The sequence below is a fragment of the Neobacillus drentensis genome (assembly GCF_021560175.1).
GTDB classification, from domain to species: Bacteria; Bacillota; Bacilli; order Bacillales; family Cytobacillaceae; genus Neobacillus; species Neobacillus drentensis_A.
On record NZ_CP091110.1, the window covers coordinates 5,935,001 to 6,050,343 of the forward strand.

The following is a 115,343-nucleotide window of genomic DNA, read 5'->3' on the forward strand; positions in this document are numbered from 1 at the left end:
TACGCATTTCACCGCTACACGTGGAATTCCGCTTTCCTCTTCTGCACTCAAGTCCCCCAGTTTCCAATGACCCTCCACGGTTGAGCCGTGGGCTTTCACATCAGACTTAAAGGACCGCCTGCGCGCGCTTTACGCCCAATAATTCCGGACAACGCTTGCCACCTACGTATTACCGCGGCTGCTGGCACGTAGTTAGCCGTGGCTTTCTGGTTAGGTACCGTCAAGGTACCGGCAGTTACTCCGGTACTTGTTCTTCCCTAACAACAGAGCTTTACGACCCGAAGGCCTTCATCGCTCACGCGGCGTTGCTCCATCAGACTTTCGTCCATTGTGGAAGATTCCCTACTGCTGCCTCCCGTAGGAGTCTGGGCCGTGTCTCAGTCCCAGTGTGGCCGATCACCCTCTCAGGTCGGCTACGCATCGTCGCCTTGGTGAGCCGTTACCTCACCAACTAGCTAATGCGCCGCGGGCCCATCTGTAAGTGTCAGCCGAAACCGACTTTCAGCTTTTCCTCATGAGAGGAAAAGGATTATCCGGTATTAGCACCGGTTTCCCGGTGTTATCCCAGTCTTACAGGCAGGTTGCCCACGTGTTACTCACCCGTCCGCCGCTAACCAACAGGAGCAAGCTCCTATTGATTCGCTCGACTTGCATGTATTAGGCACGCCGCCAGCGTTCGTCCTGAGCCAGGATCAAACTCTCCATGAAAGTTGATTTAGCTCATAATTTAAAACGTTGGCTTCATTTCATAAGAAATGAATATTATTGTTTGTTGACGTTTTTGTTTGTTTAGTTTTCAAAGAACAATCCATCGCTTTAATTAACGACAACGAAATCTATTATATAATTTCGTTTTGTAAAAGTCAACTACTTTTTTAAGTTAACCTTGCCGCCTTAGCGACGCATATTAATATAACAAATAACCAACCTATAAGTCAACACTCTTTTACAAAAAAAATCACTCTATTATTAGCATTTAATTTATATGGCCGGTATCTGACTACTACTACCTAATTAATTGTCATATCTAGCAGACAATTAAAAACAGATGCTTAGCACCTGTTTTTATGTTTTGCTAATCTTGATTTTAATCTATAAACTTAGGTCTTCTCCGTTCGTTGCAATCACTTTCTTGAACCAATCAAATGATTTTTTCTTTGTTCTTTTTAATGTTCCATTTCCCTCGTCGTCCAGATCAACATAAATAAAGCCATATCGTTTTTTCATCTCTCCAGTTCCTGCTGAAACTAAATCAATGCATCCCCATGGTGTATAGCCCATTAAGTCAACACCATCTAAGGTAACTGCCTTTTTCATTTCTGCAATATGATCTCGGAAATATTGGATTCGATAATCATCCTCTACATATCCATTTTTATCCTGTTTATCAATCGTTCCCATTCCGTTTTCAACAATAAAAAGAGGTTTTTGATACCGGTCATAAAGTTCGGATAAGGTGTATCTTAGCCCAATAGGGTCAATCGCCCAGCCCCACTCCGTTTTTTCAACAAAAGGATTTGCGTCCCCCATTTGGCCGCCGGTATCGGTATTCTGAACAATTTCAGTATGGTACACACTGCTGCGGTAATAACTAAATGATAAGAAATCTGAAGGATTCGCCTTGATTATTTCATCGTCCCCTGGCTGCTTTTTTATGGTTGCCCCCATCTCTTCAAAAAGGCGGTCAGCATAAGATGGATAATATCCCCTCATCATGACATCAGAATAAATCAAAGCTCCTCTTCGATAATCCAAAGCTCCAAATACATTTTCAGGCTTACAATCTTTCGGATATATGCAGCTTAATGCAACCATACAGCCAATCTTTGCATCAGGATTGATCTCGTGACAAAGCTTATTGGCGAGGGCACTCGCAACAAACATATGATGCTTTGCTTGATAACGCACCTCTGAATCAGCCTCTCTTGTTCCCATAAAAGCATAACCATTTAATACATTAATTTCGTTAATAGTAATCCAATACTTCACTAAATCTTTATATCGTGTAAAGACCTCTTTGCACATTCTTAAAAAACAATCAATCGTCTCACGTCCGCCCCAGCCATTAAAATGTTCAGCCAAATAAGCAGGAGTTTCAAAATGATAAAGAGTGACTAATGGTTCGATATTATATTTTTTGCACTCTTTAAAAACATCTTCGTAAAATTTCAGCCCTTCCTCATTTGGTTCTTCCCCATCGATTCCACCTTTTGGGAAAATACGGGACCAACTAAGAGACAGCCGAAAACACTTAAAACCCATTTCTCCAAACAGGGCAATATCTTCTTCGTAATGGTGGTAAAAATCAACCGCATTATGGCTTGGATAATAAATATTTTCATCAATATAGCCTGATGCGCCTTCTGGGATCGTGTCCACTTTCGGATTCCCAGTAGGTCGTCGGTTTACCATTTTTTTGGTACCATCTTTTAACTGGATTGTAATTTTTCTCGGACGCTCTGCGGAACCATTTGTAATGAAGTCACTTGTCGCGAGCCCTCTTCCACCTTCTTTATATCCACCCTCATATTGGTTAGCAGCTGTAGCTCCACCCCATAAAAAATTTTCCGGGAATGTTTTTTTCATAAAAGTTCATATCCTTTCAAAATGGTAAACGGAAGTCAACCTTAATATGATTGCATATAGTACGCTAAATCATTTTTAATAAAGGTTATTTTCGCATAACTTTTTGTTTTTCGTAAAAGTTAATCGACCCGTTGCATCGTGGTATCTTTTCATAAAAACATTTGTGAAAATTGCCCTTAAACGTAAGTTTTTGTTCCTTAATCAGGTACAAAAGCAACAAAGTTTACGAAAAGAGCCTTTAAAAAAAAAACCCAAAATAAATTGGGCTATTTAAAGAATGGACAGACATTTTTCAGTTATCGATTCAAATCTGCCAAACCCACTGAACTATTCTGATTTTCCATAATGTTTATCTCTTCTTATCCTAATAGAAAAGGACTTGTTTTAGGCTTTTTTGAGAAGTTTATGCAAATCGATAATTTCTCTGGCCAAATCTTTAAGGGTCATTGAGGTCATCAAATGGTCTTGTGCATGGATCATAATAAGAGGAAGTTCGAATTTCGATCCACCAGCTTCCTTTTGGATTAAATCTGTTTGAACATGATGGGCTTCATTGAAGGCAGTATCTGCCTCTGTTAGTTTTGCTTCTGCTTCATCAAAATTACCTTTTTTAGCTTCCTGCATGGCTTCCATCGCCAAGCTTCTTGCATTCCCTGCATGAAGGATTAATTGAAATGCAAGATTGTAAAGTTCTTCTTTATTCATAATTAATTCATTCATAATTAACAGCCTTTCATATGATTACTAGGAAAAGGACATTCCTCTCTCCTGCCCATTTGGGTCATTATTAAAATCTAGTTGTATTTACGATTAAAAACTGTGGTAGTTAGTTTTGTATGTTTCTAACATTTCATTCAAGATGATTTTTCACACTGTCAAAAGGCGAATGACCTTCCTATTAAATGTAAAAAGAAGGGCACTAGCCAAACTAATGCCCAGTCAGTCTTATGCGATTTTCTTACCATTTCCGTTCATCGCATCTTCTTCTCTCTTCTTCGCTTTATCATATATTTTGAAGAATGGAAGATAGATGACGAATGAAATAACAATGTTAACTAAATTCATGATGGCTCCTGAAATATGTCCGCCAGAAGCAAGATATCCTGAGATAATTGGCGGCATTGTCCATGGTACTGCAACACCGGAAGGCTTTGCGACCAATCCCATATCCATCCCAAGGAATGTTACAATAACGGTAACGATTGAGGTAAGAACGAATGGAATGATCATGATTGGGTTTAACACGATTGGCATACCAAAGATTAATGGTTCGTTAATGTTAAAGATACTAGGAGCAAATGCCAAACGACCAAGACTTTTCATTTGTTGGGATTTAGCAAACATTACCATTGATAGAACCAAACCAATTGTTACACCTGTTCCACCGATATGGACGAAGTTATCCCAGAATTGTTGTGTAACAATGTGTGGCAGCGGTTGATGTGCTTGATATGCTGTCATATTGTCACCCATCGCACCGAACCAAATTGGTTCCATTACACTTTTAACGATGTTTGTACCGTGTAATCCAGTAGCCCATAATATCGTTACGAATAATTCAGCAACAATGGATCCTCCTAGAGTTAGACCTACCATTTTTAGTGGGTCACCTAAAAGGGTTGTAACCAAGCCGTTGATACTTTCGTAAGGAGTCAATTCAACAAGTAAACGGATTACCCAAACCACAAGAAGAACAATAAATCCTGGAATTAAAGCTGCAAATGATTTACCAACACTTGGCGGTACACCCGCTGGCATTTTAATAACAAAATCCTTTTTGACGACCCAACGATAAATTTCTGTTGATATAATTGCAAAGAGTAACGCAACAAACAACCCTTTACTGCTCAAGAACGCTTTTGAAATCGCACCAGTAACCAAAACTCCGTCTTCAGCTCCAGTTGGAGTAAACATGAAACTGAATGGTGTTGTTAATAGGAAAGCAGCAACTGAAATCGCACCCGCACTCATCGCATCGAGCTTATAGCCTTCTGCTAGTCGGTAAGCAACCGCGAACGCTGCAATAATTGACATGATATTGAAAGTTGCATCTACTGGATAACTTAATTTAGCTGCCCAGGTTGGACCGAATATAGAAGTCATCCAATCAGCATAACCTGGAATAGGCAAGTTAGCCAGGATCAAGAAAAATGAACCAATAACAATGAATGGCATAGTCGCAATTAGACCATCTCGAAGAGCTAATAAGTGTCTTTGCGCACCAATCTTCCCTGCAACAGGCATAACTTTCTCTTCTAATATGGTGTTGAATTTACTCATTTTCTTTTTCCCCTTTGATTATCTTTATTTATTATTCACTAGATTTATAGCTGTATTTAATACTTCTGGACCATTACACGTACCGTAGTGGATTGGATTGATTGCATCCACCGGAATACCCTTTTCTTCACCCAGCTTTTTCATATTTGAAAGTAGATATCTAACCTGTGGTCCTAAAAGAAGAACATCAGCGTTGTCAATGTGTTGATTGACTGCATTAGCTGGGACCGCCCAGATTTTCCCTTCTAGCCCTTGTTCTTGGGCTGCCTTTTCCATCTTGGTCACCAATAAACTAGTACTCATTCCTGCAGCACAGCATAATAAAATATTCATCGATTTATTCCTCCCATTATTCATAAAAGTTATTTTGAAAAACAATTGGCCAATTCATCCAAACTGGAACATTTTGCAGTTGTTTTAAGAGTGAGGTAATCACCTGTTTATAGTTTATGTTGAAAACGGTTTATTTTACAGAAAGGATTTTTCCGTTACCAACGGAAAAGTAGATAGACACATAAAATGAAGTCATTGTTATGCAAAATCATTATCCTTTGATAATATGCCCATAACCCAAAAGGGGTACCCTTTGGTACCCCTCATTCTTTTCCCTATTAAACTTTTTCAGCATTAGCAGCATACTTGTCTATCTCAATCCACTGACTTCTCAGGTGAATTCTCGTTAAACAGACGATTGCCTCGGGTTTTGAATCATTTAAGACTCATTTAAAATCTTTATAATTTCATCAGCTGAATCACTTTTTAAAATTTTTTGGACCTTTGTACTGTTCTCAAGTAGAGCGAGGAGCCTTTGATACATCCTTTCCAGGTCATCCCCATTCGGTACTTTTCTTATATTTAACAAACAGATAAATTGAACCATATGTCTGTCGGCCCATTCGATAGGCTTCTTTAATGTGCATACAGTCCAAATTGTTTCCTCCGTTTCCGGTGTAAGTGGATGTGGGATGGCCACAAGATTTCCAAAGCTGGTTGGGGCGAGCGCCTCTCTTTCCAACACTGAATCTACATAATCTTTGGAGACGAGTTTTTGTTTGTATAATTCCTGACACATAAACCGGATGACACTTTCTTTATCCTCAAATTCTTTATGAATAAAAACTCTGGATTCATCTAAATAATTCTCTTCTTCATACTCTAGTACAGGCGATAACCCCTTCCGGATATTTGCAATATCACTTTCTCCTAAAAAGGTATTGACGACTTGTACCGGAACGCCGATATCTTCTTTTACTGGAATCGTACTAATAATAAAATCAATCGAGGATAGGTCGTACTCCTTTAATTGATAATAATTGGTGGTAGCCACAATATCCAATTCATCTTTAAATTCATTCTGCAAACGATAAAACAGAAGCTTTGCGCTTCCAACACCAGAAGCACACACTACCATGACCCGTTTCGTCTGTTTATTCCTTGTCTTCATTCTTTCTAGTGCCACACCGATATGTAAGGCAATATAAGCTATTTCGTGTTCTCCTACCTCAATCTCCAAATATTTGTCGATGCATCTGCTTGCAATGGCAGCACCCTCAAAGGCGCTGGGATATTTCCGTTTAATTTCGTCTAATAACGGATTCCGAATGTTCATGTTGTAGCGCAGACGGTTCATCGCCGGCCGAATGTGTAAACTCAACGCTTGAATGAATTCCGAGTCGTCATAAAAATCCCAATTTAATTCGGTTTTTAATCTATCCAGCATGCAATGTATAATGGTGCCTAATTCATCAAATTTACTAAATTCATTCAGCGTATTCTTATGAATTAATTTTGTCCCCAACAAATGGACAATAATATAATCAATCTCAGCTTTTGGAAATTTTAAGCCGGTAAACTCCTCTACTTCTTTGACGATATCATTGGCCACTATTTTTTCAAAGGGGTATTTTCCTGTTAAATCGTGCTCCAGGTTTTCGATGACAAATCCCTCTTCAATTCTTTTGCATCCAATGGTAATATGGGTTGCCAAATTTTCAAGTGCTATGTCAGATATCTCAATTTTGTATTCATTCACTTTTTTTATGATCGTTCCCTTTATCTTTTCAAACAGTTGTTGATCCAAAAGCTGAAAAGACAGACTGTCAATGTTTAGGCTGCTATTCCGACTTAAAATATAATTTGAAAAACATAGCCGCTTCATATATTCATCGCCTTCAACCTGCGTACCATAATGGGGTCTTGAAACTAGCTTCAAATCATAGCTTTCCAATATTTCACGGACAATTTTTAAATCATTTTGAAGCTTAGGCTTGGAAACAAATAGCTCTTCCTCGAGACTATCTAATTTTATTGGTTCCTTTTCTAAAAAAAATCGTTTTAATATATACAGAACCCGATTTGTCTGTTCGGAAAAATCGGATTGATGATGATCGATCGCATCATTCGGATGCGGATTAAACTCCTTTTCAAACAAGTCATATTCCTTTATATCTAATATATATCCTTTGCCACGAACCGATTCAATATTGATTCCTAATGATGAACTTTGTGATTGAAGTTCTTTGATCTCGGTTCGAATCGTTCTGTCACTCACTGCAAGATCCTTTGCCATCCATTCTGCCGTAACAGGTTCTCTCTCCTTCATTAAAAACAACACGATGTCTCTTTGTCGTTTTGAAACCATTTATCTACTCACCTTTCTTAATGAGTTGATCGACTAAAATTATTGTTTAGTTTGTTCACTTTCTTTGCCATTGACTCCATAGTCAATAACTAGCTTTGCCTGAAATCGTTCTATTACATTAATCAATGATTGTCAAATGCAGAAACTATTTGACTCTTCCTTTTAAATTACTTTTTCTCTATCAAAAGTTCTAGAATAATCCCTTAATAGGACCTTTTTTGTAGAAAAATAGCATTAAATAAGCTTTTTTGCCATTACTATAGTGCTATTTGGATTATAATTTAGCAGTACGTCCTACATATAAACCAATCAACAGGGGGAAAAGGAAAGAAAATTGGAAAAACGCTTATTAAGATTGCAGCGGTTTATTTTTCATTTGGGGTTTTAGTTGGAATGTCCATGGGTATTGTCCATGACTTTAGGTTAACTTCCACTCACCCTCATATTAACTTATTAGGCTGGGTGTCAACTGCTTTATTTGGAATCATTTATTCGATTTTTCCCTTTTGCTGCTAGTACAAAATTAGCAAAAACACATTTTTGGTTACATAACATCGGTCTGCCCGTGATGGTGATTGGATTGGTTCTCGAAACCTTCGGTGTTTCAGCCGCTTTGCCAATTATGATTATCGGTTCTCTAGCCGTTGTGATTGGCACCCTGCTATTCACTGCCAATATCGTTAAAACACTAAAAAACCGTTCTGCCCAAAAGGCGGATCACGGTGTTAGAGCCTAAAAATCAAGGACTTCCTAAGCAGAAGTCCTTTTTTAATTTTTCTTTCCTAATGATTTCAAAATTGGGGCTGAACATTTATCCCCTTCTTCGCCAGGAAATCAAAATGAAAAATAAACACTTCATGCTCCTGACTCCTCTAACTACAAATTTTTGGGTATAATATAGGAATATGGATTTTTACAGATGAACTTTTTACTACTATTTTTTGATTGTCCACGCATGATGCATGGATATTTTCATATAACCAAGGGTTCCAAGTTAAAGGGGTACATTATCTATGCTTAAAACTAGGTTTATCAAATTACTGACAACTAAATTAGAGGATGGCCGCTTTCTGTTGACGGCCCAGAACGAACAAGGTTCTTATATGAATCCGTTCAGGTGGAAAAACCTCGTTTTTAGCAGCCATGAAGAAAGCTTCTTCGGCACCCTTCTCGAAACAGAAACGGTGAACGATGTGGAAGGAATCGTTGTGAGCGGCTGGCAGCTGGTCTCGTTGTTTGCCAAAGAGTCCTTCAATCGTTTTATTGACTGGGACTGGAATGAGCAATCTGAGATTTGTCTTGCTTCCGCATTGACCCTTTATGAAGGGATTGTCGAAAAGGATTGGCTTCCGGATTTCTCCGTGTGGGAGCATGGTGACTTCCGCTGGAAGCTGCCGGAACGGGTCAAGGAAGAATTTGACTCTTCCTTTTGGGAACAATCCATCGAGGAAGAGTCCGAACCATTGGTCAGCGTCGAGAGAGAGCTCGGTACAACCAAAGACTACATTTCTGATTTATACAATGGGGCACTTGATGCTTATTTAACCAGAAACGCTGCGATGAAAGAGCTTTTCGGTCCAAAGCTGGATCTGTTAAGAAAACAAAATATTTCAGGGGTCGAGCTCGCCCGCTATTTTGATGAAGAAAGCTGGCTCGAATGGGTTGGCATTAAGGACAGCGACACACCGTTTACAATTGGGCTCCGGCTTGATGAACCCCTAGATGGCGAGGGCGCTTGGATCCTGGATGTATTTTTGCGCAGCAAGAAGAATACCGATGAAATTTATGATGTCGAGGGAGTTAGAAAGATTCCTGCGAGGTGGCAGCCATTTTTAGATAAGGTTGATCAAGAACGGATCCGCTGGGCCCGGTTAATTCCATGGCTGGAGGAGGATGGCTTTTTTAAGACCCACCTTACCGAGGAAGAGGCCTGGATGTTTTTAACCGACGCAAGTGAAACCTTGGTTGCGCTCGATGTTGAAATCCTTCTTCCGTCCTGGTGGCAGGCGATGAAGAATGCCAACTTGAAGGTGAAAGCATCACTAAAGGGATCTTCCAGCCATCGGCCGTCCTTTGTAGGACTGCAGGCAATGCTTGATTTCAACTGGCGCTTTTCGATGAACGGTGTGGATTTGTCGGAAGATGAGTTTGGGAAGCTTGTCGAGGAGAAGCGACGATTGGTGTTTATCCGCGGCCGCTGGGTGAAACTTGACCCGCAGTTTATTCGGCAGATTCAGGATTTGATGAAACGGGCGGAAAAAGAGGGCTTGCATGTCCGTGATTTGCTCGAGCAGGAACTGGTTGAGTCGACAGATACGGAAGAAGAGTTAGAAAATCCAAAGGCATTTGCGAAGATTCAGATTGAGTTGAACCGCCAATGGAAACAGATGGTCAAAATGCTGTCGGAGGTCCATGAAATACCGCTCGAGACTGTACCTGAAGGGCTGCAGGGTGAGCTTCGTCCCTACCAGCAGCTCGGCATGAGCTGGCTTTGGTTCCTGCGCCAGTTCGGCTTCGGCGCCGTTCTCGCCGACGACATGGGCCTCGGTAAAACTGTCCAGCTCATCTCCTACCTATTGAAGGTAAAAAACGAGGATACATTAGAAATGGTGCCTGACACCGTTAGTACTACAAAGAAAAGGAAAACGGCTGTTGATGCAGACTCTGCCCCTAAAGCGAAGGTTCCTACGAAAGCGGCGCTGATTATTTGTCCAACGTCTGTGTTGGGGAACTGGCAGAAAGAATTAGAGCGGTTTGCTCCGGAGATGAACGTGTATCTTCATTATGGGTCGAACCGTCTGAAAGAAGAAGGCTTTTCGGAACGGGTCCAAGATGCTGATGTCGTGTTGACTTCCTATGGATTGAGTCATCTTGATTCGGAGGAGTTTGAATCGATGGTGTGGAGTTCCATTGCGATTGATGAAGCGCAAAACATTAAGAATGCTCAAACAAAACAATCGAAGGCCGTACGGCGACTGCGCGGCCATCACCATATTGCCTTGACCGGAACTCCGATGGAAAACCGGCTTTCCGAGTTATGGTCCATCTTTGATTTCACTAACCATGGCTATCTTGGCAGCTTGGGGCAGTTCCAGAAGAAGTTTGTCATCCCGATTGAAAAGGATGAAAAGAAAGAAAAAGTCCAACAGCTTCAATCATTGATTCGTCCATTCCTGTTGCGCCGGACGAAAAAAGATGAAGAAGTTGCCCTTAATCTGCCTGATAAGTTGGAACAGAAGGAGTACTGCCCGCTTACCGCAGAGCAGGCATCACTGTACGAGCAGCTAATCCACGATACGTTTGCGGAAATAGAGAAGTTATCCGGCTTTGAACGGAAAGGGTTAATCTTACAGATGCTGACTCGTTTGAAGCAGCTATGTAATCACCCTGCTCTCTATTTAAAGGAACAGGCAGTTGGCCGCGAGCTGCTCGACCGCTCGAATAAGATGGAGAAACTAGTTGAACTGGTTGATGCGGTCTTGGATCAAGGCGAGAGCTGCTTGATTTTTACCCAATATATTGAAATGGGCGAAATGATTCGCAGTACCTTGAAGAAAAAGTTTGGTATCGAGGTGCCGTTCCTGAACGGAAGTGTCCCGAAAACGCAGCGTGATACCATGATTGAACGGTTCCAAAATCACGAGTTTCCTGTCTTCCTATTGTCGTTGAAAGCGGGCGGAACCGGATTAAACCTAACGGCCGCCAATCATGTCATCCACTACGACCGCTGGTGGAATCCGGCTGTTGAAAACCAGGCAACCGACCGTGCTTACCGGATTGGCCAATCGAGGTTTGTCCATGTCCATAAGTTAATCTGTACCGGAACACTCGAAGAGAAGATTGACGCCATGCTCGAGAAGAAGCAATTCCTGAATGACCAAATCATCACAAGTGAAAACTGGCTCACCGAGCTGTCAACGGATGAACTGAAGGACCTTGTCTACTTGGGATAAGGCCGCAGGGCGCCGGCGAGGGCAAGATTCGTACTGTGATAAGATGAGGAACGGTGACAGGCACCATTTGTAACACCAAAGAAGTAGAAAAGGGAAGATTCCATTGTTTAGAATCTTCCCTTTTCCTTTTATCGCTCACAGGCGATTAAATCTTTATCTCTGTCGCTCTTTTTATTTGCATCATAAAGAGCTTGTGAAACAAAGGGTTTGAAGTACGTCTTACCACCTTTGTTTTTTACGGAGGCTGAACGAGCTACTCCGCCTTTGTAAACCTTATTCAACTCTGTACAATTTTTGAAAACCACAATCTTTGTTGCAGCCTCTGACTCCCCTGCCGAACCTAACGTAAATCCTAGTAAAAGAGCAAACGGAATGCCAACCTTAAAAAACTTTTTCAACATAAATACCTCATTTACATTTTTTTCTATTTCTTTTAATTATCTTAAGTGAGGTATTCTAATTATTCAATTAAAATTTCTATTTAATAGATATTTATTTTGTTTGACGCTGGGCTTTTATGATCTCTAAGTATTGTGTATCACCTAAACCATAATCTCCGGTAAATTGGTCGATTAGCGCTAAAACAAGTTCATTTTCTGACATATCTTGATGCGCTTGTATATAAACCATCAAGTCACTGTCATGATTAAGATAGTTTAAATATAGCTCAATCCCCTTTTTTAAAGGGCTTAGCTCGATCTGGTCAGGTAAGCGTTTATGAATCAAAACTTGGTCGTACATAGCCTGATACCCCTTGGCCGCTACTCTAAAGTGGCTAACAGGTTCAAACTGATCCCCGACTATATGGATATCAATATCCTCTTTATAATCGGCCATGTCTAACCAAGCGAGAATGGTCAGAAGATTGATTTGACAGAACATATCCGCATCAAACCATAAAACGATGTTCGTAAACTCTTTATTTATAAGAGGAAGCAATGGCTTAATCGCATGCTCCGTGTATTGTTGCCGCCTTACATGATGAACCTTTGCACGTATATCAATGAATTCTGGTGAGAATAAATCGTTACACGTACTTCCATAACACATCGCTTCGTTAAACGGGACCATTAATTCCCCTTTAAGAAAATCTGTCTCTATGTAAAAATTGTACATAGCTTGCCCATTGAGAATATGTAATGTTTTTTCTTGGATCATGATTCCAGCCCCTTCTCTATAAGTAACTCTATTTATTTATTTCTATCTTAAGCTTTTCGAGCAAGACAGCAGGGATTCAGAACACTGGTGTCTGAATCCCTACCCCATTCGGGCAGATTCAGGAGTATATTCTATAATACTATTCTATTTCCTTAACCTCTTCCAACCGAATCCTTCTCCTTGCCGTATTTTTAACAGAACAAAGAAAGAACAGCCCCCCGCCTAATATAGGAACAAGATAACTTGGCATATGACTCAAAAGAAATCCTGAAGATACCATAGCTACAGGCAGGAGCACCTTCCCAATACTAATGCCGATACTAAGTACCCTGCCCCTGTATTCATCAGGAATCTCTTTTTGCATAATATAGGAAAATGGAATATCTATCAGTGCCACGACGGTCCCAAAGAGAAACATAACCAGACTATAAAAGTTAACAATCCAAAAATCATTGAATCCTTCCATCATAAGCGGAATCCCTGAAATGACCATGAGTAGAGACAAAGCTACACTTAAATATCGAAGCAAACTGGAATAAAGAACCCTTTTAATGATTTTTTTAACCAGCAACGCTCCTAAAATCATCCCGACAGGAAATGCACCTTCGATGATTCCAATCTCCTTGGCCCCAATATGGAAAATCGTATTCATTATATAGGGGATGGGAACCATTACAGCAAAACCGAGAAAAAAATTCAAAGAAATTAGCAGAATAAATAAATTCAGGATTTTCCTCCTCCCCATTAAATAATAAAATCCATCCTTGATTTCCTTCATAAAAACGATCTTCCCTTTTAACTGGCCATCTCTTTCCGAATCTTGGCAGGACGTAAACTTAATCAACAGGATTGAAACGCCGGAAAGGAGAAAGGAAATCCCATTAATGAGAATAAACGCTCGTATATCAACAAATGCAAATACCATTCCCCCTAACATCGGTCCCATGATCGAAGATACCGAATCAATCACCTTACCGACCGAGTTTATGCTCATCAACCTTTTTTCCGCTACGATGTTCGGTTTGGCCGACTCCATCCCCACCCCAAAGAAGGTACTAAACACTGTCATCAGGAGGGTAGCTGCATAAATAAGCAACAGCGTTAATCCAAAAATACGGCTGAACACATAAACGAAAACTAACAGCATCCCGTTTAACAGATCCGTGGATACCATTAATCTCTTTTTATTGAACTTATCGGCGATGACACCAGCAAACGGATTGATGATCACCATTGGGATAATTCCCAAAATAAGAGTGGCCGCGAAGCTTAACGCTGAGCCCGTCAACTTTAATACATATAGGCCCATCGCAAATTGGTAAATGGCCGTGCCAAATACGGATATGGTCTTCCCCGCCGCATAAAGAAGAAGATTTTTTCTTTCAACCTCATTATTTTCCTCGCTTGCCTTTATAGCTGCTATACTCATGAACGTCCACCCCTCTGAAATTCTTACATCAAGTGTAAAGGGTCGGGTGAACGCTACATCAAGAACCCATTTTCATCATTTTTTATATAGAAACTTATAAAAGATAGGGTTCACCCTACCTTTTCCCCAAAAATGAATAGGAGTAAATCTCTTCTCCCGGGACAAAAAAATCCTCGAACCTTCCGCCTTTATCAACCGGTTCAGAAATCCTTTCATCCACCGCTTTATACATTAACTGGCCGATGTTCTTCCGAATCGTATCGAGTGTAAAGTTATCTCGATATTTTGCTTCAATTTTACTGTTAGGACTGAAATTTTTAAATACTAAGTAGGACCCTAATAAATAACCGTCCGGTTTACTAAGAGAATCAACTTCATGGAGCAGAAACGTTTCATGCTCAAAGCTATAATTACTTGTACCGGTATGGTCTACAACGACATCAATGGAATGACTTGACAGCGGCAGTTCTAGAAAGTCAGCACAAATAAACAGAATGTTTCGTTTCGAACCAGTCTTCTCCAGAAACCTTTTTAAAAATAAATGCCGCTCGAGGTTGTGATCAACCGCGATATAAAGACCATCCTCCGGTAAATCTTGATAAATATTTCGAAGAAAAAAACCTGACCCAGACCCTAATTCAAGAATTACCTTTTTAGACAAATTCACTTGATCCAGCTTCCTTTTTGACCAATGCAATCCTCTGGTGAAATTTTCTAGATAAACAGAATCCGTCTCCTGAATATATTTCGGAATATTATTTATCGGCGTAGGAATGGGCTTCATTCGTTTTCCAACGTTTAAAACGCCTGACTCAATCGGATAATCCTCCCCACACTCACAGGAAAGTTTCCCCTCGATGATCTGATTTTTCGTGATTATTCCATCTTGAAGAGTCAGCTGTCCACGGCATTTTACACACCTCAGCAGATCTAGTACGGTTAAATCGACCCCAAGCACACCACCTTGCCCTTGACGATACGCAGCTAATTGATCCAATTTCCCTTTCAGGCTGTCTCTAGCTTCCTCCAGCGTTTTTATTTCTTGGTCCAACTCCTGAACCTTTTTAAAAAAAATAGATTGATAAAACGAATCCACTTCATAATCGGTCAGTTTAGCAAAGTTTTTATAATGAAAAATCTTCTTCATTTCATTTAAACGAAAGCCCATCTTTTTCAACTCTAAAATAAGGTCTAGATCACTCTGGCAACGGTCATCAAAGTCATATTGCCCGCCTCGTTTTTCCGGGACAATTAAACCTAATTCCATATAGTGCCTAATTGTATCAATACTCAAGCCATTTACTTTTCCGAACTTGCCAATTTTCATCGATTCATCCCCCTTCCTAACTATTCTTTATTCACAAGAAGAAATCCTATGTTTAATAGACAACGAGATCGTCAAAAGGGCACCTTTTGTCAAAAATGGTTTGAGAATCAGGACAACGGGTACATAAAGGACGTAAGTCAAATAGCAATTCCAAATATTAGCAAATATTATTAGGAGGGATTTTATTATGGCAAACAAAGATAATGAAAAAAGAGGAAATATGACACTGGAAGAAGCAGGCCGCAAAGGCGGAGAAGCGACTGCTCGTAACCATGACAAGGAATTCTATCAAGAAATCGGACGGAAAGGCGGAGAAGCCACCTCCGAGAATCATGACAAGGAATTCTATCAAGAAATTGGACGGAAAGGCGGAGAAACTACCGCCGAGAACCATGACAAAGATTTCTATCAAGAAATCGGACGGAAGGGCGGAGAAGCCACCTCCGAGAATCATGACAAAGAATTCTACCAAGAAATCGGACGAAAAGGCGGAGAAGCTACTTCCGAGAACCATGATAAAGAATTTTATCAGGAAATCGGCGAAAAAGGCGGAAACGCCCGTGCGGAACAACGAAATGATGATTAAGACTGATCCATAAGGGGGAGCTTAGCTTCCCCTTTTTTCAATTAGCTGCTCCCACCCCTCTCCTCTCTTCCCGGTAAAAAATCATTTTCCGAATCTTTGAGAAATAATCAGTTGTTTCCCCTTAAAAATGTTAAAATAATCTAGTAATCTGATTTTGATAGATAGAAATGCAGGAGTTGGACGATAAAAATGAATCCTACATTTATTGATTTCCATAAAAAACGATATGAATGGGTGTTGAAGGCGCTAAAGGATTTCTCCGTTCGGTTTAATGAATGGAAAAATGAAGCCCCTTATACAACGGGAATGACCAAATCAGTGGAAGGTCTCGTGAGGATGTTGCAACTACACTTGGAACCTTCCCATGAAACGTCCTTCAACGGTCTTAAGAATTTTTTCCAAGAAGCAGAAAAAGTACGGCAATCTGAGCTAGAAAACGTTGAAAAGCAATTGGAACCCTATCAGTTGTTAATTACCAAACAAACATCGATCCTTGAACATGAAAAAGAGAACGCCCACTTACTAGAGGAACGCTTATTAAACGATATTAATCGCTTTGATCAATTCCAACAGCAGATTGAGCTTAAAAATATGGATTCTGACCACATCTGGGAATTAGTGGATGATATTATTGAGTATACTCCCTATAATAAAAAAGCTAGTGTCATCAATTATGATGTGTCTAGATTACAGAATTGGGCTGAACGAGAGTTAGGAAACTCGCTTTTAACGATCAAACAGAAAGCTAGTGATGCAAACATTGAGCTAGGACAACCCTTAGAGCTTCCGTTCCTGCCTCCTTTACCTGAAATTGAGCAGAAAATTGATGCCTTCTGGTTTAAGACAACCTATGAAAAGGCCTTGTCCACTATGCGTGAACAAGCACATGAATGGCTGACTGAGATGTATCAAAACTATAATCATTTACTAAAGTTAGTCTTAACGGAATTAACTAGGCAAAAAGAACAAGCCATAAAAGAGGTTGAAGCCGGAAAGCTTGAATACCGGACCAAGATTAACTCCCTTGAGAATCAATTAGTCACGTATCAAAAGGAAGAAGCGGAGCTGAAAGCCCGTTATCTGAAGGCCTGCCAATTGTGGGAACAGTTCAGTGACCATGCCTCTCAATTACAAGGCTATTTGATTAAGTACTGGCTGGATTATAAGGAAGAGCTGCAGCAGCATCTCCTGTATGGTCAGACGGAAGACCGCTGGCTTTCCGCCCACTATTTGCAGCTTTTGCGGCAAGACGGTGAAAACATGATCGAATCATTAACCAAAGGAGGCCATGAAGATGGTTACCACAAAACTCCCGACCAATAGTGAATATGAAAAAGCTGTTGAAGAATTAAAGAAGCTGAACGAAGACATTTTTTACGGTGATTTTAAAGAAAAAATGAACTTATTAGAGAGCAGTAACAAGGAGCTCTTGGAAAACGCTGTAACGGTGATTGACACGGCTTCGAACGAAATAGCCGCCTTTACCCGAGATCTCACCGTTTCCGCCGAGAACAACCGGAATTTTTTGAAGCAAAATGAAGCGTATGTTGCCCTTACAAAAGGAGAGTTAGCGAAAGCAGAGGAAAAGCTAGCTGCCCACGTAACAGCTATACAGCAAATGGAAGACCGTCTGGAGCGGCTACAGCAATCGTACAAAGAAATGTTCCATAAACATTCCGAGTCGATTAATACCATTCTGGTCGTTCGCGAAGAAGCACTCATCAACAAAGTCATCTATCAGCTAGAGACCTTAACCCATCAACACCTTGAGCAGCTCGAAGCTTACAAGTCGGAAATCGAATTACTGCGGGAAAAGATGGAATCCATGAGTAAACATCATACGGAGATCCTCCACATCCTCTCCAACCGGATGGCCGGCAAAGATGACTTAAAAAAAATGGAAAAGAAGAGCGCGCAAAAGATGAACATTTTGTTAGCCGTAGTTGTAGTAGAAGCGATCTTGATTGGCATTAAATTTTTCATCTAAACCAAGGCCTTACTTCAAACAGAAGTAAGGCCTTACGTTTCAATCACTGTGATAAAGGGTACTTTAGTATGGAGTCTTAGAAGAGGAGTTGATTGCTATGAGCAAAAAAATTGCTGTGTTAGTAACAGATCATTTCGAGGATTCCGAGTATAGTGAACCGGTACAGGCCTTTAAGGAAAAAGGGCATGAGGTTACCGCCATCGAAATGGAAAAGGGCAAAACGGTAAAAGGAAAACAGGGTGAGAGTGAAGTGGTCATCGACCAAAGTATCGATGAGGTCTCTCCTGAGGACTTCGATGCCCTGTTCATCCCAGGCGGATTTTCTCCGGATATTCTTCGGGCCGACGAGCGGTTTGTCCAATTTGCGAAAGCCTTTATGGATGCTAAAAAGCCGGTTTTCGCCATTTGCCACGGACCTCAGCTGCTGATTACAGCGGAAACGCTTGAGGGGCGCGATGTCACGGGGTACAAGTCGATTCATGTGGATTTAAAGAATGCCGGCGGAAATTTGCATGACAAAGAGGTGGTCGTGTGCCAGAATCAGCTGGTCACGAGCAGGCAGCCGGATGATATCCCGGCCTTTGTCCAAGAATCTTTACGAATATTAGGGTAGAATCATGAAGGTGTCCGATTTTTTGGGCACCTTTTTTTGAGCATATAAGATAATCTCCCCACCTGTTATTTTCGGCGTAGAAATGGTCAAACTGCCCATTTTTCCCTCCCCTTAAGTACAGAAATCATTTTACAAATCTTAGTTACTTTCCATACAATAGACAAGAAAGAATTATACGTACAGGAGATCTCCATGGCTAACCATTTTGACATACTTTCTGCTCATGGGAATGATGGCTATCAGCAATTGATTGAGTTTTTCCCAGAAGCCATCATCATTCACATTGAAGGAATCATCGTTTATACCAATATTGCTGCTCAAAAAATTTTAGGAGCCACTTCAAGCGGGGAATTAATTGGGAAGCCTATCCTGGATATGGTTCATCCAGAGGACCGGGAAAAGGTGCTGTCTGCCATTATAAGGGCATTGCAAAATCCATATGATGCAGGAATCGGAAAAATCTCCCCTGAGATCCGCTATATCGAAGAACGGTTATTAAGAGTCGATGGAGGAATTGTAAAAGTAGAAGCCACGGGGATAGCTATTATCTATGAAGGTAAGCCTGCTATCCTAACGATTGGAAAGGAATTAACACATCCTAACCGCTATGAAAATTTACTTAATGACCTTGCTTATATTGATTCTTTAACAGGATTATATAACCGCCGTTGGTATATGGATGTTTTCCGGAACAGGTTAAGCTCCCATGACTATCAGGAACTTGCTATCTTGTTTATGGACCTAGATGGTTTTAAGAATGTCAATGATACCTATGGACATTTAGCTGGTGATCGCTTCTTGAAAGAAGTGGCTGAAAAAATTAAATTCACGGTTGGGTCAAAGGGTGAGGTGGCTAGATTTGCGGGAGATGAATTCATTATTATTCTCCACTCCCCTGAACACCTTGCCGATCTTATTAATGAAGTGATTAACCAGGTTGTAAATCAGGGCGTGAACCAGCAGCTTCATACGTCTGTCACTGCCAGTATTGGTGTGTCCCTGTATCCGAAAGATAGCGAGAATGCGGAGACTTTATTAATGCAGGCGGATAAAGCTATGTATGTGGCAAAATGTAATGGGAAGAATCAATATTGTTTTTTTCATGAGGAAAGGTAGGGAATATTATAATGGGAATGCTGGGGGATTCGGACATGGCCCCTGCATTTCTTTTTGGGGTCTGAATGCGGCTGGCATTCGGACACCAATCTAAAAGCTCCCACTTAGTCAGTCCGAATTCCTTCATTTTTTCAAAAACCGCAAATGAACAAACTTGAGCATCTTAATCAAATCGACAAGCCGCACCATGAGCCGGGTTCCACTCTCCCACTCCCGGCTAACCGGAATCCCTTTAAAATACGATTCGCACGAAACAACCTTAAGGTTTGGCGACCAGCCTTCTAATACTTTCGGATTGTTAACATAGAAATACATTTTGGCGCCTTTGTTTCCTGTTTTTTCAACAGTCCGGTTAGAAATCTTTACGGCAAACTTCGATTCTGCATCGAAATACATTTCGCCGCCAGGAAACCGTGCTGCCATTTTTCGAAACATTCCTTTAAGCTGATGTTCCTCAAAATAGTAGAAAACCCCGGCCGAGATAAATAGGATGCCATCTTCCTTATTAAAAATAATATCCTCAAACCACGATTCATCAAAAAAGGATTTAGCAATGCTGCTATTCCTTGGGGTATCGGCAATCAGCGTTCGGCGGAAAGCAATCGCATCAGGCAAATCAAGGTTGTACCAGTTAAGCGTGCCATTATCCACTCTGGAAAACGTCGTATCAAGCCCTGCCCCAATGTTCACAATGGTGGCCCGAGGATGTTTCTTAATAAACGCCGTGATCGTATCGTCTATTTTACGAGCCCGAACAATATAGCTGATGCCGCCGTATTCCCCAAATGTCTTTGCAATTTCAGTAAAATCGGCCTCACAGTCGGCAATAATATTAATTGCTTCTTTGTCATACAAGATCTCGGGATTCTTTTCACTAGCTGTTGCCCGGCCCCAAAGAGGGATGAGCATGGTGGCTTGGACGGATTGTAAGTTGATCGTCATTTATCGTTCCTCCATTTTTTTCAGCAGAAAGTTCACTTTATGGAGGGCGTATTGGAGATCGAGCTGCTCTTCGCCAGTTAATTTGGACAGGTCATTGACAAAGTTCTGATAGACCTTTGACCATTTTTCTTGCTGTGTGGTTTTACCCTCTTCTGTTAACTCGATGACAAATGATCTTTTATCGTTCTGATTTTGTTTTCTCGTAATCAGTCCCTGGTCAAATAGTCGTTTAAGCACGTCTGTCATTTGCTGTTTCGGGACATTCAGGCCTTCACTTATTTGTTTTATCGCCAAGGGGTGTTGATACATAAATAAGTACTCGAGGATTTGATTCTGTAAATGCGTTAAGCTGCTAGCTTTTTGATTCAAGCGCTGAAAGCTTTTAAACAAATTCGGGATTAACTCAAGATATTCTTTACTTACCTGCTGCATGGTCGCGGCCTCCTATATAGTAAATGATTATATACTATTTCCAGTTATAATCCACCTTATTTTTATACTTGGTAATAATTTATTTACTATATTGAGATTTCCAGCCCACTCATCCTTACCTCCGTTTAAAATTTTTATACAACCTTAATGATTTGTTCATAGTTTGTTCATCTATCGAGAGTAAGATAAACCTATGAAATTGATTTTACCTCTTTTTCATAAATGACCCCCTTTTAAACATAAATTTTTAGTCCAGCTGACCGTCAGCTGGACCTTTTTTTTGCCCATTTGTCTAAAGCTTCTCGGTGTGGACGCAAAATAGTCATGCACCGCCCACCCAAAATTGCATAGTGTAACATATGTTGATCGAAGGAGTGGAAAACGAATGGCATTTGAGATTCTCACGGCTGACCAGGTAATTCAAAGGCTAAAAGGCCGGAAATACAAATATACGCAAGTGCACCATACCTGGGAACCTAGTCATAATGATTTTAACGGCAAGAACCATCTCCAACTACAACAGGCAATGCGGAATTACCATGTGAACACGCGTGGTTGGGATGACATCGGACAACATGTCACCCTTATGCCAGATGGTTTATTTGTCACTGGAAGGCCTTTTAATGAAACACCTGCAGGAATCGTCGGCTACAACGAAGGCGCCTTTATGACCGAGATGTTAGGGAACTTTGACATCGGTCATGATGTGTTAGAAGGCGCACAGTTGAATTCGATGTTAAGGCTGCAGCATTATCTTGTAACAGCCTGTGGGGCGCAAATCATGTTCCACCGCGAACATGCAAGTAAAACTTGCCCTGGAACATCCATCAATCGAGATGAATTTGTTCGTCAAGCCATCAATTATGATTCCCTTCACCCTACCCTGGTTGCCGCCGCACATACGAACCAACCATCCTCCTCCACATCAAGTCCCCATTTGTTACAATTAGGCGATAATGGGCCAGATGTCAAAAAACTGCAACAGTATCTCATGAAAGCTGGGGAAAGGCTCCCGAAATATGGAGCAGATGGTAATTTTGGCAAAGAAACCGAAGCGGCTGTCCGGTCCTTTCAGACAAAGCATGGGCTTGCTGTCGATGGAATCGTTGGACCGAAGACAAAGGCAAAACTGGAAGCTGTGGCCAGCACATCAAATCGTCCTTACCCTGGTCACATGATCAAAAGGGGCTCCACGGATACCAATAATATAAAACTGATCCAAGCAAGAGTTGGCGTTGCAGCCGATGGTATTTTTGGTCCCAAAACCGAAGCGGCTGTGAAAGCATTCCAAAGAAGCCATGGTTTAGGCGCAGATGGAATTGTCGGCCCGAAAACCTGGGCAGCCATGTTCTAATCAGGGATGAACCGAGATAAGACCTGCTGTGGACAGCTGGTCTTATCTCGGTTCACACAAAAGGTAAATATTAGTAAGCTTCCTTTGCTTAAGTCCAAACCAATCCAGCGGTGTGAGAAATGGTGCCTGTCACCATTTCTCACACCGCTGGATTATTTATGTGTTTGGTCCTCTATCCTAGTCCAATTTGTGTTATAATATCCCTCGGCATAAGTTATATAACTAAATGAACTTTATGCGGGTGGGAGAGGGAAATCGCGAAAGTGTGATTAATATTATGAAGGGAGTATTTAAGCTTAAGCAGCATGAAACAACTATTCGAAAGGAGGTTATTGCAGGGTTAACGTCGTTTTTTTCCATTGTCTATATCCTGGCCGTTAACGCAAAGATTTTGGAAGATGCCGGAATCCCTTTGGAGGCTGGTATCATTGCCACCGTACTTTCTTCGTTTATCGGCTGTTTATTGGTTGCCTTTATCGCCAATGTACCGTTGATTATCGTTCCGGGAATGGGGATTAATGCCTTATTTACGTTCACGATTGTCGGTTCGTTAGGGCTGGATTATCGGGAGGCATTAGGGGCTGTGGTTCTTTCTGGAATTCTGTTTGTGATTGTTGCCTTTACCAACTTACGCAACATCATAACAAGCGCTATTCCCGATTCCTTAAAAGAATCGATTTCAGTTGGAATCGGCCTGTTTATTGCCTTTATTGGTCTGCAAAAAAGTGGAATTGTGGCTGGGAGCCCGACCAATTTTGTGTCCCTTGGTGAGTTATCTTCGCCTGTGGTGCTGGCTTCGATCATTAATCTGATCATTGCTCTATTTCTGTTCTTGAAGAAAGTTCCAGGTAATTTTTTAATCACCATTATCCTTGGCACGATCGTTTCCTATTTCTTTGGACTTGTTCCAATGAATGGGATGGACACTAGCTTTATTTCCTTTGACAGCTATAAGGATGTTTTCCTAAGCAGTCATTTCGGCAAGTGGTCTTTCCTTCCTTTTTGGTCGGCTGTCTTCTCATTGGTGTTAGTGCTCGTCTTTGAAAATATTGGGCTGGTCCATTCTCAAGTGAATGGGATGCTTCAGGCACCTGAAAAGAACGAAAAGTCATTAAAGGCAATCTCTATTTCAACCATTGTCTGCGGGTTATTAGGCACAAGTCCTGCTGTTTCAACGGTTGAAACAGCGGCGGGTATTACGACGGGTGGCAGAACCGGTTTAACCTCTGTTGTAACAGGTTCACTCCTTTTGGTATCGCTATTTTTCATGCCGTTTATTAAATTAGTTCCAGATGCCGCCATCACTCCGATTCTGATCATTATCGGGGGATTGATGATGAAAAATGTGGTAAATATCGATTTCACTGATTTTACTGAAGCATTTCCGGCATTTCTGGTGATCATTATGATTCCATTAACCTATAGTATCGTCGATGGAATTGCTTTCGGATTTATCGCTTATCCGCTTGTAAAAGTTTTTTCTAATAAATCAAAACAGATTACGGTTTCAAGCGTGATTATTTCACTGTTGTTCTTTACTAATTTTCTGCTACATGCGATTAGTTAATAAAAAGAAGACCTCTTCCATACTATGCGTATGTTAGAGGTCTTCTTTTTCTATATCAAAAAATCGATAATTTCAATGCATCCAGATTTTTTTTCATCACACCAATAAAGTCTAATCCTTGTTGTTGCTCCTCTTTCGTTAATCCCTCTAGTGGATTTAATACTTCCGTTTTAGCCCCTATTTCTTTCGCTAACGTTTCCGCCACTTTTGAAGAGGCCATTTCCTCAAAATAAACAACCTTTGTATTTTTCTTTTTTGTTAGTTCGGTTAATTCCGTTAATTTCCCTAATGTTGGTTCAACATCGGGTGATAATCCTGCGATCGGAATTTGGGTTAGTCCATATTGTTTTGCCAAGTATCCAAAGGCGGCATGTTGTGTAACAAATTCTTTTTTCGTGGCTTTATCAATCGTCTGTTTATATAAACTGTCCAAATCAGCCAGCTCTGAATTTAAAGCCGTTGCATTTCTTTGATATTGATCTTTATGACGAGAATCTGCCTGTTCTATAGCCTTGGCAATCGTGTTCACTTCCTGCTGAGCTAAAACGGGAGAAAGCCAGACGTGTGGGTCTTTACCAGTGGTATGCTCGTTCCCTTCCTCTGATTCTAGTGCATTCATCAATTTAATCCCATTGGAAGCTTCGACAACCTGTAAGTTGGAATCATTAATACTTTTTAATACTTTTTCAGTCCAAAGTTCAAAGTATCGGCTATTGTAAATAAAAACATCAGCGTCTTGAATTTTTGCCATATCCTTTGCTGTCGGTTCCCAATCATGTGGTTCTACACCATTTGGTATTAATAATTCTACGTTTGCTGCGTCGCCTGCCACCTTTTTAGAAAAATAGTACATTGGATAAAAAGTCGTGACAATTTGCAGTTTTTTAGATCCATCACTTGCTTTGTCACTTTTCGTTGAAGCTGTGTTTGAGCAGCCACTTACGATTAATAGAAAAATAACTAGTGGGACTAATAGTCTTTTCATGTTCATTTACCTCCAAGGTATTTTATATTCAGGAATTATTACGATTTAAAGTGAATAATTATTTTATATAATGGATGATTAATAGCAATCTACAAATCGTAATTGTTACGAATTACATCTTATAACGTTTATTTATTTATGTCAATCATCAAATTTTAATGAGAGGAATGAACTAGAAGTGCATCTCCATCCTCTCACTCCACCAAATAAATAAACACGATTAAACGAAAAAAAGACCTGTTCACGAAAAAACAGGTCTTTTTGGTTTCATTATTTTTTACGGAAAGCACCGACAAGTGCCACTAGTGAAAGGATAACAGACAAAATCGATAAGATAAGAGGAAGGGAATTAGATTTCGTAGTATCAGCTGTTTTCGCTACTTCTTTTTTACTAGTCTCTTTTGTTGCAGCTTGATCATCATGATGATCATCTGTTGCAGTTCCTGCGATAATTTGTGTGATTGCATGGGGTGTTTTGGCTGATTCGTCACCTGTCCATTCAACAATACTGCCGTCCTTATAATACTGATAAGCATCCCAGGCAATCGCGGTCGCTTGATCAGGGTTTTTAGCGACAAAGGTAAACTGTTGGAATTGACCAGGCAAAATCCCTGCTCCTGTTGCTTCAAATGTAATCGATTTTACCTTTCCACTTGCATCCTTATCAGCCGTATAGTTCCAGCCAGGGACGGGTTGATACGACATAATTTCTACCCCGGCAGGTGCTTTTAACGTAACTTTCGTGGTTGCTATTTCTTTTTCGACAGGAACTTTTACCGTATAGGTTTCCCACGCTCCCGTTGTCGATGTGTTCGGTACGACAGTTACATGTGCGCTTGCAACGCTTGAGAATAAAAATAATCCTAACACGGTTGGTAAAATTACTTTGGAAATTTTTTTCAATGTTTTCTTCATTTCCTTATCTCCTCTATCTTGTATTCTTATTGACTACCAACTAAGACCTTAAAGTCGGTATCAACTGTTTCTAGATCTTTGGTTAGGGCATGAGCATGAACGTTCCAACGTCCTGCCATATTGAAATTCATTCCCTGTGCTTTGTATTTGCCAGCCTGGACTTTTATTAATGTTTTGATATCCTCACCCATATCCATATCTAACGATGTAAATGTAAGCGTGACTTGTTCAATATTCTTCATAGGTCTTCCTTGTTGATCTTTCAAAAATAAGACGAACGTATTTTTCCCAATAATATTAGGGGTTACTTCCAAAGTGATGTAACTTCCATGATTTCCTGTCTTTGCTTCCTTATACGGACCAGGCGAGAGCATGGCAGAAGGCAGATTGGTTAATAAAACCGAAAGTACCAACACAATCAACCCTGTTATCAGCTCTCCCCATAAAGTGGATGGCAATCCTTTTTCCCTGCTTTGTTTTCCTTTTACAAAGTTAACAGCTGCAAATAGTATCATGATTACAAGGAGTAACACCTTACCCGACAGTACTCGACCATAATTAGTAGTTAGGAGCGTTTTCACGTTAGGAATGTACGAAAGACTGCTGATTATCCCTGTTATCGTTAATACAATAACTAATACGATGCCCCATTTTGAAAATCTACGAATGGAATCTACATATTGTTTCTTTGTATCCACATTCCTGCTGAGAGGAATCAACGCGATTAAAGTCATTAAACTCCCAATCCAAATCGAAGCGGATAGTAAATGGAGAAAATCCAACGAAATCGTTAAATACACGTTTGTGGTTGAAGCCGCATGACTAGTAAACGACTTTGACAATAACAATCCTATTCCAAGAATAAAACAAATCCAAATTAAGAAGGGTTTAAACTTTTTCTTTAGTAAGAAATAAGTAAAGATTAAAAGGAAAAACAAACAACCGATTTGGATCATCCACGTTTTCCCAAATTGTGTGTATGATAACATTTCACTTAACACTGGGATACTTAGGGCCTTGTTCCAAGATAAACCAGATTCAATGGTTGCCTGCAGCGGCAAACTCAAACTAATACTCAGGACTAACGTAATAAACGAAAGTTTTATTATTTTACTAAAAGTATGATTAACTTTTCGATCTTGTACCAATTCCTTATTCAGAACAAAAAGGTAAAAGAAGAGTATTCCAACAAAACATGCATTACTTACATATTGAAACCACCGTATCATAATAAGGTCCCATTTAGGCAGATATCCTTTTGATTCATTACGATTGTCAGAATGGTCTTGAGAAGTGTCGCCATTTCCGATTTGAAAGGGAATGACTCCTTCAACTGGATGCCCATCACTGGATACGACCCTCCATTGGACGCTGTATGTACCATCAGGAAGATTTTCATCCAGACTGCTTTCAATAATGGAAGGGTTTTTGGGATCAATTCCCCCATTCTTCTGGTCCATCCGCTTCCCTTCTGAATCAAAGACCTCAATGGAATGGAAAGACGGCTGGATCGTCTCATCAAACTGAATCATTACCTTCTGTGGTGCTTGATTGACTATTTCGTTCTCATAAGGGGTTGATTTAATGATGTAAGCATGAGCAGAGGCAAATGAAGGATATATAAATAAAAAGAGATATAGGACAGCAATAACTAGACTGCCATTTCTAATCCATTTCAATCAAGCACTTCCTCTCTATTTAGAGCACCCACAGTCTGTCTCCCCATTCATTCTTCTTGCAATCTCTTGCACTGCTTCATCAAAGCGAAGAATGGTTCCGCCAAAGCCTTTTTGAAATTGCTCTGCGGTTTTTAATAAATCAAATGTTAATACCTGAGGCTGGCAGCAGTTTACGTTAAAATCAGTGTTAAATAAAAAGTACGCTAATTTTGCACTGATGGTTGTATTCTGAAGGAAGTCACGGCAAATGATTTGGGAAACATTTTTTTCAATATCTTTATATCTTAATAATCCACAATGAGGGCAGCATAATTGCTCCACTGTTTGTTGAGTGGTGATGATTTGGACGGGTTGCCGATTATTCAATTCCTTTAAACAATATGTACAAGCATTGGGCGAAATAGTTGAAACTAAAGAAACTCCACCTGATGTTTTATTAATCTTATTTTCCTCTAATAGCGGCTTTATATCCCGATATACCGTCATTTCAGAAACATTTAAACGCCTGCTGATTTCAGCTATCGAAAGTGTTCCTTCCTCTTTCAACCAGGTTACTAATTGTTTTTGCCTTTCAATTGGTAACATGACTACACCTCCGTATCCTCTAGCAAATGACTCCTCACCATTACAATATGATAGTTTTTTACTATAAACAAGTTAGAAACGTGAACTTTTTGTGAAAATTTAACTTTAAAATCACACATTTCCACAAAAAAACTTCCCTTCCCTCATAAAAAGAAGACCTCTTAAATACAATGCGTATTATAGAGGTCTTCTTTTTCTATAAAACGATACTTACAATCACTGCTGATAAAACACTCACTAATGTAGCGCCATACAATAACTTTAACCCAAAACGAGCGACTGTATTTCCCTGCTTTTCATGTAAGCTTTTGACGGCCCCGGCAACAATTCCAATGGAAGAGAAGTTTGCAAACGAGACAAGGAATACGGAAATAATCCCCAATGTCCGTGAACTAAAGCTAGCTTGTATTTTTGTTAAATCCATCATCGCTACAAACTCATTCGTGACCAGCTTGGTTGCCATAATTCCGCCCGCCCGAACTGATTCTGAAAATGGGACACCCATGATAAAGGCAAGCGGCGAAAAAACATATCCTAAAATTTCTTGGAATGAAATCCCGAAGATCAGATCAAATACGTCATTAATTCCAGCCATTAACGCCACAAAACCAATTAACATCGCCCCAACAATGATGGCTACCTTAAAGCCATCGATAATATATTCCCCTAGCATTTCAAAGAAGCTTTGTTTTTCCACCTCTTGAATCACCAGTATATCCTCACTAGGATCCACTAAATAGGGGTTAATGATCGAGGTGATGATAAACCCACCAAATAAATTAATGACTAGTGCGGTGACCACATATTTCGGTTCAATCATGGTCATATAGGCTCCGACAATGGACATGGAGACGGTCGACATGGCCGAGGCACACAGCGTATATAAACGGTTCGCAGGCAGCAGGCCCAGCTGTTTCTTCACCGTGATAAACACTTCCGATTGACCAACGATAGCCGAAGCTACGGCGTTATATGATTCCAGTTTTCCCATCCCGTTCACCTTGCTTAAAGCGAGACCAATCGCTTTCATAATGAAAGGAAGAATTTTTAAATACTGAAAAATACCAATTAAGACGGAAATGAACACAATCGGAAGCAATACCGTTAGAAAGAACGGCGCTTCTCCTTTATTGGCAAGCCCGCCAAATACAAACGAGATGCCGCTGGCCGCGTACTCTAATAATTTAGTAAACACTTCAGCAAACCCTCTGATTAAAACCAAACCAAAGGTTGTATTTAATAATAACGCAGCCAAAATCACTTGAATCACAATCATAAGGAAGATTTGCTTCCATTTAATCTGTTTCCGATTATTGCTGGCCAGATACGCTAGTCCAAAAACGACTGCCAATCCAATAATGGCAATGATGTACTTCATAGTCGAGTTCCTCCATACTGTCTTTCTTTTCTGAATTCGCTTACAATTATAAGGGATAATTTTTTAACAACGGTTTATTACTATACCAGTAGTAACTATTCTTGTAAAGACGGATCAGTCATAAGAAATATTTTACAACCGTTGTTTTATCCCCTATGATTACTTTAGTGTTTCCAATTTTTTAAAAAGAGGTCAGAATAATGCTTAGAAAGTTTGGATTTTCTCAATATGAAAGCCAGGTATATGAAGTTCTGGCGTCTTCGAGTGAGCCGTTGGATGCCACACTCATTGTTAAATATTCCGGCGTTCCCAAGGCAAAGATTTATGAAGTGCTGACGCGGATGGTTGAAAAAGGTCTCGTGTTAGACTCTGTTTCCGAAAAGAAAAAACTCTATACCGCTCTGCCTTTAAATCTTGTGATTGAAAAATTAACCAAGGAATTTGAAGAAAATATAAGTCAATTGAAAAACAATACCTATCAAAACAACCGTTCGGATGATCGCGTCTGGAGTCTAAAGATGGATTCTTCGATTCAACTCCAATGCAAACAGCTTCTTCAAGAAGCGAAGCATTCGATTCAAATTTCCGTTTGGAAAGAAGATTTCCAAGCATTTTTGCCTATTTTAATCGAAAAAGAACAATCTGGCGTAAAAGTTGAGGCGCTTGTTGTCGGGGATGTCCAAGCATCAACTTTATCCTCCCTGCATATCCTGTCGCCTAATGAAGAACACCGCAGATTAGAGAAAAACCGCCTCATCATCATTGATGAAGAGACGATTTTGTTTGCTGGTGTTGAAAACGATGCTTGGCAGGCGATGCTGACAAAATCAAAGCCATTTGTGAAGTTTTTTGTTGAGTTTTTCTACCATGATGTCGTCTTAACAAAAGTGACAAAAAAATATGAAGATCAGTTAATGAAGGATGAAGAATTTAAACATCTTTTGTTACGGTTGCGGTATTAAGAAAGGCAGAGGGGGCATTTCCCCTGCCTTTTATTTTGTGAGCGTTTCTAGCGCAATAACCACCATATCATTAAAGGTTGTCTGCCTTTCCTCCGCTGTGGTATCTTCCCCGGTAAAAATATGATCGCTGACAGTGAGAATAGAAAGTGCAGAAACGCCATACTTGGCAGCCAAGGTATACAATGCTGTTGTTTCCATCTCCACTGCCAATACCCCGTAATCTCCCAACTTCTTGACGATCTCCATGCTGTCACGATAAAACAGGTCAGCCGATAACACGTTGCCCGCCTTAATGTCCATGCCCCTTTGAGTACCATTTTCAAAAGCTTTGGTTAACATTTTAAAATCTGCACATGGTGCATAATCAATCCCAGGGAAATTTTGACGGTTGATACTTGAATCCGTAGATGAAGTCATGGCAAGAATGACATCACGGACATGAATATCCTTTTGAATGGCACCACAGGAGCCGACCCGAATTAAGTTTTTCACCCCATAATCGCGGATTAATTCATTTACATAAATCGAAATGGAAGGGATCCCCATCCCTGTTCCTTGAACGGAAACTCGTTTCCCTTTATACATTCCTGTAAATCCAAGCATACCGCGAACCTCATTGTAGCAATGGACCTCTTCTAAAAAGGTCTCAGCGATATACTTCGCCCTTAATGGATCTCCAGGTAATAGAATATTTTCGGCAATTTCACCTTGTTTTGCATTAATATGAACACTCATTTGATCATGATTACAAAGTCTGTAATCATGTTCACCTCCTTTATATTTGCTCTGCCTCTCTATTTCTCACATTTCCTCGTGTAATCGAAAAAATGGCGCATAGTAAAGCGATGAAGACAAAAATCCCGCCAATAGAGGCGTTATATAAAACGGAATAATGATTGATCACCATCCCGCCAATCACGGATCCTAAAGCAATTCCAACATGCAGTGCTGAATTATTTAAACTTTGTTGAATATCAGATGTCTCCGGTGAGGTCTCAATTAAATAGTTTTGCTGCGCAGGTGTAATCGCCCAGCTTAACATACTCCACACCATCATCACGATGACAAACAGGATGATAGAAAAAGTAACTTTTGGCAGGACAAACATCACCAGGCAAAAGGTCACCACAATCGTCAAAATACTTTTCTTGGAGCCCCACTTATCCGCCATAAAGCCGCCTAGTCCCCCGCCAAAGACAGCAGAAATACCAAAGATAAAATAAAAGAAACTCACCCATGTTGAATCTAGATGTAAGGTTGTTTTTAGAAATGGCGTCAGATAAGCATACAATGTTAAATGACCTGTTAAAAACAAGACTGACGTTAGTTGAGCAAACAATATTTTTGAATTTTTTAAGGTTTTTAATTGCTTGCCAAGCGAGATTACCGGTTTGGGTTCGATTTTTCCCAGAAAAAAATAAACTCCAATCATCGAAATAAGTGTAAGGATCGCAATGAACAGAAATGGCGAACGCCAGCCGAAGTGATTCCCTACAATAAGTCCCGCCGGTACGCCTAATACTAAGGAACCGCTGATTCCCATAAAAATAACCCCAATCGCTCGGGCACGAAATTCTTCTTTTACCATACTAGAACCAATCGTTACACAAAGTACTACTAATAATGATCCACTCGCAGCCGAGATCATTCTTGATAGGAAAAGGACAAGAAAGTTGGGACTTAAAAAGGCCACAAGATTTCCCACTAAAAACAGGCTTAGTGTGATAAGCGCTAATCGTTTCCTCTCAACCTTTGCGGTTAACGTTAACAGGACAGGTGATGAAATCGCAAAAACAAGTGAATAGATGGTGATTAGTTCACCGGCTTTACTTACGGAAACGCCTAATCCGCTTGAAACAATATCTAAGATACCGCCGACAATTAATTCCGCCATCCCTACTACAAAAGACACAATAGCTAATATATATACTCTAAAATTCAACAGTCTAACCTGCCTTTCAGTGAAGTGCTCATTTGGTTACTACCACAATAGTAACCTCATACGCAGGTCTAATGCAAGGATTTTTTTTATGGAAAGTAGAATGCCTTTGTTATTATTGTAGGTTTGAGAATTCTGCGGCGGAGAATTTCCGGCTAATGTATAAGGAGGAAGCTTAGGAAGCCGGTATAAGCGGAGATATTCCGGTTAACTGCTCTAAATAAGGCAAAATTCAATCATTTGGATAAAATAAACGGAATAACTCCCTTTATTTTTAAGGAAATGTTGGTATTTTCTAATTTAAACGGAATTTTGCCGTTTATTTTTCAAAACACAATGATATCTATATTCCGTGAGCAAAAACGATCCATATTAATGGAAAAAAAAACGAAAAAACCCTAACGGAAAGTTAAGGTTTAAATTCTAAGCTATATAAGAACATCTTTAAACTATTCAAAAATATGGTTTAGAAAAGAGCCTTCTTCTACATAGTTCAGCCTCTTTCGAAAATTAGTAGGTCTTTGGACAATCATTCTTGATCGTACATAATAGGATGAAATTAGGACGGTGATGATCAAATGAGCTTCTTCATCAATATCACAAATTTTATTGTGGACAGCCTTTCGAATAATGCCAACATTAATTATGGACCGACTTATCAAAATAGTCATACCGCTAATTCAACCATTATTGGCAGTGCCATTAATATTGGAGATAACGGCACGATCATTTCTAAAAGTATCAATAAAGGGAATCAAACCACGATTCCTAAGGAAAGTAACAGCGAGGAAAACTAAATCACTGTTATTATGGTGTTAGTACCACAAATGGTGACAGGCACCAAAAAGGGCGCCAAAAAAAAAGAGACCTAACCGTTTTATTGGTTAGGTCTCTTTTAAAGTTAATAAATTGTAATCTAATTCTAGTAGTCTCGCTTAAATGGCGTTTAATTTAAGATGACAAGTTTTACAGTTTTTCTTCCAAAAGCAAGGGCTGCTGCTTTATTTGGCATTAATACATCGATTCTGTGGCCCTTAATGGCGCCGCCTGTGTCACCAGCAATCGCTACACCATAGCCCTCAACCCAAACTCTGCTTCCAAGCGGAATAACCGATGGATCTACCGCAATGATTTTCATATTTGGATTTGCCCGAACATTTTGCCCCGTAGTTGTAATTCCGGAACAGCCAGCGCAATCGGCCGTATACGCTGTTGCCGTTACATACATTTCTTTACCTTCTGCAGCGACTTGTGAAGTTCCGTTACCTTGCGAAGCTGGCTTATTTGCTACTGGCACAGCGATCGGTCTAGCTGTAGCTGCACGCGCTCTTGCTGCAGCTGCTGCGGCGGCCGCACGTGCCTTCGCTTCTTCCTGCTCCCTTTGTATCGCAGCTTGAAGGTTCTTCATTTGTGACTCGATCCCAGCTTTCTCTTGCTGAGCCATTGCCACTTGTTGAGAAACTTGTGCATATTTCTGTTGCATTACGGTTAATGTTTGTTGTCTTTTTTGCATATTTTGGTCAAGCGCCGCTTGCTGATCTGCAAGCGCTTTCTGATCTTCTTCTAACACTTTCTCTTGCTGATCAATTACTGCTTTATCTTTCTCAATCTGCTTCAGATCCTCTTGTTGCGCTATCAAAATATCCTTGTCTGCATCAATTAATTCAGAAGCAGCACTAGCACGCTGGATGAACTCTGTAATACTGTCAGATTCGAAGAATAGGTTAATAATTAAATTAACGTTGCTGTTTTGCTGCATCGCTACTGCCCGCTTTTTCATTACTTCTTGCCGGGCAAGCATTTTATCCTCAATCGCAACAATCTCTTCTTTTTTCTCTTCAATTAACTTATTCGTTGCGTCGATTTTTTCCTGTGTAGCTGCCATTTCATCTCTGTTGTTGGCAATTTCATCGGAAATGGATTTTAATTCATTTTGAATATCTTCTATATCTTTATTAACCGCTTGTTGTTCTTGTACTTTTTGTTCTACTACTTGTTGCTTCTGCTCGAGTTGAGCTTGTGCATTATGTAGTGCCTCAGTGTTTGTTTGTGCATATGTAACCATTGATCCCGATACACATAACATAGTTGTAAGTAACACGAGAATTATACGCTTTCTTGTCGTTTGCATACTTTTCTCCCTCCTTATTAACTATATTTATACCAGACTAATGTAACAGTTTTGTTACAAACACAATAAAAGTGTATCACAATTTGTCTTATTTAATGAGAAAGTGTCTTTTCTGTGGCATAACAGTGTCAGTTCTTGGACAGCCTGGCTAATTATTCTACTATTATAGATTAATATAGTGTTAATACCATTTATGGTGACAGGCACCACTAACTGCGGCTTACTTCTAGCTTCTTTTCTACGGCGAGGATTCGTTGTTTTTTCTTTCTTTGTGACCGCTTTTTGCGGTAGGGAGAGGTGCCTAAAAAGGTAACTTTGTCTGCTACCCTTACAATAAAGTTGGTAAACACCTCTAAAACTTCTTCTTCTGAAAGAATTTCACCGGTTTTGGTTATTTGCAAGGAACTTTGTTGATAGGAGAGTGCGATTTGGTAATTTTGAATATGGATTAAAAGGTTTGCCTGTTCCACTAGGGGGATGGACTGATAGGATTCGCTCAATGATGGTGGGAAAGCTGGGAATGACTTGTCTGATAATAAGAAAGCATCGTAAAGGCTTGGTTTTCTCGTAATTCGTATTTCCTGACTGCTGATCATTTCTCCAATAAACATCAATATCGTAATGTTATCCAAACACAAAACCTCCAGTAATGACAATAATTTACATCAAAGTTTATTATTCGACAATAATAACAGCAACTCCTGTTTAGTAACCTCCAAAAAGCACAAAATTTCCCCATTTGTGCATGATTTTCACAGCAACAAATGTGCACAACCTTCACATTCCGGCTTTTCCATCTTTTAAACCGTTAAGTTAAAAACATGAATTGTTCTTACGGCGGTGAAAGAGATGGCTTTATCAGAAAAATTAAGAGAACTGCGTGATAAGCAAAACTGGTCGCAAGAAACACTTGCGGATATGATGAAGATGCACCGGTCCACGATTAGTCGTTACGAAACTGGAAAAGCGATTCCCAACTACCAGACAGTCATACGGTTTGCGGAGATTTATAAGGTGGACAAGGAGTATCTTGTGGATGAGCTCAACCAGCTGCTTCCAAATGTGGAGGCACCAGGCTTTGTATTAAAGGAAAAACTCGAAGATCCGGATGTGGGTCTGATTTTTCAGCTGATGCAGGATGAGCCTGAATTAAAAAAGGCACTGATTGAGCTGCACCTAATGCCCCCTAAACGCAGAAGTTTCTATTCCGACACGATTACAACGTTCATAAAGGTAAATAAAAGGCATAAAGACAAAATGTAACACCAAGAAGCCGCTGACATTAGATCAGCGGCTTCTTTTTAAAAAAACAGGGGGGTTTTTCTACTAGTTTACCCTCCGCGCTGATATCTATACATTTATTATTCTGAAAAGTCGCTTTTCCATAAAAAAAACAGCATCTGTCATGATGCCGTAAAATGAGGAAACGATCGGGGAAATGATTGATTTTTTATATGAATGGAAATAACAATAGCGGAAATCACCTGTCTAGCCATGGATAACAGTCATGTCGTGCACAAGCTGGTCAGTTTATCTAATAATTCTCGCTCTGGCCTGAGCCGCGAAGGGATAAACCTATTTCAAAGATGTAAAGGGAATTTGTCAGTAGAATGATGGTGATGATGTGGGTAGATTTCTAAGGGGTCGCTTTCCTTTACGACAATCTGCTGCTCCCGAATCAGCGATTCCAGCTGACGTACCCGGACCTGCAGGCTGTCGACATTTTTATTGGCTTTTCCAACCATTTTAATTAAACTTTCAAGCAGCTGCTCCAAACTGCCCTGGTCATCCTCATGATATCCCAACGGCGGTTTCCTCCTTTCTTTGCTCTGGTACAACATCGTGCGGCTTGGGACTTAGAAAACGAATCGTTTCTGCCACTACCTCGGTGACATACACCTTTTTCCCCTCCTTATTGTCGTAATTGCGCGATTGAAGTCTGCCGGTAATGCCCACCACCGTTCCTTTTCGACAATATTGGCAAGTGTTTTCGGCTGCCTTCCGCCAAAGCGTACACGGCACAAAATCTGTCTCAATCTCGCCATTATGATTACGAAACGGTCGATTTACCGCCAGGGAAATATGCGTCACAGCCGTTCCTTCCGTTGTCTTTTTCAACTCTGGATCCCGGGTCAACCGGCCAACTAGTGTGACTTGATTAATCATACTTTCATCTCCTTCACCATTTGATGGTTTTATCATAGCGTTAGTGTTACACTGTTGTAAAATGGCGATAAAATGATTATTATGGTTGTTTTTGTTTCTATTTTCATTTATCTCCCCTGTTTATGTCATTGACCCTCCCCTTTTTCCCCGATAAACCAGATTAACCAAGTTTCGACAAAAAGTTTTCGACATTCGCTTTTGCCCGACATATGCTATAATTAGGAAAAAAATAAATAGGAGGTAGCGATGAAATCTTTTAAGTTATACTCATTGGATGTAGTTGGTGATGGAAACTCAATGGAAATCCCATTAGTGGATGGCTTGATTCTGAACAAAGAAGATGAACACTCCACGTGGCTGCTTGAGGCTTATACGAACCTGTCCCTCTATGATTATTTTAAAAAAATCTCTGAAGAGGACCGTGACATTATTTTGGAAGCGGTTATCACCAAGAAGGAGAACGCCCCTGCCTATTTTCAAACTAAGATCTGCTCGCTCATTCGATTCGAAGAACATATAAGTGTCCTATTCCAAGGCCAAATGCGCCGCAATAAGAGTGATTATTCTGAGTTATTGCTCGACAGCCTCATTGAAAAGGGGTTCAAAGGACCTGATCTATTAAAAGAATTTAAAGAAAAAATGCAAAGTAAACCTAAAATTAAAGTGAAGCATACTTAAAACCAGCTACTGGCTGGTTTTTTATTTTTATGTAAGTTTGTGTTAAAGATTATAGTTGAATTTTTAGCACGTTGATTGGAGCGGAAGGCGGCGAAGACTCCTCGAAAATGCTATCGCATTTCCTTCGTGCGTGGGCGGATTCGAGGATGCAAATTCAAAGTCCTGCGGGAGTACGGGCAATGGGAGACCCTACAGGCGCAAGTGCGCCGAGGAGGCTCCAGCACGCCCGCGGAAAGCGAAGCCGCCTGGAGCGGAAATCAACATTCAAGATTAACATAGCCTTATGTAAAAGAAATCCACACTTTCATAAAGCAACCTATATTTGTAAATTTTTGTTGCCTTTTGGGCTATTTCTAAGTGATACTAAAATTAGGAGGCGAAAGGGGGAAATTTTTTTGGAAAGTCTTATTGGGTTTATTATTAGTTTAGCATTTGCCATTTTTTTATTTATTGATGCACCAAAGCACAATAAAAGCCGCTGGTTGTGGGCCATATTAGGATTTATCTTCGGACCGATAGCGTTGGGGATTTATTTTATTAAAACCGGCCGTAAGGTGGCAGGCTGGATCATTACGATATTAGCCATTCTTGTCTATGTTGTGATTATTGTCCTGATTACTTTAGCTGCGGCACTAATGGTCAACGGATTTTCTTGAGGAAAAGGACAGGCAGCACGCCTGTCCCTTTTTTTATCGATCTCTGTTGTCTCTGTCATTTCGATCAATGTCATCCTCAATGATTTCTTCTGGCTTCGTGTTCATATCTTTTGCAGGGTCTTTATCAGTGTCAGTGTTTGTATCATTTTTATAGTCGTTTACGTCATCGTCGTCGATATTATTGTTGTCGATCAGATTATCGTTGTTGTCATCCCTTAGATTGTTATCGGCAGGATTTTGGATATCGTTCCGAATGTTGTTATCGGAGATTGGCGCATTTTTATCATCATTGTTGTTACAGCCGACTAAAACTACCCCAGACAAGATAGAACCAATGAGTAATTGAAAAAGCTTTTTCGTCAAAGTAAGGTCCCCTTTCGCAATTGTTTTGCCTTCTTAGGGTACCCTCAAGCCGATTACTTTTATCCCAAAAAAACGACTGAGTTTATCTCAGCCGTTCTTACAAACCTATTCTTTTTTCTCTCCAAGCGCAAACGTGATTTCTGCTTCGCAGGCAATTTCGCCGTCAACAGTCGCAACCGCTTTTCCCCTGCCAATCGGTCCACGCAGACGCGTCATTTCCACTTCAAGGCGAAGCTGGTCGCCAGGCTTAACTTGCTTTTTAAAACGGCAATTGTCTATGCCTGCAAAAAAGGCTAAGCGCCCGCGGTTTTCCTCTTTTTTCAACATGGCAACAGCCCCGACCTGTGCGAGTGCTTCGACAATGAGGACGCCAGGCATAACAGGGTAATCAGGAAAGTGGCCGTTGAAGAACTCTTCATTGGCTGAAACATTTTTTATGCCAACCGCTCTTTTTCCCTCTTCCACTTCTAAAATACGGTCAACGAGTAAGAATGGATAGCGGTGCGGTATAATCTCTTTAATTTGTTCAATATCCAACATACTTAGTACCTCCTCCTAGTAACTGATTCCATTCTACTATATAGAAATAGGAAGGGCAATTACTCCCTTCCTGTTATTCCTTATCGACTAGATCTATAATATGCGTCCAGGTTGATTCTTTAAATACATCTCCCACATTTCCGCCGCCGAGCACCCCGTATCCAACCGTTGCTCCCGCCATCACGCAGATGAGGATACTGGCCAATAAAAGAACGAGACGAAGCCAGATCGGAATCAAACGGGTCCGGACTCGTTTATCGTTCTTAGGCGCTGGTGCAGCTTCTGTCTTTTTGGGTTTTTCCGCTTTCGTTTGTTCCACTGCCTCTTGTTTCGCCTTTTTATATTCTTCTCTCGTACTGGCTTGTCCATTATTTCCTGTCATTCGTTAATTCCCCTTTAACCAAATTCGGCACCTTTCACGAATTCGACGAGTTAATACATATTATATCCGATTCAATATCTCTATTATAAAAAATTATTCCTAAATACTCATTAATTTTTTTTTGGAAGCTTGGGGACGGTTCTTTTGCTTCCTTCGGGAAGCAAGAGAACCGTCCCTATGTTTTTTCCCAAAAATAAAAAAGCCTAATGATGGGGGGCTTGTCCGGCCTGCTTCATTAGACTTTTTGTATCGTAATATTTATCCTAATTTGCGGTGTGAAATGCGGTCGATGTTATCGAGCATGATGCCTGTGCCGATGGCTACGCAGTCCATTGGGTTTTCCGCAACCAATACCGGTACCTTTAGTTCTTCAGCAAGGAGCATGTCGATGCCGTGCAAGAGTGCGCCGCCGCCTGTTAAAATAACGCCGCGGTCGATGATATCAGCAGAAAGTTCTGGTGGTGTCCGCTCTAAGACACTTTTTGCTGCTTGAACGATAACCGCCACTGATTCACGTAATGCCCCTTCAATTTCCTCAGAACGAACGGTAATCGTACGCGGTAAGCCGCTGACCATGTCACGGCCGCGGATTTCCATCTCTTCTGATCGGGAACCTGGGAAGACCGTACCAATGTTAATTTTAATATTTTCAGCCGTGCGTTCCCCAATCAAGAGCTTATACTCGCGCTTAATGTGGTTGAGGATCTCCATGTCGAACTTGTCACCGGCCATTTTGATGGAGGAAGAAGTCACGATATCGCCCATTGACAGGACCGCTACATCGGTTGTTCCTCCCCCGATATCCACTACCATGTTACCGCTAGGCTGGAAGATGTCCATTCCGGCACCGATTGCCGCCACCTTTGGCTCTTCTTCCAAGTAAATCTTTTTGCCGCCGCTTTTTTCAGCTGCTTCCCTGATTGCCTTTTGCTCCACACTGGTAATGTTCGTTGGGCAGCAAATCAGGATGCGCGGCTTTGATAAAAAGCCTTTTACGTTTAATTTATTAATGAAATGCTTTAGCATCGCTTCGGTTACATCAAAGTCAGCAATTACGCCGTCTTTTAACGGACGAATGGCCACGATGTTTCCTGGTGTACGGCCGACCATGCGGCGCGCTTCTTCACCGACTGCTAAAACTCTATTTGTATTTTTATCAATCGCCACGACGGAAGGTTCATTCAGTACAATACCACGGCCTTTAACGTGAATCAGCACGTTGGCCGTCCCTAAGTCAATCCCAATATCCCTTGCAAACATTCTCTTTTCTTTCCTCCTTGGAAACAAAAATCCACATTCTATTCCTAATTGACTATTTTATCATATTCGTTAACTTTTCCATAACAATTTAATGCAATATTAATGACTTTTGTTGGATTTTGTTAAAGTTAGGAGATTTCAGTTGAAAAGCGGAATGGTTTGCATGAAAAGAGCAATCTGGGATCAGATTGCTTGTTTCCTCTTTTTTTGGATTTCATAGTAGGTTCCGGCTCTATCAGGTTCTAGCAAGTCGTTTACTTGACGGCCTCGCCTTCCTTTTCTTCTTTTTGATATTTCATTTTGGTCGCCTCTCCACCCCTGAGGTGACGGATCGATTTATGGTAATCTAGAATTTCCTTAACCTCATTTGCCAGCTCTGGATTAATCTCAGGAAGTCTCTCTGTCAAATCCTTATGGACTGTACTTTTGGATACGCCAAACTCCTTCGCAATAACGCGAACCGTTTTCCTCGTCTCCACGATATACTTTCCAATCTTGATAGTTCTCTCTTTGATGTAATCGTGCACACTCTCGCCCTCCCTAAATTGGATGTGAGAAGTGTGAAATGAGACCCGCTTATCACTTCGACGAATTCTACTTCCGTGTGTAGTAGTAATGGTGACAGGCACCACAAAAAGACATTGTCCACACTAAGCGGACACTGAGTGCATATTTGTTCCACACGGCAGAAAGTTGTAACTCTCTGTCAATACAATGAATAATCATGTCCCCGGCTGAATACCTGTTATCTTCAAACGACTCCTCACCTCAAACACTCTCTTTGTAAAGGTTTGTAACCATTTTATTAGCTTGGATACGGGTTTATGCACAAAATAGACAAACGGGACAAGGCTGGTTAGGAAATCTTTCGAAAATAGGACGGATTCCATTTATTCGACATTTGTGAGAAAGCCACGTCCCCCAAGGGTTCTCCTTCCAATTTCCATCTAAAGCACCATTTGGCTGGCAAAGAATTTGTCGAAAGAATTTTTTTGAAAATATTAATTTACTGCAATTTGTTTTTCATTTTTTATGTAGGAATCTCCGGGAAAATGATGAAATCGCTAGCCGTCATACGGAAAACGGACTCCACTTGCCTGTTCAAAATATTATATAATGTTCCTATTATAAATTATGCGCACCTAATAATTACCGAAAAGGAAAGGATCAACTCCTATGACCCCATTTACGGAAAATGTCATACAGATTATTCGCAGCATCCCTGAAGGAAAAGTTATGACCTACGGCCAAATTGCGGCACTCGCTGGCAGCCCCCGTGCGGCCCGTCAGGTGGTTCGTGTGCTTCATTCGATGAGCAGGAAATATAAGCTGCCTTGGCACCGTGTCATCAACAGCAAGGGCAAGATTGCCCTCTCAGACGATGAATCCTATCATGAGCAGTTGTTTTCCCTCGAAAGTGAAGGCGTTGAAATCGGCCTGAATGGCTTCATCGATTTGATGAAATATCAATATCACCCTGAGGAATAGTTAAAATAAAAAAGAAATTTTGCCAGAAATGGAACAAAATACAAAAGGGATATTAGATACAAATTTGTCATTAGGCACAATGAATATCCCTGCTCCTATCTTTTGAGCTCGGAAACCTCCATAATTCAAGTTTTATTTTCACAAAAAAAAAGCAAGAGAACCGTCCTCTTGCTTACCCTTCCATAATCATAACCCCATAGCCCTCGATATATATGTTTCCATTAAGAGTTTGTCCCGTTAATTTTTCTTTCATAGGTTTCTTCAGTATGATCTCTTTTGGGTCTTTACTGTAGTTTAGTAAATAAATTAGGGCCTTATCAGTATCCATTTGCTTACGAATAGCTAGTTCAACGTCTTCTGGAACCTTCAGCACATCTGAAACTGGTGAATTCATCTGGAGTTTATCTACTAAAAGATTTACAATCTCCTGGTTAAAAACAGCTCCGTAATAATAGACATTACCATTGCCAAAAGTATTTTTTACAAGTGCAGGCTGTCCATCATAATAGGCATTCGTATAAGTTCCCAGCACCTCGGCCTCATCGGATTCCACATGTAATATATCATTGAAAGATTCTGCAAGAATTTCTTGATGTTCAGCTACCCCTTGAATTGTAATCTTAGGAGGTGCCTCGTTAGGACCAATCATCGTAAAGTCATCGACTGTTACACCACAAAGTTCGGCAACCGGCCCTGGCATCGGTGTTAAATAACAATGACCGGAATCATCTTTATAACCTGTCCTGCAGCCAAATACGATCTTGCCGCCTCGATTAGCGTAGGCCTTTAGTAAGTTGGCTTTCTCTTTTGTCATCACAGCTGGATGAGGGTAAACAAGCAGCTTATATTTTAAAAGATCCTCTACTGCCGAGTTCTCAGTTAGGAATAACGCATCAACTGGGATATGGCGCCGTTGAAGAACCTTAAACCAAGCCATCTCACTCTGGGAATTCAAAGGACCATACCAACGATCCAGCTCCCCATCCCATTCATTGTCATAGTCTTTAACAATGGCTACATCGGCTTGATATTTGGAGCCAACAATCTCCTCCCCCATCATTTCCAATTCCTTCCCCACTTGTTCAGCTTCTAAAACACGTCGGTTTTTACGATTGTCGTAATTATGAATTCCATGCCAATAGATTTCAGTCCCAAAAGCCGCTGTCCGCCACCTAAAATATAGCAGCATATCAACACCATGTGCGATAGATTGATAGGTCCACAACCTGAGCTGACCTGGTTTTGGAGCCGGCATATCCATCCGATTCACCCAGCCGCCAGGACCTGATTGCTGTTCCATAATACAAAAATTGGAAGAGATGCTTCGTGCGACACTTAAATTCCAGCTCCATTTTCGGTCTAACAATGGATTCGGTCCTTTGTCCGGGTAAATTGAGCTAAACTGCGGATAAGAGTCATAAGAAATAAAATCAAGACATTCATCAGCCAGCTTATGACTATCCAAATGGCCAAAAAGTCCATTGGTCGTAACCCACTGATTTGGCGCAAGCTTTCGGATCATATCCACCTGATTTTTAGCAAACGCGATGGCGCTGTCTGAGAAAAATCGTTTCTCATCCAGGGCTTGGTGAGGATTAGGAGAATCGCTCACCGTCGGCCGTGTCAAATGAACCTGACTCCATTCTGTATAACTTTGATTCCAAAAAACCGTTCCCCAGCGTTTGTTTAACTCGGTTAACGACTCGTATTTATTTTTCAGCCAGCTCCGAAATGCCTGATGGTCGGCCTCTGAATAAAACACGTTGATTTCGCAGTTTAGTTCATTATCAATTTGCCACCCTATTACAGCTGGATGATCTTTATAATGTTCAGCCATTTTCGTTGCGATTCTGGCACAGAGTTCTAGATAAATGGGTGCGTTATAATTGTAATGACGGCGCTGACCATGTTGATATTGAACCCCTTCCTGTGAGACATTCAACACTTCAGGGTACTTACTCGTTAGCCATGCTGGGGGTGTGGCCGTAGGAGTTCCTAGAATCACCTTTATCCCGAAACGGTGCGCTAGATCAATGACTCTATCGAAGAAATCAAATGAAAATTCTCCTTCTTTTGGTTCAAAAATGGACCAGGCAAATTCGGCTAACCTGATTACAGAGAACCCCATTTCTTTCATTCTCTGAAAATCCTCTTCCCATAAGCTTTCTGGCCAATGTTCGGGATAATAGCAAGCTCCAAGAGTAAATGTATTTGATTTAAGTGATTTATCCATTCGTTTTATCCTTTCCATTTATTATTTCTACACTAAAGATTAATTTTATCCCCCCTCTCAAAGACCTGCCTTTTAAAAATTAAGATTTAACCCCTCCCATTGCAATCCCAGAAACAATATGTTTTCGGAGAATCGGAAACAGGATTAACATTGGCAAAATGGAAAGGAAGGAACCAATTAAAATTAACGGATATAATGGTTGTCCGGTCCCTGCCGCATTTAAGTTAGCCGTCCAGATTTGTAAACCTACCGTTAAAGGGTAAAGGCTTGTTTTATTTAATAGAACTAACGGTAAGAAAAAGTTATTCCAAGACCCTATGAAGGTGATTAGAAAGAGTGTCATTAGACCGGGACGAATAATAGGAAGGGCAATTCGAAAAAAGATCCCGTAGTCGCTTGCCCCATCGACTCTCCCAGAGTCAATCAGTTCATTCGGCATGGATTCCTTGATAAAAACCATCATGAAATAGACACCAAATGGATTTACAATCATGGGTAACAGGACACCAGCGTAGGTATTGATAAGACCTAGCGATTTAATCATCAAAAAGACAGGTATGGACAGTGCCGCTCCTGGAATCATTAATGAACCTAAAACAGCAACCGTTAAGAAATTTTTTCCCTTAAACACATATTTAGCTAGAGAGTAACCTGCCATCGAACTTACTAAAGTTCCCAAGAGGCCCGCGCCTACAGCATAGATAACTGAGTTTAAAACCCAGCGCCAAAACATCCCGTCTTGATAAGAACTTAACCACTTTAGATTAGCCATTAAGTGTAAATGCTCAGGAAAGGCGAGCATCGACGTAGTAAATAATTGGTTCGTACTTTTAGTCATCGCGACTAGCAGCCAATACAGAGGAAATAAAAAGTAAGCAGCCATTACAATCATCAGAATCATCGAGAATGAAGTGGATATTCTCTCTTTTTTTGATTTGCTATGATTCTCACGTTGTAGATTAGTTGTTATAAATGAATTCGATTTTAGGCTCATATAGTCTTCTCTCCTTCTCCTGTATAGGACAGTGTCGACGAACTCACCGTTGTATGACTTTTGATTTTATTTCTGATTTTTTTCTTCTTAGCTGTTGTTCGTTCAGAAGTGGCGTACATAAACAATAAGGAGGCAATAAAAGTAATTAGAACTAAAGTAATCGATAGAGTTGCAGAGTAGGTGAAATTTCCATAAGCAAACGCCATATTATAGATATCCATATTGGGTGTAAAAGTAGCCGGTATACTTGTCAGAGAGGAAAGCACATATGGTTCATTAAATAATTGAAGTGAACCAATAATTGATAAAACGGTGGTCATGATGATGACCTGCTTCAGGAGCGGAAGTTTTATATGCCAGGCTGTTTGGAATTCATTACAGCCATCAATTTTTGCCGCATCATACAGTTCGATCGGGATAGAAGTCAGACTGGCAAAATAGATGGTCATATTGTATCCGGTCCATGCCCATGTAGCCATGTTCATAATCCCATACAAAACAGTTCCTGAATCCAATAAATTAAGCGGCTTTCCGCCTGTAAAGATACCAAAAATACTTAAAATAGGGTTAAGATCAGGGGAATACAGAAACCCCCACATAATCGCGGCGATCACGCCTGGCACCGCATATGGTAAGAAATATATCACACGAAATACTGCTTTGTTTTTTACAAATCGGCTATCTAAAAACAGAGCAAGAACTAAAGCCAAAACTAGCATAATCGTAACTTGTACCACCCCATAGTAGGCAACACGGTAAACAGCATACCAGAAGCTTTTGTCTTCCCATGCAGTTAGATAGTTGGTCAAACCAACAAAGTGATACTTCCCTTGGATATTAACGAACAAGCTCAATATGAGCGAATAAACAAATGGAAAAACAAAGAATAGAGCGAACAAGATCAGAAAAGGTGTAAGAAATATATAGGGAACACGTCGAATTTTTACCATTACCATCCCTCGCGTTTCTGCATTTTATTAATAGCTTCCTTTGACCATTACTTTCTTACAGTTCTATTTCTATGGATGATTGCCTTCTCTTTAAGAGCCAAATAATAAGAGCAATAGCGGCTAAGACAATGACAACAGGTAGGGCAGGCGTACTAAGTCCGGATAGAGGTTGTTTAGATGAGCTATGTGCCTCCTTAGAAACGATTTTATACCCCGCCGATTTTGCAAAAACAGTCACTTCATTTTGCAAATTATCAAGCGCTTGATCCCATGATTGTTCTCCTGCTGCTGCTTTTGTAAATTCAATTGTCATTTGGTTGTACACATAATCCGTCCACGGGCTCCATTGGTAGGAAGTATCAACAGATGCAGCTGCTTTCGCATAGATTGGACCAGAAATTTGATTTTTAAGAGCTGGATTAGGAGCATTCATCTCTGATTGGAGGATGCCATATTTATTCCCTGGTACCTGGCCCCGGCCGCCCTTTGTCGTGTCAGTAACATCTAGCTTTTCAGCAACAGCACTCGTATTAATCCAAGCCGCAAAAAGTGCAGCCGCTTCAGGATATTTCGATTGTGTGGTTACGGCATTGGTTGACCCGCCCCAGTTACCGTCAACAAATTCCTCATTTGCCTCCCATTGAGGAATATCAGCTGCATTCCAGTTATCAGTTCCCTTCTTCACATACGGTTGGATCATGTAGGTTGGAGACCAAGCGGCACCCGAAACCGAAGCATACAATCCCTTACCGATGTTGCTTTGCCATTGTGGATTCCAATCATTTGTTGCATGGACAACTCCTTTTTTGATTAAATCTCCCCAAAAATTTATCACTTTCTTTGCTTCAGGACTATTTAAGTTAATCTCCCAGCCCTTTGATGTTTTCGTGAACGGTCTGGCGCCGGCCTGCCACAATAAACCTGTAATAAATCCACCGTCGTTTACTGGGAAGTAAGACATATACATATCCGGATTCTGTTTGTGTAGCTTTTCGCCTTCTATTGCAAATTCATCCCAAGTTTTTGGAATTGCTAAATTATATTTTTTAAATATATCTGGCCGATAAAGTAGCGCCAATGGCCCGATATCCTCTGGAATAGCGTAAATCTTACTGCCTTGTTTTACCTGATTCCATGTCCAAGGTTGAAAGTAGGATCCGTATGGTTTTACATATTTTGAAATATCGAGAATTCCACCTGTATCAACAAACTTAGGGATGTACTGATATTCAATCTGTACAACATCTGGGGCCCCTGCTCCTGCTTTAATGGCAGTGGTTAGTTTGTTGTACTCCGCATTTCCACTCCCTATTAGCGGATGATCCACTTTAATGTTCGGATACTCTTTGTTAAAAGCTGCAATAACTTTGTCGGGATTTGCTGTCCACGTCCACCAAGTGATGGCTGCTTTTTTTGTGTACTTTGGGTAAGTAGGTTGTTTTACGCCTTCCGCAAAACTGGTTGTTGTGGTTGTGAGAAAGAAACTACAAAGAACAAGTAATGTTACGATAACTCTTCCTTTTTTCATGTCCATCCACCTCGCTTTTAAAATATTAAAAATATTGTAAATTTTTAATATTTTAAATATAAATTTGCTTGAAAGCGCTGTCAATGATAGCTTGTACCTATAAAAACACGTTGTTTTCCTTGTTTTCCAGCGAAACTCTCTAGCTGACATCCGACCCTTGCCCTAATAATACATGCTTTTATAGGGTAAGATCCTATTTCTGATACATAGCTCTTATAGGTATTTTTTCATGGAAAATAATTCTATTTTTACTATCTTATTATAAAAACTGGCACTGTTTTGGTAGGAATTGAAGAAAATAATTTCATAAACGGTAAAAAAGCACAAGTGATAGCAAAAATCACCTGTGCTCCATTCACGCCTATTTCCATTTCTCAAACACATTTTTCACTTTGTTCACCGGCACCAGCGATCCGCCCCGGCCTTGGACACCTTCCACCATCATTGCCACCATCAAGCTCGGGTTATCGGGATTATAAGCAATAAACCAGCCATTTTCCGTGCCAGTTACCCCTTGCTTTTGCTTTATCTCAGCCGTCCCTGTTTTGCCTGCCAATGGATACCCTGAGATCTCCGCTGCACGGGCGGTCCCGCCTGGGTCGCTCACAACCTTCCGCAAATCTGCCGAAATCAACTTAGCGTTCTCAGCCGAGACCGCCGCTTCCTTCCAAACCTGCCCCTGCTGCTCATCCGTCAGCAAAATCGGTTTGATCACATTTCCGTTGCCATTTGCAAACGGTGTATAGGAAGCCAGTAAATGAACAATGCTCATCTGCACCTGCCCCTGACCATACCCTGAGTCAGCCAGCGCGATATCATTGCCAAGCGTACCCGTTACCGATTTCTCAAGCGGGAATGGATAGGCTAGCGCCTCTTCAAAGCCAAATTTCTTCAGTCCTTCAACAAACTTGTCTTTCCCTATCTTCAATGCTGCTTGCGCAAAATAAATATTATCGGAATAAACGAGCGCCTTTTCTAAGTTCACCGGCTCTGTCCCGGCATGAACCCTCGTCACGAAATAATTGCCCCATGACGAATCCTTTTGCCATTTCGCTCCTAAAATCGGCACGGCTTCACCCGGCACAATCGCACCAGACTCCAATCCGACCGCTGCCGTTAGCGGCTTCATCACCGAGCCAGGCGCATAAGCTTGCTTAAAACGAGTCGTCAACGGCTGCTTAGGATTCTGCCGCAGTGCCTGCCACTCTTCGGCAGCCATCCCCAACATGACCTGATTCGGATCAAACGATGGGCTGCTAACAAGCGCTAGCGTTTCTCCCGTCTTCGGGTTCATCGCTGCGGCTGTTCCGGCCTCCTCACCCATTTCCGTAAACACCGTCTTTTGTAACTCCGCATCAATCGTCAGTTTAACATCCTGGCCATCGACCACCGGCTTCTCGGCAAGGACCACATCCGCGCTTCCGGCCGCCTTCTTCTTAATGACAATCTTCACGCCGCTTGTGCCCCGTAAGCGCTCATCCAGCACCTGTTCAAGGCCGCGCTTGCCAATCACATCGCCGCTATTGTAGCCATTTTTTTTCAGTTTTTCTAGCTCATCAGCCGTAATCGCCCCTACATAGCCAACAAGCTGTGCTGCGGCCTTTCCATATGGATAAACCCGAGCCTCCACTTTCCTTGTCTTTACTGGCTCTAGTGCAATCAACTGAGCAATTCGCTTCTGGTCATCCATTGACACCTTTGCAAGCGGCACAAACTGGCCTGGCTGCACCCAGCTGGCGCTAAGCAAATTATTAATCTGCTCCCGTGTCATCTTAAGGAGCGGCCCCAATTGTGAAAGAACCGCATCATCCAGCTTCCCAGCGGCGACGCCGACTTCATATACCTGGCCATTCACTGCCAAACCCGTGCCGTTGCGGTCGAGAATTTCTCCGCGTTTCGGTGCCGACGTACTTACGCTGATTTTGTCGCCTTCCTTTAATCCTTTAAAAATGAACTCAGTATTCCAGTCCACATACCAGTTCTTGTTATTGTCTCTTTCTTCTTCTTGCAATCTAGCTTGCTGGGTAAAAGTTATCGGCCCAGCGATACTATTCATGCTGGCAGTAAAAGAATAGCGGACTGGTTCTTTATTTTCCTGATCCTTTTTCGGCTTTTTGAAGTCAATCTTGAGGTCCTTTATCTGCAGATCATCGTAGAGTTTTTCGTAGCGAGTGGTAAATTGTTCTTTGCTGATATTCTTTTTTGCATCACTAGAAAGGTAATCATACATTTTCGAAAATTTTTGCTGGTTCCATAAAGCTATGTAATCGGAGAATCGTTGTTCTGGAGTGGGTTCCTTGCTGCAGCCAGCGATCACAGTAATCATAAGCAGTAGCAGAATCCCAAATATTTTTTTCAAAGCCAAACCCCTCCTTTTATTTCCATTCTAACATATTCAGGCGGGGAAATGGTCAAGTCTGGATTATCCTCCCATGTCACAAAAAGTGTTCCTTTTTAGAAATTATTAATCGTTTTTTAATAGTTTGTTCATATCTAGACGCTATACTATGTTTATTCACACTTATTCAAACCCCCTTTGATAATCCGGCCTTCATGGCGGATTTTTTTTTTGCCCAAAAGGAGCACGGGGACGGTTCTCTTGCTTCGGAAGCAAGAGAACCGTCCCCGTGCTCCCACAAAAAAAAGAGGAAAGTATTTTTCCCCTTCCCCTTTGTTACTTATTTATTATGAGTTGCTTTTATCTGTAGAGTTGGTTGAGTCATCTGTTGCCGGATCTTCTATTTTTTGTTGGTCTTGTTTTACGTCCGGAGTTTTTGATGATTCTTTGCTATCATTCGTAAGAGTGTCTTCTTGCAGTGTGCTCAACGACTTTTCGAAGTAGTTTGTTGGGTTTACCGCTACACCATCTTTACGGATTTCAAAATGTACATGGGTTCCAGCTTTTTCGTTGAACAAGCTTTGTCCAGCCTTGGCAATAACTTGATCTTGTTTCACTTGGTCGCCAACCTTCACTTGAATATCTTTCACGGATTGATATTGTGTGACAATACCTTTGCCGTGTTCGATTTCAATAACATTCCCTAGGGTTGCATCTTCTTCGACACGTGTAACGGTTCCGCTAAGAGACGCAGTCACATCAAAGCTTTCGCCTTTTTTCTCCGTAATGTCGATTCCTGTGTTTGGCACATACGTATTATTGTAGAATACTAAGGCCGATTCTTGGTCCGCTGCTTTGCCTGTGAAATCATAGAATTTTGTTTTGACAACCGCATCATCGGCATTTGCTACTGGCATTTTGAAGTTTTCGATTGACTTGTTTACTTCAACTGCTGGAGCATTGTTCTTTTTACCGGAAAGGTCAGTGGCCTTGTAATCAAACTTATTAGTGTTGCTGCTTGATGATTGATACCATAGGACTCCGGTTAAAATGATTGCTGCACTTGCGATATAAATGGCTGGAAATACCCAACGCTTTTTGAAAAAGCGTTTTACACTGGAACTTTGAGAAGATCGTTTGTTTTCTTCCTCTCTCATTTTCATCACCTCAGCAATCATTCTGAACAGATAAGTAGAATTATATACACGGCGATAAAAAAATTTTTAAAACTTATTTTTCGACAGTAGGCATGATTTTATGCATTCTTTTTTTAAAAATTTTTCGAGTTGGGCTTGTAGTTGGTTGTGATGCGAGTTTTACCCCTTCAAGCGAATTAATATAAGGTCATCGGATCGGTCAAAATAATTACTAAAATGAGAAAAAAAGGTAATCCTATTATAGATGCATTTTGCTATTTCTTACTGTAAATGAAGAGGTTTCCTGTAACCAATGTTTTAAAGGGGGAAGGGATGAACGTATGCAGAAGCTCCAAATCAGTTCGTACCAAATGTTTGTCCTGATTGTTTTATTTGAATTAGGTACGGCTGTTTTGTTTGGTCCCGGAGCAACGGCCAAACAGGATGCCTGGATCGCAAATTTACTTGGACTAGCAGGTGGAGTATTACTCTTTTTGATTTATTATCGGCTCTTTACCTACTATCCTGAACTTCCGTTGACGAGTTATGTCCAAAAAATCCTAGGGAAATGGGTAGGCAGTTTGATTGCCTTTTTCTATATTTCTTATTTCTTATATCAGAGTTCAAGAGTTTTAAGAGATATTGGGGAGCTTTTAGTGACTACCATTTACACGAATACTCCCTTAATCATACTGAATACGGTTATGATTATTACGATTATGTACGGGATTTTTAAGGGTTTTGAAGTTATCGCTAGAGTGGGCGAGCTTTGTTTTATTGGTGTTTATTTATTAGCCATTCTAGGTTTTTTTACGATTTTATTTACGGATATCTTACATATAGAAAACCTAAAACCAATCCTTGAAAATGGTTGGAGCCCCGTTTTAAAAACCGTTTTAAGGTCAACGACCTATTTTCCTTTCGGTGAAATGGTCATCCTTACGATGCTGCTGCCTTTTTTTAAAAATCAAAAGAAAGCGGTAACGGTTTGTTTGAGTGGAATGATTTTAAGCGGTATTAACATCGCGATTACATCCGTCATCAATGTTGCGGTATTAGGGGTGGAATTATTTATTCGCTCCCCATTCCCACTCTATAACACGATTAGAAAAATTGAACTCACGACTTTTATCCAACGCCTGGATATTTTTTTTATTCTTTATTTGATTGTTGCCGGATTTTTTAAATTATGTCTTTATTATTATGTTGCTGTGATTGGAGCTGCAGACCTTTTTAAACTGAAAGACCATTCCACGCTTATTTTTCCGCTCGGGGTCGTCATTATAATAGGTTCGATGACGATCGCTACCAATTATTCAGAACATATACAAGAAGGCATGATGATTATCCCCTATCTTTTACACATGCCTTTTCAGTTGGTCATTCCTTTCATTCTGTTAATCATTACTTTTGTAAAAGGTTTTAAAAGTGGTCATTGATAAGTACCTGGACAAAATAAATAAGCCAGGCGCCTCGCCTGACTTATTTATTTTTGTGCGGTTAAGGTAGACAGCATACTCTCGGCAGAAGCAATCTCTATCCCTTTATAGTAATGCTTCACGATTGCCTTATAATCCGACCCATTCTCGGCCATGCCGTTCGCTCCGTATTGACTCATACCAACACCATGCCCGAAGCCCTTCGTCGTAATCACAATATTATTGCCCTTCCGCTGCCAAGAAAAATCAGATGACTTCAGATCCAGTTTTTCGCGGATTTCCCTGCCCGTTAACACCTTGCCATTTAAGTCTACTTTTGCAACCCGTTTTCCAGTGGTACGGGCGACTATTTTTCCGATCGTCGAGCTTGAGCCAATCTTCACACCGAGTTTTGCTTCAAACGCGCTCACCGTTAGCACCTTTTGATTGGAAAATTTCGGGGACTCTTTATCCCATGGGCTTGAGACACTTCGTAAATAGGGAATACTGCCAGCCCAGTAGTCCTCTGAGTCTTCGGTATAGCCATTTCCAGTCGAAAAGAACAAGGCATCGATCGGTTTTCCAGCATAGGTCAAAATCTGGCCGCCCGTTGAGCGAACGGCTTCGACGACCTTTTTCTTTTTCCACGTGTAATCCTGGCCCCAATCTCGCCTCATTTCAGCATCATTCATATAGACTTGGTGGATTTGCGTATCCGTCACCTGTGCACCCTTTGGTACACCCATCGTGTCCCTATTTACCAACCTGTTTACAATATATGTTCGTGCCGCTAGTGCCTGAGCCTTGAGTGCTTCTTCCTTAAATTCTGCCGGCATTTCCGCTGCTACCACCCCAACCAGGTAATCTTCAAATGGAACTTTTTCAATTACCTTTTTCGCTGAGCGAAAAACAGCTACTGTTACAGCCGTATCAGCGTCTACGCCTGAGGTTGTCGGTGTTGCCTTTGCGGAGGCCTTGGTTAAGTCTTCCCCGAGCTTTCCGCTCGTGTTGCGGTCCCCTGAGAATGGTAATACGACGACAGAGGGAATAATGATGGTTAAGGCAATGAGGAGTGATGCTAGTACGATGAGTGGTTTGATTTTGTTCATGATAGTGCCTCCAGTTTGTAAAATTCTCGAGCCAGCACAAACCTGCCGGATTGCGTCTCAATTACATACATATGGAAGCGGACAAGCATTTATTACAGATTTTTTAGCAGTAGATGATGATGATGTTGTTGGAAATGGTGACAGGCACCCTTCCTACCATTAACACTTTGATTACGCTCCACACCTGCGAAACGGTGACAGGCACCATTCCTACCATTAACACTTTGATTACGCTCCACACCTGCGAAACGGTGACAGGCACCATTCCTACTTTTAACACTTTGATTACGCTCACCACCTGCGAAACGGTGACAGGCACCATTCCTACTTTTAACACTTTGATTAAGCTCCCCACCTGCGAAACGGTGACAGGCACCAACTATAACAAAAGAATCCCTTAGTACCACAGCCGTCAGATATCAGACGACTGTCTACTAAGGGATTCTTTCATTTAAATTTCATTCTCTTTTAATAAGCTTTAAGCATTCATATCAGAAACATATTTCTTTACTTCAACAAACGTTTCGTCTGCTTCTGTAATACGTTCGATATCTGCCCCTAATCCTGCCAACTTGCCGTGGAAGTTCACATAACCGCGGTCTAAGTGTTTCAACTCAGTCACGCGTGTCATTCCTTCAGACACCAAACCAGTCAGAATCAAAGCTGCTGCGGCACGAAGATCCGTTGCGGACACTTCAGCCCCCTGCAAATTAGAAGGACCATTTAAAATAACAGAACGGCCTTCAATCTTGATATCTGCATTCATGCGGCGGAATTCTTCCACATGCATAAAACGGTTCTCAAACACGGTTTCGGTAATCATAGAAGTACCCTCTGCACGAAGCAATAACGCCATCATTTGTGACTGCATATCGGTTGGGAAACCTGGGTGCGGCATCGTTTTAATATCGACTGCCTTCAGACGATCAGGACCGATGACACGAACGCCATCTTCTTCCTCATGAATCTCAACGCCCATTTCTTCCATTTTCGCAATCAAAGATGATAAGTGTTCAGGGACTGCACCTCTTACCAACACATCCCCGCCTGTAATCGCCGCAGCTACCATAAACGTACCTGCTTCAATCCGGTCAGGAATAATCGCATGTTCAGCGCCAAATAATACATCAACGCCCTCAATACGCAAAGTACCAGTGCCGGCACCCTTGACGCGAGCGCCCATTTTGTTCAAGAAATTAGCTAAATCGACAATCTCTGGTTCTTTTGCCACATTTTCAATAATGGTCGTACCCTGTGCTAGAGATGCTGCCATCATGATATTTTCTGTTGCCCCTACACTTGGGAAATCCAAATAAATCTTTGCACCTTTTAAGCGGCCGTCTACCTCCGCTTCAATAAAGCCATTTCCTACCTTTACCTTCGCACCCATTGCTTCAAAGCCCTTTAAGTGCTGGTCAATAGGACGGGATCCAATCGCACAGCCGCCAGGTAACGCAACCCGGGCCCTGCCATTTCGAGCTAATAACGATCCCATTACGAGGACAGACGCACGCATTTTTCGTACGTATTCAAACGGCGCCTCTTCTTTTAACACTCTAGATGCATCAACAACAACTGTATTATTGTCAAAAGCCACTTCAGCGTTTAAGTTGCGAATCACTTCATTTATTGTGTATACATCGGAGAGTGTGGGTACATCACGTATCACACTTTTTCCATCACTTGCTAATAATGTTGCAGCGAGCACAGGCAGCACGGCATTTTTTGCACCTTCAACTTTAACCGTACCTGATAACCTTTGTCCGCCGCGGACGATGATCTTTTCCAAGAGTATTCCCCTCCGCGTCCATTTTCTCTATATTAATATTCAATCGTAATGATAGGGGTTCCAACTACTATGGTAGTCTTCGCGCCCAATCCTTCGGAGCGTAAGCCAATTTGTAAATTCATGTTATTCAATTTATGATCTATGGAGCCTGTAAACATTGGCGATGATGCCGAAACCGACATGAAATTCTCCTCTTTTAACGCTTCGATCTCTTTTGCATTAAAATCTGACATCACCCTGCCAGCTTTCTTTGCCAAAGCCGTATCAATCTTATCACTGAAAACGCCTTTCATACAAGAAAAAACTGTAGGTTTGCCCCGAAATATGTCAGATTGCCTATTTCGGAACTCTTTGGTAGTGAAAAAGCCTTCAGTCGCCTTGTTCCACTCATTTCCACGAACACTATATACTATATACGCATCTACAGGTTGTTTTGTGTGGGTTGCCATCAATTGAAGCATTTCTTGGTGGTGTTTTGATGTTGGAGATATTGCTGTTACTTGCCACTTCTGACTAGTGTTCGTTACAGACCATTTCCAATCCGGAAACTTCTGCTGAAGCTTTTTCGCATAATTCTGCACTTCTTCAACACTTTTCATGCCCGTCACATGCTCACGTGCATAAAAAGACCAATTATCGAGCAAAATATGTTCGGCTTGCAAAATAGAACCAATCCTCACCAAATCATCGACGCCATTTGGCACAATCAATGAGTCGCGGCTGGCTTGCTTTTCTGCCTTTAAAAAGCTGCTCATGGCTTCAGTTGTTTTGTTTCCCATCATAACAAGGATCAAACTGACAATTAAAATTATATATATAAAATTCTTAACATGTCTCTTCATTTCTCCACTCCCCCTTACCACCATTGTTGCCAGGCAGTTCGAGAGCAATACGTGGGAAATGTCGTCACTTTATGACAAAAATGAGCTCATTCAATCATTTCATACATTCCAAATTTGGGACATCCTTAGCTTTCCACATAAACTCGATTGTACTCGGAATATTGTGTTTTGGGAACACGAAAGAAGACCTAAAATTTTTCCAATTTCATTTGTCAAGGTGAAGCAAGGAAGCATGGGGACGGTTCTTGTGCTTCCTACAGGAAGCAGGAGAACCGTCCCCATGCTTCCCTTTCGCCCCGTCGCTTATGGCAGTAATAATGGCAGTTGCTTAGACCATTGTAGATAGTCAAGGAAAAAGTTACTAACAGATGAACCGATCATGATGGCTAATAATATGTATAGTAATCGTGCCTGAACCACATGGTTTTGTTTCAGCAACTTTTCTAAACGGATTGCCTGCAGTGCATACCAGGCGATCACAATAAAGATAAGATGTGACAGGATACTCACTAACGCTATTTGCCCAAAGTCCTCCACCCATTTCCCCTCCCTTTTCAGGTCCAAAGAATATTCTATCATATTGACGTATGAAAATCAGAAAAGATTCACACCTTAGATATTTTCGGATTATTCAAAATAAGGAAAGGGTTTACATACAAATTGCCTGCCCAAACAAAACTCCTCCTAAGAGACACATGTTTAAGCAGGCAAATGGAAATTATATCTCATTCCACACCCGGTCGAGACTTAATGGAACAAACACCCTGTCCCCTTGAATCTCCTTATGGATAATTGGATTTTCAAAATATTCCTCTAAGCTGCGTTTTTTACTTCTTCGATGTCTAACGATTCGGTGGACACCTAATAATGTATCTAAACTTTGCTTAGAAAATTTCATCTTCATCACCTCATTATTTTTTTAATCGATAGGAAACGGCTGCTTCCTATCGATATTTTATATAGGGTTAAGCTGATTTTGCTGCTACAACGATGACCTTGCCATGGTCCAATTCTTCTTCGTATCGTTCCGCATCATTACTTGATACGCCCAGTGACTCTAATTTCGAGCGAAGTTCGTCTCCACGACTTTTGAAAACATTGGCAATAGAATCGAATACCCCCTGCTCTTGTACACTAATATCGTTAATATCTAATGCATCGGTTAGGTCCTCAGAGCGGTTTCTGTCATGGGCTAACAAGTAGATTTCATCCTTTGTATACCCCTGCGTCATCAATTGCTCAATTTCTTGTTTCGCTTGTACACCATTTTCAACGATTCTAACTGTTTCCATTTCGCTTCCTCCTTTTTTTCAACTTCTGTTACGTATATAACCGCTCTAAATGAAATAAAACCTATTTTTCTAAAAATCTATTACGTTTGGAAACAATTTCAATGTGGGTATATAGAAAACACTTACGAATTCTGGAGGTGTAATAGATGAAGAAATTAATTTGTAGAAATTGTGGAAATGCGGAGTTTGAGGTGTTAAATGTAGGGGAAACGTTGTGCAAATGCGGCCGGAGGTTAACAAAGCTAAGTGACTATCAAATGGAGTCCTCATCCAAATGGAAAGAAAACCAACGACGCCGCGCTGAAATCATTTCTAAAATCAGTCTATTGAAACGGGAAGTTGACAAATGCCTGGATGAGCGGGACGAAGAAGGCTTTAAAAAGCGATCGTTTGAACTAAAGCTTTGCTATCATTTTCTAGACAATGCCTTGCAGGACCCGCAGCTTCGTCTCAAGGAGCGAATCAAGCAAAATCAAAATAAGTTTAGTTTTTAAGTGTTTAAGTACTTCTATTACGGGTATTTAATAAGCATAAGCTTAACTCATTAAAAAATAGAAAGGGGACATTTTCATGGGATTTATTTGGTCATTAATTATTGGAGGTATCATTGGTTGGTTAGCAGGACTCATTCTAGGACGTGACATACCGGGTGGTATTATCGGAAATATTATTGCAGGATTTATCGGTTCATGGCTTGGTTCATTAATCTTAGGTGGATGGGGACCAGAGATCGGTGGATTCTATATCCTCCCAGCATTAATCGGAGCGATTGTCCTAGTGTTTGTCTTAAGTCTCATCCTAAAAGGTAGAAGAAAAACTGCATAATCAAAAGATTTAGTCGAGACTGCCTAACCGGCAGTCTTTTTATGTTGTAGAGATATCACTGATCACTATGGCGAGGCCATGAAGTTCATTTGATAAAAAAGAGGTACCCGACGCAGCCGAAGCCGCAGCGAATACCTCTATAAGACCCCTGAAAACAACCTGGCAAACGATTCTTTCCATTTTACCCCTAGTTCTCTTTTATAAAACTCAACCGGGCGGATGCGGCGGCAATCTTTTAGATCCTCCTCATAATGGACAATAAGATCATTAATCGAGGCGGTTCCTGTTAAAAACAAATTCACCTCAAAATTCAAATGAAAGCTGCGCATATCCATGTTGGCTGTCCCAATCGAGGCAAGATCCCCATCCACAATCATCACCTTTTTATGCAAAAAGCCCTTTTGATACGAATAAATCTCAATCCCAGCCCTTAATAATTCTGGAAAATACGATTGCGTCGCATATTGAGTCAGAAAACCATCATTGGTGTCAGGCACCATTAAGCGCACCTGGATGTTGTTTTGAGCAGCGATTCTGAGTGCGGTTTGAATGGCCTGGTTGGGAATGAAGTACGGGGTGGCGATCCAAATTGATTTGGTGGCGCTGGTGATCATCGCGTAGTAGTGGTCACTCATATCCCGTGTTTCAGGACCTGTTGCGACGACATGGACCAATCCATCTCCCTTTACAGGCACGGGCCTTAGGTAGTGGTCATTTTCAAACAGGATTTCACCACTGGCGTACTTCCAATCTAGCAAAAACACGGCATGAAGCGTTTGAACGGCTTCCCCTTCGAGCATGACATGGCTGTCACACCAGAACCCGAAATTATCATCCTCGCCAAGGTATTCAACCCCAACGTTTAATCCGCCAGAAAAGCCGACCTTTCCATCAATGACAATGATTTTACGATGATTCCGGAAGTTAAACTTTTGATTATACCAGCCTCTATTTAAAGGTAAAAAAGGCCGGACATTGATGCCAGCCTCCAGCATTTTCTTCATGGCCTTCTTTGAAAGGGAGAAACTGCCGGCCGCATCGAACAGGAGCCGCACCTCGACTCCTTCCTTCACCTTCGCTTTTAAAATATCAATCAGTTCTTGGCCTAGTCGGTCATAGCGGAAGATGTAATATTCAAGGTGAATGAAGTCACGCGCTTCTCTTAGCTGCCGTTTAATTTCTTCAAAGGTATCATCGCCGTTTCGTAAAATTTTGGTTTTGGTGTTCTGGTTTTGGTCGGTTAAGGTAACCTTTTCCAAATAGCTGGCAAACGACCGCTGGTGGTCATTCAAGTTTGATAAGTCGAGCGGTTTTTGCTTTTTATCTAGCGCCTCGAATAGCTGACGATCACTGATTCGCTTGCTTTTAAACAACTCCCCTTTGACCAGTAATTGTCCAGAGTAAACGTAAAAAAGATAGCCGAGAACCGGCAGTAAGATTAATATGTAAGTCCATAGGAGTGTGGTTTGGGCGGGGCGGTTCTCAAGCCATAAGGCCAGGACCGTGTTGATAATGATGACAGCATAAAGGGTCAAAATCAGCGCCTTCCCCCATACTGGTACTTCCATAAAAAAGACCAAATACCCACCAGCGATCATTAATGCAGCAAAAAGCCATTCAAAGCGTTTTCTTTTCATGACGGTATTCACCCTTTTTTACTATGAAATACCCTTTCTGTTTGTAACTAAAACAAAAGAAGCCTTACCCCATGATTAGCGGGCAGGCTTCTTTTGCTTTTAAAAATGGTTTGGCGGGTGAGAAATGGAGATATCAGCGGTTTTTCACCTTTTATCAGCGATTTCCCATCTGATACCACCTGCTTTTTATCTAGTACCACCTGCTCCCCACCGATATCGGCGGTTTTCCATTGGGTATCAGCGGTTTCTGCCTTTATATCAGCAGTTTTCCACTGAACATCGGCGGTTTCTCACCTTTTATCAGCAGTTTCCCATCTGATACCTCTATCTTCTTATCTGGTACCACCTGCTCCCCACCGATATCGGCGGTTTTCCATTGGATATCAGCGGTTTCTGCCTTTATATCAGCGGTTTTCCACTGGATATCGGCGGTTTCTCACCTTTTATCAGCAGTTTCCAATCTGATACCTCCATCTTCTCATCTGGTACCACTTGCTCCCCACCGATATCGGCGGTTTTTCATTGGATATCAGCGGTTTCTGCCTTTATATCAGCGGTTTTCCACTGGATATCGGCGGTTTCTCACCTTTTATCAGCGGTTTCCCATCTGATACCTCCATCTTCTCATCTGGTACCACCTGCTCCCCACCGATATAAGCAAAAGCAGAAAAGATATCAGCAATTCCTAAATCTTTCGATATATCTTTTCCTGAGGACTAAATTCCTCATATTTCAGACTCTTAGGGACAAACAAAAGCGACTCCTTACTGCCAAAGCCGACAAAGCCTCCGTCAGCCAAACTGCTATGAATCAAATGATGAACCTGCTGCTGCAGCTCATTATCAAAATAAATCATCACATTCCGGCATAAAATCACGTGGAATTCATTAAAAGAGCCGTCCGTCACCAGGTTATGCTGTGCGAAAAATAAATTCTCCTCAAACATAGGATTGAAATAGGCAAATTGATGGTCCGTTGTATAATACTCTGAAAAAGCCATCTTCCCACCGGCTTTCAGGTAGTTTTTTGTATATTGCTGCATTTTCTTTAAGGGGAAAGCCCCCTTTTGAGCAGCAATCAGCGCCTTTTCATTCATATCGGTCGCATAAATCTTTGTCTTTTTAGCGAGACCTTCCTCCATCATCAAGATCGCCATCGAGTAAACTTCCTCACCTGTCGCGCAGCCGGCATGCCAAATCCGAATCTCAGGAAGGTCTCTCAAAAGCGGTACGACCCTGCTGCGAAAAGCCGCAAAGAAACTGGGATCGCGGTACATTTCTGTCATCCGAATCGACAAATCATTTAACAGGCGCTCCAAGTACCCTTTTTCATGCAGTACTTTTTCCAAAAGGGCGGTAATCGTCGGTAATCGCTCTGCTTTCATCCGGTTTAAAATCCTTCTTCGTAAGGAAGCACGCACATATCCTCGAAAGTCGTATCCAAACATCTGATAGAGCCCTTCTAGCAGCAAATTAATTTCTACTTCCTGCAATTCGTTCGTCTCTGTGTCTTCCGTGTCTATCCATAAATCAGGCATCTTGTTGTGGTTCAATCTTGGTTCACCTGCTCTGTCAGCCATACCCGCATTAACGAGAATAGCTGATCGATATTCAATGGTTTCATAATATAATCAGAGGCACCTGCCTCCATACACTTGTCCCGCTCGCCTTTCATAGCCTTCGCGGTCAACGCGATAATCGGCAGATTGTGCATACCCAGGTCTTCCCGGATGATTTTCATTGCTTCATAACCGCCCATTACCGGCATCATAATGTCCATAAAAACAAGGTCAAAGCGGCCGCGTTCTTGCAGCATTTCTAACGCCTGCTTTCCGTGTTCTGCCACCTGCACGTTCACACCTTTCCGCTCTAAGGCGGTCACCAGTGCAAACACATTGCGGCCGTCATCTTCCACTAGCAGGACTCTTTTTCCTTTAAATAACTGCTCATCGGGGCATTCCTCTTCGGTTAGAGTAGCTTGCTGCTCCTCACTTTCCCATGTCGGTTCTTTCGTTAATTCAATTTCACTGGCCGTTGCCGCTTCCTCTATTGCCAACTGCACATCATTCGGCATATCTTCTTCTGCCTCCCAGCGGCTCGGGATAAACAAAGTAAACGTGCTGCCTTTTTGCGGCTCGCTTTGTACCTCAAGTGTACCGCCAAGCAATCGAGTAAATTCACGGCAAATCGATAAGCCAAGACCCGTACCGCCATATTGCCGGTTGGTCGTCCCATCCACCTGTTGGAAGGCATCAAAAATGATTTGCTGCTTTTCCTGTGGAATGCCAATTCCCGTGTCCGTTACTGAAATGGCGAGGACAGGTTCACGTGTTTGTTTATTGAGTAATTTCCCTGCTTTTTCAGAAGGGGCCAGCCCAATTTTCAGCGTGACACTGCCTTGTTCCGTAAATTTAAAGGCATTTGATAAAAGGTTCTTCAATATCTGCTGTAATCTTTGCCCGTCCGTCGAGATAACGGGTGGTATATTGGAATCCATGTGGATGTCGAACTGTAAATTCTTTTTCGCTGCCACCGGGTTGAACATATTGCGCATCGTCTGCGGAATCTCCGTGACATTGACTTCATCTGTTAAAATTTCAATTTTTCCTGCTTCAATTTTTGATAAATCAAGAATATCATCAATCAGCCGCAGCAAATCAACGCCGGAGGTATTCACCACCCGTGCGTATTCGGCCACTTCCGTGTGGTCCATATCCGAATTATTCTCCATCAGCATTTGCGACAGGATGAGAATACTGTTTAATGGGGTGCGCAGCTCATGCGACATGTTCGCAAGGAAATCGGTTTTGTATTGTGAACTCATCCTTAATTTGATTGAATAATCTTCTAGCTCGTCCTTCGCTTTTTTAAGTTCAATAGCACGCTGTTCCGCATATTCCTTCTGCTCTTCCAAATAATCATTGGAGAGGCGTAATTGTTCTTGCTGCATTTGTAATTCTTCCGATTGTGCCTGCAGTTCTTCTGACTGCGCCTGTAATTCTTCGGTCAGGACTTGGGATTCCGCTAGGAGTCGTTCTACTTCCATTCGTCCCGTTACCGTTGAAATCGATGAGCCAAATTTATCTTGGATCAAATCGAGTAAAGTCAGGTGCTGAGCATGAAACGGCTGCAGTGCAGCGAACTCGACAACTGCTTCTACGCGATCATCAAACAGGATCGGGGCAATTAATAGATTACGCGGGTTTGAAGTGCCTAACCCTGTTGTTATTTTAAAATGATTATCTGGTATTTGATCGATTAGAAAAATTCGTTTATCAACGGCTGCTTGACCAATGACCCCTTCGCCCATGCGAAAATTCGTCTTGACGAGGTCACCATCGGCGACGGCATACCCGGCTACTTTCACAAAATCCACTTCACCCGCTTGCTCGCGGCGCAGATAGACCACCCCGTAAGCGGCCCCTACCAGTGGAGCGAGTTTGTTAATAAACATCTGGGTGAGTTCATTGATATCGGTTATCCCTTGATATAATGTGGAAATATCGGTTAGACTTTTTTGCACCCAATTCCGCTTTTCAAGGGCTTCCAGTAAGTTGTTCATAGCCTCAGCAAGTTCCTGTGTTTCATCATGTGTGTTCACTTCGATCCGTGATGTCAGGTCGATTTCTGAGTTTTCGTCCATGATTTCATCAATCGTTCTTACTACCTTTTTAATCGTTCTAACGATCGTATTAGAAAGAATAACAGAGATGGCAATTGTAAATACAGATACTAAAATAATAATTGCGTATAAGATTAACTTTAAATTATTCGTATGCTCATTAAGTTGATTAATGCGTCCTGTTGTCAATTTCTTTTCGGTGGCTAGAAAGGATTGAAACTGCGTACGCAGTTGATCCGTAATCTTTTTGCCCTTGTTTTCCGCAAATTGCTGATTTAAAAAGCGCGTATTATTGCTCTTTTTTGCATTAATGACAGCCTCACCGGTATTTGTGACCCAGTTTACGATTAATGGTTTCATTTCTTCCAAATTCTTCTGTTGACTGCGGCTATCTAGCAGGGAATGAAGATTATTGTAATTATCAAGCCAGCTCCGATTCCCTTGGTTATAAGGCTCCAGATACTGTTCATCCCCCGTTATAACATATCCTCTCATGCCCGTTTCCATGTCGAGGACATTTTTTTGAATTTGATTGGCCAGGTCGTGGATTTCGATATCGTGTTTGGCCACATAGTCTACCTCTTTTTGCAAATCTGTCATTCTATTAATAACCGTTAGTAATGACAGTACCAAGCAAAGTAAAATCGATAAGTAACCTACGATAATTTTTGCATGGATGTTGAAGTTCAAGCCCTTTATGGTAACCGCCCCCTCAATGAATATACTCTTATTTTAACCTGTAAAAATTTAGGTTTCATTGGTTTTAACAATTTTGATACTATAGTAATAGTTTTAATTCCAGTTCATTTATCCTAGTTCTAATACCCGTTTTTCTTCTCGTTGAAACCCTTTTTTAAAAAAAATTTATTGTTTTGAATGATGGTTTGCCGGGTATTTAATCAATATCATGATTATTTTGGAGGTTGATTAAATGGCGAAAACGAAAGAAAAAGTTCAAGTAACAGAGGTTCTAAACCAGCAAGTGGCTAACTTTTCGGTTCTCTATATGAAGCTTCATCATTATCATTGGTATGTAAAGGGAGAAAACTTTTTTACCCTGCATGTTAAGTTTCAAGAGTTGTACACGGAGGCCGCGCTTCATCTGGATACGATTGCGGAGAGGATGCTGTCACTAGGAGCGGCACCAACCGCCACGCTTAAGGAGCAGCTAGAGCTGTCGTCGATTAAGGAAGCGGCTGGGGATGAAAGCGCCGGGGAGATGGTTCAGGCGCTGGTTGATGATTTTGACAATGTCTGCAGTGAACTTACTGAAGGAATTACGGTTGCTGAGGACAAGGATGACCAACCGACGGCCGATATGTTTATTGCAATCCGGACGTCGTTGGAGAAGCATGGCTGGATGTTGAAGGCTTATTTAGCAGAATAGATGTATTTGGGTGCCAGTTTGTATGCTGGCACCTTTTATATTCTAGTGGTGTTTGGGGGGACGGGGCACTATATCAACTTTTCATAGTAGTGCTCGTTCTATTGTTTTTTCGGATGTGTGCGGTCACTATCAGCCGCTTATTTTACCCGCTCTACTGTTTTTATCACGTGCGCGGGCACTATCAACCGCTTATTTTGACCGTCCTACTAGTTTTTCCATGTGTGGGGGCACTATCAGCGCTTATTTTGCCCATTCTACTAATTTTTCCACCCGCACGGGCATTATCAACCGCTTATTTTACCCATCCTACTTATTTTTTCACGCGTTCGGGCACTATCAACCGCCTAGAATCCCTATCATTCTCTCTCCCCACTAACGACAGTCACTATCAACCGCCCAAAACGCCCACTCCACCCGTTTCCCCCTCCACACCAACACTACTTCTTCCTCACCTTGCCCGTCCGAATCACTTTTTCCCGTCCACGTGCACGATCGACCCCATTTGTTGAAACCATCACCAAACACATATCATCCTTCGCGTCCTGCAGCAGCTCGGAACTCAACTGCAGCCGTTCAAATAACTCCTTGGGATCCTCCATCTCCTGTTCACGCAAACTGCGAACCAATTTCGAAATGGCCACCTCATATTCCTCTTCAAGTCCCTCTGACAGACCATCCGTAAACAGCAAAATTCGGGCATCGCTTTGATAAGGAATCACCCCTTTGGTGACCTCAATCTCCTCAAAAAAACCAAGGGGACAGCAGCCGTTCGTCATCAGCTGCACTTCCTCATCGACAATGGCAATCCCCGCCGGATGACCAGCATTGACGTATTCAATCGTCTGTTCAGCCGTATCCAGCACAAAATAAATCGCCGTAAAATAATAGTTTTCTAGACTTTCCGGCATCCGGAGCTGGTTCATCCTCCGATTTAGTTCAATCATCACGGCTTCAGGGTCACCTATCCCTGTAATCGCATCTTTTAATGTCGAATATATGTACATACAAACAAGCGAAGACGAAATCCCATGCCCCATCATATCAAGTAAAATAACCCCATAGCGGCCCGGGCTGATTTGGTACCAGGCATACAGGTCCCCAGCGAGTTCAAATGAAGGCTTGTAGACCGCCGAAATGGCGACATCGTCCTTTTGGATTGGTTCACTCAGCATGCTAAGCTGGACCTGTTTGGCCAAGTTTAACTCATGCTGAATCCGCTTATCCCGCTCCTTACGTAAGTCCTTTTCATACTTTAACCTTAGTACAGAGCGAATTCGTGCCAACAGCTCCACTTTATTAATTGGTTTCATCACATAATCGAGCGCGCCGGCATCCATCGCCTCGGCCATCTTATAGGAATCGCCCATTGCCGTCACAATAATAATCGGCAAATCCGCGTACCGCTCATCGGCAAGAATCGTCCGGCAGGCTTCCAGTCCATCAATCTCAGGCATCATCAGGTCCATTAAGATTAAATCAACAGGGACTTCCACAGAGTCTGAATCCGAACCAGCTGGATCAAGCTGAAGATAATCGTATAATTCCCTGGCAGAAGACATCAACACTAATTGATCATAGCCCGCCTTCTGGAGGATTTTCTCAATAATCATCAGATTTGTTATATTATCATCCACAATGACAATATTCATAAACATACCCCTTCTGAAAAAGGTGCCTGTCACCCACCCTTGTTAAAAACGCTAACCCGAGTGGGTGACAGGCACCTTTTTTTCTATTTACACGGTGTTTAATCCTTGATAGGCATCACGTGCTAGTTCCTTGCGCAGTTTTTCAATAGCCTTTTTTTGCAAGCGGGAAACATGCATTTGTGAGATCCCCAATTGTTCACCCGTTTCTTTTTGGCTTTTATTTTCTACAAACGTGCAATGAATAATCTCTTTCTCTCGTTCCGATAAAACATGCAGTGCGCTTTCGAGCAAAAGTTTTCGGTCGACTTTTTCAAAACCATCATCAGGCGAACCGAGTATATCTAAAGCAGTGACCACATTTCCTTCCGAGCCGGTTTCAATCGGCAGGTCAACAGAAGCGGTCTGGTAGCTTTTCCCCATTTCCATCGCTTCCAAAACTTCCTCTTCCGATAGCTCCATGTACTCGGCAATTTCTTCGATTTTAGGAGAACGCTGGTTTTTATTCGTCAGCTCGTCGACTACGTTTTTAATTTTCGGCCAAACTTCCTTTACTCGTCTTGGAACATGGACGCTCCATGTTTTATCACGTAAAAACCGTTTGATTTCTCCGATTACCGTTGGAATTAAAAAGGATTCAAATGACTTCCCGGCACCTTGGTCATATCTTCGGATGGCGGCCAATAATCCAATCATTCCGACTTGCATGATGTCTTCATGAAAATCTCGTCCTTTTGAATACTTTCGGGCAAGGCTCCCAACTAGGGCGGTATAATGTTCGACTAAAATGGTTTGGGCTAAAGGGTTCTCCTTTTGTTGAAATTCCAGAATCAGGGCGTCGATTTCTTCCTTAGTTCGCTTCACGGGTTGTGGCTGTTGTCCCATTATTTTCACGCTCCCCACTTAGATACTTCGCCATGAAGACCGTTACACCGGAATGATTCAAAACACGGACCTCGTCCATCAGTGTTTCGATCAAAAACAGACCTAACCCTCCCTCTGAAAGTTGTTCAACGGTACTTGATTCCGTATAAGGGCCTAGCTCGTTTCTGGTTTGGATAAAATTAAAGCTTTTTCCACTGTCAGCTACCATAACTTCTAACTTGTCCTCATAAATGCCGAATCCTAAAGTGACTTCGCCGCCTTCCTCTGTGGAGTAGGCATGCTGGACAGCATTGGTTGTCGCTTCACTGACAGCAATTTTTATATCCTCAATCTCCTCATATGTATAACCCATGCGGCTGCAAATCCCTGATAACGTTAACCTAATTACACCGACATAGTCTGATTTTGCTGGAATCTTCATTTCAATATAGTCCATCACTTGTTTCATCGTCCCCCACCCTTTAATTTGCAGAAATATTCATTATGTTCCCTAGGCCAGTAATTTCAAAAAGCCGCTTCAGTCGATCAGATAACTCAATCAGTCTTAATTCTCCACCGTTTTCCTTAAGCTTCTTAAATAAACCAACAAACACGCCAAGACCCGTACTGTCTAGATAGGAAACGTCCCTGAGATTAATACTCATGATTCTGTTTTCCCCTTCAGCGAGCGGTAATAATTCCTCTCTTAGGTTTGGTGCAGTAAAGGCATCAATTTCCCCTGCTAGCATCACCGATACTTCCTCGTTTTGCTGATGTACATCTATACTTAGATTCATTCCATCATCACCTCTAGATATTTATAGTGTATATAACCACATTTAAAACATTCTAAACCTACTTTTTTAAAAAAATTTAGGAGCATAGGGACGGTTCTCTTGCTTCGGAAGCAAGAGAACCGTCCCTATGCTCCCTATTATACCCAAATCTTGTAATCTAACGAATAGTCCATGTGGCCTAGCTCGAATGGTATAGTTTGGGATTTTGGAAAGTGGGTATACAAAAGCTACCACAGCTGGAAGGGAGAGGAAATGATGGATGAACTGAAAAAATTAAAAACAAAGTTGAAAGTCGAAACGGAAAAAAATGGTTCGATGGCGCAGAACTTTGATGAAGTAAAAAAACTTGGCAAGCAAATGACGAAAGCCAAAACGGGTACTGAGCTGAAAGAGGAACGGGGTTTAACTCCAGATCCGCTTCAATAGATAGATGTAACGGCCATTTCCTAGGGCCGTTATTTTTTTTGCCGAATACAATATATAATATAGATGAAAAGGCTTGCACCACTAGTTAGGTGCAAGCCTTATTTATAGTAAGCTTCGGTACCCATAGATCAGTTTTTAGAACTGCTTTTCAAGTGGATCCTCTCGACCATATCGCTGGTAAAATTCATCTACCTGCTTCTCAGGATGGGGATCCCCATTGTTTCTTTCAAGGTCCTCTTGTGTTTGAAAATCCTGCCCATCGCTCTTGGCGATGTTATAACCAGACAGATGCTGACCTTGTTCTTCAAGGTCCCGCTGGCCATTTTGGGAAGCCCGCTCCTGATTGGCTTGGCCAGTCTGGTTCAGGTCACGGTTTTGCGAGCCCTGATTCTCCCCCGATTGTCCAATTTGCCTAAACTGTTCTTGATGTTCTTGATTCTCCCGCTGCGAACCTTGTTCATCCATTAACGGGAGGCCATCATCGTCTCTATGACCATACTTTTGCTGCAAGTTGTTCTCGCCATTCATGGATTTTTGCTCGTTTTCCGTCTGCTTATAAAGAGTGTCATCCTCTTTAATACCTGCTTCATCCAATGTGTTCGTGCCATTATAATTGGTAGTCATCATAAATTCCTCCTTTTTCCAAGACTGCTGTTGTTCATCCTTGTCGTTCAACAGGATTTACCGAACAGGCAACCACATATTTCTATCACCCGCTTCCTTTTATTAAAATTTTCATCCAGGCTACCTTTTTGATAGCCATGTTAGTGTAATACCACCTCATCTTCGTCCTCAAACCACTTATTTAAAAAAGGATCCTTTCTTTTTCCCTTTTAACAGGTCGCCGGTCCAGCCTTTATTTTTAATAAAATAATACAAAAGGGCTGTTGAGACGACGATCATGACAATCGAGAAAATATAACCGTACCGCCAGTTGAGTTCCGGCATATACTTAAAATTCATGCCCCATAATGCCCCTAGAGCCATAATCGGGGTGAAAATAGTCGTTAACACCGTTAAGGTTTTCATAATTTCATTTCCGCGATGGGAGGAAATGACCTCTTCTAAATTAATCAGCGAGTCAAGCTCATGTTCATACTCATCGAGCAAGACTTTGGCCCGCTCAATCCGTTTGCCCGTACACGAGAAAAATTCCCCATCCTTACTATCAGGGAAATTGATTTCATCGATGGCCATTTTTACTTCATTGATCGGGATTAATAGGTTTTTGCAGACTAACAGTTCATGCCGGCGTGTATAGACAAGTTCAAGAATTCCTATTTCATTTCGCTTTCTCACATTCCAGATGAGTGTTTTAAGGGTCTCCTCAAACTGATCAATCTCCACTAGCATCCCATTCATCAGTTCTCCGAGAAAAAGTAAAAAGCCTTCAACGGCATTATTCGTCCGCGCTAATTGGCGGTTAAGGTTGTCTCGATCTAACGAGGTGATTTCAAGGTCTACGGTAATTAATTGATCCGTTGTTAAAAAGAAATGAAAGATTTTATAATGGTTTTCATCGGTATAACTCTGTTGAAAAATAAGGGAACCGTTGATGACTTTTTCACCATTCGCTAAGCTGGTTACACGCAAACTATTGGCTTTATCTTTTCCAACCTGCTTCAGCCAAACCGTCATAACAGGATCCTCATTATTTGATGGGGGGAGTTGGTTCATCTTCTCGCTGTTCCACTCTAACCACTTCCATTTGTTCGCACCAATATATTTTTCCAAAAGAATCCCTCCTCTTTAGACCTTATCCCCGCTTATCTGTTCCTTTAAACGTTTAATCTTTCATCTGTGTGGGTATTTATTAATTAGAATAGGTTGTTCAAATCTTAAGGAGGTAATTTAGATGAAACGTGTCTTAAGTATGAGCTCACTATTAGCGGTTGGGGTTGGCGCTTCGGCGGCAGTGTGGCTAAGCAATAAGCCCAATCGGATTAAGGCAGGGACCTTATTAAAAGATTGGAAGCGGAAGGTCCTTCCCACGGTCTATCAAAAAAGTGAACAGCTTCCGATTCATAAAGGCGGTCACCCGCTTCCACATGATGTTGAAGATAATAAAATGGTTGATGAAGGCGCAATGTACTCGGTTCAGTTTTATAATGAAAAATTACAGTAACAATAACGAGTTGGGGCTTCGAGCAGCCCCAACTATTTTTTTGAGGTGATCACACTGAATTTACTATTTTTGTTCATCTATTTGGTGATTATTCTAGCTGTCATTGAGATCTTCGTGATTTTATTCCGGTTAACGGGATTGAAAGTGGAGGTCTCGAGGTTTCAGGTGATCTCGCTGATGACGGGTACCGGCTTTACCACCGGGGAATCGGAGCTGATCTTAGGGCACCCGATCCGCCGGAAACTGGCCCTCTTTCTTATTTTGTTCGGTGCGTTCTCCCTCGCCGTGATTGTTTCATCGATTAGCCAATTTCTATCAGAGGGTCTGCGGGCAAAGGAAATCTTTTTCAGTGCAGGCTCTGTTATCTTGGTTTTTGGAATATTAAAAATGGCAAGCGTTCGGCGTGTCCTGGCTGCGTTTTTTAATCGAGAAATGAAGCAGAATATTGAACTGGCTGATCTGCCTGTCCGCGATGTTTTTTTAAAAAATAAAGAGGATCTGCTGCTCCATCTATCTATTTATGAAACTTCCTCACTTGCACACCAAACGTTTCAGGAAGCTATCCCCCACCATGAAGGGCTGGAGCTGGTTGTTTTGTATATTCAGCGCGGCGATATTATCATACGCACGCATCTCTATCAAACAAAGCTTCACGAAGGAGATCATCTGTTGATTTATGGTGTCAAGGAAGTCATTTTGAAGGTGTTTCACGATGATATTTCGATTATGAATGAAAGGCAGAAGGAACATGAACTGCCGGTGAATCATATACCCTGAATAGAAAAGCGCAAGCGCCTGTTTAGCGACGTATGGACTGGAGCCAAATCGACTGAGATAAGGTGAAACTTCAATCAGCGAATGTTTTTCTCGCTGATTGTTAGTTGAGCCGACCGGGTTTTTACGGGCAGTTGAGAATCTACTGACCGTTAATACGTGGCAAAGGAAACACGAAGAGCGTAAGCGATTCGATGTTGACTTATCGTAGGGAGATTGGGCGAAGTACATTAGTCGCTGGGCGCTGGAGCTGGACAATTTTCAAAGCAATTACATACTTTCTTATCTCTTTAAAAAGCCTCTAATCAGAGGCTTTTTTCACTTCTACGTATTTAATATGGTATCCCTCCGATTCGATCACCTTAAATTCATAGCCCTCCGCCACTACGGCAGCATCAAGGGCAACCCGTGTCGATCTTTCGGTTAAAAGCCAGCCGCCTAGTGTATCGATGCCCTCCGCACTTAAATCAATATCCAATAACTCGTTCACGGTGTGAATGGCTACCTTAGCATCAATAATATAGTGGCTTCCCCCCGTAATGGTCCGAATCGCCGGAACCTCGTCGCCATCAAATTCGTCTCTCACCTCACCGACAATTTCTTCAATGATATCTTCGACTGTTACCAACCCAGACGTCCCGCCATATTCATCAAGCAAAATTGCCATATGGGTCCGTTCCTTTTGCATCAGTACCAATAAATTACGAATCGGAATCGTTTCAATCGCCGTAATCACCGGCTGAAGATGGGACTCAAGTTTCCATTCATCATGCGTGCTTTTATTCATAAAACGTTGCGTTAGCAGCATTTTTACGTTCAGCATACCAAGTATATGATCCTTATCCCCCTCCACCACAGGATAACGGGTGAATTTCTCCCTGCGAAGCGTCTCGGCAATCTCTTCGATCGAATCATTAACGGATAGGCAGCACATTTCTGTCCGGGGCACCATGATTTCTTTTGCGACCCGCTCATCAAACTCAAAGATATTATTCACATACCGCCATTCATTCCGATTAATCTCCCCGCTCTTATAACTTTCCGACAAAAGAATGCGCAGTTCTTCTTCCGAGTGGGCCATCTCATGCTCAGAAGCCGGCTTCAGACCAAACATACCGACAAGCAGACGAGATGAATGGTTTAACAGCCAAATAAACGGAAACATAAGTTTGTAAAACCCAATAATGGGTTTGGCGAACCCGAGGGTAATTTGCTCCGCTTTTTGAATGGCGAGGGTTTTTGGCGCCAATTCTCCAACCACGACATTTATAAACGTAACCACCACAAAGGCTAGGATAAGCGATAGGAAATGGGTAACTGCTTCATTTAAATGAAAAACAGCTACGAGGGGATGAAACAACTTCTCTACTGTCGGTTCCCCCAGCCAACCAAGTCCTAATGCCGTCACGGTGATTCCGAGCTGGCAAGCCGATAGATACTCGTCGAGATGGGTAACCACTCTTTTTGCAGCTGCGGCCCGCTTCTCGCCTTCCGCCATCAATTGGTCAATCCTTGAGGTTCTCACTTTGACAATGGCGAACTCAATCGCCACAAAAAAACCAGTTAAGACAATTAAAAGGATAATCGTGAATATGTTCAACCATAGCATTAAATGAACACCCCCCAAAAAATAACAATCCGGAATCCCGCTGGATTCCGGATTGCCATGGTCTATTACTGTTTATTCTTGTCGAGCTTATCATCTAGTTTTTCTAAATATTTAGCGGCAAATGTTTTTCCGCCTAGACCAAAGGCCAGACCAAACGCCAGCGCCAACCCGCCTAGGATAAGAATAAAGGCGGCATTTACAATCGAGTGTGCCACACCAAGCTGGTCTAATGCCATAAACACCGTAATCGCAAAAATGGTATATTTGGCGATTGCTGCCAGGGTGCGTGAGGAATTATTTTTAATAACATTTTGTAAAATACGTTCAACTAAATGACCAACATATAGACCAACGCCTAAAATGACAATCGCAGCAAATAGCATTGGCAGATACGCAATTACTCCTGTTGCCAGCGTGACTAAGAAGTTTAAGTGAACAATTTGCAGTGCTTCGACAGCAAATAGTAAGACGACGACAATTTTAACAAGAAGTCCGACTATTTGTGATAAAGAAAACTTCGATTTTTCCGGCGTTGATGTACCAATGCCAATCTGATTGAAGATGCTATCAAATCGTAAGCGCCAGAGCATTTGAACGACCATTTTTTCAATCCACTTTCCAAGCCAGATCCCGACTAGCATTAGAATAATTGCCACAATCACATTTGGAATTAACGTCAAGATGCGGTTTAACATCGCGATTGCAGGTTCAGAGATCCCTTTCAAATCTAGCTTTTCCAAAGCCGTAATGATAGTTGGGATTAAGATGAAGATAAACACGATATTCCCAATGATCGTTGATAGATTCGTATCTCCCTGATTTTTCATGATGCCGAAACGCTGACCGATCGAATCAGCTCCTAGGCTTTTTAAAAAGTTCGTTAAAATATCACGGACAAGTTTCGCAATCAGCCAGCCGATTAAGACAATCAAGGCGGCCGCAAATAATTTAGGAATAAACGAAACCATCGATGTTAGTGCATGGGTAAATGGACCAGAGATTCCATCGATATGCAACGCGCCCAATACCGCAGGTAAAAATAACAATAGAACAAAATAGAAAACTCCCTGAGCAATTCGATCGACACTCGATTGGGCTGCAACTTGATTTTCAGCCATTTTCCATTTAACCAATCGTGAATCTAATTGCAGCATTGCTGCGCCTTTTTTGAAAAGCATACGCAGCAGAAAAGCAACTACCCAAGCAAATAATAGAATAAGAGCCGCTTTTATTAAATGTGGAATTGCCCCTGTGATTGTTGACACCATGCTAACGAGTGGCTGGGCAATCAAGCTTAAGTTCAACATGTTAAAAAAGATAATCCAGACGACTACTAATAATGCATAGTAAACTATTTTTCCAATAATCGTTTCAGATGAATACCTTCTACTATTCCCAAAACTTGAAAACAACTTATCATCAAAATTTGTTTTCTTTAATAGTGACGTTACTGCTTTTCCGATTGCTTTTGCGATCAGCCAGCCAATTAATAGAATCACCAGTGCAAATAGCAGGTGTGGAATTTGATCAGTATATATGTACCAGCCAGCTATCATATCTTTTACGTTCATCAACATCGCTCCCTTTTTAGTTCTCATGCTCGTTTGCTAGGTGATATACCCGGTCTAATTCGTTTCAAACATCTAAAAAAATAGGTTTCACAGGCAGTATCGCTGGGAATATACGTTAGCAATTGAATAACAAAAGGAGGAGAAACGATGAGCAAAAAAGCATGGTTAGCTGGCGGAATGGCAGCGTTACTAACTTTTGGCGGTTTAGCCGGGTGTGGTGATGGAGTTGACTCGGATAATGGTATTAGTGATGGCCAGCAAAAAGATGCGGTCGATCACAATACAAAGAACACATCTAACGACTCCCTTCAGAAGGCAAAAAAGAATCTCGAGGATATCCAAAAGGATGTTGAAACCAAATTAAAAGAAAAAGGTATCGGTGATGGCGTCGATCAAGACAATGGCATTAACGATGGTCAAAAGAAAGATAAACTAGATAGTCTCTAGAACGTTTGAGTGAAATTCCCATAGGGTACTCATATTTATAGAACAAACATAATAAAGGAGGAAATTCAGATGAATAAAGATAAAGTTGAGGGCGGATTTGATCAGGTAAAAGGAGAAGCAAAAGAACAATGGGGAAAAGCAACGGAGGACCGTTCTACTGAAACGGATGGTAAATTCGATAAAGTGAAAGGGAAAGTAAAGGAAGGCATCGGTGAAATAAAAGAAAAATGGTCAGAGGATTGATGAGGACGGTTTAGCTATAGAATGCAAAAAGAAGAGGCTCCCCGGCCTCTTCTTTTTCTATGTTTACCCCTTTTATTTGACCACGTTCTCCAGTTGGCCGCCTTCCCCAAAGCGGTCAACTGGATGCATTTCTTATTTCCCAGGGAAATAATCCCCTCGGACAAGACTTGGTTTAAAACCCTAGCCTTCATTCTTTTTTTAAAAAATTACTGCAAGTTATTTAAAAAGTCGAGTGCGATGTTTGGCGCGACTCCAAATAATACTGATCCGACAATCGCAACAACTAATACAACGACAATGCCGAATGGAATGTTCAATTTACGCTCGTCCCTAGCCGGGCGGAAGAACATTTGCGTCATGATGCCGAAGTAGTAGAAATACGAGATGACGGTCGTTGCAATCATGATGGAAGCCAGCACATAATGCGGTGTGCCGTAGAAAGTCCCGATAAAGATATTTAATTTGCCGATGAATCCGGCTGTACCTGGAAAACCTGCCAAGGAAACAAGCAAAATGCCCATGATGACAGCAAGAACCGGTGAACGACGGTAAAGACCCGCAAAATCAGCAATTTTGCTTGATCCGGACTGTTCCGTAATCAGTTGAATTACTGCGAATGCACCGAGGTTCATTAACATATAAGCTAGCAGGTAGAACCAAATCGAAAACAGCATGTTCGAGCTCAAACTAGTTAACGCCACTAAGATATACCCGGCATGGGCAATACTGGAGTAGGCGAACAACCGCTTAATATCGGTCTGCCTTAACGCCACCACGTTTCCAACAATCATGGTAACCGCTGCGATCACGGCAAGGTAATCCTGCATCTTAAACAGGATGCCTTCGCCGTTTGCCCCTGTTGGTGCCGCATTGTAGAAGACAGCAATCAGAAGGCGAATCACAATGACAAATCCTGCTGATTTTGATACGACACTCAGAAAGGCCGTAACCGGTGTCGGTGCTCCTTGATAAACGTCCGGTGCCCACATATGGAACGGAGCGGCTGCTAATTTAAATGACAAACCTACAAAAATGATTAAGAATGACAGACCGAGCAGGTACGCATGCTGCGCATCTGTCACGGCGGACAGTGTCTGGGCAATGTCGAACAGGTTCGTTGAGCCTGTTAATCCATACACATAGCTCATTCCAAACAAGGTGATCGCGGTTGAAATTCCGCCATTGATGACGTATTTCATCGCCGACTCATTTGATTGTAGATTATGCTTGCGGATGCCCGCTAAGATATAGGAAGAAACAGTTAACAATTCCAGCCCAATGAATAACGTGATTAAATCACCGCTTGATGTCATGATCATTGCACCGAGCAAAGCGGTTAAGAATAAGTAATAAAACTCGCCGCGGTAGGTTTCCATCCCTTCCTTTGCCTCGTAGCTGACGGCAAGGAACATCACGAGCCCCGAACCGACAAGCAGGATCAACTTAAAGGCTTTGCCAAAGGAATCCAACGTGAAGCTGTCATCCAAAATCGATGTTGCTCCCGTATTGAGCAGCGATACAACCGATACAATGGCGGCGGCAATGCCAAGGATTCCAATCCAGCCAAGAAAGCGGCGGTCTTGTTTTTTCGGTAGAAATAAATCAATTAATGTCAATGCTGCTGCCACACCGAGGATGATGAACTCTGGTGTCATGACACTCCAGCTAAATGATTTCAATGCCGTTAAATCCATTCTTCATCACCCTCCTAACCCTAACATGATGGTTTCTAGTGTTGTTTGCAGCGGAGAACTTAGAACACTTGGATAAACCCCAATTAACACGATTAAAGCCATTAGCACCACAACCGGTACGAATTCGACACCTTTTAAGTCAATCACAGCGGTGAACTCACGATGCGCCTTGCCGTAGGTAATCCCTAAGACAGCGCGCAATACGTACGCTGCGGTCATGATAATGCCAATCGTTCCGACAGCGGCAAGCCATGGTATTTCTTTGAAAAGCCCTAGAAAGGCCATAAATTCACTAACGAAGCCGGACATGCCTGGAAGTCCCAGTGAGGCCATTCCGCCTGCTAGTAGGAAGCCAGCCGCAAGCGGCATCCCCTTCGCCATTCCGCCCAAGTTCTCGAGGAGTGATGTATCCGTACGCTCGTACAGGATGCCGACAATGAAGAATAATAATGCCGAAATCAAACCATGTGAGACTACTTGGAAAATCGCCCCTTGCACCCCAGCTGTGTTCATCGCTGCAAGGCCAATCAGCACGATGCCCATGTGGGAAATCGACGAATACGCGAGAACCATTTTAAAATCTGTTTGAATGAAGGCTAAGAACGCCCCGTAAAGAAGGTTGATCACGCCAAGGACGGCAATCAGTGTCGCAAGGGTATCAAACTGCTTCGGAAAAATTCCCAATCCAAAACGGATTAATCCGTATGCACCAATTTTTAATAGAATCCCAGAGTGAATCATAACAACCGCTGGAGGTGCCTGAACGTGCACCTTTAACATCCAGCTGTGTAATGGGAAAATTGGCAGCTTCACACCGAAGGCAATTAATAAACCGATGAAGAGGCCCATTTTTAAATCACCGGACAGCGGTGCACTTGGGTCTGCCATCATTTGTGTCAGCATCTCAATGTTGGTGGTACCTGTTTTGGCAAACAAAATCATGATCACAATCAGGAGTACGGCAGAGCCTAAACCGTTGTAAATTAAGAAACTGTATGCCGCTTTTTCTTTTTCAAAATAACCCCATTTCCCGATTAAGAAGAACGTTGGAATGAGAGTAATTTCGAAAAAGATGAAAAATAGGATTAAGTTCTCCGCGGTAAATACCCCGAGCATTCCTACTTCTAAGAGAAGAAAGAGCATGAAGTAGCCCTTCCATTCTTTTTTAACAAACCGTGCTGCGGCAATGGCTGATAATGTGGCCACTACGCTGGTTAGCACGACGAGCAATAGCTGAAAACCGCTTAAGCCCAGTTCATAGTTGACCGCAAAGTATGGCTCTTCGGTAGTCATGCCGCGGAAGTGAATCCACTCTTTCGCGACGTTGAAGTCTGCCAGATTCTTGCCCCACTGAAAATGGAGATAGCAGGCCAAGGACAAGAAAAGGGCTGGCAAGGTGGCTAGAGAGCCAATGATTTTAATTGGTTTTTCAACTGATTTTGGCATCATGGCTAACACGATGATACCGAGTATTGGGGAGAATACTAGGATTGAAAGAACAGCTGATAAATTCATCGTAAGTACCCCCCTGTGAATGCAAAGATAACGACGAGCAGTGCAAGACCGATAAAGGCTACGGCCCCATAGGTCTGTACCTGTCCGGATTGTAGTTTGGAGCCAGCTCTGCCGAGTCCTTGGACAATCCCGACCACGCCTTTGACAAGTCCTTCCACAAGGAAGACATCAATGAACCGTAAGAAGTAGCTTAGTGCTTTAGACGCTGCGACAACGGTATATTGATAGAACTCGTCAACGTAATACTTATTAAATAAGATACTGTGCAAGGTGTCCCCTGTGCCGCTTAACCAGTTGCGGGCAAGTGAACGCTTATAGTACATCAAGTACGCAAGGAAGATTCCTGCTAGCGATACGAGTGTGGCTGCGATCATGATCCAGACAGGACCTTCCGTATGTCCATGTTGGGCAAGGGCTGCATTGCCGTCAACGAGCCAGTCGCCTAGGAACGTGCCGAACCAAGGTGTGTTTACATAACCAGCGATGACGGCGAGTACGCCAAGGATCATCATTGGCAAGGTCATATTGGATGGCGATTCGTGAACGTTTTTTTGATTTCCGCGTGCTTCCCCGGTAAAGACTAGGAAGAACAAGCGGAACATATAAAATGCCGTCATGAAAGCCGCAATAAGCGCAAGCAAGAACAGGATCGGATGTCCGCCTTCCCATGCCGCCGCTAAAATTTCGTCTTTTGAGAAGAAACCGGATAGTAACGGCACTCCGCTGATCGCGAGTGTTCCAATTAAGAATAATGGCCCGGTCAGCTTCAACTTTTTCCAAAGTCCGCCCATTTCCTCAATGTTTTGTGTGTGAACCGCATGAATGACTGAACCTGCTGCTAAGAAGAGCAAGGCCTTAAAGAAGGCATGTGTCATTAAGTGGAATACACCTGCCACATAGCCGGCAGAGCCAAGGGCTAACATCATGTAGCCAAGCTGTGAGACCGTTGAGTAGGCAAGCACCCGTTTGATATCGGTTTGCACTAACCCAATGCTTGCCGCAAAAATGGCGGTAAACGCACCAATGACTGCAATTGTAAGCAGTGCGGTTGGGCTTGCTAAGAACAATGGGAATAGTGCTGCGACTAAATATACACCAGCGGCGACCATGGTAGCGGCGTGGATTAAGGCCGAAACTGGTGTCGGACCTTCCATCGCATCGGGAAGCCAGGTGTGAAGCGGGAACTGACCGGATTTTCCGACGGCCCCGATAAAAATTAGAATCGCAATTAAGGTAATCATCGATGTTGGAATAGCGCCGGTTTCAACTGAATGGAAAATGACACTGTATTCAAAGCTTTTCGTTTCCCAAAAAAGAAGAATCATCCCGATAAATAAGCCGACATCGCCGATACGGGTCATGATGAACGCCTTTTTGGCGGCCGCTTTCGCTTCTTCTTTGTAAAAATAAAAACCGATTAATAAGAAGGAACCAACACCAACTAGCTCCCAGAAAATATAGGTTTGCAGCAGGTTTGGTGAAATCACCAGCCCCAGCATTGCAAAGGTAAATAATCCTAAATAAGCATAAAATACATGGAACCGCTCGTCGCCATGCATGTACCCCTTGGAGTACGTATGTACCAAGAAACTAACGAGCGAAACAATTACTAGCATTAATGCATTTAATTGATTGACTTCGAAGCCCGCTGTAAGATGCAGATCTCCTATCGTGAGCCATTCAAAATTTGTCCCGTAGGTTGGCTCCGAAAAGCGCTGGAATAAGACCAAAATGGAATAGATCAGCGATGCGAGCGTGAAGAGGATCCCCACATATGCGCTCGCGTCCTTCAGCCGCTTACCGAATAGAAGAAGGATCAAAAACGATAATAGCGGGAAAAGCGGGATAAGCCAAGCGTTTTCCAATATTATCAACCCCTTGGATGGTGATCGAGTGACCATCCGAATTTTGTCGATTCCCCTTCAGGCGTTCCGTGCTTGTCACTGCCCGAAGTATGGTCGATTCGCCTCAGGATCCGTGTGGTATGTTTCTTCCCGAGGAGTGTCTAAGTCATTTTAGTTTTTCATTGTGTCCATTTCATCGATGCTGACAGTCTTTTTGTTGCGATAAAGGGCAATGAGAATGGCCAGCCCTACCGCTGCCTCTGCTGCTGCCACACTGATGGCAAACAAGGCGAAGATTTGTCCGGTAATCGATGGTGCCATGCCATATTTACTGAAGGTTACCAGATTAATATTAACAGCGTTCAGCATGAGCTCAATGGAGATTAGAACGATTACGGTATTTTTCTTTGTCAATGCACCGTATAAGCCGATGCAAAATAAAATGAGTGCCAATGCCAGGAAGGCTGAAGCGGGAACTGAACTCATTCCTCATCCGCCTCCTTCTTCTTATCATTTTTCGCTAAGACAATCGAGCCGACTAGAGCCACTAAAAGCAATACAGATGTTAACTCAAACGGAATAATATATTTTGAGTAGAGCGCCTGCCCAATCTGTAAGGTATTATTTTCATGGAGCTTGGTCGGAACCTGTTCAATATTGAAATTGTAGATGCCAATGTAAACTGCAAAGGCAAAGCCGACCACGCCAAGGAACAAGAGGAACTTGCGTAATCTGCCTGTTTTCGGTTCACTGTCGTCATTATGCTTCGTTAACATGATGCCGAAAAGCATAATGATCGTGATCGCACCTGAATAAATTAAGATTTGCACTGCCGCGATAAATTCTGCAGAAAGCAGTACATAAATCCCCGCAATCGCCACGAATGTGAAAATAAGAGCGACAACCATATGGATTACCTTATTAAGGTTTAACAGCAGCACGCCGCCGATAATGGCAACGAGTGCGAGTCCCATAAATGCGAGGAATTCACCTGAGAATGTCATGGTTTATTCACCTGCCGTACGTTTTCGTCGTTTTCATCCAGCCATTCCAGATTTTTAAATAACATGTCACGGCTGTATGCAGCGAGCTCGAAGTTATTCGTCATGACGATTGCTTCCGTCGGGCAAACCTCGGTACACAGGTCACATAGAATACAGATTTCGAAGTTAATATCATATGTGTCGATGATCTTTCCCTTTTTTGTTGGGTCCGGATGCTTCTTACCCGTTAAATCAATACATTCTGTCGGGCAGATATTCATGCACTGATTGCAGACAATACACTTTTCCGGATAAAACTTTTGGATGCCGCGAAAGCGGTCCGGCAGCGGAAGCGGCTCATTTGGATAATCGTACGTAACCTTCTCGCGCGATAATTGTTTAAGGGTATATTTCAAGCCTTTAAATACTCCAAGCACGTTTTTCACCCCTTTTTTTAATTCTGGTGTCAGGCACCATTTTCACTGCTATCACAGTGTTGATGCTGATATTGGTGTCAGGCACCAAATGTAATTAGAAGAATAGTGATTTGATTATGGCGGTAAGGAAAATGTTTGCTAATGCGATTGGCAGCAGGACTTTCCAGCCGAATTCCATCAATCTGTCGACACGGAAACGCGGCAGCGTACTCCGGATCCAGAAATACATGAAGACTACTAAACAGAATTTAAGTGCAAACCATACTGCTCCAGGAATGAAGCTAAGGAATGCAAATGGCGCCAGCCAGCCGCCTAGGAAGATGACCGTAATCAGTGTCGACATCCCAAATACATACACATACTCTGAAAGCATGAAAAACGCCCAACGGAATCCCGCGTATTCAACGAAGTAGCCGGCAACCAGTTCGTTTTCCGACTCTGGCAAGTCAAACGGTGTCCGGTTTAATTCCGCAATCGAAGCGATAAAGAACACTATAAAGCCAATTGGCTGCAATAGAATAAACCAGCCATGTTTTTGCTGCAGGACGATATCATTTAAATTTAAACTTCCTGCTAACAGGATAACCCCTAACACCGACATGACGAGCGGAATTTCATACGAAATCATTTGTGCCGCCGCACGCATCCCACCCAAGAGGGCGTATTTGTTATTCGAGGCCCAGCCGCCAAGCAGCATCCCAAAAACCGTTAAGCCCGAAATCGCAATGTAATAAAGCAGGCCGACACCGATATCGGCAAATTGAAACTTATCAGTAAACGGTAACGTTGCCAGCACCATGAATGATGGGGCAAAGGCAATAATCGGCGCCAAAATAAATAATGGCCGATCTGCTGCTTTCGGGATGACATCTTCTTTTAATAAAAGCTTTAATACATCTGCAACAGTCTGCAACAGTCCAAAGCGGCCGCCAAGTTGGTTTGGGCCGTGACGCAATTGCATATACCCCATTACTTTTCGCTCGGCTAAGATTCCGTAGGTAACGAAACCTAAGACGACTAAAAGCAAGATGACACCGAGTAAAAAGAAAATTCCAAAGTTTGCCCAGCCAGGGCTTGATTGGAGCAAATCTTGAATCATTAGCCGTCAACCTCCCCAAGGACAATATCCACTGCTCCTAAAATGGCTATCAAGTTTGCAATATTTTCGCCTACAAGTAATTTCGGAAGAATTTGTAGATTATAGAATGATGGTCTCCTAAACTTTAAACGGTACGGTTCCTTCTTCCCGTCACTGCAAATATAGCAGCCAATCTCCCCGCGGGGTGATTCAATTCGCACAAACCCTTCCCCTTTTGGTACTTTAATGATTTTCGGAACTTTGGCCAGAATGTCCCCTTCAGCTGGGAATTGCTCGACAGCCTGCTCAACGATTTTCAGCGATTCCGTAATCTCCTCAAGCCGTAAGTGGTAGCGCGCTAAGCAGTCCCCGTCCTCTGATGTTGGGACATCAAAGTCAAAGCGATCATAAATCGAATATGGCTCATCTTTACGAAGATCCCATTTTACTCCTGTACTGCGAAGATTCGGTCCGCTGAGTGAGTATTGAATGGCTTCTTCTTTCGTGTATTTGCCTACCCCTTTTACCCGATCTAAAAAGATTTCATTTCCCGAAACAAGGTCGTGGTAACCTTTCAGCTGCTCACGCATATAGGGAACAAAATTTCTTACCGTTTCAATCCAGCCCTCAGGAGCATCCCATTTCACGCCGCCGACCCGCATATAGTTGAAGGTCAAACGGGCACCTGATAATTCGTTTAGCATATTGATAATCATTTCACGATCACGGAAGGCGTAAATAAATGGACTAGTCGCCCCAAGGTCAAGGACATAAGTTCCCCAGGCCACAAGGTGACTGGCAATCCGTCCTAACTCCATAGCAAGAACGCGCAGATATTCCGCACGGTCAGGCACCTGGATTCCCATCATCGTTTCAACCGCATGACAGATGACGTAATTATTGGTCATCGCCGATAGGTAGTCCATCCGGTCTGTATAGGGAATAATCTGTGTATATTGCAGGTTCTCGGCTAATTTTTCCGTTCCACGGTGTAAATAACCGATGACAGGCTTTGCCTCTGTTATGATTTCCCCATCAATTTTAACCACAAGGCGGAATACTCCGTGCGTACTTGGGTGCTGGGGACCAACATTTAGCAGCATTTCTTCTGTTCTGATCAATGGTTACACCTCCACATCATACTGTTCATAGTCTTTACGCAGTGGATGGCCAACCCAATCTTCTCCAAGCATGATCCGATGTAAATCGGGATGTCCTTTAAAGTTAATTCCAAGTAAATCGTATGCTTCACATTCAGGCCAGTTCGCTCCGGCCCAGAGTGGCTGCAAGGATTCGATTGTTGGTTCATCTCGGTCAATCTTCACTTTCAATGCCACCGATTGCCGGTTTTTGTATGAGTATAAGTGAACATATACTTCCATATGTGTTTCAAAATCTGTTCCATGCAGCTCTGACAGATAATCAAACCCAAGCAGCTCATTATATTTTAAAAATTGAGCTACTTTGAAATATGTATCATGCTTCGCCACAAGTGTCGGAACATCTTTGGATAGTTTATTAATATAAGAATCTTCTAAAACATCTGGTCCTAAGTGTTCCGCAATCACTTTTACATACTTATCTAAGTATGGCTGATTGACAGATGGCTTCACCTCCGCTGCTGGTTCCGCTGCTGCACCAGTTTTCCCGCCTGCTGCCGCTTTTGCTTTGGCTGCGGCTGCTGCTTTCGCCTTCGCTTTGGCTGCCGCGATTGCTTTTGCTTTTTCATCATCGCCGCCTGCATCTGCTGCATCGGTTCCAGCTGCCTTTGCCTTTGCGGCTGCCGCTGCCTTGGCTTTCGCTGCCGCAGCTGCTTTTGCTTTGGCTGCTGCTGCTGCCTTCGCTTTGGCGTCATCCCCAGCTGGTGCATCCTCTGTTGCTGAAGCGTCACCGCCCGCAGATTCCATTGCCTTCCGCTTCGCTGCTGCCGCCGCTTTTGCTTTCGCCACTGCTGCCGCCTTTTTCTTCGCAAGGTCATCAGTATCGTCTGCTTGCTCGGATGCTGTTTCATCTGCTGAAGCCGCTCCGCCGGCTTGTTCCATTGCTTTGCGTTTTGCTGCTGCCGCCGCTTTTGCCTTTGCCACTGCGGCCGCCTTTTTCTTCGCGAGGTCATCGGCGTCATTTGCTGAAGCAGTTTCCACGGCCTGCGTTGGTGTTTCCTCTACTGGCGCCTCTTCTTCCGTGATCCCTTCGCGTTTCTTTTTCGCTAACGCAGCCGCTTTTGCTTTGGCTGCTGCCGCTGCTTTTTTCTTAGCAAGATCATCTGTATCATTACTAGAAGCTGGTTCTGCCGTTTGAGCTGGAGGCTCAACCGCCGCAGGGGCCTCCTCTTCGATGATTCCTTCACGTTTCTTCTTCGCTAACGCTGCCGCTTTTGCTTTCGCCGCTGCGGCTGCCTTTTTCTTTGCGAGGTCACTTGAGTCTTCAGCACCTGCAGCTGACACTGGTGCCTCCTCCGGTGCCGGTGGTGTCGGTGGTGTCGGTGGTGGTGTCGGTGCCGTTCCGCCAGCCTCTTTCGCCTTACGCCTTGCTAAAGCCTCAGCCTTTGCCTTTGCGGCCGCCTCTTTCTTTAATTGTTCGAGATCCTTCTCCCCGCTCATCGGTTAGATCACCTTCTTCCCAGTCTTCGCTTCGTAACGAATTTTATCCTTTAACTTATTGATTCCGTATATTAAAGCGGCAGGGTTTGGCGGGCATCCTGGGATATAGACATCCACCGGAACAATCTGATCGACTCCTTTAACCACGGAATACGATTTTACATACGGCCCGCCTGCAGTCGCACATGACCCCATCGCAATCACCCATTTCGGCTCCGGCATTTGATCATATAAACGGCGTAAAATCGGTGCCATTTTTTTCGTCACTGTACCAGAAACAATCATACAATCCGATTGCCTTGGCGACGTCCGGAAAATCGTCCCAAACCGGTCAAGGTCATAGTTCGCTCCCCCTGTACCCATCATTTCAATCGCACAACAAGCCAGACCAAATGTCATCGGCCACAAAGAATTACTTCGTGCCCATGCCTTAATTTGCTCCAGCGTGGCAAAAAATACATTTCGTTCTAATTCTCTTATTTCATCCGGTGTGAAATCTTCTAGTCTTAAATCCATTGTAACACCTTCTTCTTCCAAGCATACACAAGGCCAAGTAAAAGCATCGCCACAAAAATCAACATCTCAACGAGAGCAAAAATCCCCAGCTTATCATAAGCCACCGCCCATGGATATAAAAACACAGTTTCTACATCAAAAATAACAAACATCAGGGCAAAAATATAATAGCGGACATTGAACTGCACACGAGAATCGTGAAATGGCTCAATACCGCTTTCATATGTGGTATTCTTCTCATCGCTCGGATTATTCGGACGTAGAAGCTTCCCAAAATATAACGCCACCACAGGCAGCAGCACACCAAGACATAGGAACACAAAAACTATCAGATAATTATTCTGATATACATTAAGTTCCATGTCTATCCCCTCCAATGTTGTAAATTTTCATATTAATTAAACATGTAACCGAATTCATTATAGCATTCTTACAAACCCCTGTCGACAAGCCAACTTTATAAAAAATTGGATTTCTATCGCCGCGACAATTTCCCATTTTTAGCCTCGTGAGAGCTCGCTCTCAAAAGAGGCTAAAAATGGGAAATTTCGCAAGCTGGAGCGACAGCGGAAGCGCAATGTGCGACAGCACATGGCGATAGAAATTCAATTTTCACCCTAAACTTGTCTTACGACACGGGTCCCCTCCCCCTGAGCGTTTGCGTGATCTCGCAGAGAAGCTCCTTGAAAAACATCAGAGATGACGCAAGAGCGAACCAGCTAGAACTAATCCAAAGAGCTGCTTTAGGTGCACGTGATCTGGAGCGTAAGCGGAAGATGACGTGCATAAAACAGGGTTCGCAAGAACCCAAGAGTATGTGTTAATTTTCCGTCCTATATCCACTATTTAACAATAAACTTGTCGATATTGTCTGTGAGATTTGTCATCAAATATTCACTTTTCTTCCCTATTTCTAAAAATCGAACAATAATCACTCTCTTTCGACAAAAATCCACACCAACTTGTTATATTACTAGAATATAAACCAATTACGGACAGCCCGACTGCATATCCATTTCCCCTATCATCATATGCAAAAATCAGCCCTTCATTCCATTGTCCGAAAAACTGTGACTTTATCACTACTTAATTAAATTTACTATCAGCTCATCTATCAGATTTTAATGTCATTTAACACAAAAGCCAGTCGCAAGACTGGCCCAACAAATCTTCCTTTACCCTCTAATAGCAACTCACGGGAATAAAGAGGAAAGATCCCGCCTAGTTTCCGCACTCATGGCAACATCTTGAAGACAAAGATGAGAAATCCCATCCAGTTTCTGTCCTTATGAAAGCTTCATGAAGACAAAAATACGAGCCCCCACCCAGTTTCCGTCCTCATGACAGCTCCATGAAGACAAAATTATGAGCTCCCACCCAGATTCTGTCCTCATAACAACTTCATGAAGACAAAAATATGAGCTCCATCCCGCTTCTGTCCACATGACAGCTCCATGAAGACAAAAATATGGGTCCCCATCCCGCTTCTGTCCTCATGACAGCTCCATGAAGACAAAAATATGAGCTCCCACCCGTTTTCTGTCCTAATAACAACTTCATGAAGACAAAAATGAGACTTTATCACCAAATTAAAATTTCTAACAGTTCATCAATCATTTCTAACTCCCTATCAGACTTTAATATCTTTTAACACAAAAGCCAGTCGCAAGACTGGCCCAACAAACATCTACCTTTACCTTCTAATAAGCGTCCCCATGGGGACAAGGAAGAAAGATTCCATCCGGTCTCTCTCCTTATGACAGCTCCATGAAGACAAAAATACAGCCCTCGTCCAGTTTCTGTCCTCATAACAACCTCATGAAGACAAAAAAGAAAGAGCGTCTCCAAAAAACGCTCTCCCCCCAACAACCTATATACCTTTCGCCACCTTAGTCTTCCCAACCTTATACCCCTTACCAATCATCTCCTGAACAAGATGAATAGTCACATAAGCATGCTCATCCACCGCATAAATCAAATTCTTCAACTGAACTATTTCCTGCCTATTAATCACAATATACAGCACATCCTTATTATCACCGGTATAACCGCCGCGTCCCTCTAAAACAGTAATTCCTCGTGATAGCTTACTTGTAATCGCATCCAAAACCAACTCAGATGAATTCGAAATAATTAGGACAGCTACCTTTTCTTCCAGGCCTTCCACAATAAAATCAATCGCCTTAGCGCCCAAATAAACCGCAATCAACGTATACATCGCTTTCCCAAGCCCAATGATAAACACCGAACCCGCCACAACGATTAGATCAATCGCCAAAATACCCTTCCCCATACTCCATCCTAGAAACTGATTGGCCAGCCTCGCTAAAATCGTCGTCCCGCCCGAGGTTCCCCCGGCACGAAAAATAATCCCTATGCCGCCTCCCACCAATAAACCGGCAAAGATGGCCGCTAATAATGTGTCATTGGTAAGCTGTTTTCCCGTTTCCTCGGTAATAAATAAAAACAACGAACATGAAAAAATGGAAAATAACGTATAAATAATAGCTCTTTTTTCTAAAAACTTCATTCCGACCAAAACGAGCACCGTATTGAGAACAAAATTTACAATCCCAAGAGACCAGTGGAATACATAGTGAAAGATGATGGTTAAGCCGATAATCCCGCCTTCTGATAACAGGTTAGGAATGGTAAAATAGTTAATACCAATTGAATAAATAAGCGAACCCAGCAAAATGTATAAACAATCTTGGATCGTTTTCCTCATCACGCTCTACTTCCCCATATCAAATTCCAAATTTCTTTTTAAAACTATTGCTGGAAGATGAATTTATAGCTGTCACCTAAGATATACTGTTTTCCGCGATGGACCGGTTCATCATTCTCATCATAAACGGTCGTCTCCATATAAAATAGAGGCTCACCGCTTGAAGTATTGAGTAATTGCACTTCATCCTCGGATGCCCGGACAATCTCCAACGTCGTCTCCCAAGAACCTTGAGGCTTAATGTTCAGCTTTTCTTCGATTACTTTATAGACAGAACCCTCTAAATCCTCATTCAGTAAAATATGGAACTTTTTATAAGAGTAATAATTGTTTTCAATCATAATCGGAGAATCGCCAGCATAGCGGACCCGTTGAATAAATAACAGGGCATCCCCCTCTTCAAGCTTCAGCAGCTCGATATCCTTTGCCGTTGGCTGAACAATTTCCTTTTTAATCACCTTACTGCTCGCTGTCAGGCCATTCGCCTTACAGGCATCACTAAAGCTTAAAAAATGGACAATTTTTCGTTCAATTTTCCGTTTGTTAACGAACGTTCCTTTGCCCTGCCGCTTCACCAGGAACCCATCTTCAACCAGCTCAAGAATGGCCTTTCTTACGGTAATCCTGCTGATTTTATATTCTTCACTTAATTCTGCTTCCGTCGGGATTTTATCCCCGTACTTTAAATCCCCATTCAAAATGGAGCTGAGGAGTGATTCCTTTAATTGGATATATAAAGGAATCTGGTCATCCTGTTTTAACATATCAATCACCTGCCTAATTTTCTTATTCGTAAACTATATAGGAAGGAAAGCCCCCTCCTTATAATCATTTAGTTCCATCTGCTGATTTTTCTATTGTTACTTACAAGTATATCTAAATCATTTCCAGCTATCAATTTGTTTCAATCGGCTAACACCCCTGAAAGTACGTCCAACGTCCGTTCCATCTCCTCATCAGGGTTTTGCACATATTGATAGGACGTATACTCTAAAGTCAGCGCTCCCTGATAACCATGTTGACCTAACTGATCGATATATTTCTGCAACGGTAACACCCCGTCCCCCCACACCAAGTGGCCTTCCGGTTTCCCGTCAATGAAATGAATATGAACAATCTCGTCTTTAAGAAGGCTGAAATAATCATTAAAATCTTCATTCGCTAAAGCCATTGGAATCGTATCAATCATCCCTTTAAGGAAGGGACTATTTACTTCCTCTAGCATCGCTTTTAACGACTTCGCATCGTTAATGATATTGGATTCCACCCTTGTTAAAGGTTCAAGCGCGAGGGTTAACCCCAGTTCACCAGCAACCGTTGACAACCTTTCCAGTGAATCTCTCGTTCTTTTCCATGCCTCATGGCGGTCTTCATTTTCATAGCCCCAGCCTGGCGTAACCAATAGTAATGGGGCCTCTAATTCCTTTGCAGCCTCTGCCGATTTGATGAAATATTGGATACTTCTTTCCCGAATGCTCTCCTCTTTGGCCGCAAGGTTGATCGGATACACACACTGTTCTGGTGTAAAGCAGACCACCGATAAGTTTCTTCTATCAATCTCTCTTTTTATATTTTTCATATCCTGAAGTGTTAGTTCGTCTACATAAAAGTGAGGGGATGCTCCCCATAATTCAATATTTTTGCATTCATATCGAACCATTGCATCTAAAAAGTATTCTAAAGGATAGTGCTTATAATGGAAGTTCATTCCCGTAATTTGATCCCTCGTGATCTTTGACATTTCCCCATCCCCTTCACTTCATCCAGTCGTTATTTTTTAAAAACAAAACGATCAATTTAGCAAGATATACAAAGTCAATATAACATTATAATATGTTATAAGTCAATTGGAGATAAACTATTAAATTTAATTTTCAAAAGAGATTGACAATTTGTATCATGTATAATACTATAACATCATATAATGTATTATTATATGTTAGACCAAACAGTCCTAAGGAGGAAAAATGAATGGTAAACTCACAAGTAGTTGTAGATCCACAGGTAAAAAATGTGTTAGATGCTTTGAAAGGGCGCACAATTAACCATGTATACTTTGTTGCATGCGGCGGTTCCTCTGCTATCATGTATCCGAACAAATATATCATGGACCGAGAAGCAAAAAACATTCCTTCTGATGTATACAGCTCCAATGAATTCATTCATCGCAACCCTAGAAAACTTGGCGAAAATTCACTTGTCATTTTGTGCTCAATGTCAGGTACCACTCCAGAAACCGTAAAAGCTGCTGAATTTGCCCGTCAAAAAGGAGCATTAACAGTTGGTTTCACAAACGAACCAACCTCCCCGCTGGCACAGGAAAGTGAATTCGTGGTTAAATACGAGTGGGGTACTGAATCCGTTGCCTTCAATACCAACTTAGGCTTACTTTATCAATTAACGCTAGGCGCTCTAAATGTCCTGGAAGGAAACGATAAGTTTGACAAAATGGTCAATAGCTTAGCTAATACAGAGGCTGCTTTCGAACGGTCGAATAAGCAATTTGCTGAAAGAGCCCAACAATTTGGTCAACAATATAAAGATGAAAAAGTTATTTATACGATGGCGAGCGGAGCCAACTATGGAATCGCCTATTCCTACACGACTTGTATTCTATTAGAAATGCAGTGGATCCACTCTAACGCCATTCACGCCGGTGAATATTTCCATGGTCCATTTGAAATCATTGATGAAGAAGTACCATTTATTATCCTGCTTGGTTTGGATGAAACACGTCCATTAGATGAAAGAGCACTAGAATTTTCGAAACGATATGGCAAAAAACTCGTGGTACTAGATGCAAAAGAACTTGATTTAACAGGTATTGATCCTGAGTTACAAGGTTATATTGCACCGTTGGTATTAAATAACGTTCTCCGCCGCTATGCTGAGCAATTAGCCGATGCCCGTAATCACCCGCTATCAAAAAGAAGATATATGTGGCAAGTAGAATACTAAAATGAAATCGCTCCCTAAGCTTATGACTTAGGGAGTTTTTTTATTAAAATGATTGAAGCAGTTTTTCATATACCCGAGTAGCTATCATATTTGCCTTTCAGTCAATGAATCTTCTTTTCATTAACCGAGCTAGCTAGTATTTTCCCTTTTGGGTAAATGAAACCACCTTTCATTTACCGTGCCAGCTCCCATTTTTCCTTTGGGGGCAATGAAACCATCTTCCATTTACCGACCTAGCCCCCATTTTCCCTTTTGGGGCAATGACCTCATTAACTTACCGTTTTTATAATTAATGGACAATGATAAAGAAGAACCTGTTCCACAAAGAACAGGTCCCCCTTGCCTTAGCCAATCGTAATGCGTTTCCCGCGCTTTTTCCCATAACCGAAGGCACCATATCGCTGACATGTTTCCGCGGCCGCTGCAGCGCCCTTCTCCATCGCTACCTGTGTATCGCCATGCGATACGTATTCTTTTAAAAAGATCGCTACAAACGTATCGCCCGCTCCAAGGGTATCCACTACATCCGTTTCGATAATTCCTTGTTGATATACCTGTTTTGAATCTGAAAATAACGATCCCGCCGAACCCCGGGTCACAATAATATTCGGTGTCCCCAGCTGGTGAACACGAGCGATGAGTGCCTCACACTCCTCGCTCGTTAAGTCGCCGCCAGAGAAAGTCGCATATTTTATATAGGGGCAGACAAGTTCTAAATAGTCGTCATCATATTTTGTTGAAAAATCGAATGAGATATCAATATACTCCTGCAACATTGGCAATTCTTTCTCCAAATGGCTAAAGACACTTGTATGCAGCAACGAAAATGTGCTGATAAACGCTAGTTCCGTTTCAGTGAAATTTAATTTCACCTGTGTCTGAACACCGCCCTTATTTGAGCCGACAAACTTACGGTCGCCCTGCTCATCCAACGTAACAACAGCCTCACCAGATGCTCCGAACACTTTCCTTACCCGGGAAACATCAATTTGTTCCTCCTCTAACGAGCTGACAATATGCTCGCCCTCTTCGTCATTCCCAACAATCCCAATATAGGAAACTTCGTCTACACCGTAACGCTTCCAAAAAATAGCCACATTGACAGCATTCCCGCCGGGGAACATTTCTTCTCGATCTTCATAATAATCAACTACATTATCTCCAACCGCTATTAATCTCATCAATTGTTCCTCCCATTAGTGAAGAAGGGAAAGATATCCTCTTTCCCTTCCGCCTTTTAATATGCTACTGTGCGGTAATATCTGCGAATCTCTAACGAATGATTCCGCTTATCCTCAAGGTGGACGCTAAGTCTTTGCAAAAGAGTCGACGTAACAATTGGTGATAAATACTTTCTAAATTCCGGACTAATCCCCTCTAGTGCATAGTCCTTTGTATCAAGCACCGTCAATTTCTTCGTATACTGCTCAGCAAACCGCTCCACACGATTCATCAGTGGACGAGTTTCATCTTCCCCTTTTAAGAGAATCATACTTGTATCTTCTTCCACCAATTCTATTGTGCCATGGAAGAATTCTGCTGCATGGATCGATTTCGTTTTAATCCACTGCATTTCCTCCAATACACACATCGCATAAGAGTAGGCGCGGCCCCAGGTGGTTCCTGATCCAACCACCATATGGTACGGCTCATCCTTATATACAATCGCAAACGCTTCTGCTTTCGGCTCAAATTTTTCTTTTGCCTCGATTAACTTTTCCGGAAGGATTTCAAGCTGTGAAGCAAATCTTTCATATTCAGGGAAATCACCATTTTTATGCATCAGTTTAAAAATAAGGTGGAAGAGCACCAATTGATTGGAATCACTGGCAAAATCATTTTCCGCAAAGTTGACTAATGGGAAATCTACTGTGTCAGCAAGCGGCTTATCGTACTCACCTGTAATGCCAATCGTCGTCGCTCCTCTTTCTTTACAGTATTTTGCTGCAGCAACCGTCTCCTCTGTCGTTCCTGATAGAGAGGATAGAATAACTAGTGACTGTTCACTTAACTGTTTATGATTTTGTAGAACGAATTCTGCGGCAATTTCTGCATAGGCTGGAATCGTCGATGTTGAGTTCACGATATATTCGAATGGATAGAAGGTTGCGACTGCCCCGCCGGATCCGATTAAGAACAGGTTTTTAAAGCCTTTTTCATAGACTTGGTCTGCTACTCTTTCAATTTCTTCTCTCAGCCCGATGGCTCCACCTGTCACCTTTAAATACTTTTCTCTGCTAAAGTTCAACATTGCGTCCACTCCCTAATATAATTTTTTTAAAAATTATCCCTTCACACTTCCCTCGGCTAAGCCGCGGACAAAGTATTTTTGCATCATGAGGAAGATGACAATCAGCGGAATGGCGGAAATAACCAAACCAGCCATCAATACACCCCAGTTCGTGCTCAAGGCACCTTTAAACACTAACAGTCCAGAGGTAATCGGTTTAACGTCTTCTGTTTGAATAAAGAGAATCGAAAATAAAAACTCATTCCACGCATAATAAGCTGTTAAAATAACACCCGTGAACAAAATCGGTCTGCTCATTGGCAGGAATATTTTTGTAAACACCTTAAAGCTGTTAGCCCCATCAAGATAAGCAGATTCCTCTAACTCTTTCGGGATTGATAGGAAAAAGGAACGGATTAACAGCACGGTTAAAGGAATTCGGTAGGCCGTAAACGTTAGAATCAATGCCCAGTACGTATCAAAGAGTCCTAGTTTTTGAACCAATTCATAAAGCGGAATTAAACTGCTTTGTGGAGAAAACATCAGACCCGCTGAAACAAACAAGAGCAGGAACTTGCCGCCTTTGATTTGAAAACGAGTTAAGCCATACGCACATAAAGCACTTATTAAAACGGTTAACAAACAGGTCCCGCCCGTAATGATCAAACTGTTCATGAAGTAGCTGGAAACTCCTTGTTCCCATGCCGTTGTATAATTCGAAAACAGCCATTCTTTTGGAAGCCCCCAGCTGTCGTTAAAAATGGCAGCCGTCGTTTTAAAAGAGTTGATAATCATCCAGAACAAGGGATAGGCAATGGCCGCAAAGTAAAGGAGTAAAAAGAGAAAGATCAAACCGACAACGACTGAAAAGCCCGATTTGCGTTTACTAGATTTCAAGTTAAGCGCGGCCAGCTTTTCAAGTTTTGGTTCATGACTCACTGATTCTCCCTGTGATTCCACCAGCTTCATTTCTACTCCTCCCCTGTTTTTAAGAATTTATTCTGCACGAAATAAAAGATCAGCGTGATACCAAGAATTACGTTTGCGATTGCTGAAGCAAATCCTGGTTCATTATCAATAAACGCTTTTTGATAGAGATATGTACTAAAAACCTGTGATGAGTTCCCCGGACCACCACTCGTTAATACATATACCTCACTAAAAACTAAGAACGAGCCAGTCACTGTATAGATTAATAGAACAAAGGTCATTTCTTTTACTTGTGGAACCGTAATGCTGAAGAATGTACGAATCTTTCCGGCCCCATCGATGGTAGCCGCTTCATATAATTCTCCTGGAACCTTCTGCACGGCTAGCACATACAGCATGACCGCATAGCCAATACTTTGCCATTGAGAGACAAAAATGACTGCATAAATCGCTGTTTTGGGGTTGCCCAGCCAGCCCTCTGCCAAATTCCCTAGTCCGATCAATCGTAAGAAACTGTTGAGCAGCCCTACTTCGGGATTGTAGATAAAACTAAACAAAATTCCGATGACTGTCATCGAGATGAGAACGGGGATGAAAAAGGTTGTCCGGAAGAAGGTAGAAAATCTCCTGAAAATCTTATCTTCCAGTACGGCTGCAATCACTAACCCAAGCCCAACCTGCATAATTACAGAGATTACCGCGTATAACATATTATTTTTTAACACTTTGTAAAAAACAGGATCTTTAAAGAGCCGCAGATAATTATCTAGGAAAACAAAGCTTCTATCTGATGTAAATGGGTTCCATTCATAAAAGCCATTTACGACATTTCGAACTAATGGATAGTATACAAATAAGGCCAGCATAATTAAGGCAGGTGCCATGTAAAGAATTGGGACCATTCTTTTTTCGCGCATCTTAACCCCCCCAAACAACAAAGTCATTTTGCATTTTGCCGGTTAAAAGGGAGTTGTTGTCCCTCTTAACCGGCACCTTTGATAGATTTGTAGATCCTTCTACTTGTTATACACTTGTTTTGCTGCTTCTTGAACACTCTTCATAACATCGGCAGGCTTCATTCCGCCGCCAAGCATGGTCTGTACTCCATCACCATATGGTTTGAAGATTCGGCTGTCTAACGCACTATCCGTCCAGATCAGCATATTTTTCTGTTCCTTAATTAAATCCATTGCTTTGACTTCTTCTTTTGTTGCGGTATTTTCATTGACTGCGTCAGTTACCGTACTAGCTAATCCAGTATCTTTAATTAACTTTTCACCATTGGCTTTAGACGTCATAAACTTCAAGAACGCCATCGCTTCTTTCGGATGAGCAGATTTACTGTGAACCATAAAGCCTTCAGGTGCACCGATTAAACCGCCCTGATCCCCTTTTGCCCCGTCAATCGTTGGTACCTTAAAGGTATCCCATTTAAAGGTTGCGTCTTTCATATACGTGATTTCCTGTGTTTCTAGGAACGTAATCGCTGCTTTCCCGCCCAGGAAGAGGCTTCTTGCTTCATCATGAGCGACTGCATTTGGATCGTCATTAAAATAGGGTCTTAATTCATTTAATTTCTTTAATGCCTCTACATATCCAGGGTCGGTAAACTTGGCTCCCTGATAGCTAAGATCTTTGTCCAGCACTTCCTTAGGAACTAAACGCTGATTTAAGGCTGTTACATAGTGAGCAGCGGCCCAAGGTGATTTATTTCCCAGGATGATTGGCGTTGTTCCATTCTTTTTAATCGTTGCCAATACGTTCATGAACTCATCCCATGTAGTTGGTGCTTTCAGACCCAACTTATCAAATAGATCTTTGTTGTAGAAGAACAGCTTGCTGTCTGTAAAAAGCGGTACTCCATAGACTTTGTTATCCTTTTTAAAGAAGTCTACTTGTGAGCTGATTAACTGGTCAGACCACTTAGTGTCATCTTGATAGTATTTTGTCAGATCTAATGCCACACCATCTCTTATAAATTTTTGTCCATATTCTCCAGCCCAGCTAAAAAATACATCAGGTGGATTCTGGCTTCCTAGAAGAACATTTGCTTTTTGCTTATAGTCGTCGTTTAATGCAGTTACCTCTTCAACTTTAATGTTAGGATTTTGCTTTTCAAACTCGGCAATAACACTTTTAAAATAGGACTTGTACGGCTCATTTGGCCAACGGTAAAAAAAGGTGATCGTAGTCTTTCCATCTTTTGATTTTGAAGTAGTGCTTTTTGAGGAACAACCGATAATTAATGACATAACGATTAAAATACTGATAGCTAAACTAAACCAACGTTTCATATACATTCCTCCCAGAAAATTCACTCTCATGGCAAAAGGCTTTTTAAACCGCTTTCATAGAGAATTAAACTAGACTGTCTAAACTTTTTGTTCATCCTCCTTCAACCTATCCTGTCTGTGTTTATTACCTGTTGTATTATAATATATTATTACATGTTATAACGTTTTTCGTCAATATCGAAATAGCTAAAACTTTCAAACAATTTATTGCGGAATGGTAAACTCTTTTGTTCCTATTTTTCGACTATCGAAATTGGTATTGTACAATATTTCTTTATTTGTCTAAAATACCATAGGTTCAAGGTCTCTGACAGAAAAAAAGTTATTTACTTAATAATTTTTTTCCTTGACCATTTGGTTGATAAACATAAAAAACCCTCCTGGCACAAACACCAGAAGGGTTTTTCGATCTATCTATAATTTTTTTTCCGATACGGCGAGGCGATTGATGGCACGCTGTAAGGCAAGCTCAGCACGTCTGAAATCCATATGCTCAGCATGGTGGTCTCTCATACGCTGCTCCGCACGTTCTTTCGCTCTTAGGGCACGTTCTACATCAATATCAGTTGCTGCCTCAGCCGACTGAGCTAGAACTGTTACCTGATCAGGACGAACCTCTAAAAATCCACCGCTAACCGCGATGTATTCCGTCTTTCCATCCTTTTTCAAACGAACCGCACTAATAGCAAGTGGAGCAACCAACGGAATGTGACCAGGCAAAATCCCCAGCTCACCACTCTTAGCTTTGGTACTAACCATCTCTACATCAGACTCATACACCGGGCCATCGGGAGTAACAACACTGACTTTAATCGTCTTCATTTTTTACCCTCCTGGCTCTCTTTAGACCTCTACACCCATACGCTTTGCACTTTCAACCACATCTTCAATACGGCCGACAAGACGGAACGCATCTTCAGGCAGGTGATCATATTTACCCTCAAGGATATCTTTAAATCCTTTAACCGTTTCTTTAACAGGAACATATGAACCTGGCTGGCCGGTAAACTGCTCCGCCACGTGGAAGTTCTGTGATAAGAAGTTCTGGATACGACGCGCACGGAATACGACTAACTTATCATCATCTGAAAGTTCGTCCATACCAAGAATCGCGATAATATCCTGTAACTCACGGTATTTTTGTAAAGTCGATTGAACCGCACGAGCCACTGTATAGTGCTCTTCACCAACGATATCAGGTGCCAATGCACGAGAAGTCGAAGCTAGTGGATCCACCGCAGGGTAAATACCCATCTCAGAAAGCTTACGCTCAAGGTTTGTTGTTGCATCAAGGTGGGCGAAAGTAGTAGCCGGAGCCGGGTCCGTATAGTCATCGGCAGGTACATAAATCGCTTGGATTGATGTTACAGATCCTTTATTTGTAGATGTAATACGCTCTTCTAATCTACCCATTTCAGTAGCAAGTGTTGGCTGGTAACCTACCGCTGATGGCATACGGCCAAGTAGGGCAGAAACCTCAGAACCTGCTTGCGTGAAACGGAAGATATTATCGATGAATAATAATACGTCTTGTCCTTGCTCATCACGGAAATATTCAGCCATCGTCAAACCAGTCAAAGCAACCCGCATACGTGCGCCAGGCGGCTCATTCATTTGTCCGAATACCATCGCTGTTTGCTTAATAACGCCGGAATCTGTCATTTCGTGGTAAAGGTCGTTCCCTTCACGAGTACGTTCCCCTACGCCAGCGAAAACAGAAATACCGCTGTGCTCTTGAGCGATGTTATTGATTAATTCCTGGATTAAAACGGTTTTACCTACACCGGCACCACCGAATAGACCGATTTTACCACCCTTAATATATGGCGCTAAAAGGTCTACTACCTTAATTCCAGTTTCAAGAATTTCTACCTGAGTAGAAAGCTCTTCAAATGTTGGTGCTTCACGGTGAATAGAATCACGGCGGGCACTTGCTGGTACATCCTCTTTCAAGTCAATTGCTTCACCTAATACGTTAAATACACGACCAAGTGTTACATCCCCAACTGGAACGGAAATTGGCTTACCAGTATCTTCTACTTCCACACCACGAGTTAAACCATCAGTGGTTGACATCGCGATCGTACGAACAGTATCATCACCTAAATGAAGGGCTACTTCAAGGGTCAAGTTGATATCAACATCTGATTCATTACGCGCTGTATTGACAACTCTTAATGCATTATAGATCTCAGGCAATTGACCATTCTCAAACTTAACGTCAACAACCGGACCCATAATCTGAAGAACGCGTCCTTTGTTCATCGTTTTCCCTCCTAACTTACTCTTTACAAAAATTCAAAAACATCCTTTTGAAAAATGAACCTTGTTCCTGCACCCTACTCGTAACGATTGTAATAAGAAAATAGGAGCGCTCCACCATTTCCCACTACGATACTCATCAAGGTCACTGAACCAAGTTCATTTTTACTAAAGGCGTGTTAGTAATGGTGCCTGTCACCAAGCACTATTCTAATGCTGCCGCACCGCCGACGATTTCGGTAATTTCTTGTGTAATCGCTGCTTGACGAGCGCGGTTGAAGACTAATGTATAGTGATTAATTAATTCTTTTGCGTTATCTGTTGCGTTTCTCATTGCCGTCATCCGGGCAGCATGTTCACTTGCCTTGCTGTCAAGCAGGGCGCCGTAAATTAAGCTTTCCGCATATTGTGGCAGGAGAACTTCTAAAATTTCTTCTGCAGAAGGCTCAAATTCATAAGAAGTGAGTTTGTGAGAAGAAGTAGATAAATCCGTTAATGGAAGTAATTTCTTCTCGGTCACTTCCTGTGAAATCGCACTTATATAATGATTGTAAAAGACAAATAATTCATCAAAGGTATTATCAGCAAACATGGCGACCGTATTGCGGGTTACATCTTGAATATCCGCAAAATTTGGCTGTGCAGGGATACCGATAATTTCTAAGATCACATTCATATTGCGCTTTACAAAATAATCGCGGGCCACTCTTCCGATTGCAATAATAGCGAACTCATCATTCGATTTGTGACGGCTCTGAATCGTTTGATGGACTTTACGAATGACATTACTGTTAAACGCGCCGGCAAGTCCGCTATCACTTGTGATCACAATATAACCTGTTTTCTTAACAGGACGAGTTTTAAGCATAGGGTGATTCACACCACCGGAGCCGACCGCAATCGATGCGGTTACTTCCTGGATTTTTTCCATGTACGGTACAAATGATTTAGCATTTGTAACAGCACGGTTCCACTTCGCAGCAGAGGTCATTTCCATTGCTTTTGTGATTTGACTCGTCTTTTTCGTCGAATTAATACGTGTTTTTATTTCGCGTAATGAAGCCATAGGTTCTCACCACCCTTTTTCAAAGAATGTCTGGCTCAGGCCTTACGGCAGCCTTACGGCGGCCGCAAGCCGGAACCTTACTACATGTCAGACCCTATTATTCGGAAACTGCAAACGTCTTTTTGAAGTCGTTGATTGCAGAAGCCATATCCTCATCAGAAGGAAGATCCTTCGTTTTGGTAATATGGTCTAACAACTCTTTGCGGTTGTGGTCTAACCAATTATGGAAATCTGATTCAAAACGACGGATATCCTGTAATGGAATATCATCAAGGAAACCGCGTGTTAATGCGTAAAGGATTACTACTTGCTTTTCAACAGTAAGCGGCTTGTGAAGATCTTGTTTAAGAACTTCAACCGTACGGGCACCGCGGGCAAGCTTCGCTTGGGTTGCCTTATCAAGGTCAGAACCAAATTGAGAGAAAGCCTCTAATTCACGGTAAGATGCAAGGTCAAGACGTAAGGTACCTGCTACCTTTTTCATCGCCTTAATTTGCGCCGATCCACCTACACGTGATACGGATAGACCTGCGTTGATCGCCGGACGAACACCGGAGAAGAAAAGGTCAGATTGTAAGAAAATTTGTCCATCAGTGATGGAGATAACGTTTGTTGGGATATAAGCAGAAACGTCACCTGCTTGAGTTTCAATAAATGGTAATGCTGTAATTGAACCAGCACCAAGAGTATCGTTAATTTTACATGCACGCTCTAACAAACGGCTGTGTAAGTAGAATACATCCCCTGGATATGCTTCACGGCCTGGAGGACGACGAAGCAGCAAGGAAAGCTCACGGTAAGCAGCTGCTTGTTTAGACAAGTCATCGTATACGATAAGAACATGCTTGCCTTCGTACATGAATTCTTCTCCCATTGCTACGCCAGCGTAAGGTGCTAAGAATAGCATTGGAGACGGCTGTGATGCAGAAGCTGTTACAACGATCGAGTAATCTAATGCACCATATTTACGAAGGGTTTCAACCGCACCACGTACAGTTGATTCTTTTTGACCAATCGCAACATAGATACAGATCATGTTTTGACCTTTTTGGTTCAAAATCGTGTCGATTGCAACAGATGTTTTACCTGTTTGACGGTCACCGATAATTAACTCACGCTGACCACGGCCGATTGGCACAAGTGCGTCAATCGCTTTGATACCAGTTTGTAATGGCTCATGAACAGACTTACGAGCCATAACGCCAGGAGCAATTGCTTCAACTGGGCGAGTTTTAGTTGTATTGATTGGACCCATTCCATCAACTGGTTGTCCGAGTGCGTTCACAACGCGTCCGATTAAGGCTTCCCCAACGGGAACCTCCATGATGCGGCCTGTGCGGCGTACTTCGTCACCTTCACGGATTTCTGTGTAAGGTCCAAGGATGATGATACCAACGTTATTCTCTTCAAGGTTTTGTGCCATACCCATAACGCCGTTTGAGAATTCAACAAGTTCTCCAGCCATGACATTGTCGAGGCCATGAACACGTGCGATACCGTCACCGATTGAGATAACTGTACCAACATCAGTTACTTGAATTTCTGCCTGATAGTTTTCAATTTGTGATTTAATCAGGGCACTGATTTCTTCAGCTTTGATGCTCATGAGTTTCACCCCTATTCTTTCAGATCTTAGCTTAACTTAATAATTTACGTTCTAAACGGTCTAACTTGCCGCGCAAGCTGCCGTCATAAATCCGATTTCCAATGCGAAGACGGATGCCGCCAAGCAGATTAGAATCGACGATATTTTCAATTTTTAGTGATTTTTTGCCAATTTTCGCAGCAAACGTCGCAGATAATGCTTCGCGTTCAGCATCCGTCAATTCACGTGCGCTGTACACTTCCGCTTCTGCGATCCCCATTGCTTCATTTGCCAGTTCAAGGAACTGGTCGGTTACTTCGGCAATTTGGTCCTCGCGATGACGATCAATTAAGACCAATACCGTATTTAGGACAAACACATTCACTGATGCAAAAGCGTTTTTTACTATCTCTTTTTTCTTATCAATCGTAAGTTTTGAAGATTGAAGGACAGCTTTTAAATCAGGATTGTATTCCAAGACTTCCTTAACTACACGAAGGTCCTCTTCTACTTGACCTAGAACCTGCTGTTCATTAGCGATTTGAAAAAGAGCGGACGCGTAGCGTTTTGCTACCATTGTGTTGCTCATCGTCCTTCTCCTGCCTCTTTAATGTATTCGTTAATTAGTGCATCTTGGTCTGCATTTGTTAATTCTTTTTCAATTACTTTAGAAGCAATTAATACAGACAAGGAAGCAACCTGTTCGCGAATGGCAGCAACAGCTTTTTCCTTTTGCTGTTCGATTTCAATCTTGGCAGCTTCTTTCAGGCGTTCTGCTTCAGCCCGGGCCGTGGTAATGATTTCTTCACGCTGCAAGTCGCCTTGCTTTTTCGCACTTTCAATTAAGTTCTGCGCATCATTACGTGCTTCTTTAAGAAGGTTACGCTGCTCTTCGATAAGTTTTTTCGCTTCTAAACGGCTGTCTTCTGCCGCAGTAATTTCATTAGCGATATGCTCTTCACGTTGTTTCATAATGCCCATTAATGGACCCCACGCGAATTTTTTAAGCAAGGCTAACAAAATGATAAATACGATTAGCTGGAAGAAGATATCTCCAGTATTAATGTGGCCGCCGCCTTCAGCCGCAGTGGCCAATACAAAACTGCTAGTTAACACCCTGGGTTCACTCCTTTCAAGAGTTGCTAAAACGTTTGGAAACAATCAATTCAATCAAACAAACATAAATGAATGGCGAAGGATTCGGTTATCTTCGCCACCTGGAAATTTTCGAGTTTTATTTGTTCAATACCATGAACGCAATAACTACCCCGATAATCGGCAAGGCTTCAACTAACGCAACCCCGATGAACATTGTAGTTTGAAGCATACCACGTAATTCAGGCTGACGAGCCACACCTTCTACTGTACGTCCTACGATAAGACCGTTACCAATACCTGCACCAATTGCTGATAAACCAATTGCGATCGCTGCTGCTAAAATACCAATTGAACCTGTCATTTCTTTTTTTCCTCCTTAAATGTATGAAAACATAATATTTTTTTATTTTTGTTCATGAGCATGAACGGTTATTTTAATGGTCATGACTCACTTTATGAGACATGTAAACCATTGTTAACATAGTAAAGATGTAAGCTTGGATCGAACCGACAAACACAGAGAAACCTTGCCATACTAATGTCAGCGGCACTGCGGCAATGGTACCGGCAATTCCTTGGTGGGCCAGTCCTGCTGCTAAAAGTGATAACAGCAATTCACCTGCGAAGATGTTACCGTAAAGACGCAGACCAAGTGTTAATGTGTTGGCGAATTCTTCAATAATCTTTAATGGGAACAAGAATCCCATCGGGCTGAAGAAGCCTTGAGCATATCCTTTGAAACCTTTTAACTTTACACCATAATAATGGGTAAGACCCAAAATCATAACAGCAAGAGTTAACGTGATGATTGGGTCAGCTGTTGGTGATTTCCACCAAAGTGTTCCATCAATCACAACTGAAAATGGCAAACCTAACATATTGGATACAAAGATATACATGATGAGTGTGATTCCAAGGATGTGAAATCTTCCTCCATCCTTCCAGTCCATCGTGCTGTTGATGATGCCTTTCACAAAGTCCATCACCCATTCAAAGAAGTTCTGCATCCCTGTTGGTTTCATTGCCAGCTTGCGCGTCGAAAGCACGGCGATTAGAAAAACAATGACACTTGCTACAGTGATCATTAAGACGTTAGCGCCATTAAACCATAAACCTAAGAATTCAAACTCAGGAGTTTTATGTTCCATATGTACTCACCTCACTTCCCCTTTTTGTGTACATGTATTGCATTGTAAAAATAATCTATCATAATGACAATATAGGATGTCATTAGTCCTATCACAAAGCTAAAAATATTAAAATATTCCGGGTACTTCAATGCTATTGCAGTTCCAATACCCGCTGTCGCCATCCTTGATAAGGAGCCTAGAGACTTGGGTTTTTTCCCCTCTGATACTTGTTTATCAAACTTCTCAGTCTTCCTTACTAATAACCAGAGATTTAGGAAACCAAAGCATGTCCCCAATATCAATCCTAAAAAGATCGTATGGTGCATAGTGAAGCCCCAGCCAAGAACATAAATGGCCAGCAAGTAGAATATCCATTTCTTTTGCCTGTTGTACATAACTCTGAAATCTGGCATTATGATTTATCTCCTGAATAGAAATGGCGGATTGAAAGAAGCATAGAATAGGTCCCTGCTGCCAGTCCCAAAAGCAGTCCGATTATTAAGAAAATTGGTTCTACACCCCAATGCCGGTCAAGCCATCTGCCTGCAAAAATACCGATGAGAATGGAGCCGACTAACTGGGAAACAATCGCAGACATTAACGCCATTGCTTGGAATGGGTTGCGGTTATTTTGACGCATATAGTCACATCCTCACTCTTAGAGAATGTCAATCGGGCAGGTGAAAAATTCATTCAAGAATAACTATCTTTATATAGATAATTCGACATGAAAACCCTATCATCGATACCCTTTGTTAGCATACAATAGCCAATTGTCAATGTCAATGAATTTACGTGAATTATACCACAATCTACTATTAATAATTTCTGAATGTTTGACACCTTTGTTAACACTTTAATTGTATTGTAAAATTTGAATTTTTTTGGGCGAATTTGTGTCTATTTTGTGAACTTTTAATCAAATTTTAATCTAATTCTAATAAAATATTATTTTCTTGTCTAGAATTTGTTTGAAAAATAACAATAACTCTCATTTTATATGTAAAATAAAGGAAGAGATTTTAAATCGAAATTCCTGGAGGAGAAAATGTTATTTTTAAAGAAGAGAAATTATTTTTACTTCATTGTAATTTTAGGATTTGTTTTACTGGATATATATTTAAATGTCTTTATTGCAAAAACCAGTAATATTGTCTTCCAATTATTGCTTGTTATTTTATTTTTCCCGCTCTTGAAAGTGATCTTAAAAGGAACAAAGTTAAATTACTATAAAAACATTGGCATTGTTTTTCATCCAAAATGGAAGAAAAATTTGATTTTTGGATTTAGCCTCGGTTTCTCCTTTTGGTTAATAAAGTATGTTATAGTCTATCTTTTTAATGGATTTGAAATTGTTGGAGTGAAAAATTTTACCGAATCCTTAATTCTATTCTTCTTTGTTATTTTTGTATTCTTTATTGGTTCTTTTTTAAACGATATCATAGTTAGAGGATATATATTTGGTCATTTGAAAGGTAAACTAAATGGAAAATGGATTTTTATTATTTCTATCCTTATATATGTATTAGATGATAGTTGGAATGAGGGATTCAGTTTATCGAATTCATTTTTTTCTCTTGTTTTGGGATTATCGTTGACCTATGCCTTTTATCGAACAAATTCGATTTGGGCAGATACAGGCATTCATTGGGGATTAAATGTTTGTTACGGAATTTTTAATGGAATGTTAGGGAGTACAGATGATGGAATATTTATTACTGTTGATAATCCAAATCCGCCGATATTTTTAGAAATAATTAGCTATATCATACCTCTTCTAATGTTCTTATTTCTCTATTCATTTCGAAAATTATTAACAAAAAATAGTTACAATTAATAAAACAGCTTTTCAAAAAGAAAGCTGGTGCGTTCATTCTACACCAGCTTTCTGAAACTATTTCTCACTCTTTTCGATCATAATCATCCTTTCGATGAAATCCTCTTTTCCTGCCTTCTTGGCAAATATCTTGACTAAATAAGTACCCGATGCCGGGAGCTGATCTTTTCGAATCAGTTTGCGCAACTGTCCTTTTTTCACATTTGTTTCTGTATCTAAGAAGCCGACAAAGCGATAACTCTCCGGGTTAAACAAAGCAATTCCAAACTCCTCGGCACCCCCTGGCAAGTACACCTCATAGCGGTATTCTCCCGGCCTGTCGCCATAGGCAAAATCAAAGCCCATCACCCGTGGGTACCCCGGTTCCTCAAGCACATACAGATAAGGAATTTGAATCAGCTCCGACCCAGCCTCGAGCTGGAAATAACCATCATGAATCTTCTGTTTAAACACCTGTGGATCAACTTGCAATTCGACCGTTACTTCCGTTGACTCCTTCGGCCTGAGCGTAAACGATAACGGAAAACGCCACCTGACCCCTTCGACTTGATAGGGAATTCGAAAAGAATAGCGCTGTGTCTTCTCACTCATATTTTTAATTTTCACTAAGGCCTTATGGCTGTTGTTCTCATCGCTGTATTTGCCAAAGCGAAGACTGCTTGGAGTGACGAGCGACGTGGTCTGGATCGCCTCATCCACCTGAATCCTTCCCGCCCCTTGCTCATACGTCCGATACAAAGCGTTTGAATTTGGCCCAATCGGCTTGGCCGTATTCATCAACGCTGCCTTAATCTCGGCCGGTGACCAATCAGGGTGAGCCTGCTTGATTAAAGCACATGCCCCTGCCACATGCGGTGCGGCCATACTCGTGCCTTGTAATGATAAGTAACCGCCTGGAATCGTTGATTGAATCGCCACCCCTGGCGCGACGATATCCGGCTTAATTTCCCATGTCCCCGTCACCGGACCGCGCGAACTGAAGTCTGCGAGCCGGTCTCGCTCCTCATTGATCAATACCCGTGCGGTCACACGATGGTTCGTTATTTTTTTTTGTAAAATGACTCCGTCACCCTTCGTGAGTGCTCCGATTGGGATGGTCATAGGAGTATCGAGGTTCCCCATGAAGCCCCCGCTCAAATTGTTATAGATCAGCACACCTTTTGCCCCCGCTGCATAGGCATTTTTTGCTTTTTCGGTAAACGTCAGTGTGCCGCGCTTGATTAGCACCATTTTGCCTTGGACGTTGTGAAGGTCCTCCTTGCGGCCCAACCCGCCGTCTGCCAATTCGAGAGAGCGGTCCAATCCCCAGTTGCCTGATCCCTCCAAGGGCTGAATTCGCAGCCGATTTCCTTCTATTAGTAAAGAGGGGATTTTCATTGTCGGTGTGGAGGCCCCGACGGATATGGCTTTAGAGGCCGTACCGGGCGAACCGACTGTCCAAACATTCGGACCGGAGTTCCCCGACGCCGCCACGGCAACGATCCCTTTGTCGACGGCACGGTTTAAGGCGAGGGAAATTGGCAGGTCTGGCCCATTGATGTCATTTCCGAGGGAAAGATTGACCACATCCACTTTGTCTTTGATCGCCTGTTCGATCGCAGCAAGGACCTGTTCAGTGGTCCCGCCCCCGCCAGGCCCGAGCGCACGGTAAGCGACAATTTTAGCCTCGGGGGCAACGCCTTTTATTTTTCCATTAGCCGCAATAATTCCGGCCACATGGGTGCCATGAATCGTAGCTTTGCCAATGGCGAGGGTTTCCATCGGGTCCCGGTCATTGTCGACAAGATCGTGCCCGCCGGCGTAATTACTTTTTAAATCGGGGTGGGTATAGTCGACCCCGGTATCAATAACCCCGACGGTGATGCCTTTGCCGGTGAGGCGCTGATTCTGATGGTCAAAGATGCGGCGCACTTCTTCCCCGCCTATGATTTTGACGCTCTCTTCCATTTCAGCTTGATATTGAGCGACTGGCGATACGGTTAGGACGCGCTGTTGCTGGCCTAGCCTTGTGATCGCCTCAGGGCTGCCTTCAATCGAGAAGCCGTCAAGGGCCTCATGGAAAATGCGGCGCAGCTTTACGTTTTGATACGGACTGATCAGGCGTTTGATTTCCTGTTCAGATTGCGGTTGTTTTAACACAACGATCGCGACTTGGGTAGATTTTGGTATCGGCGGGTGAATGAGTACGGTTGAGGTTTGCAGTGTGAGAAGAATGGATAACAGCCATTTCATTTATGGAGTCCCCTTTTTCCTCATAGCGTTTTCTTTGAAGGGGGAAAGTATGCAAAAAAAGCCGAGCATCGCTGCTCGACTTTTTTATTTCGTACCAAACAACCGGTCGCCGGCATCGCCTAAACCTGGGACGATATAGCCATGGTCATTTAATTTCTCGTCCAATGCCGCAATATAAATATCCACATCTGGGTGGGCAGCTTTCACAGCCTCCACACCTTCAGGAGCAGCAATTAAACACATAAACTTAATATTTTTTGCGCCGCGCTTTTTCAATGAACGAATCGCCTCAATTGCAGAACCGCCCGTTGCCAGCATCGGATCTACCACGATGAAATCGCGCTCTTCGACATCACTCGGAAGCTTAATGTAATATTCCACTGGCTGCAATGTTTCTGGGTCGCGGTATAAACCAACATGACCTACCTTTGCTGCAGGGATTAATTTTAAAATCCCATCAACCATTCCGATTCCCGCGCGGAGGATGGGCACGATGCCGATTTTTTTCCCGGAAAGAACCTTTGATTTTGCCGGGCAGACAGGTGTCTCGATATCGATATCCTCAAGCGGCATATCTCGCGTGATTTCGAATGCCATCAAGGTTGCTACTTCATCAACAAGTTCGCGAAATTCCTTCGTTCCTGTATGTTTATCACGTATGTAAGTAAGTTTATGCTGGATTAATGGGTGGTCGAAGACGTATACCTTTGCCACAATAATCGCCCCTTTTTTTAAAAATTAATCATCGCCTCATTTTACAGAAAAAAGACCCGTAGAGCAACTTATCTCCAAATGTTTTGAGAGAAAAAGTAGAGTGAATATTCTTTCTAATATGAAGCGCTCCGGAGTGGTCTCTAAAGCTGATTAGCGGCGGTTCACACAGATATAAAAAATAGACCTCCATCTGCAGGATGAAGGTCCATTTTTATAAACGATTAATACTCAGGATAAAGGATGAATTTATTTGTTAATGCTTCAACGCGTTCACGTGCTTCGTTAAGCTTCGCTTCGTCTTCATGGTTTTTCAATGTAAAAGCGATGATCGACGCAATTTCGTCCATATCCTCTAAACCAAAGCCGCGGCTTGTCACAGCTGCAGTACCAATGCGGACTCCGCTGGTTACGAATGGGCTGTTTTGGTCAAATGGAATGGTGTTTTTATTAACGGTAATGCCGACTTCATCCAACACATGCTCAGCAATCTTTCCAGTTAAGCCAAGGCTTGTCACATCGACTAACAGCAAATGATTATCCGTACCGCCGGAAACTAGCTTTAACCCTTCATTTTGAAGTGATTCTGCTAGGCGCTTCGCGTTCGCAATAATGTTTCCTGCATATTCTTTAAAGCTATCCTCCAGTGCTTCACCGAAAGCAACAGCTTTTGCTGCGATCACATGCATAAGCGGACCACCTTGAATACCAGGGAAAATTGACTTATCAATTTTCTTGCCAAATTCCTCTTTGCAAAGAATCATCCCGCCGCGAGGACCTCTTAGTGTTTTGTGGGTTGTAGTTGTAACGAAATCAGCGTATGGTACCGGGTTTTGATGCAAACCAGCTGCAACAAGTCCAGCAATATGAGCCATATCGACCATGAGGTAAGCCCCTACTTCATCGGCAATCTCACGGAACTTAGCAAAATCGATTTCGCGTGGGTAGGCACTTGCACCGGCAACAATAAGTTTCGGTTTGTGAGCTACCGCTTTTTCGCGGACATCATCATAATTGATGCGGTGAGTTGTTTCATCCACACCATACTCAACGAAATTATATTGAACGCCACTGAAGTTTACAGGGCTTCCGTGTGTTAAGTGTCCGCCGTGAGAAAGGTTCATCCCAAGAACAGTATCGCCCTGCTCGAGAATCGTGAAGTAAACAGCCATGTTAGCTTGTGCCCCAGAATGCGGCTGAACGTTTACATATTCGGCACCGAAAATTTGCTTCGCACGTTCGCGTGCTAGATCTTCAACCACGTCGACATATTCACAACCGCCATAGTAACGGCGTCCTGGATATCCTTCTGCATACTTATTTGTTAATACAGAACCTTGTGCTTCCATCACTGCTTCACTTACAAAGTTTTCCGAGGCAATTAATTCAATTTTTGAACGCTGACGTCCTAATTCCTGTTGAATCGCTTTAAAAACCTGCTCATCCGCTTGAGACAAATGCTTCATCCTAAATCCCCCTTTTTATGTAAAACACCAATAAAATTCAAAATTCGAAAATTCCTTCTTCATTCTAACATATCTTTCGGAATTTGCCACCATAAACTCTATAAAAATAGAAAAAAGGGTGCCTGTCACCATTAATAACCGAACAATAGTGCTAACGGTGCCTGTCACCATTAGCACTACGAGCAGCTGTTATTCTCGGTGTTTTTTTCGTAGACGGCGCGGGCGCCGCCGATGAGTTTGGGGCGGGTTTTTGCTAGGGTGACAAGGGCATGTCCGACGCTTTTTTGCTTAACGCGTACGGGCACGGCTACGTGTTTTATGTGCATCCCGATTAATGTTTGGCCAATGTCAATGCCAGCCTCAGCCTTAATAAATTCGACCACCACGGCATCCTCAAAACCCCCAAAAGCGTAGGTTGCCATCGCACCGCCAGCCTTGCGGACGGGTACAACAGAAACCTCTTCATAGCCCCGCTCGCGGGCAACGGAGCTTTCCATGACCAATGCCCGGTTTAAATGCTCACAGCATTGAAAAGCAAGTTGAATTCCAGTCTCCGCTTGGAGCTTTTTAAACTGCTGAAAGATCATTTCAGCTACTTCAATTGTCCCGGCAGTGCCAATTCGTTCGCCGATTACCTCACTCGTGCTGCAGCCGACGACAAGCAGCTGCCCAGGCTTTAGTTCCGCCTGTTCTTGGAATTCACCTAGAATGGTTTCAAGCTCTATTTCCCAATCTTGAATCATTACCATACCCTTCTTTCTGTCTTGCTTAAAGGTGCGTTTTCTCGTACTCAGTAATCTTCCCAATCCGGTTCGCATGACGGCCGCCTTCGAATTCTTCCGTCAGCCAAATCTCAGCAATATCGCGGGCCAATCCTGGTCCAATGACGCGCTCACCCATTGCGAGCATATTCGTATCATTATGTGCACGCGTTGCACGGGCACTGAAGGTATCATGAACAAGGGCACAGCGGATGCCTTTTACCTTATTGGCGGCAATGCTCATCCCAATCCCTGTTCCACAAATCAAAATACCTCGATCAAATTCACCGCTTGCTACCTTTTCAGCCACAGGCAGTGCATAATCCGGAAAATCCACGGATGTTTCACAATCACAGCCAAAATCTACGTAGTCAATCTTTAATTCTTCCAGTAATTTGGCGATTTCCTTACGTATATTGACGCCGCCATGATCTGACGCTAATGCCACCTTCATAAAAAATCCTCCTGTTCCATTTCCCAAAATTCAAAAAACTGTCGTTACAAACAGACGCGCAAATCTTCTGCAGCAACTCTTAGAATAATCTGTTTTCATTTTGACACACCCATTCAAAAATTTAAAGCAGAAACCTTTCCCGGTTCAGTTATTTGAAGCAAAAATAATAGCCCTCTTATTTCATTAAGAGAGCCCTGCCTTTTCTATTAATGGGTAGTTTTTTCAAAAAAGCTTTCCGCCATTCGCAAAACCACTATACTTTAAATTTTTCTATCGCTTTATCAATTAATTTTTCTAATTCCTGATAGGTCTCCTCGTAGACTGCGAGACTGCCGCCGTACGGATCACCAACATCCTGGCTGCCAGTTTCACCTGTATACTCCTTCAACGAGAATACCTTCATTACCTCCTGAGGAAACTGCTGTTGAATCGCAAATTTATGAGAGCTCGTCATCGTTAAAATGAGATCAGCCCACTCAACGGCCTCCGCTGTTAACAGATGTGAGCGGTGATTATGCGGAACCTGATTGTCATCGAGCACCTGCTTCGCATGGGTGGAAGCTTCACTGCCGTTTGCCGCATAAATCCCTGCCGACTTTACCTCCACATCGGTAAGCTTTTTATTTTTTAAAATTGCTTCTGCCATTGGACTCCTGCATGTATTTCCAGTACACACAAACAAAATACGCCGCATTTTACTCGCCACCTTCCCTTAAAAATTTTACCCTAGAACTGGTTAATTGAACCAAACCTTTTAAAAAAAAGACCCTCTCCCGAATCATTTTCGAAAAAAGGCTTTACCACTAACAAGGCGACGAATCGTCGTTATGTGGTTTATGTAACGAACCTTGGTATTTTTTAAAAACCAGGCGATTGGATAACTTCATTCTAGCAAATTTGGGTGGCTTTTTGAAAGATTCCTAGTTTCATTTTACCAAAATTGCGTAAGCAGCTTTATTCCAAACGCAAGCAGGATGGTTCCCCCTAAGGCCTCGCTGTACGTCCCGAGCCAGCCCTGGACTTTTCTGCCGAGCAAAAGGCCTGCCCATGTTTGCACGGTGGCCACAATACCAAAGCATAAAAGAACCATAAAGGTTTTCGCTCCGTAAATCCCTAACGTCAACCCAACGGAAAAACTATCAAGACTTACACTTAAGGCAAATAACAGTAAGCCGAAGCCTACTGGTGAGATGACCTTTGCTTCTTCTTTTTTCATCGTCGACCAAATCATTTGCACCCCTAGGACCATGAGGAGCAGCCCGCCGATGAGCGTCGCAAAGGTGCCGAATTTTTCAGATAGAAATTTTCCAGCTAATAGGCCTAAAAGCGGCATCCATACATGGAATAAACCGATGGTCAGGCCGATATTAAAAATTTTCCTCAGCCGCAGTTTGTACATTCCCATGCCAAGCCCTACCGAGAAGGCATCCATCCCAAGCGCAAATGCCATTAATAATAGTGTAATGAGTTCGCCAAACATTTCTGACATTGATCTCCGCCCCCTTGGACTAACTATCCTAGCCTATGCACGTCCAAGGGGATTTAGAAGCAAGAAAAGCGTAAGCGCATTGGTCAGCAGCATATGGCCTCCTCGGAAATGCTATCGCTTTTCCTTCGTGCGATTCTTATGCTGCCGAGGCGTTCCTTGTGGAGTGCTCCTACTTCCTTAATCAGTAAGAAAACACCAGAGCCTCCTTAAGGAGACACTGGTGCTATTCACTGATAAGCTTATGGCCGGCTGCCTTTTGCAGACGGTTCATGATGGCATGTCCGACGCCTTCATTCGGGAAAATTTCACTAAAAATGATATCGACATTGTCTTGATTGAAACTTCTTAGTGTATCATATAAAGCGGCCGCGACCGTTTGCAGCTCAGCTCGCCGGCCACATGATAGAATAACATCCGCCTTGTAAAAGCGGTGATTTTCTTCGGTTGTCAACACACCCACCCGAAGTCCTTCCTGCTGCTTTTCCGACACTAATGATTGCAAAAATTTTTTAGTGCCTGACACCATATAAAGCGGGGCATTTGGTGCGTAGTGGCGGTATTTCATTCCTGGTGCCTTTGGACGAGCAGACTGATCCTTTAAGGCCGCATCTTCACGAACTTCTCCCACAACCGCCTCAAGCTGCTCCCTTGTCACACCGCCCGGCCTTAGGATGACTGGGATTCCCTCTGTGCAATCAACGACGGTTGATTCAACGCCAACTCCTGTCGCGCCTCCATCCAACACGCCGGCAATTTTTCCATTTAAATCATCCAGCACATGCTCCGCTTTCGTTGGACTCGGCTTTCCAGAGCTGTTGGCACTTGGAGCGGCTATCGGAAGTCCACAGGTTTTCAACAGTGCCAGTGCAACGGGATGATCCGGCATCCTTACCGCCACGGTAGCAAGTCCTGCTGTCGCTTTCTCTGATAGAATGCCATCCTTCTTTTTAAAAATAATTGTCAGCGGACCCGGCCAAAAGGCATCCATTAATTTAGCAGCTGTTTGAGGAACCTCAGTTACAAATCTACTAAGCTGCTTGCGGTCGGCAATGTGAATAATTAATGGATTATCACTGGGGCGCCCTTTCGCTACAAAGATTTTTGCCACTGCTTCATCACTTTCAGCATTACCACCCAGCCCGTAAACGGTCTCTGTTGGCAGAGCGACCACTTCATTTTCTCTTAAAAAATTGGCTGCATCCACAACCTGTGGATTATTCTCGAGATTATCCACATATTTATCCACTTTCCAGATGTTTGTGTTCATAGTTATCCACCTTTATTGATGACAAAACTTTTATCGAATTTTGGCGAATTTGCGCGGAAAAACTCCTATCTTTTCACCTTGTACGTTTGAAAGTATAAAAGAAGGTGGGTATAAATACAAGTTTTATCCACAAATTGTGTATAACTTTGAGGAAAAAGTGGATAACTTTGTGGATTAATCCACAACTATAGTGAAAATTTTAAAAATAGTGAGTTATCCACATTTAAAACTTGTCGAATGTGCTCAGAGGTAGAAAACTCTGTGGGTAACGCTTCACGTTCGATTTTCTGAAAGCCCATTAATTCAAAAAATGGCAAAGCCACACTTTTATTAGTTGCCAAAAACAAGCTTTTCATCCCTTTTTCTTTCGCTAATTTGACCATTTGATCAAAAAGCATAAAAATTTCTTTATCCGCTTGTCCGGGAGAAACCACCAGTGAGCGCAGCATCCCATGCTCCTCAAACGCCTCCATGCCGAGCGAACCACGGATTGTGCCAT

Annotated in this window: 114 protein-coding genes, 1 rRNA gene and 1 pseudogene (2 of these 116 running past the window's edge); 26 read left to right on the forward strand and 90 right to left on the reverse strand. The window is 42.1% G+C overall.

Going from position 1 to position 115,343, the window contains the following annotated elements; translation table 11 throughout:
• From L1999_RS28000 to L1999_RS28025, 6 genes are all read right to left on the reverse strand, one after another.
• Positions 1-708, reverse strand: a 16S ribosomal RNA gene (locus tag L1999_RS28000); it reaches 842 nt to the left of the window's first position.
• Positions 709-1,092: 384 nt separating this feature from the next.
• A complete protein-coding gene (locus L1999_RS28005; RefSeq protein ID WP_235741509.1) occupies positions 1,093-2,586 on the reverse strand; it encodes a family 1 glycosylhydrolase in 1,494 nt (497 codons plus the stop codon).
• A 384-nt stretch (positions 2,587-2,970) separates the two neighbouring features.
• Positions 2,971-3,306, reverse strand: coding sequence for a PTS sugar transporter subunit IIA (locus tag L1999_RS28010; RefSeq protein ID WP_275677280.1), 336 nt, complete (start codon positions 3,304-3,306; stop codon positions 2,971-2,973).
• Positions 3,307-3,531: 225 nt separating this feature from the next.
• Positions 3,532-4,866, reverse strand: a complete 1,335-nt coding sequence (gene celB, locus L1999_RS28015; protein ID WP_235741510.1) for a PTS cellobiose transporter subunit IIC — start codon at positions 4,864-4,866, stop codon at positions 3,532-3,534.
• Positions 4,867-4,890: 24 nt separating this feature from the next.
• Positions 4,891-5,199, reverse strand: coding sequence for a PTS sugar transporter subunit IIB (locus L1999_RS28020; RefSeq protein ID WP_235741511.1), 309 nt, complete (start codon positions 5,197-5,199; stop codon positions 4,891-4,893).
• Positions 5,200-5,578: 379 nt separating this feature from the next.
• Positions 5,579-7,507, reverse strand: coding sequence for a BglG family transcription antiterminator (locus L1999_RS28025; protein WP_235741512.1), 1,929 nt, complete (start codon positions 7,505-7,507; stop codon positions 5,579-5,581).
• Positions 7,508-7,840: 333 nt separating this feature from the next.
• Between L1999_RS28025 and L1999_RS28030 the strand changes: the two are divergent.
• Positions 7,841-8,243 (forward strand): annotated as a pseudogene (locus tag L1999_RS28030) (cytochrome-c oxidase).
• A 277-nt stretch (positions 8,244-8,520) separates the two neighbouring features.
• Positions 8,521-11,460, forward strand: a complete 2,940-nt coding sequence (locus L1999_RS28035) for a DEAD/DEAH box helicase (protein ID WP_235741513.1) — start codon at positions 8,521-8,523, stop codon at positions 11,458-11,460.
• A gap of 128 nt (positions 11,461-11,588) precedes the next feature.
• Here the strand turns inward: L1999_RS28035 and L1999_RS28040 are convergent, their stop codons facing one another.
• The 4 genes from L1999_RS28040 to L1999_RS28055 all read right to left on the reverse strand — a co-directional run bounded on the left by L1999_RS28040 (position 11,589) and on the right by L1999_RS28055 (position 15,374).
• Positions 11,589-11,858, reverse strand: coding sequence for an excalibur calcium-binding domain-containing protein (locus L1999_RS28040; RefSeq protein WP_430540057.1), 270 nt, complete (start codon positions 11,856-11,858; stop codon positions 11,589-11,591).
• 94 nt (positions 11,859-11,952) lie between these two features.
• On the reverse strand, positions 11,953-12,618 hold the full coding sequence (locus L1999_RS28045) for an AraC family transcriptional regulator (RefSeq protein WP_235741515.1): 666 nt from the start codon (positions 12,616-12,618) through the stop codon (positions 11,953-11,955).
• A 139-nt stretch (positions 12,619-12,757) separates the two neighbouring features.
• A complete protein-coding gene (locus tag L1999_RS28050; protein ID WP_235741516.1) occupies positions 12,758-14,047 on the reverse strand; it encodes an MFS transporter in 1,290 nt (429 codons plus the stop codon).
• A gap of 115 nt (positions 14,048-14,162) precedes the next feature.
• Complete coding sequence (locus tag L1999_RS28055) at positions 14,163-15,374, reverse strand: methyltransferase domain-containing protein (protein ID WP_235741517.1); 1,212 nt, start codon at positions 15,372-15,374, stop codon at positions 14,163-14,165.
• Between the two features lie 220 nt (positions 15,375-15,594).
• On the opposite strand from L1999_RS28055, the gene gsiB reads away from it, so the two are divergent.
• From gsiB to L1999_RS28080, 5 genes are all read left to right on the forward strand, one after another.
• Entirely contained in the window at positions 15,595-15,960 is a 366-nt protein-coding gene (gsiB, locus tag L1999_RS28060; RefSeq protein WP_235744489.1) for a KGG domain-containing protein, read from the forward strand.
• 189 nt (positions 15,961-16,149) lie between these two features.
• Positions 16,150-17,283, forward strand: coding sequence for a coiled-coil domain-containing protein (locus tag L1999_RS28065; RefSeq protein WP_235741518.1), 1,134 nt, complete (start codon positions 16,150-16,152; stop codon positions 17,281-17,283).
• A complete protein-coding gene (locus tag L1999_RS28070) occupies positions 17,255-17,947 on the forward strand; it encodes a hypothetical protein (protein WP_235741519.1) in 693 nt (230 codons plus the stop codon). Before L1999_RS28065 ends, L1999_RS28070 begins: the two co-directional genes overlap by 29 nt.
• A 97-nt stretch (positions 17,948-18,044) precedes the next feature.
• Positions 18,045-18,560, forward strand: coding sequence for a type 1 glutamine amidotransferase domain-containing protein (locus tag L1999_RS28075; protein ID WP_235744490.1), 516 nt, complete (start codon positions 18,045-18,047; stop codon positions 18,558-18,560).
• Positions 18,561-18,752: 192 nt separating this feature from the next.
• On the forward strand, positions 18,753-19,676 hold the full coding sequence (locus L1999_RS28080; RefSeq protein ID WP_235741520.1) for a sensor domain-containing diguanylate cyclase: 924 nt from the start codon (positions 18,753-18,755) through the stop codon (positions 19,674-19,676).
• A 123-nt stretch (positions 19,677-19,799) separates the two neighbouring features.
• On the opposite strand, the gene L1999_RS28085 is transcribed toward L1999_RS28080, so the two are convergent.
• The gene (locus L1999_RS28085) at positions 19,800-20,618 is read right to left on the reverse strand and encodes a class I SAM-dependent methyltransferase (protein WP_235741521.1); all 819 of its coding nucleotides are present in this window, start codon (positions 20,616-20,618) and stop codon (positions 19,800-19,802) included.
• Entirely contained in the window at positions 20,619-21,050 is a 432-nt protein-coding gene (locus L1999_RS28090) for a MarR family winged helix-turn-helix transcriptional regulator (RefSeq protein WP_235741522.1), read from the reverse strand.
• Between the two features lie 385 nt (positions 21,051-21,435).
• Between L1999_RS28090 and L1999_RS29735 the strand changes: the two genes are divergently transcribed.
• The gene (locus L1999_RS29735) at positions 21,436-22,404 is read left to right on the forward strand and encodes a peptidoglycan recognition protein family protein (RefSeq protein WP_275677281.1); all 969 of its coding nucleotides are present in this window, start codon (positions 21,436-21,438) and stop codon (positions 22,402-22,404) included.
• A 277-nt stretch (positions 22,405-22,681) separates the two neighbouring features.
• Entirely contained in the window at positions 22,682-23,971 is a 1,290-nt protein-coding gene (locus tag L1999_RS28110; RefSeq protein ID WP_235741523.1) for an NCS2 family permease, read from the forward strand.
• 55 nt (positions 23,972-24,026) lie between these two features.
• Here L1999_RS28110 and L1999_RS28115 read toward each other — a convergent pair whose 3' ends face one another.
• The 5 genes from L1999_RS28115 to L1999_RS28135 form a co-directional block, all read right to left on the reverse strand.
• Positions 24,027-24,956 (reverse strand): metal ABC transporter substrate-binding protein, encoded by a 930-nt coding sequence (locus tag L1999_RS28115; RefSeq protein ID WP_235741524.1) that lies wholly within the window; start codon positions 24,954-24,956, stop codon positions 24,027-24,029.
• 270 nt (positions 24,957-25,226) lie between these two features.
• Entirely contained in the window at positions 25,227-25,871 is a 645-nt protein-coding gene (locus L1999_RS28120; protein WP_235741525.1) for a YcnI family copper-binding membrane protein, read from the reverse strand.
• Between the two features lie 26 nt (positions 25,872-25,897).
• Positions 25,898-27,550, reverse strand: coding sequence for a copper resistance CopC/CopD family protein (locus tag L1999_RS28125; protein ID WP_235741526.1), 1,653 nt, complete (start codon positions 27,548-27,550; stop codon positions 25,898-25,900).
• 15 nt (positions 27,551-27,565) lie between these two features.
• Positions 27,566-28,135, reverse strand: coding sequence for a DeoR family transcriptional regulator (locus L1999_RS28130; RefSeq protein WP_235741527.1), 570 nt, complete (start codon positions 28,133-28,135; stop codon positions 27,566-27,568).
• 196 nt (positions 28,136-28,331) lie between these two features.
• Entirely contained in the window at positions 28,332-29,513 is a 1,182-nt protein-coding gene (locus L1999_RS28135; protein ID WP_235741528.1) for a NupC/NupG family nucleoside CNT transporter, read from the reverse strand.
• A 200-nt stretch (positions 29,514-29,713) separates the two neighbouring features.
• On the opposite strand from L1999_RS28135, the gene L1999_RS28140 reads away from it, so the two are divergent.
• Entirely contained in the window at positions 29,714-30,475 is a 762-nt protein-coding gene (locus L1999_RS28140) for a TrmB family transcriptional regulator (protein WP_235741529.1), read from the forward strand.
• A gap of 30 nt (positions 30,476-30,505) precedes the next feature.
• On the opposite strand, the gene deoD is transcribed toward L1999_RS28140, so the two are convergent.
• On the reverse strand, positions 30,506-31,210 hold the full coding sequence (gene deoD, locus L1999_RS28145) for a purine-nucleoside phosphorylase (protein ID WP_215045599.1): 705 nt from the start codon (positions 31,208-31,210) through the stop codon (positions 30,506-30,508).
• Between the two features lie 40 nt (positions 31,211-31,250).
• Complete coding sequence (locus tag L1999_RS28150; protein ID WP_235741530.1) at positions 31,251-32,417, reverse strand: MFS transporter; 1,167 nt, start codon at positions 32,415-32,417, stop codon at positions 31,251-31,253.
• Positions 32,418-32,992: 575 nt separating this feature from the next.
• Here L1999_RS28150 and L1999_RS28155 point away from each other — a divergent pair.
• On the forward strand, positions 32,993-33,211 hold the full coding sequence (locus L1999_RS28155) for a spore germination protein (protein WP_235741531.1): 219 nt from the start codon (positions 32,993-32,995) through the stop codon (positions 33,209-33,211).
• Between the two features lie 149 nt (positions 33,212-33,360).
• Here the strand turns inward: L1999_RS28155 and L1999_RS28160 are convergent, their stop codons facing one another.
• Together L1999_RS28160 and L1999_RS28165 are read right to left on the reverse strand one after the other, a co-directional pair.
• Entirely contained in the window at positions 33,361-34,545 is a 1,185-nt protein-coding gene (locus tag L1999_RS28160; protein WP_235741532.1) for a 3D domain-containing protein, read from the reverse strand.
• Positions 34,546-34,754: 209 nt separating this feature from the next.
• Complete coding sequence (locus tag L1999_RS28165; RefSeq protein ID WP_235741533.1) at positions 34,755-35,177, reverse strand: hypothetical protein; 423 nt, start codon at positions 35,175-35,177, stop codon at positions 34,755-34,757.
• Positions 35,178-35,394: 217 nt separating this feature from the next.
• On the opposite strand from L1999_RS28165, the gene L1999_RS28170 reads away from it, so the two are divergent.
• Positions 35,395-35,808: a helix-turn-helix domain-containing protein gene (locus tag L1999_RS28170; protein ID WP_235741534.1), complete on the forward strand. Its 414-nt coding sequence runs from the start codon at positions 35,395-35,397 to the stop codon at positions 35,806-35,808.
• A gap of 317 nt (positions 35,809-36,125) precedes the next feature.
• Here the strand turns inward: L1999_RS28170 and L1999_RS28175 are convergent, their stop codons facing one another.
• Both L1999_RS28175 and L1999_RS28180 read right to left on the reverse strand, forming a co-directional pair.
• On the reverse strand, positions 36,126-36,350 hold the full coding sequence (locus tag L1999_RS28175) for a hypothetical protein (protein WP_235741535.1): 225 nt from the start codon (positions 36,348-36,350) through the stop codon (positions 36,126-36,128).
• Positions 36,337-36,711 (reverse strand): single-stranded DNA-binding protein, encoded by a 375-nt coding sequence (locus L1999_RS28180; protein WP_235741536.1) that lies wholly within the window; start codon positions 36,709-36,711, stop codon positions 36,337-36,339. Before L1999_RS28180 ends, L1999_RS28175 begins: the two co-directional genes overlap by 14 nt.
• 246 nt (positions 36,712-36,957) lie before the next feature.
• Here L1999_RS28180 and L1999_RS28185 point away from each other — a divergent pair, with 246 nt between their 5' ends.
• Together L1999_RS28185 and L1999_RS28190 are read left to right on the forward strand one after the other, a co-directional pair.
• Positions 36,958-37,389 (forward strand): YwpF family protein, encoded by a 432-nt coding sequence (locus L1999_RS28185; RefSeq protein ID WP_235741537.1) that lies wholly within the window; start codon positions 36,958-36,960, stop codon positions 37,387-37,389.
• 395 nt (positions 37,390-37,784) lie between these two features.
• On the forward strand, positions 37,785-38,045 hold the full coding sequence (locus L1999_RS28190; protein WP_235741538.1) for a hypothetical protein: 261 nt from the start codon (positions 37,785-37,787) through the stop codon (positions 38,043-38,045).
• Between the two features lie 33 nt (positions 38,046-38,078).
• Here L1999_RS28190 and L1999_RS28195 read toward each other — a convergent pair whose 3' ends face one another.
• The 5 genes from L1999_RS28195 to spoIIID form a co-directional block, all read right to left on the reverse strand.
• Positions 38,079-38,408 (reverse strand): hypothetical protein, encoded by a 330-nt coding sequence (locus L1999_RS28195; RefSeq protein WP_235741539.1) that lies wholly within the window; start codon positions 38,406-38,408, stop codon positions 38,079-38,081.
• Positions 38,409-38,513: 105 nt separating this feature from the next.
• Positions 38,514-38,948: a 3-hydroxyacyl-ACP dehydratase FabZ gene (gene fabZ, locus L1999_RS28200; protein ID WP_098527832.1), complete on the reverse strand. Its 435-nt coding sequence runs from the start codon at positions 38,946-38,948 to the stop codon at positions 38,514-38,516.
• Between the two features lie 73 nt (positions 38,949-39,021).
• Positions 39,022-39,330, reverse strand: coding sequence for a DNA-directed RNA polymerase subunit beta (locus L1999_RS28205; RefSeq protein ID WP_235741540.1), 309 nt, complete (start codon positions 39,328-39,330; stop codon positions 39,022-39,024).
• 258 nt (positions 39,331-39,588) lie between these two features.
• Positions 39,589-40,590, reverse strand: a complete 1,002-nt coding sequence (locus L1999_RS28210) for a rod shape-determining protein (RefSeq protein WP_235741541.1) — start codon at positions 40,588-40,590, stop codon at positions 39,589-39,591.
• Positions 40,591-40,844: 254 nt separating this feature from the next.
• The gene (spoIIID, locus tag L1999_RS28215; protein WP_007086083.1) at positions 40,845-41,117 is read right to left on the reverse strand and encodes a sporulation transcriptional regulator SpoIIID; all 273 of its coding nucleotides are present in this window, start codon (positions 41,115-41,117) and stop codon (positions 40,845-40,847) included.
• A gap of 649 nt (positions 41,118-41,766) precedes the next feature.
• Between spoIIID and L1999_RS28220 the strand changes: the two genes are divergently transcribed.
• Entirely contained in the window at positions 41,767-42,078 is a 312-nt protein-coding gene (locus tag L1999_RS28220; RefSeq protein ID WP_235741543.1) for an MGMT family protein, read from the forward strand.
• A 172-nt stretch (positions 42,079-42,250) separates the two neighbouring features.
• On the opposite strand, the gene L1999_RS28225 is transcribed toward L1999_RS28220, so the two are convergent.
• The 6 genes from L1999_RS28225 to L1999_RS28250 all read right to left on the reverse strand — a co-directional run bounded on the left by L1999_RS28225 (position 42,251) and on the right by L1999_RS28250 (position 51,278).
• On the reverse strand, positions 42,251-44,311 hold the full coding sequence (locus L1999_RS28225) for a beta-galactosidase (RefSeq protein ID WP_235741544.1): 2,061 nt from the start codon (positions 44,309-44,311) through the stop codon (positions 42,251-42,253).
• Between the two features lie 79 nt (positions 44,312-44,390).
• A complete protein-coding gene (locus L1999_RS28230) occupies positions 44,391-45,305 on the reverse strand; it encodes a carbohydrate ABC transporter permease (protein WP_235741545.1) in 915 nt (304 codons plus the stop codon).
• Positions 45,302-46,255 carry a carbohydrate ABC transporter permease gene (locus L1999_RS28235; protein ID WP_235741546.1) on the reverse strand — a complete coding sequence of 318 codons (954 nt, stop codon included), beginning with the start codon at positions 46,253-46,255 and terminating at the stop codon, positions 45,302-45,304. The genes L1999_RS28230 and L1999_RS28235 overlap by 4 nt, the downstream gene beginning before the upstream one ends.
• Positions 46,256-46,310: 55 nt before the next feature.
• Positions 46,311-47,783 (reverse strand): ABC transporter substrate-binding protein, encoded by a 1,473-nt coding sequence (locus tag L1999_RS28240; protein WP_235741547.1) that lies wholly within the window; start codon positions 47,781-47,783, stop codon positions 46,311-46,313.
• Positions 47,784-48,144: 361 nt separating this feature from the next.
• Complete coding sequence (locus L1999_RS28245; RefSeq protein ID WP_235741548.1) at positions 48,145-50,142, reverse strand: penicillin-binding transpeptidase domain-containing protein; 1,998 nt, start codon at positions 50,140-50,142, stop codon at positions 48,145-48,147.
• Between the two features lie 326 nt (positions 50,143-50,468).
• Positions 50,469-51,278 (reverse strand): stage II sporulation protein SpoIIQ, encoded by an 810-nt coding sequence (locus L1999_RS28250; RefSeq protein ID WP_235741549.1) that lies wholly within the window; start codon positions 51,276-51,278, stop codon positions 50,469-50,471.
• A gap of 320 nt (positions 51,279-51,598) precedes the next feature.
• On the opposite strand from L1999_RS28250, the gene L1999_RS28255 reads away from it, so the two are divergent.
• Positions 51,599-52,696: a GerAB/ArcD/ProY family transporter gene (locus tag L1999_RS28255; protein ID WP_235741550.1), complete on the forward strand. Its 1,098-nt coding sequence runs from the start codon at positions 51,599-51,601 to the stop codon at positions 52,694-52,696.
• Positions 52,697-52,743: 47 nt separating this feature from the next.
• Here L1999_RS28255 and spoIID read toward each other — a convergent pair whose 3' ends face one another.
• The 7 genes from spoIID to L1999_RS28290 form a co-directional block, all read right to left on the reverse strand.
• On the reverse strand, positions 52,744-53,784 hold the full coding sequence (gene spoIID, locus L1999_RS28260) for a stage II sporulation protein D (RefSeq protein WP_235741551.1): 1,041 nt from the start codon (positions 53,782-53,784) through the stop codon (positions 52,744-52,746).
• 103 nt (positions 53,785-53,887) lie between these two features.
• A complete protein-coding gene (locus L1999_RS28265) occupies positions 53,888-54,121 on the reverse strand; it encodes a hypothetical protein (RefSeq protein ID WP_235741552.1) in 234 nt (77 codons plus the stop codon).
• 141 nt (positions 54,122-54,262) lie between these two features.
• Positions 54,263-55,573, reverse strand: a complete 1,311-nt coding sequence (gene murA, locus L1999_RS28270; protein WP_235741553.1) for a UDP-N-acetylglucosamine 1-carboxyvinyltransferase — start codon at positions 55,571-55,573, stop codon at positions 54,263-54,265.
• Between the two features lie 32 nt (positions 55,574-55,605).
• Positions 55,606-56,415, reverse strand: a complete 810-nt coding sequence (locus L1999_RS28275; protein WP_235741554.1) for a YwmB family TATA-box binding protein — start codon at positions 56,413-56,415, stop codon at positions 55,606-55,608.
• A gap of 303 nt (positions 56,416-56,718) precedes the next feature.
• The gene (locus L1999_RS28280; RefSeq protein WP_215045579.1) at positions 56,719-56,952 is read right to left on the reverse strand and encodes a DUF1146 family protein; all 234 of its coding nucleotides are present in this window, start codon (positions 56,950-56,952) and stop codon (positions 56,719-56,721) included.
• 181 nt (positions 56,953-57,133) lie between these two features.
• Positions 57,134-57,313 (reverse strand): hypothetical protein, encoded by a 180-nt coding sequence (locus tag L1999_RS28285; protein WP_235741555.1) that lies wholly within the window; start codon positions 57,311-57,313, stop codon positions 57,134-57,136.
• 67 nt (positions 57,314-57,380) lie between these two features.
• Positions 57,381-57,707 (reverse strand): YflT domain-containing protein, encoded by a 327-nt coding sequence (locus tag L1999_RS28290; RefSeq protein ID WP_235741556.1) that lies wholly within the window; start codon positions 57,705-57,707, stop codon positions 57,381-57,383.
• 146 nt (positions 57,708-57,853) lie between these two features.
• On the opposite strand from L1999_RS28290, the gene L1999_RS28295 reads away from it, so the two are divergent.
• The gene (locus tag L1999_RS28295; protein ID WP_215045576.1) at positions 57,854-58,201 is read left to right on the forward strand and encodes a hypothetical protein; all 348 of its coding nucleotides are present in this window, start codon (positions 57,854-57,856) and stop codon (positions 58,199-58,201) included.
• A gap of 76 nt (positions 58,202-58,277) precedes the next feature.
• Positions 58,278-58,532 carry a GlsB/YeaQ/YmgE family stress response membrane protein gene (locus L1999_RS28300; RefSeq protein WP_235741557.1) on the forward strand — a complete coding sequence of 85 codons (255 nt, stop codon included), beginning with the start codon at positions 58,278-58,280 and terminating at the stop codon, positions 58,530-58,532.
• Between the two features lie 137 nt (positions 58,533-58,669).
• Here L1999_RS28300 and cls read toward each other — a convergent pair whose 3' ends face one another.
• From cls to L1999_RS28315, 3 genes are all read right to left on the reverse strand, one after another.
• Positions 58,670-60,169 carry a cardiolipin synthase gene (cls, locus tag L1999_RS28305; protein WP_235741558.1) on the reverse strand — a complete coding sequence of 500 codons (1,500 nt, stop codon included), beginning with the start codon at positions 60,167-60,169 and terminating at the stop codon, positions 58,670-58,672.
• Between the two features lie 685 nt (positions 60,170-60,854).
• The gene (locus L1999_RS28310; RefSeq protein WP_235744491.1) at positions 60,855-61,706 is read right to left on the reverse strand and encodes a CheR family methyltransferase; all 852 of its coding nucleotides are present in this window, start codon (positions 61,704-61,706) and stop codon (positions 60,855-60,857) included.
• Positions 61,707-61,717: 11 nt separating this feature from the next.
• The gene (locus tag L1999_RS28315) at positions 61,718-64,480 is read right to left on the reverse strand and encodes a CHASE3 domain-containing protein (RefSeq protein ID WP_235741559.1); all 2,763 of its coding nucleotides are present in this window, start codon (positions 64,478-64,480) and stop codon (positions 61,718-61,720) included.
• Between the two features lie 241 nt (positions 64,481-64,721).
• Between L1999_RS28315 and L1999_RS28320 the strand changes: the two genes are divergently transcribed.
• On the forward strand, positions 64,722-65,177 hold the full coding sequence (locus tag L1999_RS28320) for a Dps family protein (protein ID WP_215045572.1): 456 nt from the start codon (positions 64,722-64,724) through the stop codon (positions 65,175-65,177).
• A 437-nt stretch (positions 65,178-65,614) separates the two neighbouring features.
• Here L1999_RS28320 and L1999_RS28325 read toward each other — a convergent pair whose 3' ends face one another.
• From L1999_RS28325 to L1999_RS28340, 4 genes are all read right to left on the reverse strand, one after another.
• Positions 65,615-66,826 (reverse strand): PP2C family protein-serine/threonine phosphatase, encoded by a 1,212-nt coding sequence (locus L1999_RS28325; protein WP_235741560.1) that lies wholly within the window; start codon positions 66,824-66,826, stop codon positions 65,615-65,617.
• An 87-nt stretch (positions 66,827-66,913) separates the two neighbouring features.
• Complete coding sequence (gene sigB / locus L1999_RS28330) at positions 66,914-67,708, reverse strand: RNA polymerase sigma factor SigB (RefSeq protein WP_235741561.1); 795 nt, start codon at positions 67,706-67,708, stop codon at positions 66,914-66,916.
• Entirely contained in the window at positions 67,674-68,156 is a 483-nt protein-coding gene (gene rsbW / locus L1999_RS28335; protein WP_235741562.1) for an anti-sigma B factor RsbW, read from the reverse strand. Before rsbW ends, sigB begins: the two co-directional genes overlap by 35 nt.
• A 13-nt stretch (positions 68,157-68,169) precedes the next feature.
• Positions 68,170-68,484, reverse strand: coding sequence for an anti-sigma factor antagonist (locus L1999_RS28340; protein ID WP_215045568.1), 315 nt, complete (start codon positions 68,482-68,484; stop codon positions 68,170-68,172).
• A 252-nt stretch (positions 68,485-68,736) separates the two neighbouring features.
• Between L1999_RS28340 and L1999_RS28345 the strand changes: the two genes are divergently transcribed.
• Positions 68,737-68,910, forward strand: a complete 174-nt coding sequence (locus L1999_RS28345; protein WP_235741563.1) for a hypothetical protein — start codon at positions 68,737-68,739, stop codon at positions 68,908-68,910.
• Between the two features lie 135 nt (positions 68,911-69,045).
• On the opposite strand, the gene L1999_RS28350 is transcribed toward L1999_RS28345, so the two are convergent.
• Together L1999_RS28350 and L1999_RS28355 are read right to left on the reverse strand one after the other, a co-directional pair.
• Positions 69,046-69,537 (reverse strand): hypothetical protein, encoded by a 492-nt coding sequence (locus tag L1999_RS28350; RefSeq protein ID WP_235741564.1) that lies wholly within the window; start codon positions 69,535-69,537, stop codon positions 69,046-69,048.
• Between the two features lie 174 nt (positions 69,538-69,711).
• Positions 69,712-70,644 carry a magnesium transporter CorA family protein gene (locus L1999_RS28355; RefSeq protein ID WP_235741565.1) on the reverse strand — a complete coding sequence of 311 codons (933 nt, stop codon included), beginning with the start codon at positions 70,642-70,644 and terminating at the stop codon, positions 69,712-69,714.
• Between the two features lie 121 nt (positions 70,645-70,765).
• On the opposite strand from L1999_RS28355, the gene L1999_RS28360 reads away from it, so the two are divergent.
• Complete coding sequence (locus L1999_RS28360; protein ID WP_235741566.1) at positions 70,766-71,035, forward strand: hypothetical protein; 270 nt, start codon at positions 70,766-70,768, stop codon at positions 71,033-71,035.
• Between the two features lie 177 nt (positions 71,036-71,212).
• Positions 71,213-71,812, forward strand: a complete 600-nt coding sequence (locus L1999_RS28365) for a hypothetical protein (RefSeq protein ID WP_235741567.1) — start codon at positions 71,213-71,215, stop codon at positions 71,810-71,812.
• 298 nt (positions 71,813-72,110) lie between these two features.
• Here L1999_RS28365 and L1999_RS28370 read toward each other — a convergent pair whose 3' ends face one another.
• Both L1999_RS28370 and L1999_RS28375 read right to left on the reverse strand, forming a co-directional pair.
• Positions 72,111-73,418 (reverse strand): hemolysin family protein, encoded by a 1,308-nt coding sequence (locus tag L1999_RS28370; protein WP_235741568.1) that lies wholly within the window; start codon positions 73,416-73,418, stop codon positions 72,111-72,113.
• A gap of 65 nt (positions 73,419-73,483) precedes the next feature.
• Entirely contained in the window at positions 73,484-74,989 is a 1,506-nt protein-coding gene (locus tag L1999_RS28375) for a mechanosensitive ion channel (protein WP_235741569.1), read from the reverse strand.
• A 147-nt stretch (positions 74,990-75,136) separates the two neighbouring features.
• Between L1999_RS28375 and L1999_RS28380 the strand changes: the two genes are divergently transcribed.
• Positions 75,137-75,436 (forward strand): hypothetical protein, encoded by a 300-nt coding sequence (locus L1999_RS28380; protein WP_235741570.1) that lies wholly within the window; start codon positions 75,137-75,139, stop codon positions 75,434-75,436.
• 69 nt (positions 75,437-75,505) lie between these two features.
• Positions 75,506-75,679, forward strand: coding sequence for a CsbD family protein (locus L1999_RS28385; protein WP_235741571.1), 174 nt, complete (start codon positions 75,506-75,508; stop codon positions 75,677-75,679).
• Positions 75,680-75,885: 206 nt separating this feature from the next.
• Here L1999_RS28385 and nuoN read toward each other — a convergent pair whose 3' ends face one another.
• The 14 genes from nuoN to L1999_RS28455 form a co-directional block, all read right to left on the reverse strand.
• Positions 75,886-77,373 (reverse strand): NADH-quinone oxidoreductase subunit NuoN, encoded by a 1,488-nt coding sequence (nuoN, locus tag L1999_RS28390; RefSeq protein ID WP_235741572.1) that lies wholly within the window; start codon positions 77,371-77,373, stop codon positions 75,886-75,888.
• A 6-nt stretch (positions 77,374-77,379) separates the two neighbouring features.
• A complete protein-coding gene (locus tag L1999_RS28395; RefSeq protein ID WP_235741573.1) occupies positions 77,380-78,888 on the reverse strand; it encodes an NADH-quinone oxidoreductase subunit M in 1,509 nt (502 codons plus the stop codon).
• Positions 78,885-80,756: an NADH-quinone oxidoreductase subunit L gene (nuoL, locus tag L1999_RS28400; protein WP_235744492.1), complete on the reverse strand. Its 1,872-nt coding sequence runs from the start codon at positions 80,754-80,756 to the stop codon at positions 78,885-78,887. Before nuoL ends, L1999_RS28395 begins: the two co-directional genes overlap by 4 nt.
• A 147-nt stretch (positions 80,757-80,903) precedes the next feature.
• Positions 80,904-81,218: an NADH-quinone oxidoreductase subunit NuoK gene (nuoK, locus tag L1999_RS28405; RefSeq protein ID WP_235741574.1), complete on the reverse strand. Its 315-nt coding sequence runs from the start codon at positions 81,216-81,218 to the stop codon at positions 80,904-80,906.
• Positions 81,215-81,736, reverse strand: coding sequence for an NADH-quinone oxidoreductase subunit J (locus L1999_RS28410; protein WP_215045495.1), 522 nt, complete (start codon positions 81,734-81,736; stop codon positions 81,215-81,217). Before L1999_RS28410 ends, nuoK begins: the two co-directional genes overlap by 4 nt.
• Entirely contained in the window at positions 81,733-82,152 is a 420-nt protein-coding gene (gene nuoI, locus L1999_RS28415) for an NADH-quinone oxidoreductase subunit NuoI (RefSeq protein ID WP_235741575.1), read from the reverse strand. The genes L1999_RS28410 and nuoI overlap by 4 nt, the downstream gene beginning before the upstream one ends.
• 94 nt (positions 82,153-82,246) lie before the next feature.
• Entirely contained in the window at positions 82,247-83,251 is a 1,005-nt protein-coding gene (gene nuoH / locus L1999_RS28420; protein WP_235741576.1) for an NADH-quinone oxidoreductase subunit NuoH, read from the reverse strand.
• The gene (locus L1999_RS28425; RefSeq protein ID WP_235741577.1) at positions 83,251-84,351 is read right to left on the reverse strand and encodes an NADH-quinone oxidoreductase subunit D; all 1,101 of its coding nucleotides are present in this window, start codon (positions 84,349-84,351) and stop codon (positions 83,251-83,253) included. Before L1999_RS28425 ends, nuoH begins: the two co-directional genes overlap by 1 nt.
• 3 nt (positions 84,352-84,354) lie before the next feature.
• On the reverse strand, positions 84,355-85,830 hold the full coding sequence (locus L1999_RS28430; protein ID WP_235741578.1) for an NADH-quinone oxidoreductase subunit C: 1,476 nt from the start codon (positions 85,828-85,830) through the stop codon (positions 84,355-84,357).
• 3 nt (positions 85,831-85,833) lie between these two features.
• Positions 85,834-86,346, reverse strand: a complete 513-nt coding sequence (locus L1999_RS28435; protein WP_141561107.1) for a NuoB/complex I 20 kDa subunit family protein — start codon at positions 86,344-86,346, stop codon at positions 85,834-85,836.
• Positions 86,337-86,708: an NADH-quinone oxidoreductase subunit A gene (locus tag L1999_RS28440; protein WP_215045491.1), complete on the reverse strand. Its 372-nt coding sequence runs from the start codon at positions 86,706-86,708 to the stop codon at positions 86,337-86,339. The genes L1999_RS28435 and L1999_RS28440 overlap by 10 nt, the downstream gene beginning before the upstream one ends.
• 1,508 nt (positions 86,709-88,216) lie before the next feature.
• The gene (locus L1999_RS28445; RefSeq protein ID WP_235741579.1) at positions 88,217-89,077 is read right to left on the reverse strand and encodes a YitT family protein; all 861 of its coding nucleotides are present in this window, start codon (positions 89,075-89,077) and stop codon (positions 88,217-88,219) included.
• A 41-nt stretch (positions 89,078-89,118) separates the two neighbouring features.
• Positions 89,119-89,838, reverse strand: a complete 720-nt coding sequence (locus tag L1999_RS28450) for a GntR family transcriptional regulator (RefSeq protein ID WP_235741580.1) — start codon at positions 89,836-89,838, stop codon at positions 89,119-89,121.
• 140 nt (positions 89,839-89,978) lie between these two features.
• Positions 89,979-90,815 (reverse strand): sugar phosphate isomerase/epimerase family protein, encoded by an 837-nt coding sequence (locus L1999_RS28455; RefSeq protein ID WP_235741581.1) that lies wholly within the window; start codon positions 90,813-90,815, stop codon positions 89,979-89,981.
• 230 nt (positions 90,816-91,045) lie between these two features.
• Between L1999_RS28455 and L1999_RS28460 the strand changes: the two genes are divergently transcribed.
• A complete protein-coding gene (locus tag L1999_RS28460; RefSeq protein WP_235741582.1) occupies positions 91,046-92,032 on the forward strand; it encodes an SIS domain-containing protein in 987 nt (328 codons plus the stop codon).
• A gap of 344 nt (positions 92,033-92,376) precedes the next feature.
• Here L1999_RS28460 and L1999_RS28465 read toward each other — a convergent pair whose 3' ends face one another.
• The 15 genes from L1999_RS28465 to L1999_RS28535 form a co-directional block, all read right to left on the reverse strand.
• On the reverse strand, positions 92,377-93,213 hold the full coding sequence (locus L1999_RS28465) for a PfkB family carbohydrate kinase (protein WP_235741583.1): 837 nt from the start codon (positions 93,211-93,213) through the stop codon (positions 92,377-92,379).
• Positions 93,214-93,269: 56 nt separating this feature from the next.
• Complete coding sequence (locus L1999_RS28470; protein ID WP_235741584.1) at positions 93,270-94,283, reverse strand: SIS domain-containing protein; 1,014 nt, start codon at positions 94,281-94,283, stop codon at positions 93,270-93,272.
• A 33-nt stretch (positions 94,284-94,316) separates the two neighbouring features.
• Complete coding sequence (locus L1999_RS28475; protein WP_235741585.1) at positions 94,317-95,231, reverse strand: carbohydrate ABC transporter permease; 915 nt, start codon at positions 95,229-95,231, stop codon at positions 94,317-94,319.
• A gap of 2 nt (positions 95,232-95,233) precedes the next feature.
• Positions 95,234-96,109, reverse strand: coding sequence for a carbohydrate ABC transporter permease (locus L1999_RS28480; RefSeq protein WP_215045483.1), 876 nt, complete (start codon positions 96,107-96,109; stop codon positions 95,234-95,236).
• A 99-nt stretch (positions 96,110-96,208) separates the two neighbouring features.
• Positions 96,209-97,486, reverse strand: coding sequence for an ABC transporter substrate-binding protein (locus L1999_RS28485; RefSeq protein ID WP_235741586.1), 1,278 nt, complete (start codon positions 97,484-97,486; stop codon positions 96,209-96,211).
• Between the two features lie 414 nt (positions 97,487-97,900).
• Entirely contained in the window at positions 97,901-98,308 is a 408-nt protein-coding gene (locus L1999_RS28490; protein WP_235741587.1) for a F0F1 ATP synthase subunit epsilon, read from the reverse strand.
• Positions 98,309-98,329: 21 nt separating this feature from the next.
• Positions 98,330-99,751, reverse strand: a complete 1,422-nt coding sequence (gene atpD / locus L1999_RS28495; RefSeq protein ID WP_235741588.1) for a F0F1 ATP synthase subunit beta — start codon at positions 99,749-99,751, stop codon at positions 98,330-98,332.
• Between the two features lie 202 nt (positions 99,752-99,953).
• On the reverse strand, positions 99,954-100,814 hold the full coding sequence (gene atpG / locus L1999_RS28500) for an ATP synthase F1 subunit gamma (RefSeq protein WP_235741589.1): 861 nt from the start codon (positions 100,812-100,814) through the stop codon (positions 99,954-99,956).
• Between the two features lie 97 nt (positions 100,815-100,911).
• Entirely contained in the window at positions 100,912-102,420 is a 1,509-nt protein-coding gene (atpA, locus tag L1999_RS28505) for a F0F1 ATP synthase subunit alpha (protein ID WP_235741590.1), read from the reverse strand.
• Positions 102,421-102,451: 31 nt separating this feature from the next.
• Positions 102,452-102,988 (reverse strand): F0F1 ATP synthase subunit delta, encoded by a 537-nt coding sequence (locus tag L1999_RS28510; protein ID WP_235741591.1) that lies wholly within the window; start codon positions 102,986-102,988, stop codon positions 102,452-102,454.
• Positions 102,985-103,515 (reverse strand): F0F1 ATP synthase subunit B, encoded by a 531-nt coding sequence (locus L1999_RS28515; protein ID WP_235741592.1) that lies wholly within the window; start codon positions 103,513-103,515, stop codon positions 102,985-102,987. Before L1999_RS28515 ends, L1999_RS28510 begins: the two co-directional genes overlap by 4 nt.
• Positions 103,516-103,633: 118 nt before the next feature.
• The gene (gene atpE / locus L1999_RS28520) at positions 103,634-103,858 is read right to left on the reverse strand and encodes a F0F1 ATP synthase subunit C (protein WP_215045475.1); all 225 of its coding nucleotides are present in this window, start codon (positions 103,856-103,858) and stop codon (positions 103,634-103,636) included.
• 73 nt (positions 103,859-103,931) lie between these two features.
• Positions 103,932-104,645, reverse strand: coding sequence for a F0F1 ATP synthase subunit A (atpB, locus tag L1999_RS28525; protein WP_235741593.1), 714 nt, complete (start codon positions 104,643-104,645; stop codon positions 103,932-103,934).
• An 11-nt stretch (positions 104,646-104,656) separates the two neighbouring features.
• On the reverse strand, positions 104,657-105,040 hold the full coding sequence (locus tag L1999_RS28530; protein WP_235741594.1) for an ATP synthase subunit I: 384 nt from the start codon (positions 105,038-105,040) through the stop codon (positions 104,657-104,659).
• Positions 105,040-105,267, reverse strand: coding sequence for an AtpZ/AtpI family protein (locus tag L1999_RS28535; protein WP_235741595.1), 228 nt, complete (start codon positions 105,265-105,267; stop codon positions 105,040-105,042). The genes L1999_RS28530 and L1999_RS28535 overlap by 1 nt, the downstream gene beginning before the upstream one ends.
• 408 nt (positions 105,268-105,675) lie before the next feature.
• Between L1999_RS28535 and L1999_RS28540 the strand changes: the two genes are divergently transcribed.
• The gene (locus L1999_RS28540; RefSeq protein ID WP_235741596.1) at positions 105,676-106,464 is read left to right on the forward strand and encodes a CPBP family intramembrane glutamic endopeptidase; all 789 of its coding nucleotides are present in this window, start codon (positions 105,676-105,678) and stop codon (positions 106,462-106,464) included.
• Positions 106,465-106,521: 57 nt separating this feature from the next.
• On the opposite strand, the gene L1999_RS28545 is transcribed toward L1999_RS28540, so the two are convergent.
• The 9 genes from L1999_RS28545 to L1999_RS28585 form a co-directional block, all read right to left on the reverse strand.
• Positions 106,522-108,696 (reverse strand): S8 family serine peptidase, encoded by a 2,175-nt coding sequence (locus tag L1999_RS28545; RefSeq protein ID WP_235741597.1) that lies wholly within the window; start codon positions 108,694-108,696, stop codon positions 106,522-106,524.
• 84 nt (positions 108,697-108,780) lie between these two features.
• Positions 108,781-109,410: a uracil phosphoribosyltransferase gene (gene upp, locus L1999_RS28550; RefSeq protein ID WP_235741598.1), complete on the reverse strand. Its 630-nt coding sequence runs from the start codon at positions 109,408-109,410 to the stop codon at positions 108,781-108,783.
• A gap of 221 nt (positions 109,411-109,631) precedes the next feature.
• Entirely contained in the window at positions 109,632-110,873 is a 1,242-nt protein-coding gene (gene glyA, locus L1999_RS28555) for a serine hydroxymethyltransferase (RefSeq protein ID WP_235741599.1), read from the reverse strand.
• A gap of 176 nt (positions 110,874-111,049) precedes the next feature.
• A complete protein-coding gene (locus L1999_RS28560) occupies positions 111,050-111,616 on the reverse strand; it encodes a TIGR01440 family protein (RefSeq protein WP_430540058.1) in 567 nt (188 codons plus the stop codon).
• A 25-nt stretch (positions 111,617-111,641) separates the two neighbouring features.
• A complete protein-coding gene (gene rpiB / locus L1999_RS28565) occupies positions 111,642-112,088 on the reverse strand; it encodes a ribose 5-phosphate isomerase B (protein WP_235741600.1) in 447 nt (148 codons plus the stop codon).
• A gap of 253 nt (positions 112,089-112,341) precedes the next feature.
• Positions 112,342-112,782 (reverse strand): low molecular weight protein arginine phosphatase, encoded by a 441-nt coding sequence (locus L1999_RS28570; protein WP_235741601.1) that lies wholly within the window; start codon positions 112,780-112,782, stop codon positions 112,342-112,344.
• A 237-nt stretch (positions 112,783-113,019) separates the two neighbouring features.
• Positions 113,020-113,577 (reverse strand): manganese efflux pump MntP, encoded by a 558-nt coding sequence (locus L1999_RS28575; RefSeq protein WP_215045467.1) that lies wholly within the window; start codon positions 113,575-113,577, stop codon positions 113,020-113,022.
• A gap of 223 nt (positions 113,578-113,800) precedes the next feature.
• Positions 113,801-114,844, reverse strand: a complete 1,044-nt coding sequence (locus L1999_RS28580) for an L-threonylcarbamoyladenylate synthase (RefSeq protein WP_235741602.1) — start codon at positions 114,842-114,844, stop codon at positions 113,801-113,803.
• A gap of 185 nt (positions 114,845-115,029) precedes the next feature.
• Positions 115,030-115,343: the 3' portion of a GNAT family N-acetyltransferase gene (locus tag L1999_RS28585; protein ID WP_235741603.1), read on the reverse strand. It continues 133 nt past the right edge of the window; 314 of the gene's 447 nt are visible here — the last part of the coding sequence; its start codon lies beyond the right edge, outside the window — the gene reads right to left on this strand; it ends in the stop codon at positions 115,030-115,032.

Excerpts from the sequence above, each read along its gene's own strand:
- L1999_RS28005 (WP_235741509.1), bottom strand. The coding sequence starts at position 2,586 with ATGAAAAAAACATTCCCGGAAAATTTTTTATGGGGTGGAGCTACAGCT.
- L1999_RS28010 (WP_275677280.1), bottom strand. The coding sequence starts at position 3,306 with ATGAATGAATTAATTATGAATAAAGAAGAACTTTACAATCTTGCATTT.
- celB (WP_235741510.1), bottom strand. The coding sequence starts at position 4,866 with ATGAGTAAATTCAACACCATATTAGAAGAGAAAGTTATGCCTGTTGCA.
- L1999_RS28020 (WP_235741511.1), bottom strand. The coding sequence starts at position 5,199 with ATGAATATTTTATTATGCTGTGCTGCAGGAATGAGTACTAGTTTATTG.
- L1999_RS28025 (WP_235741512.1), bottom strand. The coding sequence starts at position 7,507 with ATGGTTTCAAAACGACAAAGAGACATCGTGTTGTTTTTAATGAAGGAG.
- L1999_RS28035 (WP_235741513.1), top strand. The coding sequence starts at position 8,521 with ATGCTTAAAACTAGGTTTATCAAATTACTGACAACTAAATTAGAGGAT.
- L1999_RS28045 (WP_235741515.1), bottom strand. The coding sequence starts at position 12,618 with ATGATCCAAGAAAAAACATTACATATTCTCAATGGGCAAGCTATGTAC.
- L1999_RS28050 (WP_235741516.1), bottom strand. The coding sequence starts at position 14,047 with ATGAGTATAGCAGCTATAAAGGCAAGCGAGGAAAATAATGAGGTTGAA.
- L1999_RS28055 (WP_235741517.1), bottom strand. The coding sequence starts at position 15,374 with ATGAAAATTGGCAAGTTCGGAAAAGTAAATGGCTTGAGTATTGATACA.
- gsiB (WP_235744489.1), top strand. The coding sequence starts at position 15,595 with ATGACACTGGAAGAAGCAGGCCGCAAAGGCGGAGAAGCGACTGCTCGT.
- L1999_RS28065 (WP_235741518.1), top strand. The coding sequence starts at position 16,150 with ATGAATCCTACATTTATTGATTTCCATAAAAAACGATATGAATGGGTG.
- L1999_RS28070 (WP_235741519.1), top strand. The coding sequence starts at position 17,255 with ATGGTTACCACAAAACTCCCGACCAATAGTGAATATGAAAAAGCTGTT.
- L1999_RS28075 (WP_235744490.1), top strand. The coding sequence starts at position 18,045 with ATGAGCAAAAAAATTGCTGTGTTAGTAACAGATCATTTCGAGGATTCC.
- L1999_RS28080 (WP_235741520.1), top strand. The coding sequence starts at position 18,753 with ATGGCTAACCATTTTGACATACTTTCTGCTCATGGGAATGATGGCTAT.
- L1999_RS28085 (WP_235741521.1), bottom strand. The coding sequence starts at position 20,618 with ATGACGATCAACTTACAATCCGTCCAAGCCACCATGCTCATCCCTCTT.
- L1999_RS28090 (WP_235741522.1), bottom strand. The coding sequence starts at position 21,050 with ATGCAGCAGGTAAGTAAAGAATATCTTGAGTTAATCCCGAATTTGTTT.
- L1999_RS29735 (WP_275677281.1), top strand. The coding sequence starts at position 21,436 with ATGGCATTTGAGATTCTCACGGCTGACCAGGTAATTCAAAGGCTAAAA.
- L1999_RS28110 (WP_235741523.1), top strand. The coding sequence starts at position 22,682 with ATGAAGGGAGTATTTAAGCTTAAGCAGCATGAAACAACTATTCGAAAG.
- L1999_RS28115 (WP_235741524.1), bottom strand. The coding sequence starts at position 24,956 with ATGAAAAGACTATTAGTCCCACTAGTTATTTTTCTATTAATCGTAAGT.
- L1999_RS28120 (WP_235741525.1), bottom strand. The coding sequence starts at position 25,871 with ATGAAGAAAACATTGAAAAAAATTTCCAAAGTAATTTTACCAACCGTG.
- L1999_RS28130 (WP_235741527.1), bottom strand. The coding sequence starts at position 28,135 with ATGTTACCAATTGAAAGGCAAAAACAATTAGTAACCTGGTTGAAAGAG.
- L1999_RS28135 (WP_235741528.1), bottom strand. The coding sequence starts at position 29,513 with ATGAAGTACATCATTGCCATTATTGGATTGGCAGTCGTTTTTGGACTA.
- L1999_RS28140 (WP_235741529.1), top strand. The coding sequence starts at position 29,714 with ATGCTTAGAAAGTTTGGATTTTCTCAATATGAAAGCCAGGTATATGAA.
- deoD (WP_215045599.1), bottom strand. The coding sequence starts at position 31,210 with ATGAGTGTTCATATTAATGCAAAACAAGGTGAAATTGCCGAAAATATT.
- L1999_RS28155 (WP_235741531.1), top strand. The coding sequence starts at position 32,993 with ATGAGCTTCTTCATCAATATCACAAATTTTATTGTGGACAGCCTTTCG.
- L1999_RS28160 (WP_235741532.1), bottom strand. The coding sequence starts at position 34,545 with ATGCAAACGACAAGAAAGCGTATAATTCTCGTGTTACTTACAACTATG.
- L1999_RS28170 (WP_235741534.1), top strand. The coding sequence starts at position 35,395 with ATGGCTTTATCAGAAAAATTAAGAGAACTGCGTGATAAGCAAAACTGG.
- L1999_RS28180 (WP_235741536.1), bottom strand. The coding sequence starts at position 36,711 with ATGATTAATCAAGTCACACTAGTTGGCCGGTTGACCCGGGATCCAGAG.
- L1999_RS28185 (WP_235741537.1), top strand. The coding sequence starts at position 36,958 with ATGAAATCTTTTAAGTTATACTCATTGGATGTAGTTGGTGATGGAAAC.
- fabZ (WP_098527832.1), bottom strand. The coding sequence starts at position 38,948 with ATGTTGGATATTGAACAAATTAAAGAGATTATACCGCACCGCTATCCA.
- L1999_RS28205 (WP_235741540.1), bottom strand. The coding sequence starts at position 39,330 with ATGACAGGAAATAATGGACAAGCCAGTACGAGAGAAGAATATAAAAAG.
- L1999_RS28210 (WP_235741541.1), bottom strand. The coding sequence starts at position 40,590 with ATGTTTGCAAGGGATATTGGGATTGACTTAGGGACGGCCAACGTGCTG.
- L1999_RS28220 (WP_235741543.1), top strand. The coding sequence starts at position 41,767 with ATGACCCCATTTACGGAAAATGTCATACAGATTATTCGCAGCATCCCT.
- L1999_RS28225 (WP_235741544.1), bottom strand. The coding sequence starts at position 44,311 with ATGGATAAATCACTTAAATCAAATACATTTACTCTTGGAGCTTGCTAT.
- L1999_RS28230 (WP_235741545.1), bottom strand. The coding sequence starts at position 45,305 with ATGAGCCTAAAATCGAATTCATTTATAACAACTAATCTACAACGTGAG.
- L1999_RS28235 (WP_235741546.1), bottom strand. The coding sequence starts at position 46,255 with ATGGTAAAAATTCGACGTGTTCCCTATATATTTCTTACACCTTTTCTG.
- L1999_RS28240 (WP_235741547.1), bottom strand. The coding sequence starts at position 47,783 with ATGAAAAAAGGAAGAGTTATCGTAACATTACTTGTTCTTTGTAGTTTC.
- L1999_RS28250 (WP_235741549.1), bottom strand. The coding sequence starts at position 51,278 with ATGAGAGAGGAAGAAAACAAACGATCTTCTCAAAGTTCCAGTGTAAAA.
- L1999_RS28255 (WP_235741550.1), top strand. The coding sequence starts at position 51,599 with ATGCAGAAGCTCCAAATCAGTTCGTACCAAATGTTTGTCCTGATTGTT.
- spoIID (WP_235741551.1), bottom strand. The coding sequence starts at position 53,784 with ATGAACAAAATCAAACCACTCATCGTACTAGCATCACTCCTCATTGCC.
- L1999_RS28275 (WP_235741554.1), bottom strand. The coding sequence starts at position 56,415 with ATGAAGAGACATGTTAAGAATTTTATATATATAATTTTAATTGTCAGT.
- L1999_RS28285 (WP_235741555.1), bottom strand. The coding sequence starts at position 57,313 with ATGAAATTTTCTAAGCAAAGTTTAGATACATTATTAGGTGTCCACCGA.
- L1999_RS28290 (WP_235741556.1), bottom strand. The coding sequence starts at position 57,707 with ATGGAAACAGTTAGAATCGTTGAAAATGGTGTACAAGCGAAACAAGAA.
- L1999_RS28295 (WP_215045576.1), top strand. The coding sequence starts at position 57,854 with ATGAAGAAATTAATTTGTAGAAATTGTGGAAATGCGGAGTTTGAGGTG.
- L1999_RS28300 (WP_235741557.1), top strand. The coding sequence starts at position 58,278 with ATGGGATTTATTTGGTCATTAATTATTGGAGGTATCATTGGTTGGTTA.
- cls (WP_235741558.1), bottom strand. The coding sequence starts at position 60,169 with ATGAAAAGAAAACGCTTTGAATGGCTTTTTGCTGCATTAATGATCGCT.
- L1999_RS28310 (WP_235744491.1), bottom strand. The coding sequence starts at position 61,706 with ATGCCTGATTTATGGATAGACACGGAAGACACAGAGACGAACGAATTG.
- L1999_RS28320 (WP_215045572.1), top strand. The coding sequence starts at position 64,722 with ATGGCGAAAACGAAAGAAAAAGTTCAAGTAACAGAGGTTCTAAACCAG.
- L1999_RS28325 (WP_235741560.1), bottom strand. The coding sequence starts at position 66,826 with ATGAATATTGTCATTGTGGATGATAATATAACAAATCTGATGATTATT.
- sigB (WP_235741561.1), bottom strand. The coding sequence starts at position 67,708 with ATGGGACAACAGCCACAACCCGTGAAGCGAACTAAGGAAGAAATCGAC.
- rsbW (WP_235741562.1), bottom strand. The coding sequence starts at position 68,156 with ATGAAACAAGTGATGGACTATATTGAAATGAAGATTCCAGCAAAATCA.
- L1999_RS28340 (WP_215045568.1), bottom strand. The coding sequence starts at position 68,484 with ATGAATCTAAGTATAGATGTACATCAGCAAAACGAGGAAGTATCGGTG.
- L1999_RS28345 (WP_235741563.1), top strand. The coding sequence starts at position 68,737 with ATGATGGATGAACTGAAAAAATTAAAAACAAAGTTGAAAGTCGAAACG.
- L1999_RS28350 (WP_235741564.1), bottom strand. The coding sequence starts at position 69,537 with ATGATGACTACCAATTATAATGGCACGAACACATTGGATGAAGCAGGT.
- L1999_RS28360 (WP_235741566.1), top strand. The coding sequence starts at position 70,766 with ATGAAACGTGTCTTAAGTATGAGCTCACTATTAGCGGTTGGGGTTGGC.
- L1999_RS28365 (WP_235741567.1), top strand. The coding sequence starts at position 71,213 with ATGACGGGTACCGGCTTTACCACCGGGGAATCGGAGCTGATCTTAGGG.
- L1999_RS28370 (WP_235741568.1), bottom strand. The coding sequence starts at position 73,418 with ATGCTATGGTTGAACATATTCACGATTATCCTTTTAATTGTCTTAACT.
- L1999_RS28375 (WP_235741569.1), bottom strand. The coding sequence starts at position 74,989 with ATGAACGTAAAAGATATGATAGCTGGCTGGTACATATATACTGATCAA.
- L1999_RS28380 (WP_235741570.1), top strand. The coding sequence starts at position 75,137 with ATGAGCAAAAAAGCATGGTTAGCTGGCGGAATGGCAGCGTTACTAACT.
- L1999_RS28385 (WP_235741571.1), top strand. The coding sequence starts at position 75,506 with ATGAATAAAGATAAAGTTGAGGGCGGATTTGATCAGGTAAAAGGAGAA.
- nuoN (WP_235741572.1), bottom strand. The coding sequence starts at position 77,373 with ATGGATTTAACGGCATTGAAATCATTTAGCTGGAGTGTCATGACACCA.
- L1999_RS28395 (WP_235741573.1), bottom strand. The coding sequence starts at position 78,888 with ATGAATTTATCAGCTGTTCTTTCAATCCTAGTATTCTCCCCAATACTC.
- nuoK (WP_235741574.1), bottom strand. The coding sequence starts at position 81,218 with ATGAGTTCAGTTCCCGCTTCAGCCTTCCTGGCATTGGCACTCATTTTA.
- L1999_RS28410 (WP_215045495.1), bottom strand. The coding sequence starts at position 81,736 with ATGACATTCTCAGGTGAATTCCTCGCATTTATGGGACTCGCACTCGTT.
- nuoH (WP_235741576.1), bottom strand. The coding sequence starts at position 83,251 with ATGATTCAAGATTTGCTCCAATCAAGCCCTGGCTGGGCAAACTTTGGA.
- L1999_RS28430 (WP_235741578.1), bottom strand. The coding sequence starts at position 85,830 with ATGAGCGGGGAGAAGGATCTCGAACAATTAAAGAAAGAGGCGGCCGCA.
- L1999_RS28435 (WP_141561107.1), bottom strand. The coding sequence starts at position 86,346 with ATGGATTTAAGACTAGAAGATTTCACACCGGATGAAATAAGAGAATTA.
- L1999_RS28440 (WP_215045491.1), bottom strand. The coding sequence starts at position 86,708 with ATGGAACTTAATGTATATCAGAATAATTATCTGATAGTTTTTGTGTTC.
- L1999_RS28450 (WP_235741580.1), bottom strand. The coding sequence starts at position 89,838 with ATGTTAAAACAGGATGACCAGATTCCTTTATATATCCAATTAAAGGAA.
- L1999_RS28455 (WP_235741581.1), bottom strand. The coding sequence starts at position 90,815 with ATGTCAAAGATCACGAGGGATCAAATTACGGGAATGAACTTCCATTAT.
- L1999_RS28460 (WP_235741582.1), top strand. The coding sequence starts at position 91,046 with ATGGTAAACTCACAAGTAGTTGTAGATCCACAGGTAAAAAATGTGTTA.
- L1999_RS28465 (WP_235741583.1), bottom strand. The coding sequence starts at position 93,213 with ATGAGATTAATAGCGGTTGGAGATAATGTAGTTGATTATTATGAAGAT.
- L1999_RS28470 (WP_235741584.1), bottom strand. The coding sequence starts at position 94,283 with ATGTTGAACTTTAGCAGAGAAAAGTATTTAAAGGTGACAGGTGGAGCC.
- L1999_RS28475 (WP_235741585.1), bottom strand. The coding sequence starts at position 95,231 with ATGAAGCTGGTGGAATCACAGGGAGAATCAGTGAGTCATGAACCAAAA.
- L1999_RS28480 (WP_215045483.1), bottom strand. The coding sequence starts at position 96,109 with ATGCGCGAAAAAAGAATGGTCCCAATTCTTTACATGGCACCTGCCTTA.
- L1999_RS28485 (WP_235741586.1), bottom strand. The coding sequence starts at position 97,486 with ATGAAACGTTGGTTTAGTTTAGCTATCAGTATTTTAATCGTTATGTCA.
- L1999_RS28490 (WP_235741587.1), bottom strand. The coding sequence starts at position 98,308 with ATGAAGACGATTAAAGTCAGTGTTGTTACTCCCGATGGCCCGGTGTAT.
- atpD (WP_235741588.1), bottom strand. The coding sequence starts at position 99,751 with ATGAACAAAGGACGCGTTCTTCAGATTATGGGTCCGGTTGTTGACGTT.
- atpG (WP_235741589.1), bottom strand. The coding sequence starts at position 100,814 with ATGGCTTCATTACGCGAAATAAAAACACGTATTAATTCGACGAAAAAG.
- atpA (WP_235741590.1), bottom strand. The coding sequence starts at position 102,420 with ATGAGCATCAAAGCTGAAGAAATCAGTGCCCTGATTAAATCACAAATT.
- L1999_RS28510 (WP_235741591.1), bottom strand. The coding sequence starts at position 102,988 with ATGAGCAACACAATGGTAGCAAAACGCTACGCGTCCGCTCTTTTTCAA.
- atpE (WP_215045475.1), bottom strand. The coding sequence starts at position 103,858 with ATGACAGGTTCAATTGGTATTTTAGCAGCAGCGATCGCAATTGGTTTA.
- atpB (WP_235741593.1), bottom strand. The coding sequence starts at position 104,645 with ATGGAACATAAAACTCCTGAGTTTGAATTCTTAGGTTTATGGTTTAAT.
- L1999_RS28530 (WP_235741594.1), bottom strand. The coding sequence starts at position 105,040 with ATGCCAGATTTCAGAGTTATGTACAACAGGCAAAAGAAATGGATATTC.
- L1999_RS28535 (WP_235741595.1), bottom strand. The coding sequence starts at position 105,267 with ATGCGTCAAAATAACCGCAACCCATTCCAAGCAATGGCGTTAATGTCT.
- L1999_RS28540 (WP_235741596.1), top strand. The coding sequence starts at position 105,676 with ATGTTATTTTTAAAGAAGAGAAATTATTTTTACTTCATTGTAATTTTA.
- L1999_RS28545 (WP_235741597.1), bottom strand. The coding sequence starts at position 108,696 with ATGAAATGGCTGTTATCCATTCTTCTCACACTGCAAACCTCAACCGTA.
- glyA (WP_235741599.1), bottom strand. The coding sequence starts at position 110,873 with ATGAAGCATTTGTCTCAAGCGGATGAGCAGGTTTTTAAAGCGATTCAA.
- L1999_RS28560 (WP_430540058.1), bottom strand. The coding sequence starts at position 111,616 with ATGATTCAAGATTGGGAAATAGAGCTTGAAACCATTCTAGGTGAATTC.
- rpiB (WP_235741600.1), bottom strand. The coding sequence starts at position 112,088 with ATGAAGGTGGCATTAGCGTCAGATCATGGCGGCGTCAATATACGTAAG.
- L1999_RS28570 (WP_235741601.1), bottom strand. The coding sequence starts at position 112,782 with ATGCGGCGTATTTTGTTTGTGTGTACTGGAAATACATGCAGGAGTCCA.
- L1999_RS28575 (WP_215045467.1), bottom strand. The coding sequence starts at position 113,577 with ATGTCAGAAATGTTTGGCGAACTCATTACACTATTATTAATGGCATTT.
- L1999_RS28580 (WP_235741602.1), bottom strand. The coding sequence starts at position 114,844 with ATGAACACAAACATCTGGAAAGTGGATAAATATGTGGATAATCTCGAG.